This window comes from Synechococcus sp. CBW1002, from assembly GCF_015840915.1.
Taxonomy (GTDB): domain Bacteria; phylum Cyanobacteriota; class Cyanobacteriia; order PCC-6307; family Cyanobiaceae; genus CBW1002.
The window spans coordinates 2,738,675-2,854,017 of sequence record NZ_CP060398.1 but is presented as its reverse complement, the minus strand read 5'-3'; the positions used below and the strand labels follow the sequence as shown (position 1 = coordinate 2,854,017).

The 115,343-nt window shown below is 60.8% G+C and carries 106 protein-coding genes, 1 tRNA gene and 6 pseudogenes (2 of these 113 running past the window's edge); 34 read left to right on the top strand and 79 right to left on the bottom strand.

The window, feature by feature from the left end; translation table 11 throughout:
- Positions 1-838 carry the final stretch of a magnesium chelatase subunit H gene (locus tag H8F24_RS14120; protein WP_197154960.1) on the top strand. Its footprint begins 3,170 nt before the window's first position, so 838 of the gene's 4,008 nt are visible here — the last part of the coding sequence; the start codon falls outside the window, past its left edge; its stop codon occupies positions 836-838.
- Positions 839-876: 38 nt separating this feature from the next.
- On the opposite strand, the gene H8F24_RS14115 is transcribed toward H8F24_RS14120, so the two are convergent.
- From H8F24_RS14115 to H8F24_RS14105, 3 genes are all read right to left on the bottom strand, one after another.
- Positions 877-1,536, bottom strand: a complete 660-nt coding sequence (locus tag H8F24_RS14115; RefSeq protein WP_197154958.1) for a response regulator transcription factor — start codon at positions 1,534-1,536, stop codon at positions 877-879.
- A gap of 190 nt (positions 1,537-1,726) precedes the next feature.
- Positions 1,727-12,391 carry an S-layer family protein gene (locus tag H8F24_RS14110; protein ID WP_197170033.1) on the bottom strand — a complete coding sequence of 3,555 codons (10,665 nt, stop codon included), beginning with the start codon at positions 12,389-12,391 and terminating at the stop codon, positions 1,727-1,729.
- Positions 12,392-12,659: 268 nt separating this feature from the next.
- Positions 12,660-13,130, bottom strand: coding sequence for a hypothetical protein (locus tag H8F24_RS14105; RefSeq protein WP_197154953.1), 471 nt, complete (start codon positions 13,128-13,130; stop codon positions 12,660-12,662).
- A 39-nt stretch (positions 13,131-13,169) separates the two neighbouring features.
- Between H8F24_RS14105 and H8F24_RS14100 the strand changes: the two genes are divergently transcribed.
- Positions 13,170-13,310, top strand: a complete 141-nt coding sequence (locus H8F24_RS14100) for a hypothetical protein (RefSeq protein ID WP_197170032.1) — start codon at positions 13,170-13,172, stop codon at positions 13,308-13,310.
- 9 nt (positions 13,311-13,319) lie between these two features.
- On the opposite strand, the gene H8F24_RS14095 is transcribed toward H8F24_RS14100, so the two are convergent.
- The 3 genes from H8F24_RS14095 to H8F24_RS14085 all read right to left on the bottom strand — a co-directional run bounded on the left by H8F24_RS14095 (position 13,320) and on the right by H8F24_RS14085 (position 18,630).
- Positions 13,320-14,693 (bottom strand): HlyD family type I secretion periplasmic adaptor subunit, encoded by a 1,374-nt coding sequence (locus H8F24_RS14095; protein WP_231597848.1) that lies wholly within the window; start codon positions 14,691-14,693, stop codon positions 13,320-13,322.
- Positions 14,694-14,779: 86 nt separating this feature from the next.
- Entirely contained in the window at positions 14,780-16,939 is a 2,160-nt protein-coding gene (locus tag H8F24_RS14090; protein ID WP_231597847.1) for an ATP-binding cassette domain-containing protein, read from the bottom strand.
- Positions 16,936-18,630 carry an ABC transporter transmembrane domain-containing protein gene (locus H8F24_RS14085; protein WP_231597846.1) on the bottom strand — a complete coding sequence of 565 codons (1,695 nt, stop codon included), beginning with the start codon at positions 18,628-18,630 and terminating at the stop codon, positions 16,936-16,938. Before H8F24_RS14085 ends, H8F24_RS14090 begins: the two co-directional genes overlap by 4 nt.
- 290 nt (positions 18,631-18,920) lie before the next feature.
- On the opposite strand from H8F24_RS14085, the gene H8F24_RS14080 reads away from it, so the two are divergent.
- Entirely contained in the window at positions 18,921-19,595 is a 675-nt protein-coding gene (locus H8F24_RS14080) for a hypothetical protein (RefSeq protein ID WP_197154945.1), read from the top strand.
- On the opposite strand, the gene folP is transcribed toward H8F24_RS14080, so the two are convergent.
- Genes folP through H8F24_RS14065 form a run of 3 tightly spaced genes read right to left on the bottom strand, consistent with a single transcriptional unit; the run spans position 19,577 to position 21,416 of the window.
- Entirely contained in the window at positions 19,577-20,458 is an 882-nt protein-coding gene (gene folP, locus H8F24_RS14075) for a dihydropteroate synthase (RefSeq protein ID WP_197154943.1), read from the bottom strand. The two genes, H8F24_RS14080 and folP, sit on opposite strands and share 19 nt — an antisense overlap.
- Positions 20,455-21,189, bottom strand: a complete 735-nt coding sequence (tpiA, locus tag H8F24_RS14070; protein WP_197154942.1) for a triose-phosphate isomerase — start codon at positions 21,187-21,189, stop codon at positions 20,455-20,457. Before tpiA ends, folP begins: the two co-directional genes overlap by 4 nt.
- 32 nt (positions 21,190-21,221) lie before the next feature.
- A complete protein-coding gene (locus H8F24_RS14065) occupies positions 21,222-21,416 on the bottom strand; it encodes an RNA-binding S4 domain-containing protein (protein ID WP_197154940.1) in 195 nt (64 codons plus the stop codon).
- 44 nt (positions 21,417-21,460) lie between these two features.
- Here H8F24_RS14065 and H8F24_RS14060 point away from each other — a divergent pair, with 44 nt between their 5' ends.
- The 3 genes from H8F24_RS14060 to H8F24_RS14050 all read left to right on the top strand — a co-directional run bounded on the left by H8F24_RS14060 (position 21,461) and on the right by H8F24_RS14050 (position 23,891).
- The gene (locus H8F24_RS14060) at positions 21,461-23,197 is read left to right on the top strand and encodes an ABC transporter ATP-binding protein (RefSeq protein WP_197154938.1); all 1,737 of its coding nucleotides are present in this window, start codon (positions 21,461-21,463) and stop codon (positions 23,195-23,197) included.
- Positions 23,198-23,258: 61 nt separating this feature from the next.
- A complete protein-coding gene (locus tag H8F24_RS14055) occupies positions 23,259-23,642 on the top strand; it encodes a hypothetical protein (protein ID WP_231597845.1) in 384 nt (127 codons plus the stop codon).
- A gap of 27 nt (positions 23,643-23,669) precedes the next feature.
- The gene (locus tag H8F24_RS14050; RefSeq protein ID WP_197154936.1) at positions 23,670-23,891 is read left to right on the top strand and encodes a DUF6447 family protein; all 222 of its coding nucleotides are present in this window, start codon (positions 23,670-23,672) and stop codon (positions 23,889-23,891) included.
- Positions 23,892-24,021: 130 nt separating this feature from the next.
- Here the strand turns inward: H8F24_RS14050 and H8F24_RS14045 are convergent, their stop codons facing one another.
- The 3 genes from H8F24_RS14045 to carB form a co-directional block, all read right to left on the bottom strand.
- Positions 24,022-25,401 carry a sodium:alanine symporter family protein gene (locus H8F24_RS14045; protein WP_197170030.1) on the bottom strand — a complete coding sequence of 460 codons (1,380 nt, stop codon included), beginning with the start codon at positions 25,399-25,401 and terminating at the stop codon, positions 24,022-24,024.
- Between the two features lie 62 nt (positions 25,402-25,463).
- Positions 25,464-26,192, bottom strand: coding sequence for a DUF3386 domain-containing protein (locus tag H8F24_RS14040; protein ID WP_197170029.1), 729 nt, complete (start codon positions 26,190-26,192; stop codon positions 25,464-25,466).
- 80 nt (positions 26,193-26,272) lie between these two features.
- Positions 26,273-29,599, bottom strand: a complete 3,327-nt coding sequence (carB, locus tag H8F24_RS14035) for a carbamoyl-phosphate synthase large subunit (protein WP_197170028.1) — start codon at positions 29,597-29,599, stop codon at positions 26,273-26,275.
- 129 nt (positions 29,600-29,728) lie between these two features.
- On the opposite strand from carB, the gene H8F24_RS14030 reads away from it, so the two are divergent.
- From H8F24_RS14030 to asnB (H8F24_RS13990), 10 genes are all read left to right on the top strand, one after another.
- Positions 29,729-30,364, top strand: a complete 636-nt coding sequence (locus H8F24_RS14030; RefSeq protein WP_197154924.1) for a DUF3318 domain-containing protein — start codon at positions 29,729-29,731, stop codon at positions 30,362-30,364.
- Entirely contained in the window at positions 30,357-30,767 is a 411-nt protein-coding gene (gene rsfS, locus H8F24_RS14025) for a ribosome silencing factor (RefSeq protein ID WP_197154922.1), read from the top strand. Before H8F24_RS14030 ends, rsfS begins: the two co-directional genes overlap by 8 nt.
- A 17-nt stretch (positions 30,768-30,784) precedes the next feature.
- Positions 30,785-31,288 (top strand): CGLD27 family protein, encoded by a 504-nt coding sequence (locus H8F24_RS14020; protein WP_197170027.1) that lies wholly within the window; start codon positions 30,785-30,787, stop codon positions 31,286-31,288.
- A gap of 57 nt (positions 31,289-31,345) precedes the next feature.
- Positions 31,346-32,314 carry an asparaginase gene (locus H8F24_RS14015; protein WP_197154910.1) on the top strand — a complete coding sequence of 323 codons (969 nt, stop codon included), beginning with the start codon at positions 31,346-31,348 and terminating at the stop codon, positions 32,312-32,314.
- A gap of 87 nt (positions 32,315-32,401) precedes the next feature.
- Positions 32,402-32,478: transfer RNA gene (locus H8F24_RS14010), tRNA-Met, on the top strand.
- Positions 32,479-32,577: 99 nt separating this feature from the next.
- The gene (locus H8F24_RS19960; RefSeq protein WP_255518211.1) at positions 32,578-32,703 is read left to right on the top strand and encodes a hypothetical protein; all 126 of its coding nucleotides are present in this window, start codon (positions 32,578-32,580) and stop codon (positions 32,701-32,703) included.
- Positions 32,704-32,756: 53 nt separating this feature from the next.
- Positions 32,757-34,181, top strand: a complete 1,425-nt coding sequence (locus tag H8F24_RS14005) for an urea transporter (RefSeq protein ID WP_197170026.1) — start codon at positions 32,757-32,759, stop codon at positions 34,179-34,181.
- 22 nt (positions 34,182-34,203) lie between these two features.
- Positions 34,204-34,515: a hypothetical protein gene (locus H8F24_RS14000; RefSeq protein ID WP_197172572.1), complete on the top strand. Its 312-nt coding sequence runs from the start codon at positions 34,204-34,206 to the stop codon at positions 34,513-34,515.
- 154 nt (positions 34,516-34,669) lie between these two features.
- Positions 34,670-35,770 carry an aspartate carbamoyltransferase gene (locus tag H8F24_RS13995; RefSeq protein WP_231598299.1) on the top strand — a complete coding sequence of 367 codons (1,101 nt, stop codon included), beginning with the start codon at positions 34,670-34,672 and terminating at the stop codon, positions 35,768-35,770.
- A gap of 68 nt (positions 35,771-35,838) precedes the next feature.
- A complete protein-coding gene (asnB, locus tag H8F24_RS13990; RefSeq protein ID WP_197170024.1) occupies positions 35,839-37,854 on the top strand; it encodes an asparagine synthase (glutamine-hydrolyzing) in 2,016 nt (671 codons plus the stop codon).
- A gap of 6 nt (positions 37,855-37,860) precedes the next feature.
- Here the strand turns inward: asnB (H8F24_RS13990) and H8F24_RS13985 are convergent, their stop codons facing one another.
- Positions 37,861-38,727: a DUF1028 domain-containing protein gene (locus H8F24_RS13985; protein ID WP_197170023.1), complete on the bottom strand. Its 867-nt coding sequence runs from the start codon at positions 38,725-38,727 to the stop codon at positions 37,861-37,863.
- A 313-nt stretch (positions 38,728-39,040) separates the two neighbouring features.
- On the opposite strand from H8F24_RS13985, the gene H8F24_RS13980 reads away from it, so the two are divergent.
- Both H8F24_RS13980 and H8F24_RS13975 read left to right on the top strand, forming a co-directional pair.
- Positions 39,041-40,363 (top strand): Zn-dependent hydrolase, encoded by a 1,323-nt coding sequence (locus tag H8F24_RS13980; RefSeq protein WP_231597844.1) that lies wholly within the window; start codon positions 39,041-39,043, stop codon positions 40,361-40,363.
- A 111-nt stretch (positions 40,364-40,474) separates the two neighbouring features.
- Positions 40,475-42,127: a GMC oxidoreductase gene (locus H8F24_RS13975; protein WP_197172360.1), complete on the top strand. Its 1,653-nt coding sequence runs from the start codon at positions 40,475-40,477 to the stop codon at positions 42,125-42,127.
- A gap of 222 nt (positions 42,128-42,349) precedes the next feature.
- On the opposite strand, the gene H8F24_RS13970 is transcribed toward H8F24_RS13975, so the two are convergent.
- A complete protein-coding gene (locus H8F24_RS13970; RefSeq protein WP_197170022.1) occupies positions 42,350-42,595 on the bottom strand; it encodes a DUF2811 domain-containing protein in 246 nt (81 codons plus the stop codon).
- A gap of 427 nt (positions 42,596-43,022) precedes the next feature.
- The gene (locus H8F24_RS13965) at positions 43,023-44,117 is read right to left on the bottom strand and encodes a sirohydrochlorin chelatase (RefSeq protein ID WP_231598298.1); all 1,095 of its coding nucleotides are present in this window, start codon (positions 44,115-44,117) and stop codon (positions 43,023-43,025) included.
- Between the two features lie 314 nt (positions 44,118-44,431).
- Between H8F24_RS13965 and H8F24_RS13960 the strand changes: the two genes are divergently transcribed.
- The 3 genes from H8F24_RS13960 to H8F24_RS13950 all read left to right on the top strand — a co-directional run bounded on the left by H8F24_RS13960 (position 44,432) and on the right by H8F24_RS13950 (position 47,674).
- Positions 44,432-45,019 carry a ParB-like protein gene (locus H8F24_RS13960; protein WP_323270848.1) on the top strand — a complete coding sequence of 196 codons (588 nt, stop codon included), beginning with the start codon at positions 44,432-44,434 and terminating at the stop codon, positions 45,017-45,019.
- Positions 45,019-47,139 carry a cation:proton antiporter gene (locus H8F24_RS13955; protein WP_197154902.1) on the top strand — a complete coding sequence of 707 codons (2,121 nt, stop codon included), beginning with the start codon at positions 45,019-45,021 and terminating at the stop codon, positions 47,137-47,139. Before H8F24_RS13960 ends, H8F24_RS13955 begins: the two co-directional genes overlap by 1 nt.
- 88 nt (positions 47,140-47,227) lie before the next feature.
- Positions 47,228-47,674, top strand: a complete 447-nt coding sequence (locus tag H8F24_RS13950; RefSeq protein WP_197170020.1) for a universal stress protein — start codon at positions 47,228-47,230, stop codon at positions 47,672-47,674.
- A gap of 53 nt (positions 47,675-47,727) precedes the next feature.
- Here H8F24_RS13950 and H8F24_RS13945 read toward each other — a convergent pair whose 3' ends face one another.
- Positions 47,728-48,693, bottom strand: a complete 966-nt coding sequence (locus tag H8F24_RS13945) for a GDP-L-fucose synthase (protein ID WP_197170019.1) — start codon at positions 48,691-48,693, stop codon at positions 47,728-47,730.
- A 1-nt stretch (position 48,694) separates the two neighbouring features.
- Complete coding sequence (gene gmd, locus H8F24_RS13940; protein ID WP_197154887.1) at positions 48,695-49,855, bottom strand: GDP-mannose 4,6-dehydratase; 1,161 nt, start codon at positions 49,853-49,855, stop codon at positions 48,695-48,697.
- Positions 49,856-49,944: 89 nt separating this feature from the next.
- On the opposite strand from gmd, the gene cysS reads away from it, so the two are divergent.
- The 3 genes from cysS (at position 49,945) to H8F24_RS13925 (ending at position 52,960) form a co-directional block, all read left to right on the top strand.
- Positions 49,945-51,429, top strand: coding sequence for a cysteine--tRNA ligase (cysS, locus tag H8F24_RS13935; RefSeq protein ID WP_197172356.1), 1,485 nt, complete (start codon positions 49,945-49,947; stop codon positions 51,427-51,429).
- Complete coding sequence (locus H8F24_RS13930; protein WP_197170018.1) at positions 51,429-52,406, top strand: N-acetylmuramoyl-L-alanine amidase; 978 nt, start codon at positions 51,429-51,431, stop codon at positions 52,404-52,406. Before cysS ends, H8F24_RS13930 begins: the two co-directional genes overlap by 1 nt.
- 113 nt (positions 52,407-52,519) lie before the next feature.
- Positions 52,520-52,960: a hypothetical protein gene (locus H8F24_RS13925; RefSeq protein ID WP_197170017.1), complete on the top strand. Its 441-nt coding sequence runs from the start codon at positions 52,520-52,522 to the stop codon at positions 52,958-52,960.
- A gap of 5 nt (positions 52,961-52,965) precedes the next feature.
- Here H8F24_RS13925 and H8F24_RS13920 read toward each other — a convergent pair whose 3' ends face one another.
- From H8F24_RS13920 to H8F24_RS13875, 10 genes and pseudogenes are all read right to left on the bottom strand, one after another.
- Positions 52,966-53,322: a nucleotidyltransferase domain-containing protein gene (locus tag H8F24_RS13920; protein ID WP_197170016.1), complete on the bottom strand. Its 357-nt coding sequence runs from the start codon at positions 53,320-53,322 to the stop codon at positions 52,966-52,968.
- Entirely contained in the window at positions 53,304-53,606 is a 303-nt protein-coding gene (locus H8F24_RS13915) for a HEPN domain-containing protein (protein ID WP_231597843.1), read from the bottom strand. The genes H8F24_RS13920 and H8F24_RS13915 overlap by 19 nt, the downstream gene beginning before the upstream one ends.
- A gap of 366 nt (positions 53,607-53,972) precedes the next feature.
- A complete protein-coding gene (locus H8F24_RS20240; protein WP_370594832.1) occupies positions 53,973-54,056 on the bottom strand; it encodes a hypothetical protein in 84 nt (27 codons plus the stop codon).
- Positions 54,057-54,112: 56 nt separating this feature from the next.
- The gene (locus H8F24_RS13905) at positions 54,113-54,769 is read right to left on the bottom strand and encodes an asparagine synthase C-terminal domain-containing protein (RefSeq protein WP_197170015.1); all 657 of its coding nucleotides are present in this window, start codon (positions 54,767-54,769) and stop codon (positions 54,113-54,115) included.
- 47 nt (positions 54,770-54,816) lie between these two features.
- Positions 54,817-54,861: pseudogene (locus H8F24_RS19585) on the bottom strand (hypothetical protein); the annotation flags it as partial.
- Between the two features lie 94 nt (positions 54,862-54,955).
- On the bottom strand, positions 54,956-55,345 hold the full coding sequence (locus H8F24_RS13895) for a PIN domain-containing protein (protein WP_197170014.1): 390 nt from the start codon (positions 55,343-55,345) through the stop codon (positions 54,956-54,958).
- A complete protein-coding gene (locus H8F24_RS13890; protein ID WP_197170013.1) occupies positions 55,345-55,602 on the bottom strand; it encodes an AbrB/MazE/SpoVT family DNA-binding domain-containing protein in 258 nt (85 codons plus the stop codon). Before H8F24_RS13890 ends, H8F24_RS13895 begins: the two co-directional genes overlap by 1 nt.
- 138 nt (positions 55,603-55,740) lie before the next feature.
- Positions 55,741-55,944 (bottom strand): annotated as a pseudogene (locus H8F24_RS13885) (integrase core domain-containing protein); the annotation flags it as partial.
- 245 nt (positions 55,945-56,189) lie between these two features.
- A complete protein-coding gene (locus tag H8F24_RS13880; protein ID WP_370594831.1) occupies positions 56,190-57,146 on the bottom strand; it encodes a glycosyltransferase family 4 protein in 957 nt (318 codons plus the stop codon).
- Positions 57,147-57,655: 509 nt separating this feature from the next.
- A complete protein-coding gene (locus tag H8F24_RS13875; protein WP_197170011.1) occupies positions 57,656-58,003 on the bottom strand; it encodes a hypothetical protein in 348 nt (115 codons plus the stop codon).
- Between the two features lie 56 nt (positions 58,004-58,059).
- On the opposite strand from H8F24_RS13875, the gene H8F24_RS19580 reads away from it, so the two are divergent.
- On the top strand, positions 58,060-58,269 hold the full coding sequence (locus H8F24_RS19580; protein WP_231597841.1) for a hypothetical protein: 210 nt from the start codon (positions 58,060-58,062) through the stop codon (positions 58,267-58,269).
- A gap of 46 nt (positions 58,270-58,315) precedes the next feature.
- Here H8F24_RS19580 and H8F24_RS13865 read toward each other — a convergent pair whose 3' ends face one another.
- The 3 genes from H8F24_RS13865 to H8F24_RS13855 form a co-directional block, all read right to left on the bottom strand.
- Entirely contained in the window at positions 58,316-58,609 is a 294-nt protein-coding gene (locus tag H8F24_RS13865; RefSeq protein WP_197170009.1) for a DUF1778 domain-containing protein, read from the bottom strand.
- A 105-nt stretch (positions 58,610-58,714) separates the two neighbouring features.
- On the bottom strand, positions 58,715-59,137 hold the full coding sequence (locus H8F24_RS13860) for a type II toxin-antitoxin system VapC family toxin (RefSeq protein ID WP_197170008.1): 423 nt from the start codon (positions 59,135-59,137) through the stop codon (positions 58,715-58,717).
- Entirely contained in the window at positions 59,137-59,373 is a 237-nt protein-coding gene (locus H8F24_RS13855; RefSeq protein WP_197170007.1) for an AbrB/MazE/SpoVT family DNA-binding domain-containing protein, read from the bottom strand. Before H8F24_RS13855 ends, H8F24_RS13860 begins: the two co-directional genes overlap by 1 nt.
- A gap of 175 nt (positions 59,374-59,548) precedes the next feature.
- Here H8F24_RS13855 and H8F24_RS19955 point away from each other — a divergent pair, with 175 nt between their 5' ends.
- A complete protein-coding gene (locus H8F24_RS19955) occupies positions 59,549-59,674 on the top strand; it encodes a hypothetical protein (protein WP_255518210.1) in 126 nt (41 codons plus the stop codon).
- 224 nt (positions 59,675-59,898) lie between these two features.
- On the opposite strand, the gene H8F24_RS13850 is transcribed toward H8F24_RS19955, so the two are convergent.
- From H8F24_RS13850 to H8F24_RS13825, 6 genes and pseudogenes are all read right to left on the bottom strand, one after another.
- Positions 59,899-60,063, bottom strand: a complete 165-nt coding sequence (locus H8F24_RS13850; RefSeq protein WP_197170006.1) for a hypothetical protein — start codon at positions 60,061-60,063, stop codon at positions 59,899-59,901.
- 113 nt (positions 60,064-60,176) lie between these two features.
- A complete protein-coding gene (locus tag H8F24_RS13845; RefSeq protein ID WP_197170005.1) occupies positions 60,177-61,667 on the bottom strand; it encodes an IS66 family transposase in 1,491 nt (496 codons plus the stop codon).
- A 34-nt stretch (positions 61,668-61,701) separates the two neighbouring features.
- Entirely contained in the window at positions 61,702-62,109 is a 408-nt protein-coding gene (locus tag H8F24_RS13840; protein WP_197170004.1) for a hypothetical protein, read from the bottom strand.
- 154 nt (positions 62,110-62,263) lie between these two features.
- Positions 62,264-62,611 carry a sugar transferase gene (locus H8F24_RS13835; RefSeq protein ID WP_304623196.1) on the bottom strand — a complete coding sequence of 116 codons (348 nt, stop codon included), beginning with the start codon at positions 62,609-62,611 and terminating at the stop codon, positions 62,264-62,266.
- Positions 62,612-62,693: 82 nt separating this feature from the next.
- A pseudogene (locus H8F24_RS13830) lies at positions 62,694-64,309 on the bottom strand (IS3 family transposase).
- 11 nt (positions 64,310-64,320) lie between these two features.
- Positions 64,321-65,394: a sugar transferase gene (locus H8F24_RS13825; RefSeq protein ID WP_197170003.1), complete on the bottom strand. Its 1,074-nt coding sequence runs from the start codon at positions 65,392-65,394 to the stop codon at positions 64,321-64,323.
- A 107-nt stretch (positions 65,395-65,501) separates the two neighbouring features.
- On the opposite strand from H8F24_RS13825, the gene H8F24_RS13820 reads away from it, so the two are divergent.
- Both H8F24_RS13820 and H8F24_RS13815 read left to right on the top strand, forming a co-directional pair.
- On the top strand, positions 65,502-66,743 hold the full coding sequence (locus tag H8F24_RS13820; protein ID WP_197170002.1) for a WcaI family glycosyltransferase: 1,242 nt from the start codon (positions 65,502-65,504) through the stop codon (positions 66,741-66,743).
- Positions 66,740-67,252, top strand: a complete 513-nt coding sequence (locus tag H8F24_RS13815) for an NUDIX domain-containing protein (protein WP_197170001.1) — start codon at positions 66,740-66,742, stop codon at positions 67,250-67,252. The genes H8F24_RS13820 and H8F24_RS13815 overlap by 4 nt, the downstream gene beginning before the upstream one ends.
- 360 nt (positions 67,253-67,612) lie before the next feature.
- On the opposite strand, the gene H8F24_RS13810 is transcribed toward H8F24_RS13815, so the two are convergent.
- The 4 genes from H8F24_RS13810 to H8F24_RS13795 form a co-directional block, all read right to left on the bottom strand.
- Positions 67,613-68,263, bottom strand: a complete 651-nt coding sequence (locus tag H8F24_RS13810) for a YdcF family protein (protein WP_231597840.1) — start codon at positions 68,261-68,263, stop codon at positions 67,613-67,615.
- Positions 68,264-68,470: 207 nt separating this feature from the next.
- Complete coding sequence (locus H8F24_RS13805) at positions 68,471-68,788, bottom strand: hypothetical protein (protein ID WP_197169999.1); 318 nt, start codon at positions 68,786-68,788, stop codon at positions 68,471-68,473.
- 241 nt (positions 68,789-69,029) lie between these two features.
- Positions 69,030-69,296, bottom strand: a complete 267-nt coding sequence (locus tag H8F24_RS13800; RefSeq protein WP_197169998.1) for a hypothetical protein — start codon at positions 69,294-69,296, stop codon at positions 69,030-69,032.
- A 15-nt stretch (positions 69,297-69,311) separates the two neighbouring features.
- Complete coding sequence (locus H8F24_RS13795; RefSeq protein WP_231598295.1) at positions 69,312-69,545, bottom strand: hypothetical protein; 234 nt, start codon at positions 69,543-69,545, stop codon at positions 69,312-69,314.
- Positions 69,546-69,671: 126 nt separating this feature from the next.
- Between H8F24_RS13795 and H8F24_RS13790 the strand changes: the two genes are divergently transcribed.
- Both H8F24_RS13790 and H8F24_RS13785 read left to right on the top strand, forming a co-directional pair.
- Positions 69,672-70,289 carry an ISAs1 family transposase gene (locus H8F24_RS13790; protein ID WP_197169997.1) on the top strand — a complete coding sequence of 206 codons (618 nt, stop codon included), beginning with the start codon at positions 69,672-69,674 and terminating at the stop codon, positions 70,287-70,289.
- Between the two features lie 125 nt (positions 70,290-70,414).
- Positions 70,415-71,953, top strand: coding sequence for an IS66 family transposase (locus tag H8F24_RS13785; protein ID WP_197169996.1), 1,539 nt, complete (start codon positions 70,415-70,417; stop codon positions 71,951-71,953).
- 184 nt (positions 71,954-72,137) lie between these two features.
- Here the strand turns inward: H8F24_RS13785 and H8F24_RS13780 are convergent, their stop codons facing one another.
- Genes H8F24_RS13780 through H8F24_RS13760 form a run of 5 tightly spaced genes read right to left on the bottom strand, consistent with a single transcriptional unit; the run spans position 72,138 to position 77,305 of the window.
- Entirely contained in the window at positions 72,138-72,665 is a 528-nt protein-coding gene (locus tag H8F24_RS13780) for an HAD-IIIA family hydrolase (RefSeq protein ID WP_197169995.1), read from the bottom strand.
- Between the two features lie 11 nt (positions 72,666-72,676).
- Positions 72,677-73,663 (bottom strand): ADP-glyceromanno-heptose 6-epimerase, encoded by a 987-nt coding sequence (gene rfaD, locus H8F24_RS13775; RefSeq protein WP_197169994.1) that lies wholly within the window; start codon positions 73,661-73,663, stop codon positions 72,677-72,679.
- Positions 73,660-75,138, bottom strand: a complete 1,479-nt coding sequence (gene rfaE2, locus H8F24_RS13770) for a D-glycero-beta-D-manno-heptose 1-phosphate adenylyltransferase (protein WP_197169993.1) — start codon at positions 75,136-75,138, stop codon at positions 73,660-73,662. Before rfaE2 ends, rfaD begins: the two co-directional genes overlap by 4 nt.
- Positions 75,139-75,145: 7 nt before the next feature.
- Positions 75,146-76,279 carry an AGE family epimerase/isomerase gene (locus tag H8F24_RS13765; RefSeq protein WP_197169992.1) on the bottom strand — a complete coding sequence of 378 codons (1,134 nt, stop codon included), beginning with the start codon at positions 76,277-76,279 and terminating at the stop codon, positions 75,146-75,148.
- Positions 76,280-76,291: 12 nt separating this feature from the next.
- The gene (locus tag H8F24_RS13760; RefSeq protein ID WP_197169991.1) at positions 76,292-77,305 is read right to left on the bottom strand and encodes a glycosyltransferase family 9 protein; all 1,014 of its coding nucleotides are present in this window, start codon (positions 77,303-77,305) and stop codon (positions 76,292-76,294) included.
- Between the two features lie 235 nt (positions 77,306-77,540).
- Between H8F24_RS13760 and H8F24_RS19575 the strand changes: the two genes are divergently transcribed.
- From H8F24_RS19575 to H8F24_RS19565, 3 genes are all read left to right on the top strand, one after another.
- A complete protein-coding gene (locus tag H8F24_RS19575) occupies positions 77,541-77,963 on the top strand; it encodes a hypothetical protein (RefSeq protein WP_231597839.1) in 423 nt (140 codons plus the stop codon).
- 85 nt (positions 77,964-78,048) lie between these two features.
- On the top strand, positions 78,049-78,315 hold the full coding sequence (locus H8F24_RS19570) for a helix-turn-helix domain-containing protein (protein WP_231597838.1): 267 nt from the start codon (positions 78,049-78,051) through the stop codon (positions 78,313-78,315).
- Positions 78,316-78,354: 39 nt separating this feature from the next.
- Complete coding sequence (locus H8F24_RS19565; protein WP_231597837.1) at positions 78,355-78,984, top strand: DDE-type integrase/transposase/recombinase; 630 nt, start codon at positions 78,355-78,357, stop codon at positions 78,982-78,984.
- Between the two features lie 218 nt (positions 78,985-79,202).
- Here H8F24_RS19565 and H8F24_RS13750 read toward each other — a convergent pair whose 3' ends face one another.
- Together H8F24_RS13750 and H8F24_RS13745 are read right to left on the bottom strand one after the other, a co-directional pair.
- On the bottom strand, positions 79,203-79,865 hold the full coding sequence (locus H8F24_RS13750) for an FkbM family methyltransferase (RefSeq protein WP_197169990.1): 663 nt from the start codon (positions 79,863-79,865) through the stop codon (positions 79,203-79,205).
- 376 nt (positions 79,866-80,241) lie between these two features.
- Complete coding sequence (locus tag H8F24_RS13745) at positions 80,242-81,225, bottom strand: IS5 family transposase (RefSeq protein WP_197169989.1); 984 nt, start codon at positions 81,223-81,225, stop codon at positions 80,242-80,244.
- A gap of 115 nt (positions 81,226-81,340) precedes the next feature.
- Here H8F24_RS13745 and H8F24_RS13740 point away from each other — a divergent pair, with 115 nt between their 5' ends.
- Positions 81,341-82,432 (top strand): IS630 family transposase, encoded by a 1,092-nt coding sequence (locus tag H8F24_RS13740; RefSeq protein WP_197169690.1) that lies wholly within the window; start codon positions 81,341-81,343, stop codon positions 82,430-82,432.
- Positions 82,433-82,594: 162 nt separating this feature from the next.
- Here H8F24_RS13740 and H8F24_RS13735 read toward each other — a convergent pair whose 3' ends face one another.
- From H8F24_RS13735 to galE, 32 genes and pseudogenes are all read right to left on the bottom strand, one after another.
- Entirely contained in the window at positions 82,595-84,175 is a 1,581-nt protein-coding gene (locus H8F24_RS13735; RefSeq protein ID WP_197169988.1) for a GMC oxidoreductase, read from the bottom strand.
- A complete protein-coding gene (locus tag H8F24_RS13730) occupies positions 84,172-85,116 on the bottom strand; it encodes an aldo/keto reductase (RefSeq protein WP_231597836.1) in 945 nt (314 codons plus the stop codon). The genes H8F24_RS13735 and H8F24_RS13730 overlap by 4 nt, the downstream gene beginning before the upstream one ends.
- A gap of 949 nt (positions 85,117-86,065) precedes the next feature.
- Positions 86,066-86,605, bottom strand: coding sequence for an FkbM family methyltransferase (locus H8F24_RS13725; RefSeq protein WP_197169986.1), 540 nt, complete (start codon positions 86,603-86,605; stop codon positions 86,066-86,068).
- A 213-nt stretch (positions 86,606-86,818) separates the two neighbouring features.
- Entirely contained in the window at positions 86,819-87,772 is a 954-nt protein-coding gene (locus H8F24_RS13720) for an FkbM family methyltransferase (RefSeq protein ID WP_197169985.1), read from the bottom strand.
- A 359-nt stretch (positions 87,773-88,131) separates the two neighbouring features.
- Positions 88,132-89,214, bottom strand: coding sequence for a glycosyltransferase family 9 protein (locus H8F24_RS13715; RefSeq protein WP_197169984.1), 1,083 nt, complete (start codon positions 89,212-89,214; stop codon positions 88,132-88,134).
- Positions 89,215-89,793: 579 nt separating this feature from the next.
- Positions 89,794-90,681, bottom strand: a complete 888-nt coding sequence (locus tag H8F24_RS13710) for a glycosyltransferase family 2 protein (protein ID WP_197169983.1) — start codon at positions 90,679-90,681, stop codon at positions 89,794-89,796.
- A complete protein-coding gene (locus tag H8F24_RS13705) occupies positions 90,678-91,331 on the bottom strand; it encodes an FkbM family methyltransferase (protein ID WP_197169982.1) in 654 nt (217 codons plus the stop codon). The genes H8F24_RS13710 and H8F24_RS13705 overlap by 4 nt, the downstream gene beginning before the upstream one ends.
- Before the next feature lie 72 nt (positions 91,332-91,403).
- The gene (locus H8F24_RS13700; protein WP_197169981.1) at positions 91,404-92,969 is read right to left on the bottom strand and encodes a GMC oxidoreductase; all 1,566 of its coding nucleotides are present in this window, start codon (positions 92,967-92,969) and stop codon (positions 91,404-91,406) included.
- Positions 92,966-93,967, bottom strand: a complete 1,002-nt coding sequence (locus tag H8F24_RS13695) for an aldo/keto reductase (RefSeq protein ID WP_197169980.1) — start codon at positions 93,965-93,967, stop codon at positions 92,966-92,968. Before H8F24_RS13695 ends, H8F24_RS13700 begins: the two co-directional genes overlap by 4 nt.
- Positions 93,968-94,474: a putative colanic acid biosynthesis acetyltransferase gene (locus tag H8F24_RS13690; protein ID WP_197169979.1), complete on the bottom strand. Its 507-nt coding sequence runs from the start codon at positions 94,472-94,474 to the stop codon at positions 93,968-93,970.
- Between the two features lie 53 nt (positions 94,475-94,527).
- Entirely contained in the window at positions 94,528-95,655 is a 1,128-nt protein-coding gene (locus tag H8F24_RS13685; protein WP_231597835.1) for a glycosyltransferase, read from the bottom strand.
- 47 nt (positions 95,656-95,702) lie between these two features.
- Positions 95,703-96,011, bottom strand: coding sequence for a hypothetical protein (locus H8F24_RS13680; protein ID WP_197169977.1), 309 nt, complete (start codon positions 96,009-96,011; stop codon positions 95,703-95,705).
- 910 nt (positions 96,012-96,921) lie between these two features.
- Positions 96,922-97,254, bottom strand: a complete 333-nt coding sequence (locus H8F24_RS13675; RefSeq protein WP_197169976.1) for a bifunctional 2-polyprenyl-6-hydroxyphenol methylase/3-demethylubiquinol 3-O-methyltransferase UbiG — start codon at positions 97,252-97,254, stop codon at positions 96,922-96,924.
- A gap of 15 nt (positions 97,255-97,269) precedes the next feature.
- Positions 97,270-97,632 carry a hypothetical protein gene (locus tag H8F24_RS13670; RefSeq protein WP_197169975.1) on the bottom strand — a complete coding sequence of 121 codons (363 nt, stop codon included), beginning with the start codon at positions 97,630-97,632 and terminating at the stop codon, positions 97,270-97,272.
- A gap of 8 nt (positions 97,633-97,640) precedes the next feature.
- Complete coding sequence (gene asnB, locus H8F24_RS13665; protein WP_197169974.1) at positions 97,641-99,443, bottom strand: asparagine synthase (glutamine-hydrolyzing); 1,803 nt, start codon at positions 99,441-99,443, stop codon at positions 97,641-97,643.
- Positions 99,443-100,618: a glycosyltransferase gene (locus H8F24_RS13660; protein ID WP_197169973.1), complete on the bottom strand. Its 1,176-nt coding sequence runs from the start codon at positions 100,616-100,618 to the stop codon at positions 99,443-99,445. Before H8F24_RS13660 ends, asnB (H8F24_RS13665) begins: the two co-directional genes overlap by 1 nt.
- A 2-nt stretch (positions 100,619-100,620) precedes the next feature.
- Positions 100,621-101,802 (bottom strand): glycosyltransferase family 4 protein, encoded by a 1,182-nt coding sequence (locus H8F24_RS13655; RefSeq protein ID WP_197169972.1) that lies wholly within the window; start codon positions 101,800-101,802, stop codon positions 100,621-100,623.
- A 5-nt stretch (positions 101,803-101,807) separates the two neighbouring features.
- Positions 101,808-102,263: a glycosyltransferase gene (locus H8F24_RS20235; protein WP_370594830.1), complete on the bottom strand. Its 456-nt coding sequence runs from the start codon at positions 102,261-102,263 to the stop codon at positions 101,808-101,810.
- A gap of 588 nt (positions 102,264-102,851) precedes the next feature.
- Positions 102,852-104,399, bottom strand: coding sequence for a hypothetical protein (locus tag H8F24_RS13645; protein ID WP_197169970.1), 1,548 nt, complete (start codon positions 104,397-104,399; stop codon positions 102,852-102,854).
- 52 nt (positions 104,400-104,451) lie between these two features.
- Positions 104,452-105,627 (bottom strand): glycosyltransferase family 4 protein, encoded by a 1,176-nt coding sequence (locus H8F24_RS13640; protein ID WP_197169969.1) that lies wholly within the window; start codon positions 105,625-105,627, stop codon positions 104,452-104,454.
- 628 nt (positions 105,628-106,255) lie between these two features.
- On the bottom strand, positions 106,256-107,038 hold the full coding sequence (locus tag H8F24_RS13635; RefSeq protein WP_197169968.1) for a methyltransferase domain-containing protein: 783 nt from the start codon (positions 107,036-107,038) through the stop codon (positions 106,256-106,258).
- 150 nt (positions 107,039-107,188) lie between these two features.
- On the bottom strand, positions 107,189-109,024 hold the full coding sequence (locus H8F24_RS13630; protein WP_197169967.1) for an ABC transporter ATP-binding protein: 1,836 nt from the start codon (positions 109,022-109,024) through the stop codon (positions 107,189-107,191).
- Positions 109,021-109,305 carry a hypothetical protein gene (locus H8F24_RS13625; protein ID WP_197169966.1) on the bottom strand — a complete coding sequence of 95 codons (285 nt, stop codon included), beginning with the start codon at positions 109,303-109,305 and terminating at the stop codon, positions 109,021-109,023. The genes H8F24_RS13630 and H8F24_RS13625 overlap by 4 nt, the downstream gene beginning before the upstream one ends.
- Positions 109,277-109,528, bottom strand: a complete 252-nt coding sequence (locus tag H8F24_RS13620) for a class I SAM-dependent methyltransferase (RefSeq protein ID WP_197169965.1) — start codon at positions 109,526-109,528, stop codon at positions 109,277-109,279. The genes H8F24_RS13625 and H8F24_RS13620 overlap by 29 nt, the downstream gene beginning before the upstream one ends.
- A gap of 297 nt (positions 109,529-109,825) precedes the next feature.
- On the bottom strand, positions 109,826-109,972 hold the full coding sequence (locus H8F24_RS19560; RefSeq protein WP_231597834.1) for a hypothetical protein: 147 nt from the start codon (positions 109,970-109,972) through the stop codon (positions 109,826-109,828).
- A 280-nt stretch (positions 109,973-110,252) separates the two neighbouring features.
- Positions 110,253-110,498: a hypothetical protein gene (locus H8F24_RS13615; RefSeq protein ID WP_197169964.1), complete on the bottom strand. Its 246-nt coding sequence runs from the start codon at positions 110,496-110,498 to the stop codon at positions 110,253-110,255.
- A gap of 382 nt (positions 110,499-110,880) precedes the next feature.
- Positions 110,881-111,087, bottom strand: a pseudogene (locus tag H8F24_RS13610) (GDP-mannose 4,6-dehydratase); the annotation flags it as partial.
- A 3-nt stretch (positions 111,088-111,090) separates the two neighbouring features.
- A pseudogene (locus H8F24_RS13605) lies at positions 111,091-112,492 on the bottom strand (UDP binding domain-containing protein).
- A 348-nt stretch (positions 112,493-112,840) separates the two neighbouring features.
- Positions 112,841-113,758, bottom strand: a complete 918-nt coding sequence (locus tag H8F24_RS13600; RefSeq protein ID WP_197169963.1) for a DUF2887 domain-containing protein — start codon at positions 113,756-113,758, stop codon at positions 112,841-112,843.
- 236 nt (positions 113,759-113,994) lie between these two features.
- Positions 113,995-114,751: pseudogene (locus H8F24_RS13595) on the bottom strand (nucleotide sugar dehydrogenase); the annotation flags it as partial.
- Positions 114,752-114,902: 151 nt separating this feature from the next.
- Positions 114,903-115,193, bottom strand: a complete 291-nt coding sequence (locus H8F24_RS13590; RefSeq protein ID WP_197169962.1) for a DUF4351 domain-containing protein — start codon at positions 115,191-115,193, stop codon at positions 114,903-114,905.
- A gap of 87 nt (positions 115,194-115,280) precedes the next feature.
- On the bottom strand, positions 115,281-115,343 hold the end of the coding sequence (galE, locus tag H8F24_RS13585) for a UDP-glucose 4-epimerase GalE (protein ID WP_197169961.1). The gene runs 981 nt beyond the window's last position; only the last 63 of its 1,044 coding nucleotides appear in the window; the start codon falls outside the window, past its right edge — the gene reads right to left on this strand; its stop codon occupies positions 115,281-115,283.

Genomic DNA, 115,343 nt, shown 5'->3' with positions numbered 1-115,343 from the left:
GGTCAAGATGGCCGCCGAAGCGGACGAACCGCTGGAGAGCAACTTCGTGCGCAAGCACGCCCAGGAGCAGGCGGCCGCCAATGGCATCAGCCTGCGCGATGCCGCCACCCGCGTGTTCTCCAATGCCAGCGGCAGCTACTCGTCGAATGTGAACCTGGCGGTGGAGAACAGCACCTGGGAGGAGGAAGGGGAGCTGCAGGAGATGTATCTGAGCCGCAAGACCTTCGCCTTCAATGCCGACAATCCCGGCGAGATGAACCAGAAGCGGGAGGTGTTCGAATCAGCGATGAAAACCGCTGACGTGACCTTCCAGAACCTCGATTCCGCTGAAATCTCGCTCACCGATGTGAGCCACTACTTCGATTCCGATCCCACCAAGCTGATCCAGGGCCTGCGCGACGATGGCAAGGCACCGGCGAGCTACATCGCCGATACCACCACCGCCAACGCCCAGGTGCGCTCTTTGAGTGAAACGATCCGCCTCGATTCCCGCACCAAGCTGCTCAACCCCAAGTGGTATGAAGGCATGCTCAATTCCGGTTATGAGGGCGTGCGAGAGGTGGCCAAACGGCTTAACTTCACGCTTGGCTGGAGCGCCACCAGCGGCTCGGTGGATAATTTCGTCTATGAGGAAGCCAACGACACCTTCATCAACGATCCCGAGATGCGCAAGCGGCTGATGGACCTCAACCCCCACAGCTTCCGCCGCATCGTGGGCACCCTGCTGGAGGTGAATGGCCGCGGCTACTGGGAAACCAGCGATGAGAACATCGCCCAGCTGCAGGAGATCTACCAGGAGATCGAAGATCGGATTGAAGGCGTTACGCCCCAAGGCTGAACCTTCAGAAGCCAAACCGCAAAACTCAGGCTGAAGACCTAATTGAGCAGATAACCCACACCACGGATGGTCTGAATGAGCGGCTCCAGATCGGGCCGCTCAATTTTTTTACGCAAATAGCGGATATACACTTCCAGGATATTGGCATCACCAAAGAAGTTCTCCCCCCACACCGCCTCCAGGATGCGTTGCCGCTCCTGCACTTGGCCGGCGTGGCGCAGCAGAAACAGCAGCAGGTCGTATTCCTTCACCGAGAGTTTGATCGCTGTTCCGGCCCTCTGCACCTCACGGGTTTCGGTATTTAAGATCAGATCCTTGTGGCAGAGCAGATCGCCTGCGGCATCCACATGGCCCATGCTGGAGCGACGCTGCCAGACACGCAGTCGGGCCAGCAGTTCTTCGATGGCGTAAGGGCGGCTGATCACGTCGTCGGCACCAGCATCCAGAAGGGCGACGCGATCCTGATAATGGTTGGAATCGCAGAGCGCCAGCAGAGGCGTTGTGCAACCGGATTCGCGCAGCCGGGAGCTGAGCTGTGCCACATTCACGTCTGACATGGAGGCATCCATGACGGCCGCAAGGAAGGGGAGCTGCTGAAACTCAGCAGCCGCCATGGCAGACGTGGTGCAGAGAGCCACACGGTACCCAACACCGCGAAACGTTTTTGCCAGGAGCTGGGCTTCGTTGCCCTTGGCCAACAACAAGAGGTGGCCATGCTCCACGGAAGCCAATGGCAAAAGGGACACGGCCAGAGCAGAAGCCCATCAAGAGATCAGTGGACAGTCATAGGACGAATCAACGAGCAAGGGAAGCAACGGTTCAACAGGAAAAACCGCCCCAGATCAAAGGAAAGGGGCGGCACAGGTCCTGGTGTTGGCAGGTCAGACCTTAGCCGATCGCGCTGGGGTCGTCGTAGACAGGGTGGATGCTGCCATCATCAAAACTCGTGGAATGGCTGAGCGGATCATCCTGAGGAAGATCCTGCGTATCGGTGCCATCGTCGGCAGCAGCATCAAAGGAGCTGGCATCCAAAGCGGCAGAAGAGCCATCATCGAAACCAGGATCGAGGTTGGTACCGAAAGCAGGATCTGTATGGATGATGTCGTGTTGATAATCCGCCAAGTGCTCATCCGTTACTGGTTGCTCAGCGACCAACTGATCAACCAAAGCAGAAATATCCTGAACTTCAGCCTGAACAACTGAAGTGTCGGGGATCACAGCATCACTACCACCAAAGGGATCGATACCGACATGATCCATTGTCAGCAACTCCGGATTAGCCAAGGCGTCGTCAATCAAGGAAGCAAACGAAATATCATGAACAACATCAACGCCTTGATCGACACTATCGACAAGTGGCAGAGATTCGCTCAGGCTGATCGCAGCAACCTGGTCAATCGGATCAGACGGGTCAACTGGCAAAGAAGCAGCTTCTGCAACAAAGGCATCACCTGGCTGCTGAGCAACAGCTCCATCAACTGGATCTACTGGAAGCGCTGGATTCAAAGGATCCAACACGACGTCAGTGGACACCTCGGCCGAATCATTGAGTGTCGCAAACGAAACATCCTGAACAAGTCCAGTAGTGCCATCGGCATACTCGAGAGATGTGCTGCCATGGACAAGCACATCGCCTTCGGCAGTTGTATAGGAAACCCCGTCGCTACTGAGACGAATAGAAGTAATATTTACCTCCGCGAGGCTGCGGAATTCACCCACATCGGTTTTACCATCAGAATTAGCATCTTGCCAGAGACCAAACTTGCCAAACTCAGCATCGCTTGAGTCAAAGACACCATCTTGGTTCGTATCAAACGCAAGCCTTAGTCCCTCTAGATCTGTTGTAGCATCTGGATGGTATTGGGCAAAAGAGATTTCAGAACCGTCATTGATGATTCCATCAGTATTTTTGTCGTAGGCCAACAGAGCATCCTCTGGGCCGACCCAGGCGGATAGCTCCGGTGTCCCGTCACCGTTGTAATCGAAGACAACGGGGCTGGCCTGTAGCGAAAGATAGCTCAAGCTGCCATCCTGGTTAGCATCAACAGCGAGCGGAACTACTGAGGGATTCCATGTCAACGTAAAGCTTCCACCGATCGAGTCGCCGTCGCGATCTGTCAAAGTGAGGTCAAAGCTCTTGGAAACGGGCAAACCAGTATCGACAGTGACAATCGAGATGCCGCCAACAGAAAACTGCGCATCATCATTTGCGTTGGCAATCTCTAGACGGTCATAACCATTAACGGTATAAACAACCGCCCTATATTCCTCTGTCACATTCTGAAGGCGCACTCCATTGGCGCCATCAAACGTATACGTTATGCCATTCACGGTGCCACTTCCCGTGCCGGTTGACACGAGAGTAGTTCCATTGTAAACTTCTACCTTTGTGATTGCAACCTTGACATCATTAGCATAGTTTGTATCATCATTGGCATCGTAAGCTGTTAAGGTAAAACCAGTAGACCCTGGATTGCCAGGGATTTGAGTAACTTTGAAGCCAAAACCGTTAACTGTCGTATGCGAGATAATCGGAGTAGCACCGACTGTAGTAAAGCTACCGAAGTCAATACGGAGGGTTTCGGAGTTATCAATATTATTATTAGCAACAGCAATGTCGTTAGCATTTGTATTCACTGAGGCCTCAACACCATTCACGGACCCAGTCAAAAGGAGTTCTACAGGCTTGGTTGTATCACCATCGCCTACCACCCAGGCAGAGAGATTACCGGCCTTGATACCACTAAGATCCGAGAAGCTCGTACTAGCCCCATTGTCGATCTTGGCAAACATCGCCACACTATAAATATCGCTAGCCAAAACAGTGCTATTGTCTGGAGCCAGTGTAATCGTGAACACCTTGCCGCTTACAGCATCCGTACCCGTTGCACCAGTCAGAGTCTTGCCATCAGACGAGAGATAATACTTAATCGATTGTCCTCCTGAGGTGAGGCCACTTGCTTGGCCAGACGTGATCCCTGAGAAGCTGATACTGCCGGCACCATCGGCTCCATAGTTGTTGTCAATGTTCCCATCGGCATCTAGTTTACCCGTAGTGGTGCTGCCGATCGCGTTGATTAATGTCGAGGAGGTGGGAGCGATCAGCGTGGGACCATCATCCTTGAACACTAGGTTCAAACCGATATTCAACGAAGCGGTGGAGGAATCACCGTCTTTATCGGTGATCGTGGCGTTGAGCGAGACGAGGGAATCGGCCGAGAGTGACTTGGAATCGTCGGGGTTGCTGGCGTTGGGATGAACGACGGCACGGATCTGATCCAGTGTGACCACACCCGTGGTCGAGTCGACCGCGACAGTGAAGACCTGATTGCCTGACGCGACAGTCTCTTGAGTGGTGGCGGTCGAGCCGACGACCTGTCCACCAATCAGATACAGATTCACCGCAGCATTGGTAGCGGTATCAACCAGCCCCGAAGCACCACCTGCAGTGGTCAGGGCGTAGGCGATGCTGCCAGCACCATCAGCTCCGTAGACGGAGGTGAAGGCAGAAGCGAAGGAAGTCGATGCATTGGTCGACAGGCTGGTTTCATCAACGGTGAGGACGGGCTCGCTGGTGGTAAGGGCCGTGATGCTAGGCACATCATCCGTAACTTGGATGTCTAACGAAGCCGTTCTGAAGTCACCATCCGTGTCACTCACGGTCACCATCAGACTTTCGACAATACTGTTTTCACCCGCGCCCGGCGAATGAGTCAGTGTATTATCATCAAGGGTATAACTGTAGTTAAACGTACCTCCAACTAGTTCACCGGTGGTGGCATCCGTATCAGCACTGAAACCCGTAATCGTCAGCGTGCCGTAAGCAGCTGTCGTCACCTCTGTGCCGTCACCGACATAAACACCATTGGCAACTAACGCCGTCGTTCCAATGGTCACATCATCAGCGCCATCGACTGCAGTAAAAGAGAAAGATCCAGTCTTCGTCAACGCACCGAGATTCGGCGTTGTACCATCAGGGAGATCGTCCTCGTCAACGATTACTTCAGCGCCGTTTCCATCAAGGCCTGTGATCGTGACGAAATGGTCAACCAGTGCTATTGAGCTCGTATCTAAATCCTCATAGTTACCACCAGTCGCTCCAGTGATCGCGACTTGATCAGCAGTCGGAACACTAAAAGTATTACTAGTTCCACTGGTTTGGCCAGCCAATATTGTGATTACTTGCCCATTGTCTAGCTGCAGAATCAAATCCGTCTCCGGCGCATTGTCCACCGTTGCAGTAATACTAGCCTCATTAGTATCTTCATTAATCAATGCATTACTCAATGTGACCGTCGTGATATCATTATCGTCGAGGATTATCGTGCTCACCTCCGTCTGATCCGCCACCAGATTCTCAAACGCTCCCAGACCACCTGCATTCGCTTCCACCACCGAGGCGATGCTGTTGCTGATGCTGTCCGCTTCCCGATAGACATCATCACGATTCACCGCAACCGGCGACGAGTCACCACTGCTCGTATTCGCAGCAATCGTGATCGTCTCGTTATTCGCCAGCGTCACCGTGATATCGTTCGCCGTCGTCACCGCAACGCCGTTGGCGTCCACAAGGCTCGCCGTGTAGACAATCGAGCCGGCATCTTCTCCCGTGCTCGGCGTTGCCGTCAGCTTCACCGTCACCGCATCGCTGTCATCGGTGATCGTCGTGCTCACCTCCGTCTGATCCGCCACCAGATTCTCAAACGCTCCCAGACCACCTGCATTCGCTTCCACCACCGAGGCGATGCTGTTGCTGATGCTGTCCGCTTCCCGATAGACATCATCACGATTCACCGCAACCGGCGACGAGTCACCACTGCTCGAATTCGCAGCAATCGTGATCGTCTCGTTATTCGCCAGCGTCACCGTGATCTCGTTCGCCGTCGTCACCGCATTGCCGTTGGCGTCCACAAGGCTCGCCGTGTAGACAATCGAGCCAGCCTCTTCTCCCGTGCTCGGCGTTGCCGTCAGCTTCACCGTCACCGCATCGCTGTCATCGGTGATCGTCGTGCTCACCTCCGTCTGATCCGCCACCAGATTCTCAAACGCTCCCAGACCACCTGCATTCGCTTCCACCACCGAGGCGATGCTGTTGCTGATGCTGTCCGCTTCCCGATAGACATCATCACGATTCACCGCAACCGGCGACGAGTCACCACTGCTCGAATTCGCAGCAATCGTGATCGTCTCGTTATTCGCCAGCGTCACCGTGATATCGTTCGCCGTCGTCACCGCAACGCCGTTGGCGTCCACAAGGCTCGCCGTGTAGACAATCGAGCCGGCATCTTCTCCCGTGCTCGGCGTTGCCGTCAGCTTCACCGTCACCGCATCGCTGTCATCGGTGATCGTCGTGCTCACCTCCGTCTGATCCGCCACCAGATTCTCAAACGCTCCCAGACCACCTGCATTCGCTTCCACCACCGAGGCGATGCTGTTGCTGATGCTGTCCGCTTCCCGATAGACATCATCACGATTCACCGCAACCGGCGACGAGTCACCACTGCTCGAATTCGCAGCAATCGTGATCGTCTCGTTATTCGCCAGCGTCACCGTGATATCGTTCGCCGTCGTCACCGCAACGCCGTTGGCGTCCACAAGGCTCGCCGTGTAGACAATCGAGCCGGCATCTTCTCCCGTGCTCGGCGTTGCCGTCAGCTTCACCGTCACCGCATCGATCGTGTCTTCCACAACGACCTGCGCCGTCGCTGTCGTATCCAGCGATTCGTATTCCGCTCCGCCCGTATAGCTGCTGATGCTGACCGTATTGGTCTCGCCATCCACATACGGATCATCGCCCTGCACCACAAACTCGCTGGATGTCGCGGTCGTCTCCCCGACTGCAAACGTGATCGTCGCGCCATTATCCAGCGTCAACACCAGCGGCTCATCCGTCGGCGCATTGTCGATCGTCGCACTGATCGTCGCCGTTCCACTTCCCTCATCCACCGTCACATCACCCAGGCTCACCGCCGTGATGTCGGTCGTGTCTTCCACAACGACCTGCGCCGTCGCTGTCGTATCCAGCGATTCGTATTCCGCTCCGCCCGTATAGCTGCTGATGCTGACCGTATTGGTCTCGCCATCCACATACGGATCATCGCCCTGCACCACAAACTCGCTGGATGTCGCGGTCGTCTCCCCGACTGCAAACGTGATCGTCGCGCCATTATCCAGCGTCAACACCAGCGGCTCATCCGTCGGCGCATTGTCGATCGTCGCACTGATCGTCGCCGTTCCACTTCCCTCATCCACCGTCACATCACCCAGGCTCACCGCCGTGATGTCGGTCGTGTCTTCCACAACGACCTGCGCCGTCGCTGTCGTATCCAGCGATTCGTATTCCGCTCCGCCCGTATAGCTGCTGATGCTGACCGTATTGGTCTCGCCATCCACATACGGATCATCGCCCTGCACCACAAACTCGCTGGATGTCGCGGTCGTCTCCCCGACTGCAAACGTGATCGTCGCGCCATTATCCAGCGTCAACACCAGCGGCTCATCCGTCGGCGCATTGTCGATCGTCGCACTGATCGTCGCCGTTCCACTTCCCTCATCCACCGTCACATCACCCAGGCTCACCGCCGTGATGTCGGTCGTGTCTTCCACAACGACCTGCGCCGTCGCTGTCGTATCCAGCGATTCGTATTCCGCTCCGCCCGTATAGCTGCTGATGCTGACCGTATTGGTCTCGCCATCCACATACGGATCATCGCCCTGCACCACAAACTCGCTGGATGTCGCGGTCGTCTCCCCGACTGCAAACGTGATCGTCGCGCCATTATCCAGCGTCAACACCAGCGGCTCATCCGTCGGCGCATTGTCGATCGTCGCACTGATCGTCGCCGTTCCACTTCCCTCATCCACCGTCACATCACCCAGGCTCACCGCCGTGATGTCGGTCGTGTCTTCCACAACGACCTGCGCCGTCGCTGTCGTATCCAGCGATTCGTATTCCGCTCCGCCCGTATAGCTGCTGATGCTGACCGTATTGGTCTCGCCATCCACATACGGATCATCGCCCTGCACCACAAACTCGCTGGATGTCGCGGTCGTCTCCCCGACTGCAAACGTGATCGTCGCGCCATTATCCAGCGTCAACACCAGCGGCTCATCCGTCGGCGCATTGTCGATCGTCGCACTGATCGTCGCCGTTCCACTTCCCTCATCCACCGTCACATCACCCAGGCTCACCGCCGTGATGTCGGTCGTGTCTTCCACAACGACCTGCGCCGTCGCTGTCGTATCCAGCGATTCGTATTCCGCTCCGCCCGTATAGCTGCTGATGCTGACCGTATTGGTCTCGCCATCCACATACGGATCATCGCCCTGCACCACAAACTCGCTGGATGTCGCGGTCGTCTCCCCGACTGCAAACGTGATCGTCGCGCCATTATCCAGCGTCAACACCAGCGGCTCATCCGTCGGCGCATTGTCGATCGTCGCACTGATCGTCGCCGTTCCACTTCCCTCATCCACCGTCACATCACCCAGGCTCACCGCCGTGATGTCGGTCGTGTCTTCCACAACGACCTGCGCCGTCGCTGTCGTATCCAGCGATTCGTATTCCGCTCCGCCCGTATAGCTGCTGATGCTGACCGTATTGGTCTCGCCATCCACATACGGATCATCGCCCTGCACCACAAACTCGCTGGATGTCGCGGTCGTCTCCCCGACTGCAAACGTGATCGTCGCGCCATTATCCAGCGTCAACACCAGCGGCTCATCCGTCGGCGCATTGTCGATCGTCGCACTGATCGTCGCCGTTCCACTTCCCTCATCCACCGTCACATCACCCAGGCTCACCGCCGTGATGTCGGTCGTGTCTTCCACAACGACCTGCGCCGTCGCTGTCGTATCCAGCGATTCGTATTCCGCTCCGCCCGTATAGCTGCTGATGCTGACCGTATTGGTCTCGCCATCCACATACGGATCATCGCCCTGCACCACAAACTCGCTGGATGTCGCGGTCGTCTCCCCGACTGCAAACGTGATCGTCGCGCCATTATCCAGCGTCAACACCAGCGGCTCATCCGTCGGCGCATTGTCGATCGTCGCACTGATCGTCGCCGTTCCACTTCCCTCATCCACCGTCACATCACCCAGGCTCACCGCCGTGATGTCGGTCGTGTCTTCCACAACGACCTGCGCCGTCGCTGTCGTATCCAGCGATTCGTATTCCGCTCCGCCCGTATAGCTGCTGATGCTGACCGTATTGGTCTCGCCATCCACATACGGATCATCGCCCTGCACCACAAACTCGCTGGATGTCGCGGTCGTCTCCCCGACTGCAAACGTGATCGTCGCGCCATTATCCAGCGTCAACACCAGCGGCTCATCCGTCGGCGCATTGTCGATCGTCGCACTGATCGTCGCCGTTCCACTTCCCTCATCCACCGTCACATCACCCAGGCTCACCGCCGTGATGTCGGTCGTGTCTTCCACAACGACCTGCGCCGTCGCTGTCGTATCCAGCGATTCGTATTCCGCTCCGCCCGTATAGCTGCTGATGCTGACCGTATTGGTCTCGCCATCCACATACGGATCATCGCCCTGCACCACAAACTCGCTGGATGTCGCGGTCGTCTCCCCGACTGCAAACGTGATCGTCGCGCCATTATCCAGCGTCAACACCAGCGGCTCATCCGTCGGCGCATTGTCGATCGTCGCACTGATCGTCGCCGTTCCACTTCCCTCATCCACCGTCACATCACCCAGGCTCACCGCCGTGATGTCGGTCGTGTCTTCCACAACGACCTGCGCCGTCGCTGTCGTATCCAGCGATTCGTATTCCGCTCCGCCCGTATAGCTGCTGATGCTGACCGTATTGGTCTCGCCATCCACATACGGATCATCGCCCTGCACCACAAACTCGCTGGATGTCGCGGTCGTCTCCCCGACTGCAAACGTGATCGTCGCGCCATTATCCAGCGTCAACACCAGCGGCTCATCCGTCGGCGCATTGTCGATCGTCGCACTGATCGTCGCCGTTCCACTTCCCTCATCCACCGTCACATCACCCAGGCTCACCGCCGTGATGTCGGTCGTGTCTTCCACAACGACCTGCGCCGTCGCTGTCGTATCCAGCGATTCGTATTCCGCTCCGCCCGTATAGCTGCTGATGCTGACCGTATTGGTCTCGCCATCCACATACGGATCATCGCCCTGCACCACAAACTCGCTGGATGTCGCGGTCGTCTCCCCGACTGCAAACGTGATCGTCGCGCCATTATCCAGCGTCAACACCAGCGGCTCATCCGTCGGCGCATTGTCGATCGTCGCACTGATCGTCGCCGTTCCACTTCCCTCATCCACCGTCACATCACCCAGGCTCACCGCCGTGATGTCGGTCGTGTCTTCCACAACGACCTGCGCCGTCGCTGTCGTATCCAGCGATTCGTATTCCGCTCCGCCCGTATAGCTGCTGATGCTGACCGTATTGGTCTCGCCATCCACATACGGATCATCGCCCTGCACCACAAACTCGCTGGATGTCGCGGTCGTCTCCCCGACTGCAAACGTGATCGTCGCGCCATTATCCAGCGTCAACACCAGCGGCTCATCCGTCGGCGCATTGTCGATCGTCGCACTGATCGTCGCCGTTCCACTTCCCTCATCCACCGTCACATCACCCAGGCTCACCGCCGTGATGTCGGTCGTGTCTTCCACAACGACCTGCGCCGTCGCTGTCGTATCCAGCGATTCGTATTCCGCTCCGCCCGTATAGCTGCTGATGCTGACCGTATTGGTCTCGCCATCCACATACGGATCATCGCCCTGCACCACAAACTCGCTGGATGTCGCGGTCGTCTCCCCGACTGCAAACGTGATCGTCGCGCCATTATCCAGCGTCAACACCAGCGGCTCATCCGTCGGCGCATTGTCGATCGTCGCACTGATCGTCGCCGTTCCACTTCCCTCATCCACCGTCACATCACCCAGGCTCACCGCCGTGATGTCGGTCGTGTCTTCCACAACGACCTGCGCCGTCGCTGTCGTATCCAGCGATTCGTATTCCGCTCCGCCCGTATAGCTGCTGATGCTGACCGTATTGGTCTCGCCATCCACATACGGATCATCGCCCTGCACCACAAACTCGCTGGATGTCGCGGTCGTCTCCCCGACTGCAAACGTGATCGTCGCGCCATTATCCAGCGTCAACACCAGCGGCTCATCCGTCGGCGCATTGTCGATCGTCGCACTGATCGTCGCCGTTCCACTTCCCTCATCCACCGTCACATCACCCAGGCTCACCGCCGTGATGTCGGTCGTGTCTTCCACAACGACCTGCGCCGTCGCTGTCGTATCCAGCGATTCGTATTCCGCTCCGCCCGTATAGCTGCTGATGCTGACCGTATTGGTCTCGCCATCCACATACGGATCATCGCCCTGCACCACAAACTCGCTGGATGTCGCGGTCGTCTCCCCGACTGCAAACGTGATCGTCGCGCCATTATCCAGCGTCAACACCAGCGGCTCATCCGTCGGCGCATTGTCGATCGTCGCACTGATCGTCGCCGTTCCACTTCCCTCATCCACCGTCACATCACCCAGGCTCACCGCCGTGATGTCGGTCGTGTCTTCCACAACGACCGTGGCCGTGTCATCTGTGTTCAGATCATCGAATCCACCACCTGTCGATCCAATGATCGACACCACAATCTCTTCAGAATCAATAAACGGATCATCACTGGGAGCATCAAAGGGATCCGAAGTTCCGGTCGTTTCTCCGACTGGAATCGTGATCGTCACACCATTGTCAAGGCTGATCACCAGATCAGTCCCAACCACTGGACTATCAACAGTGGCAGTAATCGTGGCGCTGCCACCCTCATCAACCGTCACATCTCCGAGGGTGACCGTGCCTGTAACAGGCGGAATGGGAGGCTCAGGTGTCGGCCCAGGGGTGGGCAGGGGCGTAGGCGTTGGGGGAGGGGTGGGCTCAGGAGCAGGTGCTGGAGTCGGTGCCGGATCCGGAGTGGGAGCCGGTGCCGGCAGAGGAGGGGTGGGTGTGGGTTGAGGGGTAGGTGTAGGGGCCGGCTCAGGCGTGGGAGTTGGGCTGGGCTCAGGCGTCGGCGAGGGCGACGGTTCGGGTGATGGAGAGGGCGTGGTCTCTGGATTGTCAAACGCCGTGAGGGTGGGGGTCCCGGTAGAGGTGTCGACGGACGCAAGATTCGCGAGAGCAGGGCTCGAGCCAACAAAACGAGTGCTTGTGGACGGAGAGGCTCCGCCACCGCCTAGGGAGGGGAGGCCCCCGCTGCCACCACCTGCAGGGATGAACGGACCATCGCTGGAAGAACCACCAACAGGAAATGTTGTGCCAACATCACCCGGCGACGGCTGGTCAACCTGCTCCGTGAAGTTGTCGAAACTCTGGGTGGGGAGGGAAGAGGCACCGGAATCGGGATCGATCCAACCACTTTCCTGGTAGTTCGGATCAAAGGCGACGGATGCGGCAGCCTGCCGTTGGATCTCCTCAGACTGATTCGCCACCGAATCTGCACCAGCCGACTCAGTGGTTTCAACCGGATTGGATCCAGTGATGTCGTCAGCCATGGGGGGTCTGGGCAGGGGGTCACGCTCACCAGAGCAGGACCGATCGGATCCCACTGGTGCTTGATGCCTTTACCGTAGATGAGCTGACCACAAGCCAACAGGGCGGCTTCCCGTGATTCCGGGAATGCTGGAAGCATCTGAGCGATAGATTTCGGCGACGCAGCCAAGATCCCAGTCGCCGCAAGGGATCTGAAGAGCTGAGAGGAAGCTGAGAATCAAGCAGAATGCCGACGTTACAAAGACATCAACCTGTGGAAAACAAACGGAATCAGCAATCGAAACTCTGAATTTCCTGAACCTCTGAAGAAGCCTGCTCCAGCAAAGGCTGCTGGGTCTGCGACATGTCGAGCAACGCCTGTACATGCCCGTCCAAGGCTCCGAGCACGGCGGCGCCATCGGCATTGCCAAGGTCGTCGTACACGATGGCATCATGATCAGCCAGTCCCTGATCATGAAGCGTGTCGGCCAGCGCGTTCAGAAGATCCTGCTGAATCTCATGGTATTGCTCCAGCGGCAGGCCTTGATCCTCAAGATAGGTACTCACTGTCTGGTCGAGGCCATAGGCCAGCTCAGCTGTTCCCAGGCGAGGAGCCGAATCCATCGACTCCGCAGGATCAGGATCGATCCGGCCGAGTCCATCGAGATAAACGGCCACCAGATCATCGAGAGCAAGATCACCTGCTCGGCCGCCAGTAGGAAAGTTCTCGCCAAGGAGCGAGACAGTCTGCTCGGCAGACATCGATCGACACACGGTGAAGACACCGACCCTAAGGGCACCATGAACGCTGAGGCAATGCAGCAAGGCTTGAATCCGATCACGATCGGCGTCTCCATCGCCAGATCAACCGTGGAGATCGCCCTGCAGAGCCGAAAACAGCAGATGCCGCAGCAAGTTTGGTACAAGCTGAAAGGATGCTGAGAAACAGACTCAGCGAGACTCTCGCAGGGCCGAATTCAAGGTGCGGGTGAATGGCTGGAAGAGGTAGCGAAGGACACTGCGCTTGGGTCCCTCAATATCAGCAACGACAGGCATACCAACCTGTATCGGAAACTTCTTGTCGCCGGAGCCAACGTACTGCTGATCCAAGGAGATCCTAGTCTCATAGTAGTACTGCCGATCGTCAGGATCTTGAACCGTAGAGGGGGAGATATTCAGGACCTTCCCTGAAACTGATCCATAAATACTGGAGTCAAACGGCTTCAGCTTCACGCTCACGGTCTGCCCCTTGCTCACAAAACCGATATCTGTCGATCGCACCCGGGCTTCAACAATCTTGGGGGAGTTGGTGGGGACCAACGACAACACCACGGATCCAGAAGCAATAACGCCACCCGTCGTCTTGAAACGGAGATCATTAACCTCTCCACTGATCGGAGCCCGGATTTTGGTACGGTCCAGCTGGTTACGCAGCTTCTTGATATTCTGCGACACGACTGCTTCCTCGTTCACCAAGGCAGCAATCTGGCTGCGCTCCTCAAAGCGGATCCCGGAGTTGAGGCTGCGTAGCTCCGCTTCAGCCTGAAGCAACAGCTTGGTGGCTTGAGCGCGGGTACCCAGCAACGAAGCCATCTTGGTCTGAGACTCGGCCACCTGCTTGTCAACCTGTAACAAATTGAGCCGGGATGCCGCACCGGAAGCCACAAGGTTGGCATACATCTGCCGCTGCTCCTTAAGCAAATTCTGCTCAACCCGATAGCGCTGAATCTGAGCGTCAAGACCCTTCAGCTCTTCTCGCTTCTCATTGATCTTTTCATTCACCTGCCGAATCTGGTCCGTACGGTTTTCAATCCGGCTATCTAGCAAGTCACTTTGCGCCTTGGAGACTTTGTCACTCGCACTTTGACTTAAAGATCCGCTCTCTCCACGGATCGCCGCCTGAAATTGACGCTGCTGCAGCATCAGATTGCGAAGTTGCTGTTCGATAGCTCGGTATTCGCTTTCGACAAGATTGGGACGCAACTGCAACATCACCTGTCCTTGGCTCACCATATCGCCGTCGCGAACATCAACCCTCTCGACAATGCCGCCCTCAAGGTGCTGCACAACAGACACTTCACCCTCCGGAATCACCTCACCCGAAGCGCTCACAACCTGGGTGATCGGCGTCAGTGCCGCCCAGGGGAAAAAAATCAGAACAGCGGCACCAAGACCATACAGCGCGTAGCGCAAATAGCGGTTATCAGGTTTTTCCTCCAGTTCGAGGGCCTGACTGAGGCGATGGCGTCCCACCAGTGTGATGGCATCCGGCGTGTCACTGCCGAGCAACGGCGACGCAAGCCCTCGGTCGGGAGGAAGGCTCAAGGAAGACTCTGGGATCGCCGGCAAGTTGGTCATGGGAAGAAAGAAAGCGAGTGGATCTGGAGGACCTGATGACGTGTCAACAGGACTCAGGATGCAGGTTGTGGCTGCTTCATCTGCGATCGCAGCTCATCAGCTGTGCCCTGGAAGACCGTGACCCCCTTATCGAGAATGCAGAGGCGATCGGCCCGCTCCAGCAAGAGTTTGTTATCAGTAGCCAGAATGACGCTGCGGTCCTGGCCCGAGAGGCTGCAGCGCCGAAGACTGGGCAACACCTCCAGCACGGCATCGAACTGGGCCGGTGCGAGGCCCTGACTCAGATCGTCCAGGAGCAGAATCGGAGTGTCCTTGATCACGGCTTGCGCAAGGGCAAAGAGCTTGCGAATGCCTTTCGGAAGTTGAAATACAATTTCGTCTGTCAGGGCAGTTTGCAAGCCGTCGGGAAGATTCTCCAGAAAATCTAGAATCCGCAGCTGGTGGCAAACACCGCGGACACCAGAAAGGGTGGCGTCTGGGTTCATGGCTGTGAGGTTGGATAGTACCGTACCCGGCAAAAGCTGAACATCAGACATCAAGTAAGCGATATTCCTCTGGATTCCGTCCACACCAAATTGGCGGTAATCCTTGCCATCGAACAGCAACGTACCACTGACCAGCGGAAAGAGCTGATCAATGACTCGCAGCACGGTCGATTTACCACAACCGGAATTACCTGTGATCGCAAGGATTTCACCAGGAGATACTGTCAGCGAGACCCGCGTGATCGCGAATTTGTTTTCAGTCCCCAGCCGGCAAGCAGCGGAGTCGAGCAGGATCGATCCCCGCAATCGTGTCGTCGAAGTCGTATCCTGTGAAGCCCTCGGTTGGGAAGCTGATCGGATCTTGAGAAACTGATCCAGCTGCTGATACTGATTGCGCATGGTGGTGTAACGCAACAAGGCACTCATCAGCAGCTGGAAAGGTCCGAAGATCCTCCAGACAAAGAACATGGCAGCGATCAGATTTCCGAACTGCGGAGCCACCACATTGTCCAGACCTGCTTCTCCCTGGGCGATGTTCAGGGCCATCAAGGCCCCGATCGCCAGGGTCAGAACCCCGGCAAGCTGAGACGTGGTGCTGGAAATCACCTGTAATCGGCCAACCTGGCCGTTGATGGTGAGAGCAGAAACACTGCTTTGGGCAGAAAGTCCACGGAGCCGCTGCAGCCACACCCACTCGACGTTGGCAAGCTTCACCTCGAGAAAACGATGCACAAGCTCAAGCTGAGCTTGGCTGATGCTGGTGCCAGTAGCCTGATTGAGGGTTGCAGCGCCTGAGTAATAGCGGCTCATCAACCAGACCAGAAGTCCGCTGACCAGCATCAAGACAAGCGGGACCAGGACCAGCCAGCCGGCAATGAATGCCACCGCAGCCAGATATACCGTGATGAAGGGAAAATCCAGGCAAGCCAAGGCCAGGGGGCCTTGCACATAACCAAGCAGGCTCTCGAGATTGCGGAAGCGGCTGGTCAGACCAGATTGGCCGAGGGACTCAATCTGACGGTAGTCAAGACCGAACAATTTCTCCACCAGACTCACTCCCAGCAGAGCTTCAAGCCTGCCGGAAAGCTGCGAAAGAGAAGACGCACGCCACTGGCGCAGGTTCCAGTCAAGGAAAAACAGCACAACCACTCCCAGGAAGATCCAGAAAGTTGAAGTCAGGCTATTACTTGGAATGGAAATATTATAGATTGCCCGCATATAAAAGGGCAAGGCGAGCCCAAGAAGCGCAAGAGCAAAGCTGATTGCATAAAGAACCCAGATGCGATTGCTGAAACGATAGAAAATCTGCTTCAGCAGAGTGATCCGTTCCGTGCTGCCCCGATCCTGAAGCCACACCAGCTGACCAGAAGCCGGAATCTCGGTAAGGGCACAACGGCCGAACACATTCCCGGCCACCAGATCACCCTTGGCGGTGAGCGAGATCACGTAGGCAATATTGTCTGGGCTCACATAAAGAGCCGGCAACAACTGTGGATTGAGTTGACTCCAAGCCTGAACTGTTTCGGTACGGCTGCCGTAACCCAGACGCAGCAACAGGTTGCGGGCATCAACCAGATCCATCTGGCGAGGGTCTCGGCCCACCAGCTCAAACAACTCCTCGGGGCGCCCCGTCCACATCAGCTGCTGCAACAGCAGCCTGACGCAGAAGGCCATCGGCGCTTCCTGGCTGAGCGTGAGATCACGCAGCAGAACGGTGCGGCTGGTCACGCGATCACCTCAGGAAGACGAATGGGAAGTTGGATCTGCTGATCGCTGATCGAAACCAGTACGTTACCCACACCATTGAGCAACACCGTGGTATGACCCTTGGTGCGCTTGAGCACGCGCTCCAGGCCATCGATGAACTGCTTGCCATAAGAACAATCACTCAAATCAATCATCACAACTTTCGGATCTGTCGCCAGAGCACGGACCAACTGAAACAGATGCAGGGCATCACTGGATAGTCCACTGGGCATTGAAGTGCCAATCGTGGTGTTATATCCATCCGGAAGGGAGCGAACCTTGGCGTCAAGCCCAATCAGATAAGACCAAAAAAGAGCTCGTCTTCGATAACGAGTCGGCTGAAAACTAGTGATATTCTGCAAAAGAGTCCCCTCAAAGAATTCCATCGAGGGATCCACATACACGATCTCATTCCTGAGCGAGTCTCGGCGAAAGGAAGCTATTGGAATGGTGTCAACCTTCAAGTTGAGGAAAGTCTCGACCTGAATCATTGCCAGAAAGAGGTGACGCACATCGCCACCAAAACTGGAGTCCTTCAGCAACACCGAGGAACCGATCAGAATCGGCTCCAGAACGTGTCCCTCGACTTCCAGCTGAAGCGACTTCTCAAGATTCAGCTCCTCGTTACCACCAATTGATTCCGTTGGGGTGGCCATCAACAGGTCGAATTCCTGTCGCGCATGGGTGAGACGCCGGTAGCTGTTCCAAAGCCCCATGGCCTGTTGCCAGGGGGAAAGGATCTTGCCGCCAAGCAGCAGGGCAGCGGCCAGAGCACCAGACAGCAGATCACCACGGATGACCAGGAAAGCACCCCACGTGATGATCGCCGCCATGGTGAGCTGCGACATCAGGGAGCCAAAGGCCTGGTAACGGCCATTGAACTGGTTGGATTGCATGCGCTGCCAGGCCAGCTCCTCCTGGCGATGCTCGTTTCCCACAAGAAACTGACGACCCAGACCATTAGATTTGATCAGATTGATCGCATCCATCAACCTGTTTTGATAATTGAGTCGATCCAACTCAAGGCCATCATTGCGCCTGGAAATCTCTTCATATTGACGAGCAAAAGAAAGAGAACGCAGCAGATACACCACAATCGCCAAAACAGCGATGAAGCCAACACTGCCAGCAATCAAAAATAGAACCAGAACAAAGATCAGTGAAAAAGCCAGATCAATCGCAGTATTCAGCGCCTGCAGGGAACTCTCATCGCGCAGGAGGTTGATACTGTTCAATCGCTCGGCATGGGTCGTGGGCGGAGTGCGCAGATAGTCATCAAGACGCATCTGAGAAAAGTGGCTCAACGCCATCAAGCGCCGGCCATGCTCGATCCGTGCACCATCAGCGCCGGTGAGGGTGAGACGCACCGTTTTCAACCAGCCCGAAAGCAGCATCAACACCACAACTCCCACCGTGAGCACCCAGAGGCTTGAGGTGGAACTGGTGGGCAGAATTGAGGTATAGACAATATTGATGTAAAGTGGCGAGGAGAGCTCAAGAAGATTGATCAGAATCGAACTGATCAGGATTGGCCCCAATTGATACCGACTCCAATCCAGTTCGCGCAAGGACTGAAAGTATCGATGCCGGATCAACTCCTCAATGAGCTCCACAGCCATGCCGATGGACTGCCTGATGGAAGACCACCAGGAGCTGAGTGTGCTGAACGCCAAGGCCACAAGACTGTCTCGAAATCTCAACGGAATGGCTGAGACATCGCACAAACCATAGTCGGTAGCACAGCCTAGCCACGCCCGCAAATTGGGGCTGGAATGAAATCAAGCCTAAATATCTCTTAATTCTCATATTCGTCTTGAGGCAAGACAACTGCTCGTGGTTGGGTGGTTATGTTGGACCCGTTGCCATGAAAGGGCCGTTCGTGAACCAGCCCAACAGGGCGCATTCCCCAGCAATCGCCAGCGCGAGCATCGCCAGCGCGAGCATCGCCAGTCTGCCGTTCATCATGTATCGCTTCCGCCTCAGCTCCGATCAGGTGCAGGTGGAGCTTGTGGCCAATGGCAACAGCCAGCGGGTGCCGTTTCAGGTCCTCGGCCCCACGAGCGAGGTGGCCTTTCTGGAGGAGCTGCTGGAACAGCAGTTCGGTACCCTCACGATCAATCCGGCCGAGCTTTTCTCGTTTCTGGAATCAGACTGCTGGGTGAGGCAGTGCTTCGCCGAACCCCAGCTGGTGGAGGGGGATCTCAAGGCCTCCCCCTCGCAGGACACCAGCTTTCAGCTGCAGACGCTTGGCAACAAGCTCGTCCAGGCTGGCATTCTGACGATCGATGAGCTTGAGCATCTGCTCGAGGACTATCGCCCCTTTTCGGAGACCCAGCGCTTCGGCGAATTCCTTCGTCTGAATCTGCAGGTTCCGCCCCAGCTTCTTGACCTTCTGCTCAACCCGGCTCTGTTTGACGAGCAGGGGTTCAACGAGAAGCGACTCGGCGACAGGCTGGTGGAGATGGGCTGCATCAGTCAGAGCCAGCTGGATGGGGCCCTGGCTCAGCAGAAGCGTGAAGGCGGCCGCATCGGCGAACTGCTTGCCCAGAAGGGTTTGATCTCCGAGACCACGGCCCGTTTTTTCTCCATGGCCAGGGTGAACGACAAGGGGCAGATCGACTACAACGCCGTCGCCTGAGCAGGTTCCCGCGGAAGCCTGTCGCGGTAGAGAGCATCGGCCATGCGCGCCGTCTGCACGATCGGACCGACATCGTGCACACGCAGCACATCCGCCCCCGAGGCGATCGCTGCCACGCAGACCGCTGCCGTGCCCCACAGGCGAGCCCGGGGGCGCTGTTCCTGCAGCACCTCACCGATGAAGCGCTTGCGGGACGGACCCAGCAACAGCGGAAAACCCTCGCTCCGGAGCTCGGGCAGGCCCCGCAGCAATGCCAGGTTCTGCGCCGTGGTCTTGGCGAATCCCAGGCCGGGGTCCCAGAGAATCTGACTGACCTGCACACCTGCTGTGAGGGCCCGATCCGTGGCGCGCAGCAACTCGTCGCGCACGGTCGGAACCACAGCACCGTAAGTCGCCATCCTGTCCATGGTCTGGCTGTCGCCGCGGCTGTGCATCAGCACATAGGGACACCCCGCTGCCGCCACCAGGGGCAACATCGCCGGATCCCGTCGACCGCCGCTGACATCATTGATCCAGTGGGCGCCGGCCTCCAGAGCCGCTTCGGCCACTGCCGCATGAAAGGTGTCGATCGAGAGCCGCGGCGCGGCGCCCCCCCCCATCGCCTGCAGGATCAGGTCCAGGCTGGGCATCAGCCGCTGCAGCTCCACGTCCGCCCCCACCTCCACAGCTCCGGGGCGGGTGCTCTGGGCGCCGAGATCGAGCAGGTCGGCGCCCTGCTTCTGAAGGATCAGGGCCTGGCGCAATGCAGCCTCGGGGGCGAGGAAGCAGCCACCGTCGCTGAAGGAGTCGGGGGTGAGGTTCACGACCCCCATCACGAGCGTGCGTTCGCCCCAGAGCGGCAGCGCCGCCGGCGCGGACCTCATGCCGGCGGCTGGTAGTTGGCAATGCGGGCGAATCCCTGGGGATCGAGGGAGGCGCCGCCCACCAGCACCCCATCAATCTCCGGCTGGGCCATCAGCTGGTCGATCGTGGCAGGGTTCACCGAACCGCCGTACTGGACGATCACGCCATCGAAACCCACCCAGCCGCGGATCAGGCCACAGATGCGGTTGGCCTCATCGGCGGCGCAGGTCTTGCCGGTGCCGATCGCCCAGATCGGTTCGTAAGCCACGATCAGCCGCTCCGGATCGATGCCCTCGAGGCCCTGCTCCACCTGGCGGTGGATCACCCGCTCGGTTTCGCTGGCCTCCCGCTGGTCGAGGCTCTCGCCCACGCACAGGATCGGGATCAGGCCGGCCGCCTGGGCGGCGCGGGCACGCAGATTGATCTGCTCGTCGGTCTCGCTGTAGTACTTGCGCGGCTCGCTGTGGCCCACGATCGCGTGGGTCACGCCATGCTCCAGCAGCATCGGCGCCGAGACCATGCCGGTGTAGGCCCCCTTGTCTTCCCAGTGCACGTTCTGGGCCGCGATCTGCACGCCGGAACCGGCCAGGGCGGCACTGAGGGTGGGGATGGCGGTGAAGGGTGGCGCCAGCACCACCTCCCGATCAGCGGGCAGATCCTCCACCGAGGGCTTGAAGACCTCCGCAAAGGCCTGCGCCTCGGCGCAGGTCATGTGCATCTTCCAGTTGCCAGCGATGACGGCCTTACGCACCAGCAGGTCCTCTCGGCGAAGTGAGGCAAACGCTATCTGGCGGTGGGATCGGGCACCACCAGCACCTCCCGTCCATCGACCTCCACGACATCGCCGAGGCCCAGCTGCCGGCCCCGCCGGGTCTCGATGGCACCGTTCACCCGCACGTCACCGCGCTGGATGCGGAGCTTGGCCTCTCCACCGGTGCCCACCAGCCCCTGCCATTTGAGGAATTGATCAAGCTTCATCGAATCAGGGGCTGATCGCGGCGGACGATTGATAAGGTTCGCCGATGTTCGCACCCTCGCCGGCCGGCTTCCGGCGTCTCCTGCCCCTGCTGGCGCCCCACCGGCGCCGCCTGCTGGCAGGTGGGCTCTGCACCCTGGTCTACGTGGCCTGCTGGCCGTTGCTGGCCTGGCTGGCGGGTCGTCTGATCCCAGCGATCGGTGCCGGCGATTTCCGCCGTGTGCTCGAGTCGATCCTGGCGGCGCTGGCGGTGTTCCTGGTGCAGAAGGCCGCCCAGTTCGGCCAGGACACCCTGCTGGCCGGCCCGGCCCTGCAGGTGAGCCAGGAGCTGCGTCGCCGCCTGTTCTCGCGGCTGCAGCAGCTCGATTTCGGAGCCCTCGAAAAGCTGTCGGCCGGCGATCTCACCTACCGGCTCACCGAAGACGCCGACCGCGTCGGCGAGGTGATCTACAAGACCATTCAGGACACCACCCCCAGCGCCCTGCAGCTGGTGGTGGTGCTGGGCTACATGGTGTGGCTCGACTGGCCGCTGGCCCTGGCCACCCTGCTGCTGGCTCCGGTGGTGGCGCTGCTGGTGAGTGTCTTCGGCGCCCGGGTGATGACCGCCGCCGAGCGCAGCCAGAAGCAGGTGAGTGATCTGGCTGCCCTTCTGGGCGAGGCGATCGGCGGGCTGCCCCTGGTGCGCGCCTACGCGGCCGAACCATGGCTGCAGCAACGCTTCGATCGGGAGATCGACCTGCACCGCCGCGCCCGTTACCGAACGCTCCAACTGCTGGCGCTGCAGCATCCGGTGGTGGGCTTTCTTGAAGCCGGCGGCATCCTGGCCGTGCTGCTGATCGGCGCGGCCCGCATCCAGGCCGGTGGCCTCGACAGCCAGGGCTTCAGCAGCTACGTGGCGGCCCTGTTGATGCTGATCGATCCGATCTCGCACCTCACCACCAACTTCAACGAATTCCAGCAGGGACAGGCCTCGCTGCGGCGGCTGCGGGCGATCGAGGCTGAGCCCACCGAGCCTCCTGACCATGCCGATGCCCAGCCCCTCGGCCAGGTCCGCGGTGAACTGGTGCTGGATCAGGTGAGCTTCGGCTACCCGGGCGGCAGCACCGTGCTGCACGACCTCGACCTGCGGGTGGAACCAGGACAGGTGGTGGCCCTGGTGGGACCCTCGGGCGCCGGCAAGAGCACCCTGTTCTCGCTGTTGCTGCGGTTCAATGTGGCCGGCACGGGTCAGGTGCTGCTGGACGGCCAGAACCTCGCCAACCTGCGGGCCCGCGAGCTGCGCCAGGCCGTGGCGCTCGTTCCCCAGCAGAGCAGTGTGTTCTCCGGAACCGTGGCCGAAGCGATCGCCTTCGGCCGGCCGGCCAGTCTCGAGCAGATCCAGGCCGCCGCCCACACCGCCAATGCCGCAGGGTTCATCGAGGCCTTGCCCCTCGGCTACGCCAGCCGTATCGAGGAGCGGGGCAGCAACTTCTCCGGCGGCCAGCTGCAACGGCTGGCCATCGCCCGCGCGGTGCTGGGCGATCCGGCGGTGCTGTTGCTGGATGAAGCCACCAGCGCCCTGGATGCCGAGGCTGAAGACGCGGTGCAGCAGGGTCTGGAGCAGGCCATGGCCGGGCGAAGCGTGCTTGTGATCGCCCACAGGCTGGCGACCGTGCAGGAAGCCGACAGGATCGTGGTGCTCGATCGGGGCCGCATCGTCGAGCAGGGCAGCCACGCGGAGCTGATGGGGCACGCCGGCCGGTACCGCGAACTCTGCGAACGTCAGTTCATCCATCTCGGATGACGATCAGTGGCATGATCATTTTTGAGCGTCGCGGGTCTGATTCCCTGCTTGCCCAATCGCCATGGATCCCGAGCCGCAGCCTGCCGAACCCACGCCATCCAACCCCAAGCCAGCGGAACAGCCCCGCAAGCAACTGAAGAAGCCGGTGGCACCCCCGGGCTGGGAATACCGGGTGCTGCACGTCAACGTGGACAACAACAGCACCCCTGGACCGCCGAATCCAAAGAAGGACAGTGCCAAGCTGGGGGGCGCTCTGAGTCCGGAATTCCTTAAACGGGAGTTCCCGGATCAGTACAAGAACGCAGACTATAAGGTGATGCACCCAGCCGAACAGCTCCAATTCTTCCTCAACCAGCTGGGTCGTGATCGCTGGGAGTTGGTGGAGGCGGCCCAGGTTGGAACGCTGTTGATGTTCATTTTCAAACGCCCGGCCATCCCTGCCTAAAGTGAGGCCTGATTCAATGGGTTCCCAGTGACCGACTCCAACCTGCAGCAACCTGTGCTGACCTTTGAGGGCAAACGCTATGACCTCAACACCCTGCCCCCGGAGGCGAAGGAGCTGGTGCGGGGCATGCAGGTGGCCGATACACAGCTTCGCATGCACGAAGACACTCTCAAGGTTCTTGCGATTGGACGGCAGTCCATGGCGATGCAGCTCAACGAAAAACTGAAGGAGATCAGTCCGCTCCCCTAGGCTGACCGAGGGAATCGCCGAGGGCGATAGCGGAAAACTGACGCCTTCATCCGATTCAGTGACCCTCCCGCCCCATCCAGGCTCCCGTCAGTCAACAAGTTGGACTGACGGGAGCCTGCCCAGCATGGCTTCAATCCTGATCAGCAGAATCTTCGATCACCACGGCATCAAAGTTGTAGCGGCGTGTCAGCTCAAACACCGTGCCGGAGAGCAGCAGCAAGCCGATCAGGTTGGGGATCGCCATCAGACCGTTCAGGATGTCAGCAATCGTCCAGACGATTGAGGTGGTCTGTACCTGGGCCAGGGCATTGGGGCCAGACTGGGAGCTGATGGCGCCCAGCACCACGGCCACGACCCAGAGGTAGCGGAAGGGCTTGATGCCCCGCACTCCCACCAGGAATTCGAGGCAGCGTTCGCTGTAGTAACCCCAGCCCAGAATGGTGGTGGCGGTGAAGAACACCGTGCCGAAGGTCACCAGCCACATGCCACCTGGCATCCCCCAGTCGAACGCACTCATGGTGAGCGCCACACCGGTTTCGCCGGATTCGTAGGCGCCGCTCATCACGATCACCAGGGCCGTCATCGTGCACACCACGATGGTGTCGATGAAGGTGCCCAGCATGGCAATGCTGCCTTGCAGCACCGGATCACCGGGCTTGGCGGCTGCCTGGGCAATCGGTGCCGTACCGAGACCGGCTTCATTGGAGAAGATGCCGCGGGCGATGCCCTTCTGGATCATCACCCCCAACGCACCACCGGCCATGGACTGAGCGGTGAAGGCATCCGAGAGAATGGTCCCGAAGGCCATCGGGATGCGGTCGTAATTGCCAACCAGGATCACGATCCCGCCCAGCACGTAGACGATCGCCATGAAGGGCACCACCACCTCGGTGACCCTGCCGATCCGCTCAATGCCGCCGATCAGCACCAGAAAGGTGATGGCACCCATCACCACGCCGGTGACCAGCTCCGGCACCCCCATCGACTTGTGCAGGGCGAGGGCAAGCTCATGGGACTGCACACTGTTGCCGATGCCGAAGCCGGCCAGGGTGCCGAAGATGGCGAACAACCCGCCCAGCCAGGCCCAGCGGGGTCCAAGGCCGTTGCGGATGAAATACATCGGCCCACCCACGTGCTCGCCGAGGTCGTCCACCTCGCGGAAATGGACCGCCAGCAGGGATTCGGCGTATTTGGTGGCCATCCCCACCAGCGCAATCAGCCACATCCAAAACACCGCTCCGGGCCCGCCCGTCGCGATGGCACTGGCCACGCCGGCCACGTTGCCGGTGCCGATCGTGGCGGCAAGCGCTGTGGTGAGACTCTCGAAGGCGTTCACATCACCTTCACCCTTGGTGTTGCCGATCGAGCCGATGGCCTGCCGGAAACCGAAGCCGATGCGGCGGAGGGGCATGAAGCCCAGTCCCACCATCAGATAGAGGCCGGTGAGGCCGATCAGCCACAACGTGATCGGACCCCAGACAATGCCGTTGATCTGGTCGAGAACCTGCAAGACAGGGGAGGACGCAAGTGCGCCGATGGTCTCACGGGCACTGCCCAGTGGCCAGCCATCCCTCAGGCGAGAGGTTGCAGATCCTCGAATCGGAAGCTCTGACGGCCGGAATCGCCCTCAGAATCCGTTTCGATCACACGTTCGCCCAGCACCCAGGGACCCGCCTCCGTGAGAGGCACGAAGGTATCGGTAAAACGGCTGAGGCCACCACGGAGGGCACCCGTGGCGGGATCGCTGTATTGGCTGGTGTATTGGTGGCTGAGATAGCCATGCCCGGTGTCGGTGGTGCTTTCGGTGAAGATCGTCACAACGGTGCCATGGATGTGACGGTGCACCATCGTCACCACGTCGTTGTGGATGCGGTAGCGGTCGCCTTCGCCCTTGCCACCCACGATCACCTCGGTACCCACGGCATCAGTGTCACCGGCGGTGAAGGTGTTGGCGCCGTGGGTCTGCTCGAAACTGCGGCGCACCCGGTGGATCGCCACCTCCCACAGCTGGGAGGCCACGGCCTTGTGCACCTCCTCATCGTCGAAGCCCTCCACCGTGGCCTTCAGATCGGCACCCACCGTGAAGCTTCCCTCCAACCGCCGCTCGCCCTGCTCCCACATACAGCGGCCGCGGTAGCCGCCGAAGCCGGGATCCCAGGTGTAGCGGTTCTCGTAGGCGGCCCGGAAGGCGGCGGTGCAATCGCTACCCGGGGCAGGCACGCTGCCGCCGGCCACAGCGGGGTTGGAAGCGGCGGTCGAAACGGCGGAGGTCGCGGGCGCGGGGCTGGAGGCCAGGGTCATGGGCGGCGGGAGATGGTGGCCAAACCCTACCCAGGCCGGCAGCGGCCGGTGTTGAGGCCTGCTGCGGCCAGTGCCAGTGCTCAAGCCACCGGCGCCGCGACCCGGTGAATGTCCTGCAGGGCCGTCACCTCAAGCGTCTGCTGTTGCAACGCCGCGATCGCCTCCACCGCAGCCAGTCCACCGGCCAGAGTGGTCACCGTGGGCACGGCGTAATCGAGCGCCGCCCGGCGCAGGTAGGTGTCGTCGTGGGCGGCCTGCCGCCCGATCGGCGTGTTGATGATCAGCTGGATCCGGCCAGAGCGGATCGCATCCTCGATGTTGGGCCTGCCCTCGTGCACCTTCAGCACCCGCTCCACCGGCAGGCCGCCGTCTTCCAGGGCGGCGGCGGTGCCGCTGGTGGCGATCAGGGAGAAGCCGAGCCCATGCAGGCTCCGGGCCACCGGCAGCAGGCCGGCCTTGTCGCGGTCATGGGTGGAGAGGAACACGCTCCCCCCGGTGGGCAGGGCATCGCCGGCGGCGATCTCGGCCTTGGCGTAGGCCATGCCGAAGCTGCGGGCGCTGCCCATCACCTCGCCGGTGGAGCGCATCTCGGGTCCCAGCACGGTGTCGGATCCAGGGAAGCGTTTGAACGGCAGCACCGCTTCCTTGACGCTCTGCAGCGGCGGCACCGGTTCGGTGGTGAGGCCGAGATCCGCCAGGGTGCGGCCGGCCATCAGCTGGCTGGCCACCTTGGCGAGGGCCACACCGGTGGCCTTGGCCACGAACGGCACCGTGCGGGAGGCGCGCGGGTTGGCTTCGATGATGTACACGGTCTGGCCTGACGCGGCATCCCCCTGCACGGCGAACTGCAGGTTGATCAGGCCGCACACCTCGAGAGAACGGGCCAGGGCCGCGGTCCACTGGCGGATGGTGGCCAGGGCCTCGGCACCGAGGGTGCGCGACGGCAACGCGCAGGCGGAATCGCCGGAGTGGATGCCGGCCGGCTCGATGTGCTCCATCAGGCCACCGATCACCACCCGGCCCTCCCGGTCGCAGAGGGCATCGACATCCACCTCCGTGGCGTTCTCGAGGTACTGATCGATCAGCACCGGATGGTCGGGAGACACCTGCACCGCCTCGACCATGTAGCGGTTGAGCTCGCTCTCATCGGCCACCACCTCCATGGCCCGCCCGCCCAGCACGTAGCTGGGGCGCACCACCACCGGGTACCCCACCCTGGCAGCCACGGCCCGGGCCTCGGCATCGGTGCGGGCCAGGCCGTTGCGGGGCTGGCGCACCTCCAGCTGGCGCAGGATCGCCTCAAACTGCTCACGGTCTTCGGCGCGGTCGATCGATTCCGGTGAGGTGCCCCAGATGCGGGTGCCGGTGGCGGCGCCCTCGGGGGTGTTCAGCCAATGGAGCAGGGGGATCGCCAGCTTGAGTGGCGTCTGGCCGCCGAACTGGACGATCACCCCCTCCGGCTTCTCGGCCTCGATCACGTTGAGCACGTCTTCGAAGGTGAGGGGTTCGAAGTAGAGCCGGTCGCTGGTGTCGTAATCGGTGGACACCGTTTCCGGGTTGCTGTTCACCATCACCGTGGCGAAACCGGCCTCCTGCAGGGCAAAGGAGGCATGCACACAGCAGTAGTCGAACTCAATGCCCTGGCCGATGCGATTGGGGCCGCCGCCGAGGATCATCACCTTGCGGCGGGTTTCAGGCTGCACCTCGTCTTCCGGTGGCACCAGCTGCAGCGAACCGTCGGCGGCGATGCGTTCCAGGGGGCGCTCGTAGGTGGAGTAGTGGTACGGGGTGCTGGAGGCGAATTCGGCGGCGCAGGTATCCACCGTCTTGAACACGGCCCGCACCCCCAGTGCCTGGCGATGACGCCGCACCGCCAGCTCCTCGCTGCCGGTGGCCCAGGCGATCTGGCGATCGGAGAAGCCCAGCTGCTTGAGCTCCAGCAGAGCGGCGGCATCGAGCTGCTCCAGCCGACGACCCTGCAGCAACCGGCCTTCGGCGTCGACGATGCCGCGCAGCTTGGCCAGGAACCAGGGGTCGATCGCGGAAAGCTGATGAATGTCCGCGTCGCTGCGGCCGGCGCGCATGGCGTCGCGCACGGCGAAGATCCGTTCGGGGGTGGGGGTGCGCAGGGCCCGCTCCAGCTCCGTGCTTTCCAGCTGCCGCTCGGGACGGTCGCAACCCCAGCCGGCATGGCCGGTCTCGAGGGAACGCAGGGCCTTCTGGAACGACTCCTCGAAGCAGCGGCCGATCGCCATCGCCTCCCCCACCGATTTCATCGAGGTGGTGAGCACCGGCGAACTGCCTCGGAACTTCTCGAAGGCAAAACGCGGAATCTTGGTCACCACATAGTCGATCGTGGGCTCGAAGCAGGCCGGTGTGGCACCGGTGATGTCGTTGATGATTTCATCGAGGGTGTAGCCCACCGCCAGGCGGGCGGCGATCTTGGCGATCGGAAAGCCGGTGGCCTTGGAGGCCAGGGCGGAGGAGCGGCTGACGCGGGGATTCATCTCGATCACCACCACATCGCCGTTGGCGGGATTGATCGCGAACTGGATGTTGCTGCCGCCGGTGTCGACCCCGATCTCGCGGATGATCGCGATCGACTGATCGCGCAGCCGCTGATACTCCCGGTCCGTGAGGGTCTGGGCCGGCGCCACCGTGATCGAATCGCCGGTATGCACCCCCATCGGATCGAGGTTCTCGATCGAGCAGACGATCACCACGTTGTCGGCGGTGTCGCGCATCACCTCCAGCTCGAACTCCTTCCAGCCCAGCAGCGACTTCTCGATCAGGATCTGGGAGACGGGGCTGGCCTCCAGGCCGCTCTTGCAGAAGGCGCGGAATTCATCGGGGTTGTAGGCGATGCCACCGCCGGAGCCGCCCAGGGTGAAGGCGGGGCGGATGATCCGCGGATAACCCCCGATCTCCTCTCCCACCACCTCGGCCTCCTCCAGGCTGGTGGCGATGCCGGAGGGGCACACGGCCACACCGATCCGCTCCATCGCCTGCTTGAACAGGTCGCGGTCTTCGGCCTTCTCGATCGCCTCCAGATTGGCGCCGATCAGCTCCACCCCGTAGCGCGCCAGGGTGCCGTCGCGGGCGAGGGTCACCGCCAGGTTGAGGGCGGTCTGGCCGCCCATGGTGGGCAGCAGGGCATCGGGCCGCTCGATCTCGATCACCCGAGCCACCACTGCGGGGGTGAGCGGCTCGATGTAGGTGCGATCCGCCATGTCCGGATCGGTCATGATCGAAGCCGGATTGCTGTTCACCAGCACCACCTCGAACCCCTCGGCCCGCAAGGCCTTGCAGGCCTGGGTACCGGAATAGTCGAACTCGCAGGCCTGACCGATCACGATCGGCCCCGAGCCCAGCAGCAGGATGCGACGCAGGTCCGTGCGGCGGGGCATGGGGGGGCGATGGCCAAACGGGCTCAGCCTCTCATGGGCCCTGGCTGGTTCCCGTGCTGGATGGCACCAATATCACCTTGAGCCAGGCCCTCGCTAACGTGGAATCAGGATCCACTGGTGCGTCTGTCGATGAGTGAACTCCAGCGCCTGAAGGGGCAGCTGCCACCGGAAATGCAGAGCTGGGTGTTCGTGGAAGCGGCCGCCTCCGCCGATCCACCCCTGATCACCATCGAGGAGATCGGTCGTGACGAGGTCGAGATCCAGGTCGACCTGGAGAGCTGGGACCAACTGGCCCTCGACCACCGCAACCTGCTTTTCTGGCATGAGGTGGGCCGCATCCAGAACGATGCCGTTCCTCGCGATGGCTGGGAAATGGCGGCCCTGGCCATCGGCCTCGGCGGCGCCATCGGCGAACTCTGGGTGCAGGACGGCCTGCTGCTGCTGATGGCCCTGGGCCTCTCCGGCTTCGCCGGCTACCGGCTCTACCTGAAGAACAATTCCGAAAAGCGCCTGCAGGACGCCATCGCGGCGGATGAGCGGGCGATTGACCTGGCCACCCGCTTCGGCTACAGCCTGCCCAACGCCTACAAGAGCCTCGGCGGTGCCCTCAAGGTGCTGGTGGAGCAGACCCGCAAGAAGAAAAAGCGCGGCTTCTACGAAGACCGGCTCGAAGCCCTGCGCAAGAGCGCTGAGCGGGCCCGCGCCGAGATGGCCCAGCAGCAGGGGTCCCGTCAGTCCGTCACCAGCGAGAACGTCTATGGCTGAAGCCTCCGCCCCAGCACTCAGCACCATCGACCCCCAGGACAGTGAGGCCCTGGCCCGCCTGGCCGCTGACGCCTGCGACGACCGCAAGGCCGTGGACATCCGCCTGATCCGGGTCGATGAAGTGTCATCGCTGGCCGACTGGTTCGTGATCTGCAGCGGTCTGTCGGACGTGCAGGTGCGTGCCATCGCCCGCTCAGTGGAAGACCGGCTCGAAGCCGAGGCGGGCCGTCTGCCGCTGCGCCGTGAGGGCCAGGCCGAAGGACGCTGGGTGTTGATCGATTACGGCGAGGTGATCGTGCATGTGCTCACCCCGGACGAGCGCAGCTTCTACGACCTGGAAGCGTTCTGGGGCCACGGCGAACAGCAGCGCTATCTAGGCTCTGCGCAGCTTTCGGCGTCCTGACGGACGCATCACGTCCGATGGCTGGCCCGGCGATCGACACCCCCTGTCCGGTGCCGCCGGAACAGCGTCCGCTGGAGGAGTACGGCCAGCTCTGCCGCTCCTGGTTCTTCGCCTGGCCGTCCAACGATCTGGCCGGGCTGCTGCGGCCCCTGGCGATCAGCTGGCTGCTGGTGGCACCGCTCACCCTGCTGATCGCCAGCGGCAGTGTGCCCCTGCGCCATGACCCGCCACGATTGATCCTCTCGGGCCTGGTGGCGGCGGTAGTGGTTCCCCTGCTGCTGCTGCTGCGCCAGTGGCTGGGCTGGACCTACGTGCACAAGCGGCTGCTCTCGGAGCGGGTGGAGTACGAGGAATCCGGCTGGTACGACGGCCAGGTCTGGGAGAAGCCGCTGGCCTGGCGAAGTCAGGATCTGCTGGTCTCCAAGCACCAGGTGCGGCCGGTGCTGCGGCGGCTGCAGCAGGCGTTGGCCCTTGCCGCTGGCCTGCTGTTCTGCGGGACCAGCCTCTGTCAGGCTCTCTGAACCTCTGCCGGGCACCCGCAGGCCGGAGGTGTTCACCCGCTGATTCATGACGTCCGCATGACTCTGTCCTCCAGCTTCGGCAGCTCCCGGCCCGGGATTCCGCCCCTGGAGGTGCGCCTCCTGCGGGAGGGGATTCCGGAATCCAGCCACCGGGTTCACGCCGTGGTGTGCGATCAGCGCGGCCGGGTGCTGATGCGGGCAGGCGACCCCCAGCGGCTCAGCTTCATGCGCTCGGCCCAGAAGCCGTTCCAGGCCACCGTGTTCGTGAGCTGCGGCGCCGCCGACATGGGGGACAGCAGTGATCGGAGCCTGGCCATCGCCTGTGCCTCCCATGCCGGCACCCCCGCCCATGCCCGCGAGGCCTTCAGGCTGCTCTGGCAGGCGGACCTGGAAACCGAGCAGCTGCAGTGCCCCGTTCCGGCGGGCGCCACCAGTCCGCTGGAACACAACTGTTCCGGCAAACATGCCGCCTTTCTGGCCGCCTGCCGGCGCATGGGCTGGTCGCGCGAGACCTACCTGCTCGATGACCATCCCCTGCAGCAGGAGGTGCGCAAGCGGGTGGCGGAGCTGCTGGCCCTGCCTGCGGCCGAGCTGGTGTCGGCGCGGGACGACTGCGGCGCCCCGACCCTGCAGCTGCAGCTGGCCCAGATGGCCCTGTTGTTCGCCCACCTGGGAGCCTCGCAGCAGCCCGACCTGGAGCGGCTCTCGCGGGCGATGCTGGCTCACCCCGAGCTGGTGGCCGGCGAAGGCCGCTTCGACACCGAGCTGATGCGCCACAGCCACGGCCAGGTGGTGAGCAAGGGCGGCGCCGAGGGCATCCAGTGCCTCAGCCGCGTGGGGGAGGGTCTGGGCGTGGCGATCAAGGTGGAAGACGGCTCCTCCCGCGCCAAGCACGCCGTGGCGCTGCACCTGCTGGAACAGCTCGACTGGCTGATGCCCATGACCCTCGATGAATTGCGGGGCCGCTTCCTGCAACCCGCGCCGCACCTCCAGCTGCAGGTGAACGGCGAACTGCGCTTCGACTGAGCCACGCTTCAACTGTGCTGCCGGGCGGGGCTTCAGGGGCTCCAAGGTTCAGGACGGACACCCCAGGTGTTATCTTTCTGGGGTCGCCGCGGGGTAGAGCAGTCTGGTAGCTCGTCGGGCTCATAACCCGAAGGTCGCGAGTTCAAATCTCGCCCCCGCCACCAACTTGACGATCTCAATCAAGCTCTCGGATTCCCGGGGGCTTTTTTTGTATCCAGCCCGATCCTGGTGCCATCCCTGCATCCCCAACCTTCCAGAACTCCGTGAGCGAATTCCACCAGGCCGTGCTGCTGTTCAGCCTTGGGGGAATCGTCACCCTGGCCACGGTGGTGATGATCCTGCGGGGGCATTGGTACTGGCAGGGCCGCGATCCCTTCGACCCCTCCTGATCCGGTGATCTGATCCAGCCTTCCGTGCTCTCCCACACCGTTCGCCCCGCGCCATGACCGACACGCCCCTGCTGGACCCGGGCATCGCCTGGTTTCTGCTGATCGCCTTCTCGGTTCTCTGGATCAGCCTCGGGATCTGGTGGGGCCGCCGCGGATCCGGCGGCGATGCGGACGATTATCTGCTGGCCGGCCGCAACATCGGTCTGGCCCTGAGCACGGCCACGCTGATGGCCAGCTGGGTGACGGGCAACACCACCCTGGCGGCCCCGGAGGTGGGCTACACCCTTGGTCTCTGGGGCATGTTCGGCTACGCCCTGGCCGGCCTGGGGCTGCTGCTGTTCGCCCCCCTGGCGATCCGGATCAAGCGGGTGATGCCCACGGCCCGCACCAGCGGCGACTTCGTGCGGCTGCGCTATGGCCGGTTGGTCTGGGCCGTGTTTCTGGTGATCACCATGGTGTACACCGCCGGCTTCCTGATCACCCAGGGCATGGGGGCGGGCCTGCTGCTGCAGGCGCTCTCGGGCTTCGATTACCGGCTCGGCATGCTGGTGGTGATCGGTGTGTCCACCGTCTACACCCTGTTCGGCGGCATGCGCGCCGTGGTGGGCACGGACTTCATCCAGTCGCTGCTGATCATGGCGATCCTGGTAGTGGTCGCCGTGCTGGGGTACAGCCACTTCGGCGCCGGCGAGATCTATGCGCGCCTGGCCAGCGATCACCCCTCCCGCCTCAACCTGCTGCTGCCGGCGGGCCTGCTGTTCGCCTGGAACACGGGCCTGTTCAGCATGGGAGAGGTGTTTCACAACAACATCTGGTGGTCGCGCGTGTTCGCCAGCCGCGAATCGGTGGTGTTTCGCTCCTTTGTGTTCGGCGGCTTCGCCTGGTTCACCGTGCCGATCGTGACCGGCTCGATCGCGCTGATGGCCCTGGCTCAGAACTTCGAGGTGCCGCAGGTGAACATGGTGTTTCCGATCGTGGCCGCCAAATTGCTGGGTTCGGCCGGCGCCATGATGGTGTTCGTGATCATCTTCTCCTCGCTCACCTCCACCCTCGATTCGCTGCTGGCCTCCACCGCCGATCTGCTGGCCGAGGATGTGTACGTCAAGATGCTGCGGCCCGAGGCGAGTGATGCTGAAGTGAAGCGCGCCGCCCGCCAGATCGTGGTGGGGCTGGGCCTGGTCACGGTGCTGCTCTCCTGGAACTACATCACCTCGATGTACCAGTTGCTGCTGTTCACCGGAGCGCTGGTGGCCTCCACGATCTGGCCGATCGCCTGCGGGCTCTACTGGAAAACGGCGAACCGCACGGCCGCCCTGCTGGCGATGCTGATCGGGTCGGCGGTGGGGCTGACGGCCTACGTGCTGATCGCTCCCTACTGCGCCGCCCTGCTCTCGGCCAGCGTCTCGGCGCTGGTGATGGTGATCGGCACCCGCCTGGCCCCGGAGACGTTCGACTGGCGAACCCTGGCCCGCACCTGATCACCGCTTCCTTTCTGCCGCCATGGCTCGCTTCCGATCCGCCGATTCCGATTCCGCGCCTCCCAGCCCCAGGCCCCCTTCATCCCGCTGGCGGCTGCTGTCCAGGCGCAGTGGTGTGGGGGCCGGCCTTCTCCTCGCCGGCCTCTGGGGGCTGGCCAACCTGGCCGGCAGGGCGGCGGCATCGCCTGCCACCGCTGACGACGCTCCGCAGCTGCTGGCCGGCAGCCTGCTGTTCCAGCTGATCGTGCAAGGCAGCATCGTGGGCCTGCTGGCCGCCACCTTGATCCTGGTGGGCATCTGGCTGCATGAACTGCGCCACGGCCGGGTCTGGTGAGACGCGGGGTTCAGGCCCTATCGGCGGGTCACAGACATTTCGGCGGCAAAAACGAAAAACAATCGTAAAAGCCCTGGCAGAGTTACATCGGCTCCCACCACCGTGGCGCCAGGTGTGGAACGATCGGTCAGGCGCACGAATCGGGGTGACAGCACTGCAGCGACGGCGAACCGAACTGATCGATGCGACCCAGTTCGATCGCCACTGCCCGGACGTGTACGGCAGCGCCCACCCCAAGGCGCTGCTGGCCAGCATCCCTGAGATCGGCGAGCCGCTGCAGCCCCTGGCCACACAGCACGTGATCGCCAGCGGCCAGTTCGAGGCGGGCACCCTGCTGCAGCTGTTCCGGCTGGCGGCCAAGTTCGAGAGCAACCCGGAGCGCTACATCCGCATCAACAAGCCGCTCACCGGCAAGATCCTGATCAACGCCTTCTTCGAGCCCAGCACCCGCACCCGCCTCTCCTTCGCCAGTGCCTGGCACCGCCTCGGCGGCGAGACGATCACCATCGGTGACCGCTCCACCACCGGCATCGCCAAAGGGGAGTCTTACGCCGACATCGGCGAGATGTTCAACCACTACGGCGACTGCGTGGTGCTGCGCGACTCGGTGGAAGACTCGGTGTATCAGATGACCCGCTCCCTGCGGATCCCGATCATCAATGCCGGCAACGGCACCGATGAGCATCCCACCCAGGCGATGGCGGATCTCTACACGATGTTCAAGTGGCGGCCGGAGCTCTGCCAGGCCGCCGTGCCCGCCAGTGCCCAGGTGCGGATCGGCATCGTGGGGCTGCCGAACCGGATGCGGACGGTGCGGAGCCTGCTGCGCACCCTGGCCCACTTCCCCACCATGGCCCGTGAGGTGGTGATCTTTCACGACCCGGGCCTGTCCCCCGAGCAGATCTTCGATCCGGGGCAGCGGGAGGAACTGGAGGAAGCCGGGCTGGTGCTGAGCACCAGCACCGACCTGCGCAGCGAGCTGGGAGAACTGGATGTGATCTACATCAACGCCATCGCCTGGGTGGGCGACGGCTATGAGACCCATGGCCGCAGCTTCCGGCTCAGCGCCGATCTCCCCCTCAAGCCCGGCGCGATGGTGCTGCATCCGCTGGCCCGCGGCGTGGAGCTCTGCACCAGCCTCGACCGCACGCCCCACAACTGGTACTTCTCCCAGGCCCGCGGCGCCGTGTTCGTGCGCATGGCCCTGCTCACCTGCATGGTGGAACGCACCGAGCGTGTGCTCGACGTGATCTGACCTGACCAGCCCAACCGGCCACTGCGGCCCATCACTTCCCACGCCCCAACCCAGAGAGGAACGAATCCATGTGCGGCATCGGCGGCATCGTCCATCGCCATCGCGACCAGCCGGTCGATCCCCAGATCCTGGTGAACATGGCGGCGATCCAGGTCCACCGCGGCCCGGATGGTTTCGGCTACGAGGTGCTCAACGACGCCGGCGTGGGCTTCTGCCACGCGCGCCTCTCGATCATCGACCTCAATGAGCAGCGGGCCCGCCAGCCGTTCCTCTCGGAGGACGGCCGGGTGCTGATGGCCCACAACGGCGAGTTCTACGACTTCCAGCGCATCCGCGCCCGCCTGGAGGCGGAGGGGGTGCGCTTCACCACCAAGAGCGACTCGGAGATCCTGCTGCGGCTCTACCTGCGCGACGGCCTGGCGCGCACCCTGCCCCAGCTGCGCGGTGAGTTCGCCTTCGCCCTCTACGACCGCGGTGATGACAGCCTCACCCTGGTGCGCGACCGGTTCGGCATCAAACCCCAGTACTGGTGCGAAACCGACGACGGCATCGTGTTCGGCTCGGAGCTGAAGGTGCTGTTCGCCCATCCGTCGGTGCAGCGGCGCTTCAGTGCCACCGGCCTGTTTCACCAGCTGATGCAGACGATGGTGCCCGGCACCACCGCCTTCGAAGGGATCCACCAGGTGAAGCCCGGCCACCTGGTGCGGATCAGCCGGCGACCGGGGGGCGAGCTCAGCATCACCGACGAGCGCTACTGGGATGTGGACTTCCCCAGGAGCCACGACCGCGACCGGGGCCGCAGCGAGCAGGAGCATGTGGACGCCGTGCGGGAGGCCCTGCTCGAAGCGGTGGAAGCGCGGATGGTGGCGGACGTGCCGGTGGGTTGTTATCTCTCCGGCGGTATCGACTCCTGCTCGATCCTGGGGCTGGCGGCGGCGATCAGCCAGAACCCGGTGAAGGCGTTCACGATCGGCTTCGACGACAGCCGCTACGACGAAACGCCGATCGCCCGGGAGATGGCCGAGGCCACGGGCGCCGAGCAGGACGTGATGACCCTGGCGGCGGCGGATCTCTACGGCCACCTCGAGGCCACGATCTGGCACACCGAACGCACGATCTACAACACCCTGGCGGTGGCCAAGTACCTGATGAGCCGCCACGTGCATGCGGTGGATTACAAGGTGGTGATGACCGGCGAAGGCTCCGATGAGCTGTTCGGCGGCTACCCGGCCTTCCGCCGCGACATGTTCCTGCACGGCCTCGACGAGCTGCCGCCGCAGGAGCGGCAGGAATGGGAGGAGGCTCTGCAGGAGAGCAATGCCCTGGTGCAGGGGGCGATGCTGGCCGCTGACGCGGTGGAGGATCCCGCCCTTGAGGCCGTGGTGGGCTTCACCCCCAGCTGCCTGCAGCCCTGGCTGGCCTGCGCGCCCCTGGTGCCGCCGTTGCTCCATCCGGAGCTGCGGCAGGAGCTGGAGGGGTACCGGCCCGGCGCCGCCATCGCCGCCACCCTCGATGGCGACCAGCTGGAGGGGCGCCATGCCCTCGACAAGGCCCAGTACGTGTGGATCAAGACCATGCTCGAGGGCCAGATCCTCACCTGGGGTGGCGACCGGGTGGACATGGCCAACTCGATGGAGGCCCGCCCGGCCTTCCTCGATCACCACCTGGCGGCGGTGGCGGTGCAGGTGCCGCCGGAGCTGCGCATCAAGGGCCGCACCGAAAAATACGTGCTGCGCGAAGCCATGCGCGGCCTGCTGCCAGAGGTGCTCTACAAACGCGAGAAGTTCGCCTTCATGGCACCACCGGCCCACACCGATGCCGCCAAATGGGGCCGGATGATGGAGCTGGCGGATCAGTATCTCAGCGACACGGCGATCGAGGCGGCCGGTCTGCTGAGCGTCGAGGGCGTCCGGGCCCTGTTCGCCCGCCACGACGATCCCGGCACCACGGCCGCCGAGCGGGTGCAGATGGATGCCGTGATCAACCACCTGCTCGGGGTGCAGATCATGCACCGCTTCTTCGTGGCCGACGATGTGCCGGCAAGGGCAAGGGCCGAGGCCGACCGACTCGGCTGGACGGTGTAAGGACGCTCAGGCCACCCGGCGCCGCAGCCCGGGCCAGGTCCAGCGACGGCGGGCGGGGCGGATCGGCTCCACAGCCGCCAGCCCGGGCTGGGTGAGCGAAGCAGGTGCGGCAGCCGGCACGGCAGGAGCTGGTGGCACGGCGGCCGTATGGCTTGAAGGCACGGCGACCAGTGGCGGAAATGCACTGGTGGGCGCAGGCAGACTGGCCAGCACCGGCAAGGTGTCGCGGAAGGAGGTGTAGTAGGGCTGCGTGGTTTCCGCCAGGATCTCCCGCAGGGCCACCAGGGGATCGGGGTGGTGATCGACGCGGAAATCGTGCAGGGGATACAGCTCCTGGTGCATCACATAGAGCGCTGCCGACTGACGACCGCGGTGATCGCCACCGGCCGCCTCACCGGCCTCCAGGGCCCGCATCAACCGCTCGCTGAAGGGCAGATCGGCAGCCAGGGCAGCCTCATACGCCGCGGCCATCGCCTGCACCGGTTCGGGACCCGTGAGGAAATTTCCGGCCACCGAATAGCCCTCACCGGTGTGATGACCCGCCCAGCCACCGCAATGGGCGCCGGTCCAGGCGGCCGCCCGGCCATCAGCGTCGACCAGATGCACCTGGCGATGGTCGCGGCCCGGATCGTCCTGCATCAACGAGTCGAGCACCGTCTGGGCGACGGAGACGGGCTGAGGCGTGCCCCGCAGCAGGGTGAGACGATCCAGGCCCCAGGGGCCGAGCAGGGGATTGGTCGACGACTGGGTGGCCACTGCTCCCACACCAGCGCGGGCATGGGGCACGAGAGAACCCACCGCCAGGTGCTTGGTGGCAACGGCTACCCCGGTCATGCCGGTGGACGGATCCCAGGCGACGATCGAGTAGGTCATCGGGGGCGGGAGAGGCGTTCCCAGGCCAGAAATGAGTGGTACCGAGGTTAGGTAAATCTGCTGGTGGCGCTGTCGTCATCGCCACCATCCGAGCCGCCATCCGAGCCACCATCCGAGCCGCCAGCGGAACCACCAGCGGAGCCGTGCAACAGCCGCCTCCAGAGCCCATCAGGTTCCAGGCCCGAATCCAGACCTGATCCAGACCTGATCAAGACCTGATCGAGACCTGATCGAGAGCTGATCGAGAGCTGATGAAGACCAGAATCGACGACAACGATCGAGAGCAGCTTCAGCTCCGCCGCCGCCGCGTTCCTTGACCCTCTCCAGCGACCCCCGATCCAGCCACCTCCTGGCCGGCGCCCAACCGGGCGGATCCAGCCTGCCCGCGGCCAGTCCCGAACGCCTGCCGGCGCTGTCGATCAATGACACCCGGCTGGCGGACCGCCTCGAGCAGCTGGGCCGGATCGGCCGGCAACCCTCCGGCGCGATCCGGCGGCTGGCCTTCAGCCCGGAAGACCTGCAGGCCCGCGCCCTCGTGCAGGGCTGGATGGAGGAGGCCGGTCTGGAGGTGCGGATCGATGCGGCCGGCAACCTGATCGGCCGGCTGGCGGGCCGGTCGCCGCAGCGCGGCTGCCTGGCCACCGGCTCCCACATCGACACCGTGCCCTCCGGTGGGCTCTACGACGGCGCCCTGGGGGTGATGGGCGGCCTCGAGGTGGCCCAGACCCTGCAGGAGGCGGGGGTTCAGCTGGACCACCCGCTCGAGGTGATCGTCTTCGCCGATGAGGAGAACACGATGGTGGGCTGCAAGTCGATGGTGGGGCGGGCTCCCGCCGAAGCGGAGGCCTACCGCACCACGATCGGTGAGCCGATCGCCACCTGTCTGGAGCGGATCGGCGGCGACTGGCAGCAGCGGAGCACCGCCCAGCGGCGCCCCGAAGACCTCGCCTGCTTCCTGGAGCTGCATGTGGAGCAGGGGGGCGTGCTCGAAGCGGTGGGCAAGCAGATCGGCGTGGTGGAAGGAGTGGTGGGGCAGCAGCGCTACACCATCACGGTGGACGGCCAGGCCAACCATGCCGGCACCACACCGATGGGAATGCGCCGCGATGCCCTCACCACGGCGGCCCAGCTGGTGCTGGCGATCGAGGATATGGCCCGCCATTTCCCCGGTGATCCGGTGGCCACGGTGGGCAAGCTGCAGGTCTGGCCCAACGCGGCCAACATCGTGCCGGGGCGGGTGGAGATGACGCTCGACATGCGCGATCTCTCCCACGACGTGATTGATCACATGCGCGCCCACCTGCAGCGCAAGATCGAGAACATCGCCGTGGCCAGCCGCACCCGCATCGCCCTGGAGCCGCAGTTCGTGGTGGATCCCACCCCTGCGGCGGCGGCCGTCCAGGAGGTGATCGTGCAGAGCTGCGAGGCGCTCGGCTACAGCCACACCCACCTGCCGAGCCGCGCCAGCCACGACGCCCAGGAGATGGGCCGTCTGAGCCTGATGGGCATGGTGTTCGTGCCCAGCCGCGACGGCGTCAGCCATTCGGCCCAGGAGTTCACCTCGCCGCAGCAATGCGCCGCCGGGGTGCAGGTGCTGCTCGACAGCCTGCTGCGCCTCGATCGCCAGCTGGCCTAGCAGTAGTTTCGCCGCAGCAATTCCCGCCGCCCCTTGGTGCCGGCCTCCTCTTCCCCTGAAGCCTGGGACGCGATCGTGGTGGGGTCAGGGGCCACCGGTGGGGTGGCGGCGATGGTGCTGGCGGAAGCCGGCGCCCGGGTGCTGGTGCTGGAGGCCGGCCCTGATCTCAGCCCGCGCCAGGCCCTGGGCAGCGAACCGGCCAACAGCCTGCGGCGGATCAGCAGCCTGATGGCCGGCAACCAGCGCCTGCAGGCCGAGCACCCGGGTTACTGGAAGGCCAACCCACGGCTCTACGTGGATGAGCGTGCCCTGCCCTACAGCACGCCGCCGGATCGGCCCTTTCTCTGGAGCCGCGGCCGCCAGGTGGGCGGCAAGAGCCTCACCTGGGGGGGCATCACCCTGCGGCTGTCGGAGGCCGAATTCCGGGCTGCCGACCGGGATGGCCACGGCCCCTGCTGGCCGATCGGCAGCCGCGATCTGGATCCGTACTACAGCCGGCTGGAGCGGTTTCTGGGGGTGCACGGCGACCGCGATGGCCTGCCCCAGCTCCCCGATGGCGACACCCGGCCTCCCCTGCCCCTCACCCCGGCGGAACGGAACCTGGGGGCCAGCATCGGGCGCGACCTGGCCCTGCCCCTGATCTGCTCGCGCGGCTTTGCCCTGCACCGGCCCAGCCCGGAGCAGCCCTGGCCCGCCTCCAGCTCCCCCGGCGGCGCCTTGGCCCGGGCGCGGGCCACGGGGCGCGTGCAGCTGCGCAGCGAGGCGGTGGTGAGCCACGTGGAGCTCGATGCCGGCGGCAACCGCGCCGAGGCGGTGGTGTTCCTCGATGGCCGCAGCGGCAACCTGCAGCGCCAGACGGCGCGACTGGTGGTGCTGTGCGCCTCCACGATCGAGACCCTGCGCATCCTGCTGCACTCCAGCGAGGAGCAGCGCAGCGGCGGCCTGGTGGATCCCTCCGGCACGTTGGGGCACTACCTGATGGATCACATCTCCACCAGCCGCTTCTTCTCGATCCCCGACCAGCCGGCACCTGAGGGGCCCACGGAGCTGTCGGGGGCGGGCAGCTGCTTCATCCCCAACACCGTGAACCTGCCCGCGAGCATGAAGACCACTGCGCTGGGCAAGACTGGGGCACTGGCCGGGGCGACGGACGAACCTCCTCCGGATTTCTTGCGCGGCTACGGGCTCTGGTGTGCGATCCAGCGCATGGATCCGCCGAGGCCCTTCCAGCGGCGGCCAGGCGAAGCGGTGGGCTTCCTGATCGGCCACGGCGAGGTGCTGCCCCAGGCGCACAACCGGGTGAGCCTCGATCCGGATCTGCGCGACGGCTTTGGCCTACCGGCCGCCCACATCGACTGCCGCTGGGGCGAGAACGAGCGGCGGATGGTGGATCACATGCACCGCCGCATCGAAGCGGCGGTGACCAGCGCCGGCGGCACCATCCGGCCGCTGGACCAGCTCTATGTGCTGCCCCTGGTGGAACCCCTGGTGAAGCGTGGGGCCGCCTTCGCCCCAGGGGCGGCACCGCCGGGTTACTACATCCACGAACTGGGCGGGGCCCGCATGGCCGCCCGCGAAACGGACGGGGTGGTGAACCGCTGGAACCAGTGTTGGCGGGCCCCCAACCTGCTGGTGGTGGATGGGGCCTGCTGGCCCACGGCCGGCTGGCAGAGCCCCACCCTCACCGAGATGGCGATCACCTGGCGCGCCTGCGCCGCCGCCGCCGAGCGGCTGGGGCGGGGTGACGAGGCCCTGGAGGCCTGACTGAGGCCTCGTGGACGGGTCGCCAGGGCCGCAAAGCTTTGGTCAGGGGCTGCTCACCCTGGGCCCAAAGCGGTGTCGGTCACCACAATCCCTGGGGCGCCTTGCCCGCACACTTTGCGGGCGACCTTCCAATGGGTCGGGCAAGGGAGAAACCAGGGGCGGGGGTTGGCACTCCCGCCTTTTTTATTGGGTGTCGTCCTGAACCGATGCATGGTTCGATTCTCAGGGCCGCAGGAACAGGCCGTTGAGGTAGTGCTGCGTCACGCAGCTGTCGGTGCAGCCGTTCTGAAACAGGAAGCCGGCCAGGGCGGAGGTCATCAGCCGGTACTGGTCCCACTGGGGATGGTGACCGAGGAAGTCGCGCATGCCATCGAACAGGGCTTCCGGCACCTCGGCCTCGAGGCTGACGCGGCTGTGGGCAGGGTCACTGCCGATGCTGCCGCTGAAGCCTTCCGAGGGAGCTGCCATGAACGCCTGAGCGATTGAGACCTTCAGTAGGCCACGGCAGCCAGTGCTCCGTCAAAGGCCGTGACCCCGCCCTGCACTCCGGGGTCTCACCGCTGAGATCTCTGTTGCTGCAGGGGATCGACCCAGGGTCCAGGGGGCCATTCCCGCAACCGTCGCCCTGAACGGACCGGTGTCAAGGGGCGTTGCCTGGGGAATCGGGCGATTCCCCAGCACCCCCCATCCCAGCGGGGCCGCAAGCCGAACACCTGGGGAAAAACAGGCATGGCTCTGGGGAAAACCGCCGAGAAGCCGGGAAACCGACGGACCGCCAACACCGATCAGCGCTGCTGATCGTCAGCGTGTCTCTTGAGACTCAGGTCGTGAATCCCAGGGTCAAGACCTGCGCTGGCCCTGCTGCTGGACCTGCTGCCGGCCCTCACGCTGCCCTTCAGCCGCGCAGGGTTCGTGGGCCCAGGGGGTGGTCGGCGTGGGGATAGGGGGGATGGTGATGGCCGGGCTCCGCCTCCTGCGCAGACCCATGGGCGTGATCGTGGCTGTGGGCAGGGTCGTGGCTGTGGCTATGGGCAGCGGCTGCCCCCCCCAGGGGAATCGGCACCCCATCCGGCTGGCAGGCGCCGGTGCATTCGCGCTCGCAGAGGGTGCAGCTCTCGACCAGCCCCTCGACATGGTGGTGATGGCTGTGCTGCGGCGCCCCCACCTCCCGCTCGAAGCCCAGCACCTGGGCACGGTATTTACAGAGCGAGCAGTTCATGGCGGTGTCGCCCCGCAGCACCTCGTCGACCCGTTCGGCAAAGGTGGCCAGCACCAGCGGGTGATCGCCCAGGTAAGACGCAGACACCATCTCCACGTCGGGGTGGTCGTCGGCGACGCGCTGGCTGTGCTGCAGGATCCGGCTGACCAGCACGCCGGAAAAGAGGAAGTAGGGGAACACCACCAGCCGCCGGTGGCCCAGCTTGACCACCTGCCGCAGCCCCGGCTCCACCAGGGGAAAGGTGACGCCGGAATAGACGGTTTCACCCCAGCCGAAGCCGAAGCCCTCCACCAGCATCCGCGTCACCTTGGCCACGTTGGAGTTGGCGTCGGGATCGGAGGAGCCGCGCCCCACCACCACCAGGCAGGTGTCGTGCGGGCCCACCGGCTCCTCGCCGCGGGCGCGGGCGGCGGCATCGGCAGTCTCGATGGCTTCACGGATACGGGCACCGGCCGCCTGGATCATCTTGAGATCCACCCCCAGCTCGCGGCCGTAGTCGATCACCAGGCCCGTCTCGGCGGCGTAGGTGTTGAGCACCGAGGGGATGTCGTTCTTGGCGTGGCCGGCGGCGAACAGCATCGCCGGCACCGCCAGCACATGGCGCACCCCCTGCTGCCGCAGCCGCTCGAGGCCATCGCGCAGGATCGGGCGGGCGAACTCGAGATAGCCGTAGTCGACCGGGACCGGCGCCAGCCGGGCGCGCAGCTGCTCCGCCAGGGCGGCGAACTCAGCCACCGCCAGGCGGTTGCGGCTGCCGTGGCCGCACACCATCACGCCGATCGGTCCGTGGGCACTCTCCAGTGGCCGATCCAACGCGGTGGTGCTCCCAGGTGGCGTGGTCACGGGGTTGGCCTGAGGCAGCCACTCCGGTGCCGGAACGGAAGTAGGGGCCATGGAGTCCTGAGCAGGAGCCGACCCTATCCGGCACCGAGGCCGCCGCAGCCCGGCCCGCCGGGAACACCCCGCCCCGGCTTCCTGCGAGACCAGGCTGATCGCGCCAGGATGGGGAGATCCGCGCAGGACCCCTGCACCTTCTCCCCTACGACCCCCTGCCACCGCCCCAGCCGGATGAGCCCCTGCTGGAGGTGCCGATCGCCTCGCTGCGGCCCACCCAGCTGTGCGTGGGCCGGGCCGAGGTGCAGCGGCGCCACGCCGATTTCTCCCGCGACAGCCCCGACGACAGGCGCGCCTACCTGCGCAAGAAGCCCGTACCCATGGCGCGCAACGCCGCCGGATTGCTCTGGATGGTGGACCGCCATCACCGGCTCAGCGGATTGTTCTCCCTCGATCCACTGGCTTCCGCGTTCGGTTACGTGGCCCTGGAGATTGCAACCACGGATCTCAAGGCCAGCCTGAGCGCCCTGCATCAACGCGGCTGGCTGTATCTCTATAACGGCCGCGGCCATGGTCCGCTCGATCCCGCCGCGCTGCCCAACCATCTGGGGGAGCTGCAGGATGACCCCTACCGCAGCCTGGTCTGGAAGCTGAAGCAGGAGGGGGTGATCGCCCCGGCTCCCCTGATTCCCTTCCACGAGTTCCGCTGGGGAGCCTGGCTGCGCCGACGCTCCCTGCCACCCTTCAGCTCCATGCGGCTGGAGCCGGCCCTGCCAGCCGCCCGGGCCCTGGCCCGCTCCACCGCCGCCTCCCACCTGGCCGGCTGGCAAGGGCTGTAGTGGCCGAGTACCTGGCTGCCAATCCGCTCGGCAGCTTCGCTCTGCTGCTCGCCCTGAGTGTGCTGGTGCCGCCCCTGTTCCGGCGGATGCGGCTGCCCGATCTGGTGGGATTGCTGGTGGCCGGTGTGCTGGTGGGCCCCCATGCCCTCGGCTGGCTCACGCCGGACAGCCCCACCGTGGCCCTGCTCTCCGATGTGGGCGTGGTCTATCTGCTGTTCATCGCCGGTCTGGAGATCGACCTGGCCGAATTCCAGCGGATCCGCCAGCGTTCGTTTCGCTTCGGGCTGCTCACCTTCAGCCTGCCGATGGTCGCCGGCACGGCGCTGGGCTTCTTCAGCGGCTTCGGGGCGGTGAGCGCGGTGCTGCTGGGCTCGGTTCTGGCCTCCCACACCCCTCTTGGGTACCCGATCGTGCGCAGCTACGGCGCCATGCGGGAGGAATCGGTGACCGTGGCGATCGGCGGCACGATCTTCACGGACATCGCCTCCCTGCTGGTGCTGGCGCTGTGCATCAGCCTCGGCCAGGGCAGCTTCTCAGCCCTGGGGCTGGTCGGGCTGCTGGTCAAGGTGGCGGTCTTCGCCACCACCACGGTGGTGGTGATCCGGCGTCTGGGCCATGCCCTGGTGCGCCGCAGCGGCGACGGCGACGGGCGGCTGCTGGTGGCGGTGCTGCTCGCCCTGTTTCTCTCGGCCGTCGGAGCGGAACTGGCCGGGGTGGAGAAGATCGTGGGGGCCTTTCTGGCCGGGCTGGCGGTGAACGCCGTGCTGCCGGAGGGGCCGGTGAAGGAGCAGGTGATCCTGGTGGGGGCCAGCCTGTTCATCCCGATCTTCTTCATCGATCTGGGGCTGCTGCTCGATGTGCCGGTGTTCCTGCGCACCGTGATGGGCTTCGGCTTTGCGGCCGCCCTGATCGGCGTTCTGGTGGCCAGCAAGGGCCTGGCCGCCTGGCTCTCCGGCCTGATCTACCGCTACAGCGGCGCCGAGATGCTCACCCTCTGGTCGTTGTCATTGCCCCAGGTGGCCGCCACCCTGGCCGCCACCACGGTGGGATTCCGCGCCGGGCTGCTCAACGAAACGGTGCTGAACAGCGTGCTGGCGTTGATGGTGGTGACGGCGATCCTGGGGCCGGCCCTCACCAGCATGGCGATGGCCCGCCTGCGCGAGGAGCGCACCGCGGCTCTCCAGACCGACGCCTCGACCGGCCAGCTGGCGCTGGTGCACCGGGCCCTGCGGGTGATGGTGCCGATCGCCAATCCCGCCAACGAGCGGGCCCTGCTGGGCATGGCCAGCCAGCTGATCGGCGGGGAAGAGGGCCGCGAGGGGCTGGTGCTGCCTCTGGCGGTGGTGACCCCCTCCCGCTCCGAGGCGGAACGGCAGGGCTCCATGGCCCTCACCACAGACCTGGCCCGGGCCCGCCAGCTGCTGCTCGACACCGAAGCGATCAGTCGCGTCCTCCGCTTCCGCAGCAGCCCCCTGCTGCGGGTGGATCACGAGGTGGCCGGCGGCATCGCCAGGGCGGCCCTGGAGCAGGGGGCCGACCTGCTGGTGGTGGGGGTGGGATCGCCGGCGCGGCTGGGCCGCTGGCTGTTCGGAGATCTGGTGGATGGGCTCTGCCGCCAGGCCCATTGCCCGGTGGTGGTGACCCGCCTGCGGCGCAACCCGCGCGAGCTGCGCCGCCTGCTGGTGCCGATCAAAGACCTCTCGGCCAGTGCCCTGGAGCAGGTGCAACTGGCCGAGCGCATCGCCAACAGCGTCAGCACCACGCCAGGGGGCCCGCCTGGAACGGCAGAAGCGCCATCCGGGCCGGTGCGGATCACCCTGCTGCACCTGCATGATCCCCGCCTGCCGGAGAGCGAACGCCAGCAGATCCGGCAGCAGTTGCAGCACTGGTTGCCCGACCCCGACGCCCGCCGCCCGCGGGTGGCGGTGGATGTGCAGCTGGTGCCCAGCCTGGCGATCGAGGCCGGCATCCTGCGCCAGGCCAGCCTGCACGATCTGGTGATCCTGCGCTCCCAGCGGCGGCTGGTGGGCGGCCTGCCGATCGCCGCCAGCGACCGCGCCAGCTGGCTGCTGCGCCGGCTGAGCTGCTCCACCCTGGTGATCAGCGACCCACTGCACTGATCGACGCAAACCAGATCAGCATGCGTGACAGCCGGGGCGACAGAGTCGGAGCCTTTGTCTAGACCGGGCGTGTGCTGCCGTCGCCACCATGGCCTTCGCCCATCTGCTGGTGCCCACCGATGGCTCTGCCGCATCCGGGAAGGCGGTGACGCAGGCGGTGGAGCTGGCCCGCAGCCTGGGCAGCCGCATCACCCTGCTGCATGTGCGCGAGAACGTGGCGCTCTCGTTGGTGGGCATGGGCGAAATGGTGGAACCCACCACGATCGAAGCGCTGCTGCAGGCCGCCAAAGACGACTCGACGCGGATCCTGGCGGACGCCCGAGCGGTGGCCGAGCAGGCCGGCGTGCCGGTGAGCACCGAGAGCAGCAGTGCCGACGGGGTGCACAGCAGCATCCTTGAGGCCGTGGAGCGTCTCGGCTGCGACCTGATCGTGATGGCCTCCCATGGCCGGCGGGGCCTGGTGGGCCTGCTGCTGGGCAGCGAGACCCAGCGGGTGCTGGTGCAGGCGCCCTGTCCGGTGCTGGTGGTGCGCTGATGCCCTGGTGCGCTGATGCGCTGATGCGCCGGTGCACGCCTGCGCCGCCGCGATCAGAGACGGGTGCCAGGGGCGAGGAAATCGGCGTAGGTGCTCACCAGCCCTTCGGCCAGAGGGATGCGGGCCTTCCAGCCGGTGGCCTCGATCCGGCTCACATCGAGCTGCTTCCTGGGGGTGCCATCCGGCTTGGTGGTGTCCCAGAGGATCTCGCCCTGGTAGCCCACGGCGCCGGCCACCAACTGGGCCAACTCCCGGATCGGCAGATCAATGCCGGTGCCCACGTTGAGGTGCTGCACCGGATCCGCCGGATCAGGGGCGTAGGTCTCGAGAGCATGCACACAGGCCTCGCCGAGATCATCGGCATGGAGGAATTCCCGCAGCGGCGAGCCGCTGCCCCAGCAGGTGACGCTGGGGGCGTGGGCCAGCTTCGCCTCGTGGAAGCGGCGGATCAGGGCGGGCAACACGTGGCTGTGGGTGGGGTGGTAGTTGTCGCCGGGCCCGTAGAGGTTGGTGGGCATCAGGCTGATCGCGTCGAACCCGTATTGCCGCCGCAGGGCCGCGCACAGCTTGATGCCGGTGATCTTGGCGATCGCATACCACTCATTCGTGGGCTCGAGCGGCCCGGTGAGCAGCGCCTCCTCACGGATCGGCTGCTGCGCCAGGCGGGGATAGATGCAACTGCTGCCGAGAAACAGCAACCGGCGGGTGCCGCACCGCCAGGCACTCTCGATCACATGGGTCTCGATCTTGAGGTTGTCGAGCAGGAAATCGGCGGGATAGGTGTCGTTGAAGTGGATGCCGCCCACCTTCGCCGCCGCCAGGACCACCACCTGGGGCCGGTTCGCCTCGAACCACTGGCGCACCGCCACCGCATCCTCCAGATCGAGCTCGGCGCGATCGGCGGTGAGCCGATGGGTGTAACCCCGCCGCTCCAGGGCCCGGCAGATCGCCCCGCCGGCCATGCCGCGGTGGCCGGCCACGAAGATGCGGTCGGAGGGATGGATCAGGTTGGCGCCCATCTCAACCGAGCCCCAGCCCTGCTTTCTCGAGCATGTGGGGGGTCGTGGGAGGGTTCTCCATCGACCCCACCACCTTGAAGCCTTCGCGGCGCAGGGTGGCCTCCTTCGCTGCCTCCTGCTGGTCTTCGGCCACCATCTCGGCCACCAGTTCCTCGAGGGTGGTGGTGGGGGTCCAGCCCAGTTTCTGCTGGGCGCGGCTGGGATCGCCCAGCAGGGTGGCCACCTCGGCGGGGCGGAAGTAGCGCGGATCAATGCGCACCACCACCTGATCGGTGCCGGCGCGCCGGCCCACCTCGTTCACCCCGTCTCCGCTCCAGCGGATGCCGCCCCAGCCCAGCTGTTCAGCCGCGAGCTCGATGAAGCGCCGCACACTCTCCTGCCGGCCGGTGGCGATCACGAAGTCTTCCGGCGGACCATCCTGCTGCAGCATCCGCCACTGCATCTCGACGTAGTCGCGGGCGTGGCCCCAGTCGCGCAGGGAATCGAGGTTGCCCATGAACAGGCACGGCTCCAGCCCCGCATCGATGCGGGCCAGACCGCGGGTGATCTTGCGGGTCACGAAGGTTTCGCCCCGCCGCGGGCTCTCGTGGTTGAACAGGATGCCGTTGCAGGCATACATGCCGTAGGCCTCGCGGTAGTTCACCGTGATCCAGTAGGCATAGAGCTTCGCCACGCCGTAGGGGCTGCGGGGGTAGAAGGGCGTGCTCTCCTTCTGGGGGATCTCCTGCACCAGGCCATAGAGCTCGCTGGTGCTGGCCTGGTAGATGCGGGTTTTCGCGCTGAGCCCCAGAATCCGCACCGCCTCCAGAATCCGCAGGGTGCCGAGGGCGTCGCAGTTGGCGGTGTATTCCGGGCTCTCGAAACTCACCGCCACGTGGCTCTGGGCGCCGAGGTTGTAGATCTCATCGGGCTGCACCTGCTGCACGATCCGGATCAGGTTGGTGCTGTCGGTGAGGTCGCCGTAGTGGAGCACCAGGGGCGGCGCCGAATCTGCCCGGTCCAGGGCATGGGGATCCTGGTAGAGATGATCGATCCGCTGGGTGTTGAAGCTGCTGGCCCGGCGCTTGATGCCATGCACCGCATAGCCCTTCTCGAGCAGCAGCTCCGCCAGGTAGGAGCCGTCCTGCCCGGAGATGCCGGTGATCAGTGCCGTCTTGCGCATGCTGGGCAGACCGCCATCGCCAATGGCGAGGAGGTTAAGCCGTGCTCGCCAGTACGGTGCGATCCAGAGCGATCACCACCGGCCGGCCTGTGACCCTGCGGCTCACCAACACCCTCACCCGTCGCACCGAGCCGTTCGAGCCGCTGGTGCCCGGGCAGGTGAGCCTCTATTGCTGCGGGGTCACCGTGTATGACCTCTGCCATCTGGGCCATGCCCGCAGCTACATCGTCTGGGATGTGCTGCGCCGCTACCTGATCTGGAGCGGCTATGCGGTGACCTTCGTGCAGAACTACACCGACATCGACGACAAGATCCTGCGCCGCGCCGCCGAAGAGGGCAGCTCGATGGAGGCGGTGAGCGAGCGCAACATCGAGGCCTTCCGGGTGGATATGGCCGCCCTGAACATCCTGCCGCCCGACCGGATGCCAAGGGCCACCGGCAGCCTGGATGCGATCCGGGCCCTGATCGGAGAGCTGGAGGCGAAGGGAGCCGCCTACTCCGCCGAGGGGGATGTGTATTTCGCCGTGATGCAGCACGCCGGTTACGGCAAGCTGTCGGGCCGCGATCTGGGCGAGCAGCAGCAGAACGCCGAGGGGCGCGTCAGCCAGGCGGAGGAAGAGCGCAAGCGGCACCCCTTCGATTTCGCGCTGTGGAAGGCCGCAAAGCCAGGCGAACCGAGCTTTCCCTCGCCCTGGGGGGCAGGGCGGCCGGGCTGGCACATCGAGTGCTCGGCGATGGTGCGCGAGGAACTCGGCGACACGATCGACATTCATCTGGGCGGCGCCGATCTGATCTTTCCGCACCACGAGAACGAGATCGCCCAGTCGGAGGCGGCCACGGGCCAGGAGCTGGCCCGCTACTGGCTGCACAACGGCATGGTGAACGTGGGCGGCGAGAAGATGAGCAAATCGCTCGGCAACTTCACCACGATCCGGGCCCTGCTGGCCAGCGGCGTGAGTGCGATGACCCTGCGGCTGTTCGTGCTGCAGGCCCACTACCGCAAGCCGCTCGATTTCACCGACCAGGCGCTGGAGGCCGCCGCCACGGGCTGGAGGGGGCTCAATGCCGCCCTGGGGCTGGGTCAGCGGTTCGGCATGGCCCTGGGCTGGATTGCCGCTGCCGCCGCCACCCATCCGCCTGAACACCCCAGCACCATCCAGTCGGAAGCCCGGCGGCGCTTCCAGGCCGCGATGGACGATGACCTCAACACCGCGGCGGCCCTGGCGGTGCTGTTCGAGCTGGCCAGGCCGCTGAAGGCCCTGGCCCACCGGCTCGAGCGCGGCGACACCGCCTGCCGCGAGGAGGCCGCAGAGCTGGCCCCGCGCTGGCAGGAGCTGGTGGAGCTGGCCGGTGTGCTGGGCCTGATCGCCGAGACGCAGGCCCGTGACATGGACGAGGCAGCCGCAGGGGAGGACAGCGAGGAAGCCGCGATCCTCGAGCGCATCGCCGAACGGCAGGCCGCCAAGGCCGCCCGTGATTTCGCCACCGCCGACCGGATCCGCGCCGAACTGCGGCAGCAGGGGGTGGAGCTGATCGACAAACCGGGCGGCGTGACCGACTGGATGCGGCGCTGATGGCTGCCACCATCTACCTGCACTGGAGCGCCACCCCCTACACCTGGGTGCGGTCGGGGGCGTATCACACGATCGTGGCCGGCGACGGGCACCTGCACCGGCTGCACTCGTACACGATCGATCTCAACGCCCACACCTGGCGGCGCAACAGCAATGCCGTGGCGATCTCCTGCGCCTGCATGGGCGGCGTGCCCGATCCCTGGACGATCCCCCCCACCGACGCCCAGATCGAGGCGATGTGCCGCGAGGCGGCGGCGGTGGCCCGCAGCTGGGGGTGGAGCGCCGACGACATCACGATCCAGCGGGTGATGACCCATGCCGAAGCGGCCTCGAACCGCGATGGCCGGATCCTGCACGACAACTACGGCCCGGTGGCCTGGGGCGGCAGCGGCGAACGCTGGGACTTCATGCAGCTGCGCAAGGGCGGGCCCGACGACGGCGGTGCGGTGCTGCGCCAGAAGATCCGGGCCTACCTGCGGGGAGAGGCGCCGGCCAGCGGCTCCACCGGGTCGAGCAGCGGATCCATGGCGCCGGCGCCCCTGGCCTTCCGGCGCCGCAGCACGATGACGGCCCGCAGCCGCCAACTGGCCGTGGAGATCGACATCCATGGCACCTCCTGGGCCCTGGCCGCCGATCTGCTCAGCCTCTACGACATCCCCTACGAGTGGAATCCGCTGCAGCGGCGCCTGCTGATCGGCAGCAACGATGTGGCGCCCTTCTACCGGGACGATGCGGTGCAGGAGTCGATCGGCCACCCCCTGTTCGAGATGGCCCTGCAGGGGGGCAGCGCCCCGGTGATCCTGCGCGGCATCCTGCGGCCCGATGCAGCCGCAGCTGCGGCCCGAGATGCGGCCGGAGATGCGACAAGTGGTGCCGCATTCAGCCGCGCCTGGTGCCGCGTGCTCGAATTCGCCGAGGAATTCGGCATCAGCGTGACCTACCAGCCCTTTGCCCTGGGCGAGCGACGGGGCGGCTGAGGGGCTGGAGATGGAGGCACGATGGGGATGCACGAACCGGGCAGGTGTCTGTGCCCACCGCAACCTTGGCGAAACCGAACCCCTGACTAATGTCACGATAACGGCAGCCTGTCATGTCCTCAAGCGCACCGAAGCGGCGACGCACCCGGCCGCTGCAGCGGCAGCTGTTCTGCCCGGCCCATCCGCAGGAGCGGTTGTTCGGCGTGGGGCGGAAGTATTTCCTGCATCTGCTCACCCCGGAACAGCTGAAGCAGCGGGGCATGAGCGACAGGAAGGCGAAGCTGGTGATCCAGGCCTATCCGGTGCTGGTGCTGAGCAACGAATGGCTGGAGGAGCTGTTCTGCGGCTGCTGCGGCACCAGCCGCTGGTGCCACGTGACCAAGCACGACCGGGTGCAGCACACGGTGCGCTGGGCTCCGCGGGAGCTCTGGGAGCAGGTGGCCCATGTGGATCCGGTGGTCGCCAACCCCAGCGTGAGCCAGTTCAGCCAGCGGGAATCGCGGCGGCACCGCCGGCGCCGGGCCGACGGGGGCCGCCACTGGGATCCGGCGTAAGCCGGTCAGCCCAGCCAGCGCAGGTCACGCTGCAGCTCCTGGGCCATGCGGCTGCCGCTGGCCAGCAACTGCTCCAGCTCTGCGGGGGTGAGCACCAGAGCATCACAGCTCAGGGGCAACTGCTCCAAGGGCCAATGGAGCAGGCGCTGGTATTGAGGGCCGCTGGCGGCTGCATCGACCAGCAGCAGATCCAGGTCGCTGCCCACTCCGGCCGTACCGCGGCCATAACTTCCAAACAGGCCAACCCGTTGCAGCGAGGGGTTCTGGGCACGCTGGGCGGCGACCCAGAGCTCAGCGGCTGCAAGCACCTGCTCAGGACGTGGCCATCGCAGCAGCGATTGCGTCAACGAGCGCACGGGCATGGCAGAAAGCGTCCTCGCTTTGGAGGCGGCCGCAGCCGATCTTCCAGATCAGGAACAACCTCAGCCAGGGGCGCAGAGGCCTCGGGGGGAAGATCGCGATAGCAGCGTCCCAGACCATGACCCCAGGCCTGCTGGCCCAGGTGCAGATGCAGGGCCTTGAGCGCTTTCTCCACCGCCTGGTGACAGGCAAAGCAGGCCCATTCGTGGTGACCCGCCCCAGCACTGAGCTGGGCTTGTTCGAGGTCTGCCTGGGCTTGATGCAACCAGTCGCGGGAACGGTTCATCGCCTCATGATGGCGCGCAGACAGGAGCTCGACCATGGATGGGCTACCTGTCCGATCCCTGAAAACGGCGTGGTGCGGATCATGGCGCAACCCGTCCATCCCAATCATCGACCTGCGGCGCAGGTGGCTGAGCGTCTGAACGCATCGCCCTTCGCGATTGACGAACAGCTTGAGCTGAAAGAAAAGCTCACCATTGCGGGACCATCCGCTGCCAGCTTGAGCACCGACTCGCGGTTCTCACGCGGTTCTCAGTGCACACCAGCTCGAAAGTGCTCGGGTGTGCGCCTGAGATCACAAGGAAAACGAAGTGGCACCAGCGCATCAACGTGAGAAAGCGCCACACCATCGCTTTTGCCAGCGGGATGATCAGCAGGCCGGGCTGTTGGCGTTGGCGGATGGAGTAGCGGCCAGCCAGGCCGCCAGGTCGGCTGGACCCTGAAAGTCGAGCAACGCTTCCGCCAGGGCACCACATTGCTGCCGGTGAGAAGTGGATCAAAGCCCCATCATCAACTCGCGAATCGCGTTGAGGGGGCACGCCAGAGATGCTGGATGGGCGCGGGCTGGAGATAGCCCTGGCGCTGCAGCAGCTGGGGATCGAGCAGGTCCTCGGCCCAGGGGCGCAAGGGGCCGCGCAGCCAGGCGCCGATCGGCATCGCGAAACCGGCCTTGGGGCGATCGATCAGCTCGGGGGGCACATGGCGATGGAGCAGCTGCCGCAGGGCCCACTTGCCGGTGCCGCCGCGGATCTTGAGGGCCAGGGGCAAACGCCAGGCCACGGCGGCGACGCGGTGATCGAGGAAGGGGGCGCGGGTTTCCAGACCCACTGCCATGGCCGCCCGATCGCCCTTCACGAGGATGTCGGCGAGGAGATAGGTGCGGGCATCGGCGAGCATCAACTGCTCGGCGGCGGTGGGCGCCTCGGGAAGGGCTCCGGCTTCGGCCGCGGCGCTCTGCCAGTGGGGCTGCAGCAGCACGGCCGGATCGGCCCACACGCTGGTGAGGGCCGCGTGCAGCTGCTCCAGGGAGCCGGCAGCGCGGATGGCGGCGGCCAGCTTGCGCTGCTTGTCGCGGGCGAGGCCGGCGGCAGACACAGGCAGGAGCGCGAGGCTTCGGGCCAGGGCGCGGCGGGCGAGGGGCGGCAGGCCGCCGAAGCGCCGCTGCACAGGCCTGCGGCTTCCAGTTCGCGGCGCAGGGCTTGGTGGTTGTAAATCTCGCCGTTGAAGGCGATCACAAAGCGCTCACTGGCGCTGGCCATCGGCTGGTGGGTCACACCAGAGACCGGAATCGTCGGGGACAGGCGCGGGCGCAGGTGCGGCTGTGGGCCGCCAGAGGCCTGCGAAACCGCACATTCAGCCGAGCCACTCCTGGGATAAATCGGCGATCGCCCGAAGCTCGGGATCCTTGTGGAGGAGGATGGCCCCCACCTGCTGGGCCGCAGCGGCAATCCAGGAGTCAGCCAGAGACAAGGCGTAGCGGGCCTTGATGCTGGCGGCCTGCTCGAGCAAGGGCTCAGAAGCCTCGATCCAGCGCAGCGGCAGAGCCTTGAGCTGCTCATAGGCCAGGCGTCCGGCGCGCTCGTCTTCGTCTTTCCAGACCCGATAGAGCACCTCCATCCGGCTGAGAAAGCAGGCATAACAGCGGCCTTGGCGCTCGAGCGCCTGTTCGACCCGATCGGCGCCGGGTTCATCGTCGCGCAGGGTGAGCAGGGCCGAGGTATCCAGCAGAAGCAGCGCTGCCATCAGAGGCCGAAGCCCGGCTCTGCCCGCCGCTCGGTTTCACGATCAGCTTCACGATCAGCCAGGAGCCGCTCGGTGGAGCCGCCGCGGCGCCCCACGCCACGAAAGGCCTTCACTGGCGACAGGTCCACCGGCACCACGCGGATGGAGCCATCGGCATCCACAAACCATTCCAGACGCTGGGACGGACCAAGGGAAAAACGGGCACGAATGGGGGCGGGGATCACCGTTTGACCCCGGGCCGTGATGGTGCTGCGCATGGCTCAGCCCAGCTGACATGAATTACAAATTTTTAGCCAGGATCATTCACGGCGGCCAGCCTCAACACCCATGAATCAACGTTTTCACGATAACGGCATATCAAAGGCACTAAAAATCTCGGCTGACGAGCTCCTCAGGCGGTGCCGGTGGTTGTACCAGTCCACAAATGACACCACCCACTCGCAGGCTTCGATTTTGCTGGCGAATGGCCGGCTGGGGTAGTCGGGCCGGTACTTGAGCGTGCGGAACAGGGATTCCGAGTAGGGGTTGACGTTCGAGACCCTTGGTCTGGAAATGGCATTGCCGTTGTCGGCGTGAAGGACCAGGGGCGGCGGCTGGCACGGGCCGGCTCCAGCCTTCTGGTTCCTTCTCTGATGCCGGCACCACCTCCTCCTGCAACCGCCAAGTCTTCCTCCGTTTGTAGAAGGTGATCACGAGGATGCCCAGCTCTTCTGAAATCCGGGCCACGCTCTGGCGTTGCGGCGGGCTCATCCGCCTTCTCACATCAGCCTTGACGGCCTCGCTGTATCGGCGCATTGGTCATCTCCTCAAGCCCCCGGGTGTACGGATCAGAGGGGTGACATCTTTACTGAAACCGGGGGGCCGGAGGTGGCGGTGTGAGCGGCTTGTGGTCGGGCAGGTGCTGCTGAATCAACTGCAGGTATTGGGCGATAACCAGATCGGGAGTGGCGGTGCGCAGCAGCAGGTTGCGGGCCCGGTTGCCGCAGGCCACGGCCTGCTGGCGATTGGCCTTGAGCTCCAGGATCCAATCGGCCAGGCCTTGGGCGTCGCCATTGGCAAACCAGCGGCCGCAGCCCTCCTGTTCCACCAGCTTGCGCAGGTAGGAGCTGGCGGGCGTGATGGCAGCGATTGGTGTAGCGGCGGCGAGGTGGCCATAGAGCTTGGAGGGCGCCACCAACCCCTCCGCTTCGATGCCGAGGGTGACCAAGGCCAGATCAGCGGCAGCCAGGGAATAGGGCAGATCGCTGAGCTCCTGATAGGGCAGGAAGCGGCAGTTGCCCAGGCCCCAGTCGTGCACGAGCTCCAGCAGGCGCTGGTGCTGCGGCCCCTTGCCGATGAACAGAAACAGCACATCGGGCTGCTGACGCAGCAGCAGTGCGGCGGCCATCACGGTGACCAGATCGTGGCAGCGGCCCTGGTTGCCGGAATAGAGCACCACAAAGCGATCGGCGAGCTGGTGCTGGGTGGCAAACCAGTTGTCGGCTTTGGGGCGGGGATGGATCTGGGCGGGATCCGCCCAGCTGGGAATCACCGTGAGCTTGGCGGCGGCGGCAGGGGCGTGATTGCGCACGCGAACGGCCATGGGCTCAGAGAGCACGATCAATTGCTGGGCATCGGCAAACACCCAACGGTTGAACTGGCGCCAGAGCTGCACCAGGCCATGGCCGGCGGGGAGCACGCCGAGCTCCACCAGCACATCGGGGTAGAGGTCGTAGAGGAGGACGAGATAGGGGGTGCGGGTGAGGCGATGCAGCAGCCAGCCGAGCAGCGGCAGGTAGGGGGGTTCGGTGGTGTAGAGGATCAGGTCGCCGCGGCGGGAAGAGCGCAGCAGGCGCAGGGTGATGCGCAGGCAGAAGAGGATGCCGTTGATGGCGCGGCCGCGGATGCGCTGGGGCCAGAAGCGGGAGGCCTGGGTGGGGCGGATGCAGCTGTTGGGGCGGAATTCAATGCGCTTGGCCTGGGCGCGGTTCTAGGCATAGGCGGGCATGCCGGTGAGCACCTGCACCTGCAGGCCCTGGGCGGCCAGGCGGGTGGTGAGGTCGTCGAGCAGCTGGCCGGTGGCGGCGAAATCGGGGGGGAAGAACTGGCTCTCGAGGGTGAGCCGGGGATGGCGGCGGCTGCTGGCCCGCCACTGCCAGCGGCGGCAGAGCTTGCGCCAGGCGCGCTGCAGCAGCGAGGGCTGCTTGCTGGGGCAGGGCCAGCTGCGCGGCGCTGCTGGGAGTGGCGGTGGTGGACGGGCGGAAGACCATAAAAAAAGCCCCCGGCCACACCAGGAGCTGGGGGCCGAGGGCTGAAGGAAGGGGGCGGGTATCAGCTGCGGGTCATGCCAAGGGCGACTTCAGCATCGTTCACGGCACTGAGCACCTCACCATGCTTGTAGCGAGCGTTTGGGTCGTCATCAGCTCGCTGACGCAGCTCTTGAAGCTCAGGAAATAGATTGATAAAAGTTGCAAGATCTTCTGAATAATTCTGTACTTCCTTATGGCCACAGGCTTTTTTGATGGCCTGATGGTTCAGAGCCCGGTATGCCCGCGTCCACGCAGCGGTTTTCTGAGACGCAGTGCTGATCGCACGACGAAGATCGGCTTGCCGGGGCCGCCGCTCATGCAAATGGGCCAGCTGGCGTGCGGTGATGATCAGATCGTCTGCAAGCGTCACGCTTACCAGTGCTCCGTTCCGAGCATGCGCTGGTCGTCGTGAAAGTCGTAGCGGAGGTGTGGATAACGCCGTTCCCCGATGGCCCAGAGTGCACGGCGTACAGCCAGGGTGCTCTGGCTGAGCGCATTGAGATCAATGCCGGGCTCCACATGCCGGAACTGGATCTCCACAAACAGCACCGGATCACCGTCGTGATCGAGGCCGGGGCCACCTCCACCAGCCAGGCGGTTTGCTCCTGGGAGCGGCAGTGGAAGCCTGTGAGCTGATGACGAGCCGCCATCAGCTCTGGCGATTGGTAGCGGCCCACGCCGTTCAACGGAATGGCGAGGGGCGCTCCAGCAGCCGCGCCAGACCCGGAAGGCTTCGAGCCGGGCGGCTGTTGATCCGCTCCCATTCCAGCTGGCCCTCGTGATCGAGCACGAACTGCTCCCTGTCGGCCAGCACCCGCTGGGCGGCGAGGCGCCCCTGGGCGAGCAGGAAGGAACTGCGGTCGGTTCCGAGGGCCGCAGCAGCCCGATCCAGCAGGTCACGGTCGTGTTCTGTGGCCCGCAACTCGATCCGACTCGTTTTGGCCAGGCGGAGGCCTTGCGGCTTGGCGCTGGTCAAGGCGGCTACCCCCTGAAATGTACGGACACTGTACGGCGGGCACCACCAAGGAGCCGCTGGATCAAGCGGGCGAGCCACCGGCGCGATCGGCCAGCGCGGTGGCGATCAGCGTGCGGCGGTGGCGCCTGGGTCGGGGCTGATCAGCGTGAGCCCTGGGAAGGCCTGGCGGTAGCGACGTTGATCTCGGGTGAGGAGCGGGATTCCGGCCACCAGGGCATGGGCGCCAATCAAGAAATCCGGGAGGATCATCTGGCGTTGCCCACCACGCTCGCGGTAGGCCGCGTGGGCTCTGGCCGCGAGAAAGGACGCCTCCCTGGGAATGGAGAGATAGCGATAAAGATGGGATGGCAGGAGGTTGTCAACGTCTTCAATGCGCTCAACGGCGAAGGCGATTTCGGCAACCACAATCGCGTTGATCGCGGCAGGGCCAGCATCGAGATGGCGCTGCAGGGCCTCGGCGCTCCAGCCGCTCCAGATGGGATCCGCCGTGATCACATCGAGAAGCACGTTGGAATCGACCAGCACCATCAGGGGTCCTCGCCCCTGGTGAGGGCGAGCAACTCCTCGGTGCTCAGCCGCGTGCGCACGCGAGCCTGGCGCAGGCGCTGGATGGCGTCTTCCCCGGGGCTTGGCGATGGGGTGGCTTTTTCAATCACCACACGGCCGTTCTCTTCCCGGAACTGCACGCTGGTGTGGGGCAGGAGGCCGCAGCGCTCACGGATCTCCTGCGGAATGGTGACCTGGCCTTTGCTGGTGATGCGCATGGGCCACCGAGCTTCTGGTAAGACTCTTACTTGGCTGGAGCGAGGCCCACGGGCGGACCTCCTTCTGCGTGCGCACGACCATGTCTTGCGTGAAGACCCACGCGCTCACCATCCGCCTGGAAGCCGACCTGGAGCAGGAGCTCGAGGCCGCCTGCGCCGCTCCCGCGGCGAGATCGTGCGCGATGCGCTGCGCAGGCAGCTGCAGCTGATGCGCTTTGAGCGGTTGCGGCGCCAGGCCCTGCCTTTTGGTGAGGCGGCTGGCTGGCTCACCGATCACGACGTGTTTGCTGCCATCTCCTGAGCGGCGTGCGGGTTGTCTTCGACGCCATCGAGGTGTTGCTCCGCGATCAACCGATCGCCCCAAGGCCTGCCGCGATCCTCGCGCTGGGCCTAGTGGATCCCGACGACGAATGGGTACTGGCGAGCGCCGTCCTCGCAGAAGCTGATCTGTTGGTCACAGGCGATCCAGGCGGCGGTTGGATCACAAGGGAGAACCGCCGGCGAGATCAGCGAGCTCTGTGGCAATCAGCTGGAGAAATCGTCTGTGGAGGGGGGAGGGGTCGAGCCACACAAGTGCTCCCGCTCGAAGCGCGCGAGCCTGGAGTTGATCTGCGCAAGCCGCGCGTTCTCTTTCCTGAACAGCTCGGTCTCTATCTCGATCTGCGCGATCTCGCTCTCGAGCTGCTGCATCCGCTTCCCCTGCTCGATCGTATGCGTTCAGGGGTCGTGACGCCCCGCCGCAGGACTGCACGCTGATCGTGCATCGCTGAGCGATCAAGAGGCCGTTCTGCCTGTTTGCGAATTCAGAGGGCCGGCAGTAGCGATGGCATCACCCCGCCGCGGTGATGAGCGATCCAGGCCTGCTCCAGGAACTGCCAGACATCGCGCCCCTGTTGCCGCAGGGTGGTGGTGACTGTGAGCAGGCGGCTGCGGCAGATCGCACCCTGGCGGGACTGGACGCCATGGCTGATCTTGCGCTGAATCACCGACTGGCGCAGGGCACGTTCCGCCGCGTTGTTGGTGGGCTCGATGCCCTCGGTCGTGAGGAAAGTCCACAGGGCGTCGCTGCGTTGCAGCAATTGCTGGCATGTACGCACCGTGCTGGCCCACGGCGTTCGTTCCCCGCGATTGCAGCCCAGATCCACCACCCGCTGCAGCGTGGCGACAAAGGCCTGACGGATCGGCCGGCTGCTGTGCTGCAAGCCGGACCAGTCGATCCTGCCCTCCCTGTAGCGGTGCCAGCAGCCAAACAGCTGGTGCTGCAGCTCCAGCAACTGGTGTCCGACCTCGGCGCTGGCACCGGAACGTTCGGCGATGGCCCTCAGATCACGGATCAGATGCGCCCAGCACAGCTGCCGTTGCTGGCTGGGCAGGTGGTTGTAAGCCGAGAAGCGATCGCTCACCACGATCCCGCCAAAACCATGGCCCAGCAGCTCCATGGCCGCTGCGGCTGAGCGGCTCAGACCCTGCACAAACACCGTCACCACGGGGGTGACCATCACCCACTGCCAGCCGCGTTTGCCGCTGGGATTGCCGCCGTCGGCGTTGCCGGTCGGTGCACCGGTTTCATCCACATAGGCCACCGGTTGCCGGCGGGCAGCCTCCAGCGCTTGCACCATCGGTTGCGCCAACGCTGCACTCAGGCGCTGGCGGATGGCAGCAATCGCACCACGGCTGATCGCAACGCCCAGCAGCTGATCGAGCAGCGCCTGGGTCTTGCTGACACTCAACGGAAAGGCACTGCCCAGCAGGCCCACCAAGGCACTGAGCCTGGGGCCGTACGAACTGGCGTCCACATCAGCCGGCAACGTTGCGCAGGTGCTGGTGGAGCAGCAGGGGCACACCAACCGGTGCAACCGGTGCTCGGTGACGACAGGCGCGATCGGCGGGATCTCGATCAGCTGATGGCGCAACGGTTCTGGGTCCTCGCCCGCCAGCAAGCTGCCGCAGCGGCGGCAGGCGTCCGGGTGATGATCCACCACCGCATCCACCCGCTCGATCGGCAGCAACTCAGGACCTGATCCAGGATGGCCCGGCTGAGCTCCGCGCTTGCGGCCACTGCCCTTGCGCCGCGCTGGTGGCTTGAACCCAGGCCCATCACTGGAGGGCGGCTTGGAGGAGTTGCGCGAGCTGCGGCCGACCTGCTCCCGCAAGCTGGCCAGCTCTGTGGCCAGGGCGGTGAGCTGGTTGCGGAGCTCTGCGTTCTCCTGCTGCTGAGCCACGATGAAGGCCCGGACGGCAACAGGGGTCGCCTGCCAGTCCGCTTCTGCAATCCCAGCCGGTGCAGAGCCCATCACAAGTTGCCTCTGCCTGAGACATAAAGAGGATTCAGACCGCCGTCAAGCCGCGTTGCAGGCCTGCAGTGCGCGGCGGTGCGTCCCGACCCCTGAACGCATACGCTCGATCTTCCTGCGCTCGAATTCGATCTCGCGAATCTCGAACTCGACGACGGGATGCCAGTTGAGCTACTCCTACGGAGAAGACTTCGTCTACGAGAGCCAACGGCGCCAGCGAGGCAAGGAGGAGAGAAATTCCGACCTGCTGATTGAGCCGGAGGGTTGGCCCCCAAAAGACGTGGACATGGTCATAACCCGTGAACAGCGTGATCAGGGCGAGCAGAAGGCCGGCGATCAGCGTGATCCAGCCTTGGAGGTCGAATCCGAGCAACACCGTAGCCAGCCCAAACCTTGCATCAAGGCTAGTACAGGCGTTCTGAGCGGGCATCCGTGGAATCATGGATCGACCAGGTCTCGGTCGTGTTCTGTGGCCCCAAACTCGATCCGACTGGTTTTGGCCATTCAGGGCATGACTCTGCGCTGGATCCACACGCTCAGACAGCGCCAGGAGGTTGTAGTGGGGGAGCTGGGGCCTCACGCAATCCCCATTGGCGTCAGTAGGCATTGGGAGAGCGGAGGCGCAGGAAGGTTTTGATCAGGATCTTGAGATCGAGCTTCAGGCTCCAATCGCGCTGGTAGCGCAGATCGGCATCGATGCGACGGGCCATCGCCTCCAGCTGGCTGGTTTCGCCGCGCCAGCCTTCAACCTGGGCGAGGCCGGTGATGCCGGGTTTGGCGGTATGGCGCTGCATGTACCCCGGGATGAGCTTGCGGTATTGCTCGTTGTGATCCACCGCATGGGGGCGTGGGCCCACCAGGCTCATCTCGCCATTCAGCACATTGAACAGCTGGGGAAGTTCATCGAGGCTCCAGCGGCGCAGGAACCGGCCCACTGGGGTCACCCGTGGATCATCGCGGGTGGCCTGAAGAAGCCCGGGCCGATCACGGTAACTTTCAGGGAAGGTGTCACTCCTTGGCTGCCATTTAGACGGCCTCGGTTAAGGGTAGCGCGAGGATCGGATCGGGTTCCTCTGGTGGCTTGTTGATCCACACTTCTTCGGGTTGACGCCAGCAGCGGGTGCTTCGGCTCCAGCGTCTTGGATGGGCCTGACGGGCCTTCTCGTAGACATTGGCTCGCTGCTGGCAAATTGCCTTCGCGGCACCGCTGTGACGCTGGTGAGGCGTCACGAATTTGATGCCGCTGTGGCGGTGTTGATGGTTGTACCAGTCGACAAACGCCGACACCCACTCACACGCCTCTTCTTTGCTGGTAAACGGCCGACTGGGGTAGTCGGGCCGGTACTTGAACGTGCGGAACAAGGCTTCCGAGAAGGGATTGTCATTCGAAACCCTGGGCCGAGAGAACGACCGCAGGACACCCAACTCCTCCAGCCGCGCCTCGAGTGTGGCGGCGCGCATGGCATTGCCGTTGTCGGCATGGAGGATCAGCGGCAGGGGGGTGGACTGGTTGGCGCCACATCCCCTTGGGCGGCGGTAACGCTCCTTGAGACAGGCTCGCTGCACCAGATCCGCCGCGATCTCAGCCGATTCCACCTCAGCCATATCCCAGGCCACCACCTTGCGGCTCCAGACGTCGACCACTAGGTAGAGGTAAAGCCACACACCCCGGACTGTGGTCGGCAGATAGGTGATGTCCCAGCTCCAAACCCGGTTTGGGCCATCCGCCCTGAGGCGCGGCACGGAGCGCGGTTCCTGCGGCAACCGGGCCCGCCCACGTCGGTGACACTGCCCTGCCTGGTGCAACACCCGGTAGAAACTGCTCTCGGAGGCGATATAGAGGCCCTGATCCGCCAGCGCTGGCACGATCTGCCCGGGCGGAAGCGAGGCGTACTCCGGTTGGTTGCACGTCAGCAGGATCCGCTGGCGCTCCTCCTCCGTCAGCCGGTGAACGACCAGGCGAGGACTTCCTTTACGGCGGTCCTCGCCGTCCCCATCACCCAGAAAGGCCTTCCGCCATCGTTTGAGGGTACGCAGGCAGATGCCGATCTCACCGCATGCGCTCACCAGGCCGGCTCCAGCCGCATGCGCCTCGCCGATCAGCTCGATCACCTTCCGCCGGTGCGCGGCGCTGGTCAACCTTCCGCGTCCTCCGAGCAGAAGGCATCCCACTTTTTTCGCAGCACCAGCAAGGCCGCCGCCTCCGCCAGGGCCTTCTCCTTGCGCTGCAGCTCCTTCTTGAGTGCTTTGATCTCTCGCTGGTCCTGGGCACGGAGCCTTTCGAGCTCCTTTTGCTCGGCCATCGTCAGCACCGGCTTGGCGTTGGCATCCTGAGCGGTCTGACGCCAGCGGCTCACCTGCTCAGGAAAGAGCCCCCGCTCGCGGCAATAGGCACTGAGCTCAGTGGCGTTCAACCCGGCCGTCTCCAGCACCACCGTGAACTTGTCGGCAGCACTCCAGCCATCTGGTTCCTTCTGAGATGCCGGCACCACCTCTCCCTGCAACCGCCACGTCTTCCTCCATTTGTAGAGGGTGATCACGTGGATGCCCAGCTCTTCTGAAATCCGGGCCACGCTCTGCCTGTGCGGCGGGCTCATCCGCCTTCTCACATCAGCCTTGACGGCCTCGCTGTAACGACGCATTGGTCATGTCCTCAAGCCCCCGGATGTACGGATGAGAGGGGTGACATCTTTCCTGAAACCGGGGGATCACCGGCTTCCATCACCCGCATCGTGCGGAATTTGTAGATGCGGAAGCGTTTACCGTCGAGGCCATAGCGGTCCTGCACAAACAGGATCGGTCCAGGACTGCTGAGGGCAACAGCGATGGCGATCGCCAGCAGCAACGGGCTGATCAGCACCACACCGGTGCTGGTGAGGGCGAGATCGAACGATCGCTTGAGATGGCGATCGATCAGCGAAGCTTCGCTGCCCCAGAGATCAATGCAGGGGAGATGCCCCAAGCGGTCGACCCGGAAGTGCATGTTGCTCTGTGCCCAATCCGGGGCGTAGACCACCGGCAGGCAGGTGTCGCCAAAAAGGGCCAGCAGCTGCCCCATGGTGAAGCCATCGCGGGTGACATGGCTGAACACGATTCGATCCACGCTGTGGCTTTCAAGCCAACGACGCATCTCCGCAACCCCGCCGCCGCAGCTGGGGAACTGGGGTGGCTGCTGATCGGGTGAGACCGGGATTGGACTGAACCAGGCCACCATGCGCAGGCCCATCCAGGGAGCAGCCCGCAGCTCGGCCTGGAAGGCGGCAGCGGCAGCGGGCATTCCCCAGTAGAGGATCGTGCGGCTGTTGCCACCGCGTTGGCGGTGGCAACGCAGCAGTTGCCTCAACCCCACGTGGTTGAGCAGTAACAGCAGCCAACAGCTCAGGGCCCAGAGGCTGGTTTCAATCCGAGAGAAGCTGGCAGTGGTTTTGGTGAGATAGGTGAGCAGCAGCAGGGCAGTGAGCACGAGCAGCCAGCGGCTGCTCACCCGCCGCGCCAGGGTGAACAGGCTGGCCTGCCGGTAACTGGCGTACACGCCTCCTGAGGAGAGCATCAAGGCTGTGAACGCCATGATCCACAGCCAGGTGGGCAGCACGAGGGGATCGATCTCCCGCCGGTGATCCAGAAGGACGAAGAGCCCAGCCGCTAGAACTGGATCCAGCACACGCTGAACGCGGGCCAGATCATTGCCATGCAGGCGTAGCAACCCCCCGAAGGTGGCAGAACTCATCGATCAGTTCGGATGATTGAAGATGGTGGAAACACCACGGGTGAGGCCGTCACCAAGGCCATGCCCCATCGCAGACTTGGGCGCAGGATAATCCCCGCCCAAGGGCCATGAAGGTGCTGCTGTACGGCCTGAACTACGCCCCCGAACCGGTGGGCATTGGCAAATACAGCGGCGAGCTGGCGGAGTGGTTGGCCGCTCGGGGCCACCAGGTGCGGGTGATCACTGCACCGCCCTACTTCCCGCAGTGGCAGGCGCGCGGCAATGGCTACCGGCGAGAGTGGCGCTCTGGTGTCGCGATTCAGCGCTGTCCGCTGTGGGTGCCGCTGCGGCCGAGCGGGCTCACCCGCCTGTTGCACCTGGCGAGCTTTGCCCTCAGCAGCCTGCCGGTGCTGCTGGCGCAGGCGCGCTGGCGGCCGGATGTGGTGTTCACGGTGGCGCCAGCCTTTTTCTGCGCACCAGGGGCCCGATTGCTGGCGGCGCTGTGCGGCCGCGGCACGGCCAGCTGGCTGCACATTCAAGACTTTGAACTTGACGCAGCCTTTGAACTGGGGCTGCTCAAGGGCCGGCTGCTGCGCCGGCTGGCGGAGGGGTGGGAGCGGCGCACGCTGCGGGGCTTTGCGCGGGTGAGCACGATCAGCGGCGCCATGGTGCAGCACGCCATTGCCAAGGGGGTGGCGCAAGAGCGGGCGCTGCTGCTGCCCAACTGGGTGGACCTGCAGGCGATTCAGCCCGAGGCGGAGAGTGCACGGGCCAGCAATCCCTATCGGCGCGAGCTGGGCATCGGGCCGGAGCAGCGGGTGCTGCTCTATTCGGGCTCGATGAACAAGAAGCAGGGGCTGGAGCTGCTGGTGCAGGTGATCCAGCAGCTGGCGGATGTGCCGGATCTGGTGTGGCTGCTGGCGGGCGAGGGGCCGAGCAAGGCCGAGCTGGCGGCGGCTACGGCCGGGATGACCCAGGTTCGGCTGCTGCCGCTGCAGCCGCCCGAACGGCTGAACCATTGGCTCAACCTGGCGGACGTGCACCTGCTGCCGCAGCGGGCCGGGGCGGCGGATCTGGTGCTCCCCTCGAAGCTGCTGGGGATCCTGGCGAGTGGGCGGCCCGTGGTGGCCAGCTCACCGGCCAGCAGTGAGCTGGGGCAGATCGCTGCGCAGGCGGGGCTGCGGGTGGAGCCGGAGGATGCCTCCGCGTTTGCGGCGGCTGTGCGCCAGCTGGTTTCTGATCTGGAGCTACGCCGCCAACGGGGCCGGGGGGGCCGGGCGCTGGTGGAGCAGTGCTACGGCCGCGACGCCGTGTTGGGCGCGCTGGAGGGGCAGCTGCTTGGCATCGCTGGGGGCGCGAAGCAGCCATGAAGGCTGCTCTGAAGGGGCTGATCAGGTGGTTGAGGCTCTATCCGCTGGCGGCCTGGCTCTACGAGCTGTGGCGGCGGGTGGCCCGCCCCCACACCCACGGAGCCTTGGTGGCGCTGTGGCATGGGGGCAGGCTGCTGTTGGTGCAGGCCAGCTACCGGCGCAGCCTGTCGCTGCCGGGGGGAGGAATCGGCCGTGGCGAACCCGCAGGGCAGGCAGCGGTGCGCGAACTGGCCGAGGAACTGGAACTGCGCGTGCAGCCGGACGATCTGGGCGCAGCTTGGGGGGTGAGCGAGCTCAGCAAAGGGGGCCGCAACACGGTGTGGATCTTCCCGCTGGTGCTGCACGAGCAGCCAGTCCTGCGGCCCGACGGCCTGGAGATCGTGGCGTGCCACTGGCTCAGCCGGGAGCAGGCCCTTGAGCGCCAGTTGCCCACCCATCTGCGCGCTTACCTCGCAACGGCCATGCAACCCTGCAGCCGATCGACGAGGACGAGGGAAGACCTCAGGTGAAGTCGCCGCACTCGCTCTCAACGCCGGGATCCCCTTGGAGCCGCGGCTAGCAATGCCGAATCTGCCGATTGATCGCACCATTCGATCCTTGGAGGCCAACCAAGGCAAGCGATCGAATGTCCTGGTCATGGAGATGCCAGCCTCAACCGAGCCTGGCCTCTGGGAGACGATTGCTGATGCAATCACTGTGGCCTTTCATCGGAAGGATTGACAGGCAACAGCGAGATTAGGCCGGCCCTTTGGGCCAGTTCGGCGTCTACGAGGGCGATCGAGGCAGCTGCGCAGCGGAAGGAGCGCGGGCCTAACGGCATTTCTGGCGCGGATTCAGCGGTGGAAATGGGCTGCATCGCTCAGCTTCTCTCACATCCGTCCCTGCAGCCGGTAGAGGAGGGTGGCGGCGGTTTCGCGCAGAGCGAGGCGATTACGTTCAACGGGGGCGAGGGGAGGCTCTGCAGCGAGGGGCTGCACCTGGATGCCCTGGCGCTGAAAGGCGTTGGCGGCCCGGGGGAGTTGCCAGGGGTCTGTGATCAGCAGCACTGGAGCGCCGGGGTGGCGTTGGCGCAACCAGGCGGCGGTGAGGGTGGCGTTCTCCCAGGTGGTGCGGGCGCATGCGTCGCCCGCGACGCGGGCGGGGGCGACCCCGAGGGCGACCAGTCGATCGGCGGTGGCACGCTCGTCGCCGGATACGTAAGCCGCCAACGCCTGACCCCGCCGAAGGCGATCTGCGGCGGCTTCGGTGGTGGCGGCGGCGATGGCGGGTCCGCGTCCCACCAGCACCACCACCGGCAGGGCACCGGGATCGCCGCCGGGCGGCGAAGAGACCGGGGCTGGCAGCTGGGCCATGAGCCATCCGCTGAGCAGGGCGGTGGCGGCGGGGCTGTAGAGGGCGCTGAGGACCAGGGGGGTGAGCAGCGCCGCAGCTGGCAGCACTGGCCGCGGCAGCTGGAGCAACCAGGCGAGGACGGCCGCCAGAGCGGCTGCCGCGGGCAGAAGCAGAACGGGCGTCTGCACCCACCCGAGCACCAGTTCACGCAGCTCAATCCACGCCAGCGGAGCCGATGGACACGCCTGCCACGAGAAGGAAGCAGCAGGAGCGATGGCGACGCTTTCAGGGGGCATCACCGTATTCGGGCAATGGGAAGAGCGACGAGGGCGAGGAATCGCCGGTGGAGGACAGAGGGTTCTAGCTGGAAGCGCGCGAGCCTGTATTCGATCGCTTCAAGCTGGTCGCTCTCGCTCCTCAGCTGTTTCTTTCGCTGCTCGTCGTCGGGATCCCGAGGCCAGTTGAGCGTCGACAACCACAAGCGGCATCGAGGCAGCGATGAACCAGACGCCCCATTGCTGCGGGAGCGGGAAGGCGGCTCCGGAGGGGAGGGCGATGTGGTCATCGGAGGTGAGCAGGGCGATCAGGGCGATCACGGTGCCGGCGATGGCCTGGTTCGCTCCTTGGCGATCGAGGCAGCAGCTGCGGCTGCCGGACGAAATCGGTGTTGCCGGTAAGCCTGGCGCAGATTCAGCCGGGGAATCGAGCTGCACTACAGACTAAGCGCAACTTATACCATAGTACGCCTGTACCGAATCCGATAGGGGTCGGCGGCGGGTTTGTGGGGTGCGTACAGACGCGCGGCGCAGAGCAGCCGGGCGGGGGACATCCCTCTGCGGCAGTGTGCAGGTAACGCGCCATCCACCACACCACATATGGTGTCCTCGGAGTCGCCAGGAAGGACACTCTCCGGGGACCACACCTACCAGCGGCCGGCGCACACGAGCCGGCTGTTCAGAGGCTCACCCGTCCCACCCGCACGGGTGCCGCGGTGCGGCAGCGCTGCTGCACGAAGGGGAGGTCACGGATCCAGAGCTGGTTGTGGCCGGAGCCGGACTGGGTGGCGGTGCTGAGGGGCTGGAGCTGGCGGCTGAAGGGGTCGTAGGCGTAGCGGGAGAAGCCGGCGTCGGCCATGACGGCCTGCAGGGCGGGGGTGTCGGCCTCCAGCAGCACGGCTTTGAGTTCCGGGTTGTGCAGGGCGTGGGTGGCGCCCTGGAGCACCTGGGGCTCGAAGCCCTACACGTCCACCTTCCAGAGCAGCGGGGCGGGGGTGCTGGTGAGCAGATGGTCGACCGTGGTGACGGGCACCTCCACCGTGGCTTCCAACGTGTTTTTTGCGGTGGCGAGCGAAGAGCCTGTGACCACACGGTTCATCGGGCCCCGATCGGCGGTGAAGCGCAGGCTGCCCGGCTCGGCGCCGACGGCCAGGCAATGGCTGGCGACCAGCGCGTGGAGGTTGTTGAGGCGCAGGTTGCGCTGGAGGCTGGCGTAGGTGGCCGGGATGGGCTCCAGGGCAGGACTGATTCAAAGTCTGTCCCAGGCTCTCTTGCCGGGGCTGTCAGCATGGGTTGAGGTCGGCGTAATCGCCTCCTCTTTGTGCTTGAAAGCGCTTCCGCCGCAACCGATCTCGACCTGATCAGCTATCTGAGGTCGATCCCCGATGCGCGGATGCGGCGCGGGGTTCGGTTTTCATCCTGGTATCTGCTGCTGGTGGCCGTGCTCGGGATCCTGAGCGGCTGCCAGAGCTTGCGGGATCTGGAGCGGTTTGCCATCCGCCACCACGCCGCGCTCACCGAGGCGCTGGGCGTGGAGCTGAGGCGGCCACCATCGGATTCCTCGTTCCGCTACTTCTTCCAGCAAGTCGACGTGCCAGCCCTGTGCGGCGCGATCCGTGACTGGACAATCGCCCAGATCCCTGGTGGCGCAGCCGATCTCGACCAGCTGGTGTGTGACGGCAAGACCTTGAGGGGTTCGATCGATCCCACGGCTGGCGGGGGCTCCGCGTTCATTGCCCAGGTCACGCTGTACTCCGCCGCTCTGGGCGTGGCGATCAGCCAGGCTTGCTACGCCACCGGCGAAAACCACGAGCGGGCGGTGCTGCGCCAACTGCTCGGCGAGCTGGATCTCGAGGGCGTGCTCATCCAGGCTGACGCGCTCCATACCCAGCGTCCGTTTTTCGGCAGCTCCAGGAGCAGGGGGCCGACTTCCTCCTGACCGTGAAGGGCAACCAGAAGTCGTATCCATTCAGGGGTCGGGAAAGCTCACCGCGAACTTCAGCTCTGCTGAACTCTTGACTGCAGCTTGATTCCCGGTTGCATCTCAGGCAGAGACCGCCTGTGATGAGCGCCCCTCCTGCCGGGATTCCAGAAGCGGATTGGCTGGCAACACCAGCCAGCATCAGATCGCTGATCCTCGCTCAGCAGCAGGAGATTCAGGCTCTCAGGCAGGAGAACGACGAGCTCCGCAGCCAACTCACCGCCCTGGCGAGCGAGCTGGCCCAGCTGCGGGAGCGGATCGGCCGCAGCTCCCGCAACTCCTCCAAACCGCCCTCCAGTGACGGCCCTGGGTTCAAGCCGCCGGAGCGACGCAAGGGCAGTGGCCGCAAACGCGGTGGCCAGCTGGGCCATCCCGGCTCGGGCCCTGAGCTGCTGCCGTTTGAGCGGGTTGATGAGGTGGTGGAACACCACCCGGATGCCTGCCGCCGTTGCGGCACGTTGCTGGCGGGAGAGGATCCAGATCCGTTGCGCCATCAGGTGATTGAGATCCCGCCGATCACGCCGCTGGTGATCGAGCATCGGTTGCATCGCCTGGTCTGCCCCTGCTGCTCCACCAGCATCTGCGCAACGCTGCCTGCTGATGTGGAGGCCAGTCCCTACGGCCCCCGGCTCAGTGCCCTGGTGGGTCTGCTGGGCAGCGTCTTTCCGTTGAGTTTCAGCAAGACCCAGGCGCTGCTCGATCAGCTGCTGGGGGTGGAAATCAGCCGTGGAGCGATTGCAAAGGTCCGCGAGCGTCTGAGCGCCGTGTTGGCGGAACCGATGGCTCAGGCGCTGGAGGCTGCCCGTCAGCAGCCGGTGGCCTACGTGGATGAAACCGGCGCCCCCACCGGCAACGCCGATGGGAACAATCCCAGTGGAAAACGGGGCTGGCAGTGGGTCATGGTCACCGCCGCAGTGACGGTGTTCCTCCAAGGCCTGAGCCGATCCACAGCCGCCGCCATCGAGCTGCTGGGGAGCACCTTTGGCGGGATTGTGGTGAGCGATCGCTTCTCGGCCTACAACCACCTGCCCATTCAGCAACGCCAGCTGTGCTGGGCGCACCTGATCCGCGACCTCACCGCCATCGCTGAACGCCCCGGCGCCAGTGCTGAATTTGGAGCGGAGCTGCTCGGCCTGCAGCAACAGCTGTTTTACCACGGGCACCGCTACAAGCACGGAACGATCGACTGGCACGGCTTGCAGCAAAGCTGCCGGCCGATCCGACAGGCCTTTGAAGCGAGGCTGCAGCAAGTGGTGGAACTGGGCTACCAGCGGGGCGAGCGAACGCCATGGGCCAAAACAGTGCGCACCGCTCAGCAGATCCTGCAGCTGGCCGATGGCCTTTGGACCTTCCTGGAGACCCCTGGATTCGAGCCGACCAACAATGCCGCCGAGCGTGCCCTGCGCCAGTCGGTGATTCAGCGCAAGATCAGCCATGGCGTCCAATCCCGCCAGGGTGCGATCTGCCGCAGCCGCCTGCTCACCGTCACCACCACCCTCAGGCAACAGGGCCGCGATGTCTGGCAGTTCCTGGAGCAGGCCTGGATTGCCCATCACCGCGGTGGTGTGATGCCGTCACTGCTGCCCGATCCTGAATCAGCAGCACAGAGCACTGCTTGTTGATCGCTCAGTGATGAGCTTTCAGGGATGGAGTGCGACGGGGCGTCCTGCTCCCTGAACGCATACAAAGAACCTCACCTTTTGCAATACCGAATCTCGCGAGAGGTTTATCAATGGCGCGGTCAGTGTCCGAGGTACATTGAGAAAGAATTGGACGCCACACTAAGTGGATTAACTGAAGAGATTATCAAATGAACTGATCTGCCATGTCATCCAATGAATGCACAATAGGAATGCCGTGTTGCTGAGCCCATTCGATATGCTTACCGCCATACCCGGTGGTGATTAAAGCCGACGCCATGCCAAGAGACAAGCCAGCCTGAACATCTGAAGGCTTGTCACCAACCATCAAAGATCGTTCCCAATCAACTGGATGGAGTTTGGCTGCTTCTTCAAAAAGCCCTCGGCCAGGCTTACGGCAATTGCATCCCTGGTCAGGCCGATGAGAACAATGATGCCACGATGAAATCGACACTCTTTGCTGAGCCAATAGCTGACGAACTCGGCAATTTACAGCAATAACATCTTCCTCAGTAATCAGGCCCCGACCAACTCCTGACTGATTGGAAACGACAACCAAACGGTATCCGATAGCAGCAAATCGCAGCAGACCATCAACAGCTCCATTCTCCAAAACAACCAAGTCGGGATCGCGTAAATAATTCTCCTCACGGATCAAAGTGCCGTCTCGATCAAGGAACAGATGTGGGTCCATAAACAAAACTGCTAACGATAAAGATCGTCTGTGTTGAGATAGTTGACGACATAATCGGCGACACCCGATTCAATACTATGGAAGGGAACCATGTACCCCGTGGAGCGAAGCTTAATTACCTCTGCCTGGGTGAAATACTGATAACGATCCCGCAGGTGCTCGGGCATTGGAGCGAAGTCAAAGCTAATGGGGACTTGAAGGGCAGTGGCAATCGATGTAAGCAGATCACGAAAACTCCGGGCTTCTCCGGTACCAACATTAAAAAGGCCTGAAACAGCTGGATTCTCAAGAAGCCACTTCATAAACATAGTACAATCCTTTACATAAACGAAATCGCGGCTTTGAGCTCCGTCAGCCATCCCTGGCCGATGAGACTGAAAAAGACGGATTGGCTTGCAATCACGAACATCAGCGAAAAACTTGGCAACCACACTCTGCATATCTCCCTTGTGATACTCGTTCGGGCCGTACACATTAAAAAACTTCAAGCCACACCACTGGGGAGGGGCTGGCATCCCATCAGCAACCCGCTGCATGAGAATCCGGTCCGTGGCATGCTTGCTCCAGCCATAGGCATTGAGTGGACGAAGCTGAGCAAGGGCAACAGGATCTTGATCATCAATCAAACCTGTTTCCAGCGCTCCGTACGTGGCGGCGGAGGAAGCGTAAATGAATGGGATTTGGTAGTCAGCACAGAGGTCCCAAAGATCAATCGTAAGGCGAATATTATCAGCAATCAGGCGATCAACATTACGCTCAGTAGTGGCAGAGATTGCACCCATGTGTACTATAGCTCGAATCCGGGAGGCCGACTCACGGATAAATGGAAACAACTGAACAGGACTAATAAAGTCGGCGACAAAATGCTTGGCAACATTCATCCATTTGTTGCCGCAAGACCAATAATCACAAGCAACCAGATAAGATCCCCCTGCTTCACTCAGCTCGGCAACCATGTTTGAGCCAATAAATCCAGCAGCTCCAGTGATGATGATCATGATGTTTTTCTCCGTGCTTTTGCAATCATACGCGTAGAACTTTTACCTGACTCAATGGGGGCGAGCACAACATCGCCACCATAGCCAAGCACGAGTGAGGAGCCGACAACCGTTTCAATTGTATAGTCAGCGCCCTTTATCAGCACATCAGGGCGAATCAATTCGATTAAAGTAAGCGGGGTGTCATCGTCAAAAATCACCGTAGCATCCACCATTCCGAATGCCCCAAGCACGGCAGCTCGATCATCCTCAGAATTGATTGGACGCTCGTCTCCTTTGCCGAGACGACGTACTGAAGCATCACTATTAATGCCAACAATCAAGACATCGCACTGGTCACGAGCAAAGCGCAACAACGACACATGACCTGGATGTACTAGATCAAACACACCATTTGTGAAGCCTATACGTTTTCCCTCGGCTCGGCACGTAGCAACATAAGCTAGCAGTTGAGAAGCCTTTAACAAAAGGGGATCGCCTGGGCGAGGCCGACAAGCTGAAAGGCTCATCAGACGGTTAATTAACTCGCCCGGTGCCACGGTTGCAGTGTCGGGCTTGGCTACAACAAGGCCAGCGGCAACATTGGCTGTACTAGCCGCCTCGCCATAGCTTCCACCTGCAGCAAGCACACACGCCAAGGTGGCAATCACTGTATCGCCAGCACCCACCACATCGAAAACCTCGAGTGCACCACTGGCTAGGTGCAACGGCGGGGCATCGTCAAGAACCAGACTCATGCCGTGAGCGCCCCGAGTAATGAGCACTGCGGAAACGCCGCTTTCATTGAGCAGGCGGAGGCCAGCACGTTCAGCATCCTCAGTGGTATGAATAGGGAATCCAGTCGCTCGTTCGGCCTCAACGGTGTTTGGTGTGAGAAGGGAGGCACCCGCGTAGCTATTGAAATCAGGGCTCTTAGGATCAACCACAACAGGTATACGAAAACGACGCGCCATAGCAATTACCTGCTGCAGCAAATCCGGACAGAGAAGTCCCTTGGCGTAGTCGGAAAGAATCAAGACGTCGTGTCCAGGTAACAAGGGCTCAAGCAGGCTGAGGACACGCTGGATCTCTACATTACCGATGGGGTCGTTAGTCTCGTTGTCAAGGCGCATCAGATGTTGGCCCGCCGCCGTGAACCTCACCTTGTGGCATGTGGGCCGCTCACTGAAAACCAAATTGCAACTGATCCGGGCATCGCTCTGCAGCAAATCATGGAGAATTGAGCTAGCCTCATCGTGGCCAGCGAGGCCCACCAGGCTGCAATGGCCACCAAGGGAAGTGATATTCCTGGCCACATTGGCAGCGCCACCAGGAATGTGAACCACTTGCCCAGGTCTGAAGACAGGCACTGGCCGCTCAGGTGAGATACGCTCCACGCTGCCGTGATTGAAAGTATCGAGGATTAGATCACCGAGGCATAGCACGCGAGCATCGCGGAACTGCTGCACTAGGGGAACTAGGGCCTTGTAATCCATCTCGTCGTCAACGGCAGGCAATGGGAACAAACAGCTCTTCAATAGCACAGGCGATGTGGTAGCCACTGCTGGCCTTCACTGGGAGCTCCAGAAAGCGTCCAGATGAATCCATCTCATCAAACCACAAGCCAGGCCGGGGCCCTGATAAGAAGTGCAGAAGAGATTCAAGAGCTTGATCGCGATAGCGACAGGCAGTTTCTAGCCCCTTGATCTGAGTCTGATGGTGCCAGGCCTTGAGGCGTTCAGTCTGCTGCCATAGACGAGCTGTAGTGTTAGAAGGAAGAAGTTGATCATTGATGCACTCGATCACCACATTGCGTTGCTTGTCCACACCAAAGACTTCAGCTTGGTGGCAAAGGCGCTGGGCTGCTGCAGCGATCGTGGAATCTCCACTGAAGGACGCCCATTGAGCAAGCAACCAACTCCACTCAAATTGATGGCCGGGTTCAATTCGAAGAAAGCCATCTTGACGTATCGGACGCCAACTCAGGTCGAAATGTTCGGGAAGAGCACCGAATTGCGGCTGTATCATATGCTCTACAGCAAGCTGAGCAAGGGCTGCTGCGCGGTGGCACCAGAAATCATCGCCATTATCCTGAAGATTGCTCCAGCAAAGGAAAGCTTCGAACAAATGCATGTGTGGATTAGCGCACTGCACATCAGGTGTAACGTCATCATGGTATCCACCATGGGGATTGAGCCTAAGGCGATTCACGATGCGACGAGCCAACGCCTCCGGCTCAAGAGAATCAGGGCGCCTATGCGCCTGCCTTGCAAGAGCAACCAGGACGAAAGCTACGTCATAAAGATGTTGGCGACTGTCGATCAGATCACCATTGGCAGTGCAGCTGGCCCGCACGTGGCCCTCGGGGCTCACAAGATAACGACTGAGAAACTGGAAGCCATGATCGATCAGCTCATCGGCTGCACCCTGCCAACCCAAAGCTTCACCAACGGTAAACCAGTAAATCTGCCGAGCCACTAGGCGAGTACGTCTCGGCTCATTTGTTGGATTCAGGCTGGGATAGAGTTTCTCAAAGAAGCCGCCACTCTGTCGATCCACCCCATAACAGCTCCAGAGGGGCAGTGCCTGAACTAGAAACCAGCCATGTAACGAAGTGAACGAAGGCGTGCCAATCATCGAGTTCTAATTCTAGCTCAAAGCAATAAGTGCCAGTGCCTGTTTAAGCACCTGATCCACGCTGATACCATCCATACCCTTCATTTGATGGATCACCCGGACATGCGATCCGAGCGGGTGCCATAGCTTTGGCTTATTATAAGATCCAAACAAACCAAGAGCAGGAGCACCAACGCATTGAGCCAAATGTAGCGGCCCTGAATCATGACCAACGAATAAATGCGCGTGAGCCAACAGGGCAGCCACCTCCCTCGGGCTAGGGCCTCCACAGAGATTCACGCCACCATCACCCCAGTATTGAAGCAAGGTTTCAGCACGAAGATGATCATCATCTGCGCCCACAATGGCCAAGCCATTCAAACCTGAACGTTCCCTGAACTTTTGAAGAAATAGTGCCCAGCGTTCCAGCCCCCAATCCTTGGATGGTTCTTTCCCTCCTGTATTGATAACAAGAAAAGGAGATGGCAAGGTTGCTGCCAATTGAGCTCCTACTCGTTGCTCGACATCAGTTAGGCGAAGATCCCAGAAAGATTGGTCAGAGAGATTAACTGGCCCTATCGAAGCAAAACAACGAGCCAGGCGCGAAGCCTCAGACTCAAGCTGTTTTGTAATAGGATCAACTCGCGGCAACCGCTGATCTTCATTAGTGGGCACACATAGAAGATTCCGGAAACCAGCCAGACGGAAAAACATAGACTCCCTTCTTATCATCCTTTGAGTGGGCTCACTTCGCATATAAATCAATGTCGACGTCTTTAAGGCTCTGAGTTGCATTAGAAGGCGAGAAGCGGCTATAGGATTGCGAAGACCAATTGAATAATTAACAACCCTGTTTACAAACCCACTTTCAGTGCCAAGTACCGTTACCATAGGCGCAGCCTTCGATGAAACGGGGTAATTTGTAAGCAATGTAATCTTTGACGACGGAAAAGCTTGGCGAATGGCATGAAAACAAGGAAGGGCTGCAACCGTATCGCCCATGCTGCCTATGCGAAATACAACGAGATGTTTAGGGAGTGAATTCATATCTTGGTAACATGAGTTACATTAAACCTAACATTAGCCAGAGGGCTGGATGCGGTCCCCCGCGCTTATCAGCGATAATCGGCAATGACAGGATTCATAGGACGCCAAAAACAGAACAGCCCGTATCCCCCGCCGTCAGGAAAGTTGTCGCCCGTGCTTTTGACCACGCGGGGGCATGAGGAGATGACCAGTGCATCGTTACAGCGAGGCTTTCCAGGCTGACATCAGGAAGCGGATGAGTCCGCCCGCTCGGCAGAGCGTGGCGAGGAACTCCGAGGAGACGGGCATTCACATCTGCACTCTCTACGCTTGGCGCAAGTGCTGGCGGCTGGAGGGGGAGGTGGTGCCGGCATCGCACAAGGACCCTGAGGGCTGGAGCGCTGCCGACAAGTTCACGGTGGTGCTGGAGACCGCTGGTTTCAATGCCACCGAGCTCAGCGCCTTCTGCCGGGAGCGGGGTCTGTACCCCGAGCAGGTGGAGCGCTGGCGGCTGGCATCGCAGGATGCCAACGAGAAGCTCCGCGCCCAGGACCAGCGGGAGATCAAGCGGCTCCAGAAGGAGCTGCGCAAGAAGGAGAAGGCCCTGGCGGAAGCGGCGGCGCTGCTGCTGGTCACAAAAAACATGCAGGCCCTCTGGGGAGAGGCCGAGGAGGACTGACCTCCGAGGCGGATCGCCGTAGGGCACTGGAAATCCTCGATGACGGTGTCGCCGCTGGTGCCACGGCGGCGCGGGGGCGGAGCGCATGGCCATCAGCCTGCGCACCCTGCAGCGCTGGAGGCGGCAGTTCGCGGGTGATGGGGACGGTGGGGAGCGCCGCAAGGGCAGAGTGCGCCACGTGCATCATCGGCTGAGCCAGCAGGAGCGCCAGCAGATCCTGGCGGTCTGCAACGAGCCGCCATATGCCTCGCTGCCGCCAACCCAGATCGTGCCCGCCCTGGCCGACCAGGGCGAGTTCCTGGCCTCCGAGAGCAGCTCCTACCGCGTGCTCCACGAGCATCAGCAGGTGTAGCGCCGCGGTCGGGCCAGGCTGCCGCAGCAACCGCGGCCGGTGCCACGGCGGCCTGCTGATGGGCCCAACCAGCTCTGGAGCTGGAACATCACCTTTCTGCCCATCAGCGTGTGGGGCGTGTGGCTCTACCTCTACCTGGTGGTCGACGTCTGGAGCCGCAAAATCGTCGCCTGGGACGTGGCTGAGCGTGAGCAGACCCAGGTGGCCGCCGATCTGATCAGCAGAGCCTGCATCCGGGAGCGGATCAGCAAGCGCCGCCAGCGCCGGCTGGTCCTGCACGCCGACAACGGCAGCGCCATGCGCTCCGCCACGCTGGAGGTGCGACTGGTAGAGCTTGGGGTGCTGCGCTCGTTCTCCAGGCCGTGGGTATCGAACGACAACCCCTACTCCGAGGCGCTGTTCCGCACCGCCAAATACCGGCCGGAGTACCCCAGCCGGCCCTTTGCCGGCAAGGAGGAGGCCTGCCAGTGGGCGACGGCATTCGTGCACTGGTACTGCCACGAGCACCGCCACAGCGCGATCAAATTCGTGACGCCACACCAGTGGCACAGCGGCCAGGCCGTTGCCATCTGTGAGCGGCGCACGCGGCCTTATGAGCAGGCCCGCCAACGCCATCCCAGACGCTGGTCACGATCGGTTCGCTGCTGGCGGCAACCTGTCGTTGTCTAGATCAATGAACCGCCAGATGCCACGACAGCCGAGGAGGAGTTACTGTTTCTGCAGGCGACCTGAATAGGCGCCGACCGGTGACATCTTTCCTGAAGGTCACCGGCCGACAGCTTCAGCGGGGTCATGGGGCTGCCAGTAGGCATGAAACGACTCCCCGAGGAGATATTTCATAATCTAACGGCTGTATGCGGGACGCCACACTAGGGCTAGGCATCAGTTCAGGCGAGCGAGTCTAACCATTCCCCAGAGATGGCCAGACTATCAGATGAATAGCCACCATAATGCATCTGGTAGTTATCCCGAGCAAATCTACCCTCCAATCTCGAGAGCTCATGGCGGGATAAATGACCATGCTCAAACTGAATTAAACGAGGCCGGTAACGCTTAAAGTCTATCGACTCTAAAACTTGCGAGTCATAGCCTTCACAATCAATCTGTAGCAGATCTAGATCATCAAACCCATGCTTTTGCAGGAGCGCGTCAAGCGTGAGCGCAGGCACCCGCACCTGCTGAAGTGACTGCTCAGGAACACCTGTTTGCCTGGACACCACGGAAGGGCTGAAGGACGTGACTGTTAGCGAAAAAGGAATATCCTGATGATCTGACGGCTGAACAAAGGGCACTCTGTAGATATTGATATAACTGCCTGACGGAGAGATAGCCGAGTTTTCAAAAATCAAACGATCACTGCAGGCAGCATAATTATGGACAAGCCGAGCGAACACATCCGGCTGGGGCTCAATCAGAATTCCACGCCATTCATGACGAAGGATGTAAGCGTGAAGTGGATCACCATGAATACCGTCGTTAGCACCAACCTGGACAAAAGTAAGTGGGTGCTCACGACACCGCATTAATAGGTTAACCAGCACGCGAAACACTGGAAGATGAGACTTCTGCTGTGCGGGGACTTTCCGAATCTCAACCCCATTTGAACGCAGATACGCTTGAAGAGATTTTTTCCCAAACATTGGAATAGAATTTAATGTTCAAAACAAAGATAGCACAAGCAATCCATGCCCAAGCAGAATTAACAATTCATACCCCGCCCACGAGTTCTTGCCTAGGGAAGCTCTGATCAAGACCGGGAATTGAGCGCAAGCGTGTCTCATTCTCGTCAATGAGACACATGTGGGGTATTTCTGTCCTTGGCTACTCGCCAGGTGCTCCAGTCCAGGGCCTGACTTGCTTATTTCTCGTGAGTTCCCCGATCATTTTTGGCTGCTCACCCTCAAGATGGCACACTTATTCTGTCATTTATGCTGTAGAAGGACAACGTTCGCGCACCATCCAGAGATTAGCGAGGGCAAACAGCATCGTCAGCTTGAGGTTGTTCTTGCGGATGCCTCGGTAGAAGACCTTCCGAAATCCAAACTGGCACTTGATGATCCGAAATGGATGCTCCACCTTTGCCCTGACATGGGCTTTCGCCGCCTCCATCAGATCCAGCAGTCTTCCCTCTGGGGTGTCCGGTAGAACTCGGCGCTGTCCGGGCTTCATGGCGATGCGCATCTCTGCTTCGCAGTCCTTGAACGCCTCACGCTTTTCGATGCCGATGTGGCCAGAGTTGCCGTAGATCACGCGTTCCTCGCCATGGACGCGATCGGCTGCCGTGTTCAGCTCATGGACGTTGGCAGCCGTGCTCACCACCGAATGGACCAGACCCGAGGCTGCATCCACACCGATGTGGCACCGCATCCCAAAGAACCACTGGTTGCCTTTGGCCACCGAGTGCATTTCAGGATCCCGCTCGCCCGTCTTGTTCTTGGTTGAACTGGGAGCGTTGATGATTGTGGCATCGAGGATCGTACCCTCCTTAAGCATCACGCCCTTCTCCCGCAGGCTCTGGTTCACCGTCTCCAGGATCTGCTCTGCTATCCGATTCTCTTCCAGGAGGTGGCGGAAGTTCAGGATCGTCGTCTCGTCAGGGATCCGGTCCTCAACCATGTCGATCCCAGCAAAGCGGCGGAAGCAGGGGGTATCGATCAGCATCTCCTCCATCAAGGGATCGGAAAGCGTGAACCACTGCTGCAGCAGGTGGATGCGCAGCATCACCACCAGCGGAAACGGTGGGCGCCCGCCCTTGGCAGAAGGCCTGTGGTACACAGGCGAAATCAAGGCCAGGAAAGCATCCCAGGGCACTGTGGCTTCCATCTCGTCGAGGAAGCGCTGCCGGCGCGTTTTCTTCTTGGCGTAGGTCTGCTCGTAGTCCGTGAAACCCAACTGGAGGGGGGCCGCCATCCGCTGCCAGTCTCAGCTTTGGAACTGTGCTGATTCTATCGGGTTTTTCAGGGGTTCCCTAGTATGCCGTCCCGGAAATAACAGCTAGAATCGAGAGTGTCACCCGAGGTGCCTTGTGGCGCTTGGTCGTCCGATGCCTCCGCTGGTCCTCAGCGAGGACGAGGTTCAGCAGTTGCGGGCCCTTGCAAATTCCCGGTCGTTGCCGCATTCGATCGTGCAGCGCGCTCAGATCGTGCTGGCCTGCGGTGCCGGCGAGACCAACACCGCCATCGCCAAACGGATGGGGCTGACGGGGATGACCGTTGGCAAGTGGCGCAAGCGGTACCGGGAGCTGGGCCTGGAGGGCCTGCATGACGAGCTGCGGCCGGGTAGGCCTCGCACCTACGAGGACGACACGGTGGCGGAGGTGATCAACCGGGCACTGCAGACCAAGCCCACCGATGGCAGCACCCAGTGGTCTGCGCGCTCCCTCGCGGCTGCCACCGGCATCTCCAAAACCACCGTTCACCGCTGGCTGCAGACTTTCTCGGTCCAGCCCCACCGGCAGAAGTCGTTCAAGCTCTCCACCGACCCGTTCTTTGTGGAGAAGGTCCGCGACATCGTCGGCCTGTACCTGAACCCTCCGGATAAGGCGATGGTGCTCTGCGTCGACGAGAAGACGCAGATCCAGGCACTGGACCGCACCCAGCCGCTGTTGCCCATGGGCCTGGGTTACGTGGAGGGCGTCACCCACGACTACATCCGCCACGGCACCACCACGCTGTTCGCTGCTCTGGATGTGGCAACAGGCGAGGTGATCACCCAATGCAAGCCCCGCCATAGGCATCAGGAGTTCCTGGGGTTCCTGCGCCAGATCGAGAAGTCGGTCCCCGAGGAGCTTGATGTCCACTTGATCGTCGACAACTACTGCACCCACAAGCACGCCAAGGTGAGGGCCTGGCTGGCGCAGCGGCCCCGCTTCCACGTGCACTACACACCGACCTACGCCTCCTGGATCAACCAGGTGGAGCGTTGGTTTGGGATCATCACCCAGCGGGCGATCCGACGCGGCAGCTTCTCCAGCGTCAAGGAGTTGATCTCCAAGATCGAGCAATTCGTGGCGGCCTACAACAAGACCAAGGCGCCGTTCAACTGGACGGCCACAGCGGATTCAATCCTGGAGAAGCTCCAGCGACTTTGCTCGCAGATCTCCGGGACGGCACACTAGATTTCGGAACTCAAAGTTGACTTGGCCGATAAGGATAGAACGAACAAGTATTGGATTTAGACGTTGAGGCAAGACATCTAGATATGTTATTCTATGCAGTGGTGATTTCGAGACACACCGATGGCCAGTGGATTCGCCATAACAGTGGAATAAAAATTAGGACTATTTTGATAGGCGTGATTTTAGGTGATCGGCCAATCGCACCGCCAAAGCGATCCCAGTATGCGTAGGATTAGAATAACCGGATACCGGGAATAAAGAGCACCCGGCTACATAGAGATTGGGCACCTCGTGCATTCGGGCATCAGGGTTAGTAACACCTTCCTCGGGGTTCGTACTCATCCGCAATGTACCCATTTGGTGGTACACATCGCTCAAACTTCGTTGAAACTCGTAAGGTGAGTCAATGACATCGCTAAGTGGCTCTACGTCAGCAAGGCAAAGCCTATGAAACTCATCGCGCACAGTATTCGTGTAAGCCTTTATTGCCATGCGAGATTCATCTGCAATACGCCAGTTAAGACATGCTAGAGGCATTCCGAGCCGATCGTCTTTCTTTGAAAGGCTTATACGACTTTCAGGACGTGGGAGTTGCTCTGAATGTGCCTCCAAGAAGATCTCTCCTTCTCTACTAGCTTGTATGCGATGTTTGATACGTACACCATAAGCAAATTTCGCTACTTCTGGCAGATTGATAATGGATTTAGCAAGAAGGGGAATGCCGTCACTGGGTATTGTTCTTCTCTTCAAATGACCGATCAGTGTTTTGAGCGCATTTATACTTATGGAATTATCGACTGAAAAACGGAAAAAGCCGCCAACATTTAAAATGCGATTTTCTCGCTGGAGGGCATCCGAGATGACCACTTTGGGAGCATATTTAGTTCCTCCCACAATAAAGTTATCATAAATCTGATGAAAAGTCGCTCGATTTTTGGGGATGATTCGAGCTACGGGCAGGCTAATATGGTCTTGAAAGTATCGCCCGACTAGTCCATTGGAATTACCGATACCACGATCATCCTGCCTTCTTGAGGCCAGAAGGAGGCGTGCTGATTCAATTGCACCTGCAGCCAATATATAAAAGCGTGCCTTGGCCATAGCAGCATGACCAAGAGTAGATCTTATAGAAAGCTCCTGAACCTCTCCATGCCTATTGATTAAAATTTCAGTTACAGTAGCATCCAAAAGAACCTCCACGTTAGAGCTTAAAGCAAGATCGCCGCGCATGTTATTCGCGAAATTAGGTCTTGGACTCCAACTTGAAAATTCTGACTTTAGTTTTTCAGGATTAAAAAGCGGCGGATTTATGCCATGACCTATCCAAAGTGAATCACCACCAGTGGCTAGCTTTAGCTGTGCTAAATCAGCAGCTCGTTTATAAAATGGTTTAAGTAATGTTTTCTGGAAAGGCCAACCGGAAACACCAAGCCATGGTCGCTCTGTAAATACAATATCCCCTAACGGTAAGAACTGCCCACCCCAAAGTGTTGTAGCACCACCAAGAACACGTCGGCGTCCCGAACTCGTGGCGCCGTTAAATTTGTGGCCAATATTCTCGACAGCGAGTAATGTGTCACTTACACAGTTAGAATCAGCAAGACCCGACTCAAGAAGAAGAATTGAGAATCCTGTATGCAAAAACTCTGAAGCAATCGCAAGGCCCATCGCACCGGCTCCGATGATCGCGATATCCGCCTCAAATTCTCGTTGGATAGAGGTTTCACCTAATCTATTAATCATTTAAAGGCTACCAATAATTCCATGAGACGTTGAAGCTTTTGAGGGGGTAGTATCGGATGCTGAATGGCACAGACATTGGATTTAATTCTACGAATCTTTGTTGTAGAAAACAGAGTAATCCCATTGGGATTTTCGGCGGCAGCATAGGCCAGCATTGCATTGGCGAGTACTAAAGGGTCTTTCAGGTCAACACCTAATTCGTCACTCCATGCTTCAGCTTGTTTGGAGTGCTGAGTAATAAGCTCAAGCAACTTTACTAGATTATGGGAGAGCGCTCGGTGCGTTATCACAGCTCGATTAGGCAAACTCGGAATACGTTTTAGATTGGGCCTAAGGAGACTATTTTCAAGCTGTATTACATTGGTATAAGCTGGTATTGTTTGATCGATCTCAAGGATAGATTCAATTTCAGATGCCACACCAAATGAGCGAATTTTCCCATCAGCTTTTGATTTCATCAAGAAATTAAGCAGGTCGGGATTGCGGACATCCTTGGATCGGCAATCGTGCAATAAATAAACGTCAATTGTATCAACTTTCAATTTGCGAAGGCTAGTTTCGAGCGCCGCTCGGGCTTCCGCAAGTTTGAAGCGATGTGTTCGTTCACCCGCAGTCCTTTCGATTTGCTTTCCGAACGATTGTGCGCCTAGCCTACTGAAGAGGCGAGAAAAACCGGCTGTAGCGAATGGTAATGGATTAATTCCAAACTTTGTTGCAACCGTCGCTTTCCCAGGATTAGCCTTAAGGAAGCGTCCGAGTTCTGATTCCGCTTCGCCAAGGCCGTAGTATCGAGCCACATCAAAGTGGGTTACTCCTAGTTCCAATGCTTGGCTAAGAAGTCTCTGCCGATAAGCTCTTGAGCCACTGCCCATCAAAGCACTACAGCCAAACCCTAATGATGATGTCTCAATATCAGTTCCCGAAAGAACTATTCTTTTCATTGTAAACCTCTGGATACCATTGTTGCTAAATCGGTCTGCTAAGATTCGCCATTAAAGAAAATAGAATTCAACATATATATCTACGCAGAGCAGGCCTATAGCACGATTGCGCATTGAACAATACATGCCTAATAAATGTGCTAAAGCCATAATACAGAGGGTGCATCGCTAAGTTACTATGCTAGCAATCAATTTCTGGAACCGAAAGGTGGTGGATTGAGATGTCGTCGAACGAAAAGAACCAGCCATTGCAGTCGATCTAGTGAGCAGGTCTTTCTTGAATAAGTGGATAAGCAAGAGGAGCCGCCAACCTTTGATCCCACACGCCGTCAACGGCAATGCTTTGCGTGCCGTAACGCTGGAGAGCCGGCTGTAGGAACTGTGAGTGCGCAGGATGTTCTCACCGCAGCGCATCAGCTACAACATCCTCTACTCCGAGTCGCTATTGCTCACTGCAGAGTACCGCCTCGCCTAACCCAGTCAACCGTTCACAAGCCAGCTCGGGGCCTATCAGTGTTTCGCGTCATTAGCGGATTCGATACAACCACCTGCACCACCACAGTGGCATCAGGTACGTGACGCCTCAGCAAAGTCACGAGAGACAAGCCGTGGAGATAAGTAGGCATCGCGCTATGTGTTCGAATCAGGCTCTCCAGCTCAATCCACGGCGCTGGTCACGAGCGATACGCTGTTTGAGTTGGCAAGAAGTGGTTTGAGCTACCCACCTTCAACAGACATTGATTGCACAACAGCTACGTTGACGATGGCTGCTGGAACAGCAGTAGGAATGTCGTCCTTCCTGTCAGTTGGCGAAATGCCCTGGCGATGCCTCCTCAGCATTGCGAAAATCTGCTCGTCGTACGGGAAGCCCAGCTGGAGGAAGACAACTATCCGTTCCAAACTCAGCTTTGGATCAAAGATAATTTTTACATTCTTCTCATAATGATTCCTAAATTAATGGAAGAAACCAAAAGTTGTTAACACCGCGTTGAGCATGGCGATTTAATTCCAGAACCGGCTGTAAATAAAGACCATTTTTTGATAAGATAAATGGGTGATAATCAAAAGTTCTTAAGAAGTCTGGCACAGCCACTAGGTTTCCAGGACAATGTCTTTCTTCGATTTCAATTAAAAGCGCAGGATGAAAGGAGTTTAAGAGAGTTTCAGCACCTTTAAGGCATTGAAGTTCGTGGCCTTCAATATCTATTTTTATGAAGCTTACGTCAGTTAATGAATAATCGTCTAAGCGCTTAATAGGAACATTTTGAGTGACAACTTTTTTTATCCCAGAATTGCCTACAAGTAAGTTGTTTTTTTCAATTGTTCCAATGCCGGTATTAGATGGATCAAATCTTAGTTCTGCAAACCCGCTACAGTCGGACAACGCTATTTTGTGGAGACTGGCATTTTTTGGCAAGATCGATTCAAGTCGAGTATACAATAGAGGATTACATTCGAAACAAACAACCTCTTTTGAATATCTAGCCATGAAACATGAATAGATCCCCTGATTGACACCTACATCGATCGAGATCGTGGTTTTATTGCAGAAACTTTGAACGATCCATAAGTCTCGTTCGAAGTTCTTATTCTTACGTATAAAGTCAAGAGAAAGGAATAGAGATGGTGATAATTGATGACCAATAGTCCAAAGCTGTTTAAATAAGTTCATTGCTTCAACAATGCAGCGCCATAATTTAGCTTAAAACTTTCTAAGGCTATTCAAGCGTTCTAGCGGGGCACAAAGGACGTTACCTCGAAAGTCATGACAAATCTGAAAGGATCTAAGATAGTTGAGACGCCAATTAATCCTAGGCCTCAAAGATAGTTTGTCAGCGTCAAGAAAGATATAGTCGTGGGGGAGCATTGTTTTAAGGGAAGAATTATTTAATTGAAACATCTTGAGCGATTGCGCGCTTAGTTCACACATGACAAACGGCCTTGTTTTTACAAGGAATTGTATCATTCCCGAAAGAGCAGCATACTCGAAGCCCTCAACATCAATCTTAACTAAGACCGACCGCGCAAGTTCTGGTAAATCTAGGTTATCAAATGCTTTGACACGTACCAACTCAACCCGCGTATTAGCCGAATCATGTTCCTTGCTAAATGAATTTGTACCCCCATTGAATCCGACTGAACAATTGATTTCAGCATCGTAATCACTCTCGCCTATTGCGTAGTCATGAAGAACAATGTTGGAAACATCAGCGCGAGATACCTTACGTCTGAATTCAGCTAGACACGTAGATACTGGTTCAAACGAATGAATAAGCGAAGCATGCCGGCTTAGGTATAATGCATGATGGCCTATATTGCCACCTACATCAATATATATTGGATCAGCAGAGGTAGCAAGAATGGGCTTATAAATGTTTTCCAACAAATTCTTCTCATCGGCACCAAAGAAGAATGCGAACCAATCAATATAGTTTCCTAGAAAGCCTGAATACAGCACTCCATTATTTTTGACCTCATAATAGAACTGTTTCCACCTAGCAGGATGTGGATTGTTTTTATTGGCAAACAGATGCAAAATACGTTGCTTGCTGTAATCCGAGAGAAATGGAATTTTAAAGTGCCCAAAAGCCCGAAGCAAAAAAAAGTACTTGGGCATAGATTTCGCCTGATCAAGAAAAGGTAAAGTATAATTCATAAAATTCTAAATCGTGACCGCGGATAAAATGCCTCGATAATTTCCTTAATCATAATGTTTTTTCAGAGAGGTGGAGTACATAATGGCATCCTCTCATGACAACCTGCTACGATAGATGCGAAGAAGTTAATGAATCATACATATATTTGCAGGAAGAGGATGAGTGCTGTCCCCAGAATTGTAGCTAGAACAACATATCCAACGTCATTGTTTATTTTATTTCGACCGCCAACTTGTGGTTCGATTCACGTGACGAGCCCGAGACAGGCCCTGAACATCATCAAATATCAATGCAACTGTTGTAAAGAAGTATGTTTTTAAAAAATTCCTTTACAACGAAAGCATCATGTAAGTTTGAGTCATGAGGAAAAATCGAGCACTCGCTGCTTTCTGGCTTCCTTGCCCCATGAGACTCTGGACTTAAGCCGTAAGAAGGCTGATTCTACATCCTCGACGCTAATTTCATCCATGCATTCTTTGGTTTCACATTTTAACTTCCAGCATATCGTGCAAGGCAAGTGATCTTTTCGAATAAGTTCTATATAATCAAGGCCAGCGGGTGGAAGCCATAGGCCTACGGGTTGTGCGGCATTTCCAAGAATAACTGTTGGAAGAGTAACAGCTCTGGCAACATGCATGGCGCCAGTGTCTGCTGAAATACAAAAATCGCAACAGGCCATTAACGCTGCTAATTGTCTTGGTGAGGTTTGGCCAGCAAGAGAAACTGAGTCATGCCCAATCCCCTGTCTAATATTATTTATATCCTCCTTGTTCGCAGCCGTCCCTATAAGGATGACAAGGGCGTCATACTGACTAATAAGTAATTTGCCTACCATAACAAATCTATCGGCATACCATGCGTTTGGATGCCCTTTGCTCGTTTCAGTTACAAATACAACTCGTGGCCTTGCTTCAGAATAACGACTGAAAAAGCTATCATATATATCTATATCGTTATGACAAAAATGTATCGAGGGCTCAGTTTCTTTTAACGGATTACGCGTTAATTTCGCTAAAGCTTTGTTATTCCTCGCGATATTTGAATCATTACTGTTATGGTGGGCTCTAGAATGCAAAAGGCAAGGTCTTACACTGTATCCTATTCGCTCTTTTATACCAGTAAGGATTGCAAAAACTGTAATCAAGCTTCGACGGTTCCCATAATCAAGCACAATAGCGTCGTATTCTTTTCTCTCTGGAAATATCTTTGTCGCGGCATATAGAAATGCCAATAAGGGTGATTTGATTGGATTCGGTGCTGCATGTAACTTGTGAACATAGGGGGAAGCTGCCATGAGATCAAGTGAATGGCCGCTGGCCACTACAGAAACCTTTAGGCTCGGGTTGGATTCCTTAAGACTCCTTAGGGTTGCGGTTGCGATAACGGCACCTCCGAGTGGAATCTCAAAATGAACGTATAATATATGCCTGTAATCAGCCATGATGCCATGTATTGCATGGGATAAAGGGGATTCCCGCGAAAAGCAACGCGTCTACCATGTTCGTATGCAAGGCAGGATAGACTGGGCTCAAATCAACACATTTGCACGCATTTCATCTCTAAAGATTTTCAGATCAGTTTCGGTAGACATGGACAGGCCTTCTTCAAGAAGCCCCAATTAGTGCAGAGATGTAACCAGGCTAAGAATATCGCGGAATAACTCCGCCGGTTGGCACCAAAACACAAAAAGCGGCAGCACTCAGAATCAACTCGGTCGTCCTGATCATGGACAGCGGCAAGAATGGTCATTTCATCTCATTGTCCCACCCCCCCCAAACCCATTCAACGACGGGTCATTTGTAAGGTGCATTGTGCGCGCGATTTCGGGCAGTATGAAAGCGAGGAAGGGAGAGGCAATTGGATTGCTTTGAGTCGCCGTTGTGCTCATCGCGCGACACGAACCCGCTTGCTACCTCACCTTGGCGACTGCGGTTAACAGCGGCATAGCTGTTAAGGGTGCTGTCTACCAGCAAGGCGGGAGTAAGCAGCACCTCGCGAAAATTGATCAAAGCTGGCGGCTTCACAGGAGCAACCGCCCCAATTTATCTGTGGTCTCATGCAGGCGGCAGGACTCAAATTCCTGCACCTTGAGCACGATGAAAGCTTCGTAGATGCTCTGCAGTAGGGCGTAGGTGAAGCCGGGGCGGCCGTCGAGGAAGCCGCGCTTGAGCACGTAGAGGAGGACAAACTTGATCAGCGGCCGGGCGGGGAGGCGGTAGAAGAGTTCCTTCTGGTGGAAGCGGCGGCGGTTGAAGTCGCGCTCGAGGAATGCGGCGCGGAGGCTGAAGGGTTCCTGGCTGGCGCGGTTCTGGAGGATCTGCTGGGCCTCAAAACTGCTGTAGCTGTTGTGGCGAGCGATCCAGTGGCTGAGGCCTTTGGAGAAGGGGTAGTGGTCGAGCGGGTGCTGCAGATCGCCGACCGGGCCATCCACCACCGTGATCGGATTCACCAGGCGTTCGTAATGCACGAACTCAGGTCGGAAGAAGCGGATGTACCAGGGCGAAGTCTGCACATGCTTCAGCTGACGGCCCTGGAAGAAGTCGCGGCGGCGGATGCGGTAGGCGACGCATGTGGGGCTCGGATCGCTGGCGATGGCCTGGAGCTCGGCGGCGGCTTCGAGGGTGAGACGCTCATCGGCGTCGATGACAAAAATCCAGGGATTTTTGTATTGGATTTCGCGAATACCCCAGGTGCGATGACAGGCCTCGTCGCCACCAAAAGCGATTCCAGGCTCTTGCCCTGGCCTTTGAATCACTCTTGCTCCAGCCTTGGCAGCAATCAAACTCGTGTGATCCGTGCTGAACGAGTCATAGACGACAATATCATTACTCCATTGTACCGATTTCAAGCAACCAGGAAGATCAAGCGCTTCGTTTTTGGTCAGAATCAAGATCGAGCAGTTACTCATGAACGCCGAAAGGCATGAATGTGACTGAAGTCTGTGTATTCAACCTCAAAGCCGGCGCCGGCAAGGACGCTTGCAATATCAGCAGCGGCGTTAATCAGACCACGCTGTTCCAGGAGCGCAAAATGAACTTCAACGAAGACATGATGAAGGTCGGACGATGAAAGAGTCTTACGACTTCCTTCAAGCACATGCCACTCATACCCTTCTACGTCAATTTTGATCGCAGCCGGAACCCCAACTTTTTCTGCGATCAAGTCAATTGTCTCCACAGGGACAGTCATCCCTGTCCCTGCGCCCCCCAGTGTGCTGATAGCAACCTTGTTTGTAGGAGATGTGGAACCACATTCTGCATCCATCACGAGCTCACCGGGCTGATCAGCAACAGCGCATTGATGCACTTCAATCCAGGGCCTTGCAGCCACCATCCCTTTGATCATGCTGGCGGAGGCTGGCACAGGCTCAAAGGCATGCACACTGCCGGAGGGCCCGACGCAATCTGCGAACTTTTCGGTATAGTAGCCGACATTGGCACCTACATCAAAGACGCGCATTCCAGGCTCAAGGCTATTCATCATCGCCTCATCAAAGCGAGATTCATAGCCCTTATTGATCAGCCGATAGAAGGGGCTGTTCTGGATGGCATGCAGCACACCAGCACGTCGCAGGGCATTACGCAGCCGAATCAGCGCAGGATTTGAATACATAAGGAAGAAGAGTGTTGGTTACAGAAAGCGCAACTGCTGCGCCAAACGCAGGGTGAGCTGCATCAGCGTGAGTGTTGGGTTGGAGCTGCCGCCGGTAGGGAACACCGAGCAGCTAGTCACAAACAAATTGTGGATGCCATGCACCCGCAGCTGGGGATCCACCACGCCCTGCTGGGGGCTGGCGGCCATGCGGGTGCCGCCCATCGGGTGGTAAGTGTCGCTCACGTGGGCCTGCCAGTCCGTGCCGGGCTCGAAGCTGTGGTGCCAGCGGATCGGGCCGGGGTTCCAGGCCTGCCATTGACGATCAAACAGCTGGCGGTAGCAGGCAAAGGCGTGGCGTTCGGGCTCCCCCCAGCGCCAGTCGACCACGGCCTTCGGCATGCCAAGAGCGTCGCGCTGGGGGGAGAGGCGGATGCGGCTCTGCGGGTTGGGCTGCTGTTCGCTGTCGATGTAAAGAGTGATCGCAGCTGCAGCCGGGCACCAGCGGCGTCGGCGGACGGCGGCTTTCCAGGCCAGGTAGAGCAGATCGAGGCTTTCGGCGGGCAGCTTTTCGATGGTGGGAGCGGGCACGGAACAAGGGCTCGTGGCGCTGCGCTGGCGGGCCTGGAGCTGCTGGCGCAGCCAAGCGAAGCCCGAGGTGCCGGGCGCCTCGAACACCAGATGACCCATCACATTCAGGCAACCCTGGCGGGCCTGCCAGGCAGCGGTGGATTCGAGCTTCAGGGTGTGGCGCGTGCGGCAGATGAACCAGGGCGCAAAGCGCTGCAGAAAGGGCCGGCGGGGCTGGGGGTGAAGCGTGGCGCCCTTGATCGAGAGGTGATCGTGAAACCAGCGGCCCAGCTGATCGCTGTGGTTGCCGATTCCCGAAGCCAGCAGCAGACGGGTGGTTTCGATCGTGCCGGCGGCAATCACCACCTGCCGTGCGCTGAAGCGGAACTGTCCGCCGCGCAGGGTACGCACCGTGAGAGCCGCCACTTGGCTACTGCTGTCATCTAGTTCGAGCTCGGTGACGCCAGCGTGGAGAAACACCTGCGTGTGCGGATCGGCCTCGCAGCGGGGCCCGAGCGTGGTGGCCACATTGCGGTGCGCGAAGGGCGCCCACTTGGAGAAGCGCGGCTGCAGATCGGGATCGCTGAGCCGGGGCCCGGGAGCGGGCAGCTGATCGATCAGCGAGGCATCAAAGGGGGCGTGGTTGGCACCCAGCAGCTCCTCGCAGCGGTGGAGATAGGGGCTGAGCTCCTCGGGATCGAGAGGCCAGCCGCTCTCTGGCACATGCGGGCGGCGCTGAAAATCATGGGCAGCCAGGGGCAGCAGCTGGCCGCCCCAGTGGGTGGAGGAGCCGCCATACACCCGGAAGCGGCCTTCGGTGGTGCCCAGGTGGGGCACGCCGGCCATCTCGGCGGCATAGAGCGCCTGGCTTTCGGCTTCCTCGCCGGCGCCGCCCGCCTCCAGAAGATCCACGCGGCGGCCGCAGCCGCGCAGGGCATCGGCCAGCACAAGCCCGGCGATGCCGCCGCCCACGATGCAGAGGTCGCTCTCAAACTGCTGCCCCGAGGGCAGCTCCTGCAGATCGATGCGGCTCATGGGGCGATGCCTGTGCTGCTGGGCCTGGTTACCGGTGGCCGCCAGAACGCCTCAAAGGCGATTGCCTCAGCCGCCGACCAGGGGGGGGCGTGAAGCAGCGTGAGCGTGCGGACCAGGCGCTCGGCGTCGGTGGTGGCATACAGCTGAAGCCCGCCGGGATCACTGGCCAGGGCAGCACCGAGCAGGGCGGCGGCCAGCACGGTGCCATCGGCGAGGGAGCAGTTGAGCCGTTCGCTCCAATGGTGCTGCAGCTGGGGCACAGCCTCGAAGGCCTGGCGGATGGGCTCTAGGGAGCGGCGGATCCGCCCAAAGCGGCCGTGGCCGATTGGCAATCCGAAGAGCAACGAGGAGAGAGCGGGCGCCGCCTCCAGAAGATCGTCTTCCCACTGCAGCCAGCGGCCCGCCAGGCCAGGGCGGGCCTGAATCAGAGGGCCGCAATCCGGCCAGAGACCGGAGAGGCCGAAGGCGCCGATCAGGCCCTGCTGCTGCAGCTCCTGCAGGGTGGCTTCCAGCTCGAGATCGATGGCATCGGCGGGCGTTGGCTCATGCAGCAGCAGCAGATCCACCGACTCCAGGCCGAGCTGGCTGAGGCTGGTGTGCAGGCTGCGGCGGGCCTGGGCGGCGGAGAAATTGCGCGGCACCATGCGGCTGCCATAGAGGCGCCGGGCGAGCGGGCGGAGCGCAGGAAGGCTGCGGAGCAGGCGCCGGAGGCCACCCTGGCGCCGTGAAGCGGGCGACGGAGGAGCCGCAGCGCCGAGGCCGAATTTGGTGGCCAGCGTGAGCTGGCCCCGAAGATGGCGCAGCAGAGGGGCCAGCTCGGCCTCCGCCAGGCCGAGACCGTAGAGGCGGGCCACATCGAAATGGCGGATTCCGTATTCCACAGCGGTGGCCAGGAGCCGCTGGCGATCGGCTGAATCGGGCAAGCGCAGGAGGCTGGCGCAGCCAAAGCCGAGGGCAGAGGTGCTGCGCCCATTGGGCAGGGTGAGGGCGGGCAGCATTCAGGCTTGCGCGTAGCTGGGCTGGGTGCGGGGTTTGAGAGGCCGGCAAGGGTTGCCGGCGCACACCGTCCATGTAGGTTGATTACGGGTGACCACAGAACGGGCGCCGATCACCGCACCCTCACCGATCGACACACCCGGGCCTAGAAAAGCCTCCGCGCAGATCCAGGCATCGGCTCCGATGCGAATCGGCCGGGCGAAAAGCTGAAAATTCGCCGACTCATGATCGTGGCTGCCGGTGCACAGATGAGCACCCTGCGACACCACAGCCCGCAAACCCAGGGAGACCTCAGCCATGGAATACACAATTACCCGGCGCCCGAGCGTGGAGTAATCCGCCATCACCAGGTTCCAGGGAGCCCAGATCTCCACATCGTTATATACATAGCAAGGGGCACCGATCCGAGCACCGAACCGGCGCAGCAACCAGCAGCGCCAGGCATGGCAGGGCGGTGGCGTGGGACGGAACAACAGCATCCACACCAGCTGCCAGATCAGCCTGGCCATGCGGTTGCGCCGGCTGAAGCTGGCACCTTCAAAAGGATGAGCTTTTGCGAGAATCAATGGGCTACAAAGCTGGAATGTGCTGGAATCGCAAATTGAAGCACCGACACCAGATTCGTGGCGGCCGTAGAGAAATCAAATCGCTCAGAAAACAGCCGAACAGCCCGTTGTTTCATCTGCACCTTCTCTGAGTCCCCCATTGCCAACCATTGACGGAGCGCCTCCGTAGTGCCAGCCAACGTATCCGCATGCACCAGCCCTGCCCTTGCAGCAACCACCTCCGCCGCGATGTTCACCGGCTCAGCAATCGCCACCGGCAAACCACAAGCCAAAGCTTCGGCCACCACGATGCCAAAGTTCTCCTGGTGGGAGGGCAGGCAAAACAGTTCGGCGGCGCGGAAGGCGCCCCACTTGAGATCGCCGCTGAGCATGCCGAGCCAGGTGACGCTATCGGAGATACCCAGCTTGACCACGCGCTGCTGCAGCTCGTCCTGCCAGCCCAGCTGATCGGGCCCGGCGATCACCAGTTGCAGGCGGGGATCGGTGGACGCCATTGCCGCGAAGGCCTCAATCAGCAGATCCACTCCCTTCTTGGGGTGAATGCGACTGAGGAACAGCAGGAGGCGCTGGCCGCGCAGCTGGGGGAAGCGGCTCAGAAACAGCTCGCGCTGCTGCTCGGCATCGCCGGGCGGCGCTGAAGTGCCGTAGCCCACCACCACTTCGTTGGCCTGGTAGAGCCAGAAGCTCTGGCGGGCCAGCAGCCGCTCCTGCTCGGTGGTGAACAGCACGGCTTGGGCATCGCGCAGCACCCGGTAGTCGGCCCAGGGCCAGTAGGCCCACTTCTTGAGGTGCTTGAGCGGGTAGGTGCGCTTGAACCAGGGATCGAGCATCCCGTGGGTGTACACGAAATAAGGAACACCTGTGCCGCGCAGGGCGCGCCAGGTAGCAAAAGCGTGGTACTGCCAGGTGCCGTGGATGATCACGGCATCGTGCTGCTCAGCCAAGGCGCGGATGCGGGCAGGCAGGCCGCGGCGGTAGCCGTAGCCGCCTGCTACCGGCCCCAAACCGATGGCCTCAAACGGCTGGTTCTGCAGCCAGGGGGCATCAGGGGGGTCAAGGCTGGCCACGGTGGTGGCAACACCCAGGGCCGCCAGGTGGGGGGTGATCTGGCGGACGCCCTCCATAGGGCCTCCTCCTGAGGGGTTGAGGGAGCGAATCAGCCTGAGGAGTCTCAAAATTGCTGCTGCTCAGCTACAAACATAAACGTGCGGCTCCAGGGGCCGCTACAGGCATTACGCCCAGTTTCCACGGTGATCGCTGCAGCAGGGATGGCCCTCACACGGCACAAGACCAGGCTGCGCACCTTGCCTTTCATGCCAATGGAAGCACCAATGTTTTCGTAGGCGCCGATCCAACGAAGGCCGCTCGCGCGGCTGAAAACCTGCATGCTCTCGGGAACGGGACACCACAGATTAGTGAGATCGCCCCAATACACTGCACCGCTGAAAGTTGATCGACCATTGGGCACATGGCCGATCAACCGGCCCCCTGGACGCAGTACGCGCTGACTCTGCACAAACCAGGTAGCGCAGATCTTGTGCGGCAGGTGATCAAACACAGGGCTCGTAGTGCTGCAAGACCGTCACCCAAGTCCACAGCACTGCAGCCATGGGCCCATGCTTGCTCAACCTGGGACGCGCTCAGCTCAACCGCTCGGGCCGAGCTGCAGCCCAGCCGCTGCAGCGCCACAGCCAACTCACCCTGACCGGCTCCCAAATTGAGCGCCTTCTGGCAGGGAACCGGTAGGTGGGGGCCAGCAACCGCTGCAGCCGCCGGGTCGAGGCCTCACGCGTTGCCGCAGTCTTCTACATGACTTGCAGGAAAACATAATCCTGATGAGACGAGTTAATAAAATTACTCATAGTAGCGATCAAAGAAATCTATCAGTTTAGATGCCGGCGCCTAGCACTTTTGAGCCATTCACCAAGAAAAGGATTTAAAAAAGACAATCAAATCATACTACAGCCGTTAAATCGTGATAAGGGTCTCATTGGGGCAATGTGCGGCTATCATTCTTTTGGGGTTGTTGTGTGGGCGTCGGCTGTAACCAAAAAATCCTTTGCGAAACTCGCAATAGATGGCCCTGAGATTCTGCCAAAAGCTCTTTTCTCAATACTCAAGACTAGTTTCAACAGGAGCGACCATCCAGGCAAATCATAACACATCATGGACTCAATAAGCCTAGACAAAAGATTTTTTAAGGGCTTTACAAAATTATTATAGCGCGATATTCTCCTTGACAATTCCAATGAGAAGCTGGAGTCACCAATGTGCACAGAGCGAACGATCATCTGAGGGCAACTATAAAACTTTATCGAAGCAAAACCTAGCTCCTTTAAAAGATGAGACATTTCAATTCGAGATGTCTTAAAAGGGTGGCCAATGTCAAGCTAAGATAGATCAAGAAAACGCAGAGGGGCGTTATTTTTCTCTAACATTTTTGAAATCTCTTGTTGATAACTACCTGCCTCAAGCAGCAATGGCATGCCGGCAACTAAAACACCACCTGGAGCCAATGAGTCTTGGGCAAGGCGGATAAAATCATGGGGTTTATAAATATGCTCTAATAAGTGATGGGAAAACAATACATCAAATTCTCCTTGAAAGTCAGCGAGTGAAATTAGTACGTTGCCCACACGATAGGAGGCATTGCATTGATTTATACGATCTAGGCTGCAACCATCAACCCAATCAAATGCTGTTATTGCCGCATCCGGAAGCAAAGTCCTTAGCATAAGTTATTCAAGCCCAGCTCCAACACCCAGTACAGCAACAGATTTAATGTTCCTATGCCGAAAAATAGCTTGTAGTGCTTTACTTTTCCAGATAAAGGATGGCTCTTCTTCAAATATACTAACAATGTCAGATACAGAGCTTGCTTTCGGCGATTCGAGACGGAAGGAATGGGGAGGGGCACTAATGGATATATCTTCAAAAGCATAGGGAGGATATTCCGCTGTGCTTCTGTAGTCGCCAATGATAAACTCGCACGTTCTGAGACGCATAAACATGTCAAGATTGGCGCGGCGGCTGGGGCCTCCAAAAGGGTATTTCTGCCAGTATTGCTCATTAACTTGAGGCGTTCCGATTAGAATCTGCATAGCAAGTACTACTGAGAGTAAACATAGGTGCGACGTTGGAATTCACCCAACACCACGAGGCTCCAGATGCGAGACCAGTGCACCTGTCCCTCCTCAAAGGCCTGCCATTGGCGGGCAGTCCACCCTGGCTCGAGGCAACCGCTGGCCTGTAGAGCGACCAGTCGGTCGCGGCAGAGAGCCCGCAGTGGGCCCAGCATCCAGGACCGCATCGGTAGCGTGAAGCCCTGCTTTGGGCGATCGAGATAAGCCACTGGGAAGAGATCCAGGCAGGCCGCGCGTAACAGGCCCTTGCCGCGGCTCTGGTAGCGCTGGGGCATGCGTAGGGCGATCTCCACAATTCGGTGATCAAGGAAGGGCACGCGCAGCTCCAGCCCGGAAGCCATGCTCATCGCATCGCTGTCGCGCAGCAGCATCGGCTCGGTGTAGCCAAACAGCTCTGCCCAGCTGATCTGGCCCCAGCCTTGCGTGATGTTATGCGACGGCTCCTCAGGCCAGTGAAATGGCGACGCCCCAGCTGCCGCCAGATCAGCATTGCTGGCCCAGCGGCGTAAGGCAAGCCCTAGGTGCCATCGATCCCAGTGGGGCAGATGATGAAGTTTGGCCGCAAGACGCGGGCTGAGCGTTTGCAGCAGGGTGCCGCGCAATCCTGCCGGTAGCCAGCGCAGAGGCAGCAGCCACGGCACGAACCTGTGGGAGGGATAACCACCGAACAGCTCGTCGGCGCCGAGGCCACTCAGCGCCACCTTGATACCTTGCTCGGCAACAGCCCGACTGATCAGATAGGTATTTAGCCCATCAGCGCTGGGCACATCCAGGGCCTGCAGGCCAGCCTCCACCCAAGCCAGTGTCTGGTCATGATCAAGCTGCAACTCGTGGTGGTCGCTGCCGCAGTGGCGGGCCATCTGGCGAGCTAGCCGACCTTCATCGATCGAGTTACCGGGGAAGGCCACCGTGAAGCTGGCAATCCGCCCGGGCTGCAGCGTGCAGGCCAGCGCCGTGAGGATGCCGGAATCGAGGCCGGATGAGAGGAAACAGGCCACCGGCACATCGGCCAGCAGGTGCTGTTGCACCGTTGCCTCCAGCTGCTGGCGCAGAAACCGGCGTGCCCAGGCTCCGTTGCGGATCGGCAGCGGCGTCCATTCGGGCCGGGGCTGGGGCGGCCAGTAGCGCACCGGATCGTGCGGGCGGCTGCTGTTGATGCGCACCACCGTGCCGGCGGGCAGGCTGGAGATGGCATCTCGGTCGGGCCCTTGGAAAACAGCAGGCGTCTGCAGGTGGCCGAAGGCGAGGATTTGACTGACGTCCTGGCCGCTCAAACGCTCGCCTCCAGGCAGGGCGCGGCGCTCCGAGGCAAAGCGCAGCCCGCCGTCGATCCAGCACAGGTAAAGCGGCTTGATCCCAAGCCGATCGCGACCCAGCAGCAGTTGCTGCTTGTCACGGTCGTAGGCCGCGAAGGCAAACATGCCGCGCAGCTCAAGCACCAGCGCCAGGCCCCGTTGAGCCAGCCCCTCCACCAGGGTCTCGCTGTCGCTGTGGCCGCGCCAGGCCTGAAAGCGCAGGCCGCAGCGAACCTCCTGGTGGTTGTAGATCTCGCCGTTGTACACCAGTGTGAAACGGCCGCAGTGGCTGGTGATCGGCTGGGCACCCGCCTCAGAGAGATCCTGAATGGCAAGGCGTGTGTGGCCGAGCCAGCAATAGCCGTCGTGGCTCAGCCAGCTGCCTTCCGCATCGGGGCCGCGGTGACGGATGGGGGTAAGGGGCAAAGGCTGGGCTGGAGCGCTCCAACGCACCTCGCCGATCAGACCGCACATCAGGGCTGCTCCTGCAGGGCCAGGGCCCGCTGGTAGTGGGCTTCCAACTGATCGAGCCACTGGCCGTGATCAAAACGCTTGGCCTGGCGTAATCCCTGCTCCCGAGCCCGTTGCTGTTCGGCAGGGGAGCGCTGCAGAACGGCCAGCACATGCTGGGCCGCCTCTTGTGCCCATGCTCTTAGTTCAGAAGCTTGCGACGGACAGGGGCGAATAAGGTTCACAGCATCGCCACCAACTTCACGCATCGGCACCCGATCGGTGGTGATCACGGGGCAGCCGCAGGCCATCGCCTCCAGGATGGGCCAGCCAAACCCTTCAGCATGGGAAGGGAAGAGCAAGGCTGTGGCCCTGTTGTAATGGGCCACTACCAACTCATCACTGGCCCGCTCCAACACATGCAGCGAGGCTGCGAGCTCGGGTCGATCTCGAAGCCAGGTATGCATCACGGCATCGGGAGCACCTACCAGCACCAGATGGTGGTCAGCACGCAAAAGGCGCACCTGCTCCCAGATCACCAGAAGCCCGAGCCTGTTTTTGTACCAAGTGCACCCGATATGAAACAGAAACGGCTGCTGGGTGCCCAGATTCGGCAGCACCTTCGCCACCGCTGCAGCGGCCTCAGCAGCTGGCAGGGGACGAAAGCGGCCTTGCAGGGGGTTGTAGACCACATCACTGAGCAGGGGCCGGTGCTGTAGTTGATGCTCCAGGGCACTGCGGGTGGCTTGCGACACCGACAGGAAGCAGCGGGCCTGCCGGAACCCACGGCGAATCCAGCGCTGGTAGAGCCGGCCACTCCAACCCAAACGGTGAAATGGCTGTCGCCCGAGGGCGGCCTCCAGGGCCAACAGATCGTGGACGTGAACAAGGTGGGCGCGGCGCTGCAACGGCGGGATCCACGGGCCCAGGGCCTGATCTACGAAGACACACAGGCTCCCGAGCGGCAGGAGCCGGGCGCGCCACCAGAGCAGGGGCAGGAACAGCACAAACTGATCGAGGTAGCCCAACCACTTGCCGAGCGTGCTTTGGTGCCGCGCTAGTCGCGCCAAGCGGACTGGAGCCGTGAGTTCCTGCACCGTGTGGCCGCGAGCCCGCAGACCGCTGGCGATCTGATCGGCGAAGGCCCGCATGCTGGGACCTTCCACCAGGGGGTAGTGCCGCAGCAGGAGAATGAGCACAGTTAGGGGAGCTCAGCGATGGCGGCGGCAAAGGCCTGTGCTGCAGCCTCAATGCTGTAAGGCTGGAGCCCCTCAGTGGCCCAAGTAAAGCTGCGGGGGTACTCCGCCAGCTCCATCAATGCCAAGGCCAGGGAAGACGCAGATCCAACGGGAATCGTACGGAATCTTTCCCACCCGGAGAAATCAGCAGTACATCCAACCGCTTCAGACACCACCACTGAGCAACCTGCCTGCATCGCCTCATTCACCACCAGGCCCCAGGTTTCGCCAGTGCGCTGAGAAGGGAGCACCACCACGTCGGCAGCAAGGTACCAATCCACAAGGGCCGACTGATTCACAAAGCCTGGAAAATGAACGGGCACTCCATAGCGCAGCTGGACTGCAGCTGCTTCTTGTTGCAATTCTTGCTGCAGAGCCCCACTGCCAACATAAACAAACGCAAGTCGGTGCCTAAGAGAATCGGGCATCAATGGTAGGGACTCCAACAACAGCATGGGATCTTTCTTGGGAATCAACTTACCGAAGAATCCAACCAAAAGATAACGTGCATCAAGACCAAGTTGCTGACGAAGCGCTTCTCGCCTACACTGGCGCTGCTGAGTGGTGAGTGCAGCAGCTCTGTTGGGTGTGCAGTAGTGAGCAGCACGCAACTGCATGGGCTTCATTCCATGTCGCAACCAATGCTGGCGATTGAGCTCGCCAATAGGAAAAGCCTGCTGAATACCTGCGTAGAGAAGGCGATAATAAGTATGCCGCAGACGATCCTTCAGCCAGGAGCGCGAAAACGCTTGATCCTGCGTTTCACAACGCATCCAGATGGGAATGCGTGCTAAAAGACCCGCAAGATACGCGGTATGGTCATAGCGGTAATTGAGAGAGTTCAATAAAATGGCCCTTGGCTGAAGCCGGTGAATCAGGCTTATTACTCCGTGCCCTCTGAGGTCATTCCATCCCCTCGGCGGCAGGGTGACAGAAGCATCAAGAACAGTTGATGGATACCCACCCATAAGGTTGCCATCCCACGTTACAGGGAGCGAAAAACCAGGATCAAGGCCACCGCGCAATGAAATATCACACGCATAGGCAACATGGATCTGCCCAGGGCAAATTTGATTCAGCCTTGAATAGACAGGAGCTCGATACTGAATTGGATGGGTTTCAAAGATCAGCAGGGAGATTGCCATAGAATCTATTGCCCTACAACGGAAAGAATGTGGCGACAGATGTCTTCATTGCCAACGCCCATGGCCCGAACATGTGATGTTCCAGCCTTCTGAATACTTGCTCTACGATGACCATCCAACAGTAAGCCTCGAACGCTCAGAGCGCACGACTCACTATCGCTCCATATTAGAGCTTCTATGTTATTCTCATATAATAACTGATGCTCAGACGACAACTCGGCACAAAAAACCCCAGCGCAAGCTGGGATTTCAAGTGAACGTGTTGTGATTAAATCGCGGTTTTGATGAGAAAGAAGTCCCAGACATGCCTGTGCTGATTTGATGGCCTTCACATAGTTCGCTCCAATGAGCTGATTACCAGCGTGGAAAGATTGAAGCTGTGTCCAGAAAGGACTCTTCTCCCATCGGACTCCGTAAATCCTGATCGGGCACCCCTGCTGAATGAGGCTCAGAAGAAACATGTCTCTATTCTCCCCTTTGATGTTTGTACCAATGAACGATGCAGATTGATGATGCCGGTGTGTGGGACATGTCAAACCCTTTTGAAGGTGACAGACCTCATCATAGGATCTGCTGACAACAAGAACTCTCTTGGCTCTTAAGGCCAAAGCCTCTAGAGCAGTCTCTTGGCGCACAAAAACACAAAGTGAATATAGCGGTATGGCTTTATTAAACTGAACATAGTGGCATGCGTCGCGAGAACCCGTAGGATCATCAATATTATAGAGAACTATTGGTACGCCATAAAAATACTTAAGCAAAGATAGAATTTTTGGTCCAAAATACTGTCCGCCGTCAACCCAGAGCAAATCTGGTTCGTCGATAATTTCTGAGAGTCTTGATCGAAGCAAGGAAAGGATACGCCGTTGAAGATAACGATATCCGGTTCTGTAGTGTAACCATGAAAAAATGGCGCCTAGTCCCAGAAGTTGCGTAATATCGATGCATGTAACAGTGTGCCCTAGACGCCTTAATGCCCAGGCCCTTTGGCCGGAAGTGGTCTCGATTTTACAAGACCCAAAGTAAAAAATTCGTTTCAATGTTAATAATCAATCTTGCGTCTTTATGAAAAAATTTGCAATGCTTGAAAGCAAAAAGAATGACAAGAAAAAGGCTACAGATGTTTGCAGAAGATAACGGACATGACCTACTGTCAAATCGACAAGTGTACCGGATGCGAAAAACATGATATTCTGAGAAGCAAAAAGCATCCCAAGCGGTGAAGGAGCGAACAAATCGTTGCTTCGGCCTAATGGAATGACAAAAGCATCTGAGATTGTAAATATAATAAGCATTAGAAGAGCATAAATAAAAGGGGCAAAAAAGTCGTAAAGAATAATTGTGTCAGGGATAAAATTTCCTGTTAGACGACGTTCCTCAAGCGAAGATGAAATAGAGCCAAAGAGCCAATCTGCCGAACTAAACTGATTAATTTCCTCTTTTTGTTCTGGTGTAACGCCAAAAAGGCCTGGGAGAGGATTGGGCAAAATTGATATTAAGCGGATTAATTGATTATTGGAATATTCTGAAACATCACTGGCACCCAACCCTTGATTGATATGTAATAAATTATCTAGATTTTTAATGGGTGAAAACCGGTTTGAAAATTCGCTGTTGTAGTAGCGCTCGTTCCACCAGAGTGATTTCCCTTGGTAAACAATGTTATCGGCTTTTTCCTTTGTAAAATTTTCAATTGTCAGCGAAACGAGTTCGGCTGGGTCAATTGTTGAACGATAAGCACGCGACATCGCGATTGAGTAACTTAAGTTTGTTAAAAAAGAATTCAGGAGAAAGGATCCAATCAACAGGGCGATGATTACGTTTGCACGGAATGGCACAGCAAGTCCTAATCTAACAAAACACAAAGCAGAAAAGACAAGAATCAAGGGCTGAATAAAAGCAAATCGCGTATTAAAATACATACCAATAAATAGCGTTGCAGCGTACAGTATGCCTACAATAATAAGCAAAGGCCTAGAAGGTGATTTGGAGCCGCTATTTGCTTGCGATTTAATATGTAATAAAAGATATGCGGCCAAAGGTAAATTAATCAAGGGTGAAAACGCCTTGAGGAGTTTTGAAAAGGCTCCATCGGAGGCAGAGCTGATGAAGAGAGCTCCTAGACCTACTGATGCAATTAGGATAAGTGGAACAGTTCTAGGTGTTTGATTGAAATTTTGTCTAAATAGCCTAATCAGAACTGCTCGCAAATCAGACAGCGATCGTGATCTCGTATAAAGGTAATGAGACGCCAAAGAAATCAGGGTGAATAGAAATATAGAACCAAATGTCGAAATCGGTTCATAGAGTCCATCCACTAGAGACTTTCCCTCAAGTGTACGAAGCACTAGAGGCATGGCACAAAACCCAATCACAAAACCCAGCAGAATCAAAAATGAGTTTGGATACGCAAATATACGAAGGGACTTAAAATACAACGAAGAAAAGAAATAGGCAATGTATAAGAGAGAAGCCGCCAAAAGATTTTGAAATGAGGATTCAATGCTGGCAACCTGAACGATCAAAAAAACTGCTAATAGAATTAATGATACTGTATAAGGAAACTCTTTTCGAGCTGGGGCTGAACTAGCAGGCATTGCAAAGGTAATGATAGAAGATAAAGCTTAGTTAGTATCGGCCGAAGATTAATCAGGTGATCTTGTTTATCAGATCAACCCAATGTTGGCCGTAACTATCCCATCCACCTATATCATTAACTGAGGCTAGGCAGTTTTCACTCATTGCTTCTTCTTCTTCATCTGTTTGAGAATACAATCTTCTGATTGCCTGATCTATAGCCTGGGTGGAAATATCTTCCAAGATAAAACCATTATACCCATCACGAATATACTCAGTTGCTCCGCTCTGGATCGATGCGATAATCGGAACACCGCAAGCAAGTGCTTGAAGCATCACAAGGGCGAGACCTTCTTCAAAAGAAGGGAGTATAAGAGCTTTTGCTTGCTGCATGTAAAAACGTACACGAGAACGGGGAACAACACCGTGGAAATCAATATTGGCAATGGAAGTGTCGCCAAAAAGCTTAGAAATATTTGGATTTACTGAGCCTACAACGGAAAGCCTTATGCCATTATAAGGGGATTTTCCAAAGTAATCTACTAAGACATGCGCTCCTTTTCGTATCGAGAACTGGCCACAGAAAATGAGCTGATTTCTGGATGTCGACTTTAGGCATTGATCCCTATAAAACTCAGTGAGATTCACACCATAGGGAATTACATGTATTTTAGCTGAGCTAAACCCTTTATCGATAAACGTTTGCTTACAATAGCTTGAGGGTACAGTGATAGCAGTTGCAATGGATGCTTCTTTCGTTTCGTTTTCGATCAGCCAACCCGCCACCTTTCGGCACGGCAAGCGGAGCTGGTCATGCAACATTTGCATAACATTGAGTTGGTGTGTGATTTCAGTGGATCCACGATCAAAACAGTACGCTTTGCCATGATCAATCATGAACTTACCGCCCTTGAATCCTGATCCTGAGATTGCAATGTATGCATCAATATTGTCTAAGTTCTTAGCTAGATGTTCTGCCACATATTTTTGATATGTTCTTGTTGTTAGCACCGCTGAGGCTTCGTTGATTAGGGTTTGGCCTAGGGCACGATCTAAGGCAACTTGCGGCATGAAGAAATATGGATAGGTGAAGAGCTTGTCAATGCCTACACTAGAGAAGATGATATCTTGTTTTGCAATATATCTTGGCAAAGTAGTGCAAATGGAATGCAAAAGCCCTCGACTCGACATCTGTGCGGCTAAATCAAAAAGGTGGAAACGGCTCCAAGTAGACAATGTAACTTTCATAATTTATTTAAAGTTAGATTTCTGCATCTGATTGCTGAGAAAACACAACCAAACATGGATAAGATTATTCCAGAAAAAGAGGCGGGTAAGCTTGTGTTCTGCCACTAGACGAAAGCAATGGTGGAGATCCGCCTAAGTTCTCAGCTCTATTGCGTTTTGACAGAACGGGGCAAACCATCAGCTTATTCAAAAGAGACGCTCTAAATGCCAACACAATCATCGATCAAAAAGAACGTAGTCACCGTCATCTCATCGTAAAACTCAGCATTTGCATTTGAAGCCATCTCGTCCAACCCACATAAGTGCTGAGAAGATTGGAGCACATACTTGCAGCGGCAGGTTGCTCTCAGATCAGTACTCGAATCGGGGCGGATTCTTTCCTAGATCCCACAGGGCATTGGTCACAATGCGATCAAAAGACCAATCATCGCCACCGAGAAATATTTGCATGTCCGAGCGCAGGAGGTGCCAAGATCGGCCTCTGATGGAGGCGATGCCACATCCACTTAAGCATCAGCAAAGGTTTGTCAGATTCGCAGGGCCGTTTTTGAGCCATAGAGATCATGGCAAACATGACAATCAGGACCTTAAAAGGAATAAGGCAAATAAATCGCTAAAGGTTGACCCTTTAACATTGTACCTTAGATCTTTTTGCTGCAAGCATGTATAGATTTACACTTGTTGGTAGATTAGATAACATGCCGCCATGGAAATAACGACTCAACTCTGTAGAAGCATCAAGCAACTCTTCTCCTCCTACTATTCCATTGTAATCGGCAAATAAATTTATTAAAAAATGGTCAGAGATAAAATTGGGATGAACTTCTCCCCACAACTTGCTCCATGATAGATTCTTGTATCGAGCACTATTGCTTCCGTTGGGACAAGCAAGTATTATAATTCCATCGGGCTTGAGAACAACATCTGCAAACTCTTTCAACTTTGAAGGATTACTCATATGCTCCATAACATGGCTAGAAAATAAAACATCAATTCCTTCTGTAATCTCAGATGAGCTATCTACGTATTGAATGTTTAGTTCTTTTTCGCCGTACGCTCTTCTTGGAAGTGACAGTTCATAGGCGCAGACGGCCTGGACAAAAGGCAATTGCTCAAACTGATAACAAGCATATCCCCAGTTCGCTCCATAGTCTAAAAGACTAAGTTTTCTCTTGAGCTGACTGGAAGCAAATTGCAAGATCGGAATGTAAGTAGAAAAGTCTTTCTCAGTATTTAAAAAGTTAGAGCGAATCAACTTAGATAGCTTATCTTTTTCAGGTAAGTCTGTCGTAAGGCCAGCCTGAACATAAGAATTTTGATAGAACTTATAATTTGAAACGTCACTATCTACAGGAAATCTATAGCGAAGGTAACAGTCTTGGCATTCTAATAATTTTGTAATCCCAAACAACTTGCTATCTACAGTGCAGAACCTGGTGCTATTGCAAGAAGGGCAGTAGTTTTTGGAGAAACGCCGTAGGCTAACTCTTTTTAGGTAAGCTAGTTTGTTCATTTTTAGAAGCTGGAAATCAAAGTAAATTTGATTTAGAATTAAGTTATTTTAAGTTTCGGGCATCGCAAAAGCACGAAAAATGTTGCTATCTTGACAAAGATTACCATATTTACCGATGTCAGCGATGACACCTTTTTGCAAAACAACTATTCTGTCACACCGCTTCACGGTGCTTAAGCGATGGGCGATCATAATCACCGTTATTGAATGTTCTAGGCACTCCACTGCTGCCATCACCTCAGATTCTGTCCGGTTGTCAAGGGCGCTTGTAGCTTCATCTAAGACAAGTAGTTCAGCCTGCTTGTAGAGCGCACGGGCTATGCCGATGCGCTGCCGCTGCCCACCGCTTAGCCGCACACCTTGCTCCCCAACAATAGTTGAATAGCCCTCAGCGCTCTCTTCGATCAGAGAAGCGATTTGGGCCTGGTTGGCTGCCTGTCGTACCCGCTGGAGATCGATCTCCCTTTCTGGTATCCCGAAGGCGATGTTGGCCGCGAAGCTCGCATCGCTTAAGTAGATGTGCTGGGGCACATGGGCTACCCGGCTTTTCCAGCTGTCCAGCAGGCCTGCTGTGCTGTGTAGCTCCAGCCCCTCCACCAGCACTTGCCCGTGGGTAGGGGCTAGAAGGCCTAATATCAAATCGGCCGTGGTGCTCTTGCCGCTCCCAGTGCTGCCTACAAAAGCCAGCCGTTCCCCTGCCCGGATCTCCAGCTGCAGATCACGAAGCACCCATGGCCCGTCAGGGGTGTAGCGAAAACTCACTTGGGCGAGCTGCAGGAGAGGAATCGACGGTCGAGGAAGGCCCTTAATCCTCGGTGAAGAAATAGTGCCCGGGGCAGGAGAACTCAAACCAAGGGGCTGCAAAAAAGGCTGCAGTATGAGGATGGAGGCTTGGTTGGCTTGAAAAATGCTCAGTGAGGAAAAACATTGCTGGAGAGGTTGCAAGAGCCGATAGGCCCCAAGAGCAAGGGTGCCTAGCAAGGGCAATTGCCGTTCTATGCCCTGGCCGCTGAGTGCAAGCCCCATCGAAAGTCCCACAATCAGGATCACCGCAAATCCCTCGATCATGAACCGGGGCAATTGCGCCTTTACATTAACTGATACGCCTGCCATCCGGTAAGCAAGGTTGGCACGATGGTAAGCCCCCAAAAAATAAGGATGGCTAGAATCTAGTAGAATATCGCGAATACCACCAAGCGCCTCCTGTGCTACCTGTAGGCTGGCCTGATAGCTCCGGGTGAAGCGCTCTCCATCTGAGCGTAATGTAGCCCGAGTGAAACGAAATACGAACACATAAAAGCCAGCAAGCAGCACACCGATCAGAAACATCAACTGAGGCGCCAAGGCGATCAGAGCACTCCCAAGAACCAGCACAATTGCCAGGTTCACCACCCCCACCAAGATGGCCTGGATGCTGCCGTAAGCCTGATCCACATCCTTGGTGAGATTGGAGAGCACCGAACTGCTGTTGTGCCGCAGGTGCCAGGCCAAGGGGCGGCTCAGGGCGGACGCAAAAACCTGATCCCCGAGATCGGCCGCAATCAAGGCTGCCAGTTTCAGCTGCAGCTGAATCGTGAGGGCACGCAGCAGAGAGGTCACCACCACTGCCGCCATGAAGCTCAAGCCCATAGCCAGCAGCAGGTGGTGCTCCGGCAGATTGCGTAGAGGCATCGCAAGAGGCCCTAACGCCTTCAGGCCCTTCTTCGGGTTAGCCAGCAGACGTAGGAAGGGTAGGAGGGCCCCCAGGTTTGCCACCTCCCCAGCCGCCGCAAGCAGGCTGAGCACCTGCAGACCCAAAAGCTGGCGGCGGCGGCGATTGCTCAGCGCCGCCCACAGCACACGCAGGGTCTGCAGCTTTTGCGCCAACGCAGGAGAGATGTTCATGCTATGGGGGTCGGCGCATCATGTCTGCGAACCAAGACAGCCAAATAGCTCACGGCGCCAAGTAGATTTGCTTCACCACATCTCTGAGTATATATCACATGTGCCAGACCGTTTTTGCACTGCAACAACGAAAGAGCATCAAGAGAAAAGAACCTATAATATGTCTCGCCGCCTTTGCCGTACATGCTCATCTTTCTTTCGTCTGCAGCCAGATGAACAGATCCCAGCAGCCGAGTTTCTTGATGATTGTTTTCAGCTTGCGCACCTTGCAGTGCTCCCAACGACCGTGTGTGTATCCGAAATCAACATGCCATGGCGGGCCACCCGCGCCATCTCCGCCACAGCACGCTTCCGATCGCGGATGTGATGCAGCACCCCGGTTTCCACCACCCACTCGAAGGATTCGTCGGACAGCGGCAAGTGCAGCGAATCGCCCTCATGCAGCCGGCTCGGATCAATGCCGAGGATCTGCTCTGCCTGTTCAAGCACCTGCGCCAGCGACACACCATGCTCATCCTGCTCACCCGCATGGCGCTAGTGATGCGTAGCAGCCGTGGCCCAGTAGTCATCCCGGTGGCGGGCAACGCAGCTGTCGCTCATCATTCGTTGCTGCGAGGAGTCATGGGATCGCCGATGGGATCAACAACAGGATGATCGCAGCACAGGCCCACCAGCTGGTTGCCGCCAGCCAGAAGGTGGTGCTTTAGGTGTGAGCTCCTGCCCGGGGTGTGGCGTCTGCTCATGGGCACGTAGCGCCATCGTGGCCTCCGAGAGCGCCACCACGGGCTCCAGGGCTGACGGCTAGAGGTGCAGTTGCAGGTGCTCAATCGCATCAAGACGATGCAGCTCTTCCATGCCGCCGAGCTCAGCAGCCCGTTGCCAGAACGATTGGCTCAGATCAGTCTGCTGCCACGCCTCATGGGAACTGCGGGCTCGCAGGAGCCACAAGGGCAGGGCTCAGGCGTTGGCTTCAGGGGGTTGTCTTGATCCGCAGTCAGCAGAACGGCCGCTTCTCGCCCGGCCAGGGCCAGTGCTTCCACCTTCAGGTGCCGGTCGGGTTCGACACGTCCACCAGCTCTGTGGCTCGGCTGAGGCGATGCTGCAGGCCATCGGTCGCCAGCTGGCCAACCCGTTACAGCCGCCACAGCGTCTTGGCCACCTCGGTGAGCATCACCTCAGGCGAGAGCACCAGATCAGCGTTCAGGCAATCAACACGAGGCTGGCCATCTCAGCGGCAACGGTCCTGGCGAATCAACTCCTCCGGAGAGGGATCCAAGGGCCGCTTGCCCTGCTCGTCTGCCAGAGCCTGAAGGTCGACGAGGGCATGGCGGCGTCGCTCGCAGGGATCGCCGCCGCAGGCCTGTTGCAGGTCACTGAGGGCCTGCTGGCTGAGGCTGCGGTGCTGCCGGCGTGCCCTCAGTTGCAGCTGGTGGTGCAGGGGATCGGCCAGGTCGCGGATCTGGAGTGTGGCCACGATGGGGGAGCTAGCAGGCTGCATGCATCGCACCTGCACTTTTCAGTCAGATCACGTCGGCAAAGCGCTTTTCCATGCGCCGGAGTGCAGGGCTTTGCGGGGCCGACCCGGTGGCTTGGACAAGCGGGGGTACGGCCCCCTGCCGGTCAGCTGACCCGGCTTGCTCCTCCAATGGCTGTTGGGTTGGCGGCCAGGGCTTCCAGTTGCCCGAGCGGCAGGGGTGCGAGCTCAGGGTTTGAGGTCGCGAAGAATGTTCTTGGCCAGGATCTCGTTGATCTCACGGTGCCTCGGAACGCAGGGCGGATTCAAAGTCTCAGCAAGTTTCGGGCTGGGGTTGGCGCCGCGCCATTGCCAGCAGCGCCGTGATGTCGTGCATCACCGCCTCCAGGCGAATCGGATCGGTCACGTCGTGGCGGATCAGCTCAAAGCGGGGATGGCCGATCCACTGGCTGATGTTCTGCTTGCGGCCGGTGAAATAGTTGTCGAGGCAGATCACCTCCTCGCCGGCCGCCATCAGCCGGTCCACCAGGTGGGAGCCCACGAAACCGGCCCCGCCGGTGATCAGGTTGCGGGTGAGGGAAGCGGGCATCGTTCAGCCCTCCCCCACGCGCCACACCTGCAGCCCCGCCGCCCGTGCTGCAGCCGCATCCGCCTTGGCGCGGGCATCAAACAGCCAGGCCGGCCGCCGCATCACCGCCGCCACCGCCGGCCAGTCGATCCCGGCGAACTGCTGCCATTCGGTGAGCAGCAGCAGGGCAACCGCTGCGCGGAAGCCTGCGGCTACGGCGCCCCGGGCCGCCTCCAGCACATCGCGGGCACACTGCCAGCTGCCCTCACCAGCCCCGGAGGGCTGGCCGAGATCCTGCGCCATCTGCTGCTCGCTCACCTTGGGATCGAGGATCTGCAGGATCGCGCCTTCCTCCAGCAGGTCCTTGCAGATGCGGATCGCCGGCGATTCGCGCGTGTCGTTGGTATCGGCCTTGAAGGCAAACCCGAGCACGCCGATGCGCTTGCCGCTCACCGTCCCGAACAGCCTGGTGATCACCAGCCGGGCGTAGCCCTTGGCTTCCGCGAAGCGGTTGCGCTTGCCGCTCACCGTCCCGAACAGCCTGGTGATCACCAGCCGGGCGTAGCCCTTGGCTTCCGCGGAGCGGTTGCGCTGCTGCTGCCAGTGGTTGAGGGTCACCACCTGCTCCCAGTAGACCGCCACCTCCTCCAGGCCGTAATGCCGACAGAGGTACACCAGGTTGAGGATGTCCTTCTGGAAGCAGCTGCCGCCAAAGCCCGGCCCCGCCTGCAGAAACTTCTGCCGTAGCCGCAGGCTTCTCGCGAAGCGAGTTGCGGCTGTCGGCCCCGATGGCGCGGGCTACCTCCTGCACATCCGCCCCGGTGGCCTCACAGAAGGCGGCAATGCCGTTGATCGAACTGATGCGCTGGGCCAGGAAGGCGTTGGCGGTGAGCTTGCTCAGCTCACTGCTCCAGAGGTTGGTGGTGAGGATGCGCTCGCCCGGCACCCACTGGCCGTAGATGGCCGCCAGGGCGGCGATCGCCTGGGGGTCGTCGCCGCCGATCAGCACCCGATCCGGGGCCTCCAGATCGGGGATGGCGGTGCCCTCTGCCAGGAACTCGGGGTTGGAGAGCACCGAGAAGGTCTTGCCGCCCTCCGCCGACCCCAGGATCTCCTGGATCACCGCCGCCGTGCGCACCGGCAGGGTGCTCTTCTCCACCACGATCGTGTGACCCTGCGCCGCTTTAGCCACGGTGCGGGCGCTGGCTTCCACCCACCTGAGATCACTGGCCTGGCCGGCGCCCTGGCCCTTGGTTTTGGTGGGGGTGTTCACCGAGATGAACACCATGTCGGCTGGAGCATCCAGCCCCGGCTCATACACCGGCAGCCGGCTCAGATCGGCATCGTTCCAGGCCGCAATCCGCTCGGCGTTGAGATCCACCACCGTCACCTGGATCTCGGGGCAGCGATCGGCGATCACCGCCATCGTGGGCCCGCCCACATAGCCGGCGCCGTAGCCGAAGGCTTCTCGCGAAGCGAGTTGCAGCAAAGCTTGGTGGCCGGGGGTGGAGGGGGCATAGAAGGAAGGGCAGGGGGGGCGCAGACGCCAGGGGGCTGCAGCCCGTGCGGGAGCTGGTGGGGCCGGGCGCTCGCCGGCGGGCGGTGGCTCAGAGCGTCGTTCGGGCTGGGGATCCTGGCGGCTCAGGGGGAAGCCCCTTCAAGAGGCTTACGGATTTCGGGGTTGGAGACACCAGATGTGGTGTGGTCTCGCGGCAACAAGAAGCCCCGCGGCCGGGGCAGCGGGGCTGGGGAGTGATGGCCTTGGCCTGTGGTGTCATGTCGCGGCTGCGCCATTGGCGACCAGCCAGGCGGCCAGATCGGCTGGGCCCTGGAAGTCGAGCAGGGCGTCGGCCAGGGCTTCCAGCTGCTCCAGCGGCAGGGCCTGGATCTGGGCGGTGGTGGCCTCGCTCAGCGGGCCGCAGCGGCGGTTGAGGAGGCGGAGGGTGACTGCAGCTTCCCCTTCCTGGCGGCCTTCCTGGCGACCTTCCTGGCGGCCTTCCTGGCGGCCCTCGGCGAGCCACTCCTGAACGGCCCTGCTGTGGCGGATTTCTTCGCGGGGGATGCCGGCGATCACCATGATCTGCTCCTCGCTCAGCTGCGGAAATCGTTGAATCAGCATAGGCAGCACAACCTGGTCCAGATCCGGGCGGCTGGCCAGGATCTGCTGACTGCTCGCCGCCAGCTCGCTCTCTGGGCGCACGGGCAGGGTGAGCAGGTTGAGCAGGGGATCGAGGTTGGGCTGCTGGCTCAGCTCCTCCAGGTTGATCCACGCCACCTGCTGCAGAAACAGCTGCAGGGCTTGGCTCGGGCCCAGGTTGAGGCGGTTGTGGGGCGTGATCACGAGCACGACCCAGTGCTCCACCCGGGGGTGCTGCTGCAGGAAGCGGTAGGTCTGCGCTGCCAGGCGGTGGTGGAAGCCTGGATCCGGGTGCATCTGCACCTCCAGCAGCACCACCGGAAAGTCCGGGCTGCCGGTGTCGGCGCAGCCGGTGGTTGGGCGGGGCCAGAGCACGCCGTCGAGGCGATGGCTCAGCTCTTTGATCTCGAGGGCTTCAAATCGGTAGAGGCTGTCGCCGGGGGCTGAGGGGTCGAAGCCCAGCGTGTTGGCGTTGGCGACCGAGCCAGGCAGGAGTGCGCGGATCAGGTCGGGGGCGCCTTGGAAGACGCGGTAATACCAGCGGTCGGTGTTCAAGGTTGCCAGCGCTGGCTGGCGGCAAGGTAGCTGCGGCTTGGGGGTGGGGCTGCAGCCCGTGAGAGGGCTGGTGCCTGTGGAGCCTCGTTGGCGGCAGGAGGCTGAGCGTTTGGTTCGGGCTGGGGAGCCTGGCGGCTCAGGGGGAAGCCAATCCGGGTTCGCCCCAGCCGCTCGGAGCTGCACCCATTAGCGCTACCGCCAGCAACTGGCCGCCCTGCTCGATAGGCGCATGGAAAGCGGCAGAGGACCACCAGGTTGAGGATGTCCTTCTGGAAGCAGCTGCCGCCAAAGCCCGGCCCCGCCTGCAGAAATTTGCCACCGTAGCCGCAGGCTTCTCGCGCAGCGAGTTGCGGCTGTCGGCACCGATCGCCCGCGGCCACCTCACGCACATCGGCGCCGGTGGCCTCGCAGAAGGCGGCAATGCCGTTGATCGAGCTGGGAGGGAGCTCTTTCGGTGCGCCAGGAAGGCATTGGCGGTGAGCTTGCTCAGCTCACTGCTCCACAGGTTGGTGGTGAGGATGCGCTCGCCCGACACCCACTGGCCGTCGATGGCCGCCAGGGCCGCGATCGCCTGGGGGTCGTCGCCGCCGATCAGCACCCGATCCGGGGCCTCCAGATCGGCAATCGCCGTGCCCTCTGCCAGAAATTCGGGGTTGGAGAGCACCGAGAAGGAGCGAGCCGGCTGGTCGTCGGCTGCGCCAGCACTATCTGCCGACCACAGGATCTGCTGGATCACCGCGGCGGTGCGCACAAGCAGGGTGCTCTTCTCCACCACGATCGTGTGTCCCCGGTTGCTGGGGGTGTTCACCGAGATGATCACCATGTCGGCTGGGCCAGATCGGGATCGTTCCACGCCGCAATCCGCTCGGCGTTGAGATCCACCACCGTCACCTGGATCTCGGGGCAGCGATCGGCGATCACCGCCATCGTCGGGCCGCCCACATACCCCGCACCCAGGCAGCAGATCGAGGTCACCGGACGTGGAGGGGGCATGCAGAACGGGCAAGGGGGCGTGCAGATGCCAGGGGGCTGCAGCCCGTGCGGGAGCCGGTGGGGCAAGGCGCTCGCCGGCAGGCGGCGGCTCAGCGCTTTGTTCGGGCTGGGGGGCCGGGGGGCTGGAGGGTGATGGCCTTGAGGTTTGGTGTCAGTTCGCGGCTGCGGCGTTTGCGGCCAGCCAGGCGGCCAGGTCGGCCGGGCCCTGTAAGTTGAGCAGGGAGTCCGCCAGGGCTTTCAGTTGCTCCTGGGGCTTGGCCGGGATCAGGGCGGTGGTGGCGCCAGTGAGGCGGCCGCAGCGGCGGTTGAGGAGGCGGAGGGTCACCTTGGCTTCGCCTCGGACTTCACCTTCCTGCAGGCCCTCCTGGCGGCCCTCGGCAAGCCAGTCCTGCACAGCCCTGGTATGGCGGATGTCTTCGCGGGGGATACCGGCGATCACCATGATCTCAACGTTATGGATGAGACAACCGTGGAGTGGATCACGATAGCGGAGCCAGCCCGATCCGTAACGCTCATGCCTGCCGGTGTTTCAGTGCTGCACGCACTTCGGCCAGACGCGATGCTGATGCCAGGCCCAGGCATGGGCGAGGAT

Bases quoted from the DNA above. Each gene is read 5' to 3' on its own strand.
- H8F24_RS13645 (WP_197169970.1), bottom strand. From the start codon at position 104,399: ATGCCTGCTAGTTCAGCCCCAGCTCGAAAAGAGTTTCCTTATACAGTA.
- H8F24_RS20235 (WP_370594830.1), bottom strand. From the start codon at position 102,263: ATGTTTCTTCTGAGCCTCATTCAGCAGGGGTGCCCGATCAGGATTTAC.
- asnB (WP_197169974.1), bottom strand. From the start codon at position 99,443: ATGTGCGGTCTGATCGGCGAGGTGCGTTGGAGCGCTCCAGCCCAGCCT.
- gmd (WP_197154887.1), bottom strand. From the start codon at position 49,855: ATGCGCAAGACGGCACTGATCACCGGCATCTCCGGGCAGGACGGCTCC.
- H8F24_RS14030 (WP_197154924.1), top strand. From the start codon at position 29,729: ATGAGTGAACTCCAGCGCCTGAAGGGGCAGCTGCCACCGGAAATGCAG.
- H8F24_RS13975 (WP_197172360.1), top strand. From the start codon at position 40,475: ATGGTGCTGGCGGAAGCCGGCGCCCGGGTGCTGGTGCTGGAGGCCGGC.
- H8F24_RS13710 (WP_197169983.1), bottom strand. From the start codon at position 90,681: ATGAGTAACTGCTCGATCTTGATTCTGACCAAAAACGAAGCGCTTGAT.
- H8F24_RS13950 (WP_197170020.1), top strand. From the start codon at position 47,228: ATGGCCTTCGCCCATCTGCTGGTGCCCACCGATGGCTCTGCCGCATCC.
- H8F24_RS14060 (WP_197154938.1), top strand. From the start codon at position 21,461: ATGTTCGCACCCTCGCCGGCCGGCTTCCGGCGTCTCCTGCCCCTGCTG.
- H8F24_RS14020 (WP_197170027.1), top strand. From the start codon at position 30,785: ATGGCTGGCCCGGCGATCGACACCCCCTGTCCGGTGCCGCCGGAACAG.
- H8F24_RS13850 (WP_197170006.1), bottom strand. From the start codon at position 60,063: ATGCAGCAGCTCGAGAGCGAGATCGCGCAGATCGAGATAGAGACCGAG.
- H8F24_RS14110 (WP_197170033.1), bottom strand. From the start codon at position 12,391: ATGGCTGACGACATCACTGGATCCAATCCGGTTGAAACCACTGAGTCG.
- H8F24_RS13920 (WP_197170016.1), bottom strand. From the start codon at position 53,322: ATGCCCGTGCGCTCGTTGACGCAATCGCTGCTGCGATGGCCACGTCCT.
- H8F24_RS13630 (WP_197169967.1), bottom strand. From the start codon at position 109,024: ATGAACATCTCTCCTGCGTTGGCGCAAAAGCTGCAGACCCTGCGTGTG.
- H8F24_RS14040 (WP_197170029.1), bottom strand. From the start codon at position 26,192: ATGACCCTGGCCTCCAGCCCCGCGCCCGCGACCTCCGCCGTTTCGACC.
- H8F24_RS13845 (WP_197170005.1), bottom strand. From the start codon at position 61,667: ATGGGCTCTGCACCGGCTGGGATTGCAGAAGCGGACTGGCAGGCGACC.
- rfaD (WP_197169994.1), bottom strand. From the start codon at position 73,663: ATGATCATCATCACTGGAGCTGCTGGATTTATTGGCTCAAACATGGTT.
- H8F24_RS14065 (WP_197154940.1), bottom strand. From the start codon at position 21,416: ATGAAGCTTGATCAATTCCTCAAATGGCAGGGGCTGGTGGGCACCGGT.
- rsfS (WP_197154922.1), top strand. From the start codon at position 30,357: ATGGCTGAAGCCTCCGCCCCAGCACTCAGCACCATCGACCCCCAGGAC.
- rfaE2 (WP_197169993.1), bottom strand. From the start codon at position 75,138: ATGGATTACAAGGCCCTAGTTCCCCTAGTGCAGCAGTTCCGCGATGCT.
- H8F24_RS13825 (WP_197170003.1), bottom strand. From the start codon at position 65,394: ATGAGTTCTGCCACCTTCGGGGGGTTGCTACGCCTGCATGGCAATGAT.
- H8F24_RS13695 (WP_197169980.1), bottom strand. From the start codon at position 93,967: ATGCTGCCCGCCCTCACCCTGCCCAATGGGCGCAGCACCTCTGCCCTC.
- H8F24_RS13855 (WP_197170007.1), bottom strand. From the start codon at position 59,373: ATGCGCATCACCAGCAAAGGCCAGGTCACCATTCCGCAGGAGATCCGT.
- H8F24_RS13685 (WP_231597835.1), bottom strand. From the start codon at position 95,655: ATGGAGGGCGTCCGCCAGATCACCCCCCACCTGGCGGCCCTGGGTGTT.
- H8F24_RS14000 (WP_197172572.1), top strand. From the start codon at position 34,204: ATGGCTCGCTTCCGATCCGCCGATTCCGATTCCGCGCCTCCCAGCCCC.
- folP (WP_197154943.1), bottom strand. From the start codon at position 20,458: ATGAGGTCCGCGCCGGCGGCGCTGCCGCTCTGGGGCGAACGCACGCTC.
- H8F24_RS14005 (WP_197170026.1), top strand. From the start codon at position 32,757: ATGACCGACACGCCCCTGCTGGACCCGGGCATCGCCTGGTTTCTGCTG.
- H8F24_RS13815 (WP_197170001.1), top strand. From the start codon at position 66,740: ATGAAGGCTGCTCTGAAGGGGCTGATCAGGTGGTTGAGGCTCTATCCG.
- H8F24_RS13700 (WP_197169981.1), bottom strand. From the start codon at position 92,969: ATGAGCCGCATCGATCTGCAGGAGCTGCCCTCGGGGCAGCAGTTTGAG.
- H8F24_RS13715 (WP_197169984.1), bottom strand. From the start codon at position 89,214: ATGGCTGATTACAGGCATATATTATACGTTCATTTTGAGATTCCACTC.
- H8F24_RS13860 (WP_197170008.1), bottom strand. From the start codon at position 59,137: ATGGTGCTGGTCGATTCCAACGTGCTTCTCGATGTGATCACGGCGGAT.
- H8F24_RS14055 (WP_231597845.1), top strand. From the start codon at position 23,259: ATGGATCCCGAGCCGCAGCCTGCCGAACCCACGCCATCCAACCCCAAG.
- carB (WP_197170028.1), bottom strand. From the start codon at position 29,599: ATGCCCCGCCGCACGGACCTGCGTCGCATCCTGCTGCTGGGCTCGGGG.
- H8F24_RS13655 (WP_197169972.1), bottom strand. From the start codon at position 101,802: ATGGCAATCTCCCTGCTGATCTTTGAAACCCATCCAATTCAGTATCGA.
- H8F24_RS13670 (WP_197169975.1), bottom strand. From the start codon at position 97,632: ATGCAGATTCTAATCGGAACGCCTCAAGTTAATGAGCAATACTGGCAG.
- H8F24_RS13930 (WP_197170018.1), top strand. From the start codon at position 51,429: ATGGCTGCCACCATCTACCTGCACTGGAGCGCCACCCCCTACACCTGG.
- H8F24_RS13725 (WP_197169986.1), bottom strand. From the start codon at position 86,605: ATGGCTAGATATTCAAAAGAGGTTGTTTGTTTCGAATGTAATCCTCTA.
- H8F24_RS13985 (WP_197170023.1), bottom strand. From the start codon at position 38,727: ATGACCTACTCGATCGTCGCCTGGGATCCGTCCACCGGCATGACCGGG.
- H8F24_RS13690 (WP_197169979.1), bottom strand. From the start codon at position 94,474: ATGGCCAGGCTGATCTGGCAGCTGGTGTGGATGCTGTTGTTCCGTCCC.
- H8F24_RS13735 (WP_197169988.1), bottom strand. From the start codon at position 84,175: ATGATTAATAGATTAGGTGAAACCTCTATCCAACGAGAATTTGAGGCG.
- H8F24_RS13720 (WP_197169985.1), bottom strand. From the start codon at position 87,772: ATGAATTATACTTTACCTTTTCTTGATCAGGCGAAATCTATGCCCAAG.
- H8F24_RS14015 (WP_197154910.1), top strand. From the start codon at position 31,346: ATGACTCTGTCCTCCAGCTTCGGCAGCTCCCGGCCCGGGATTCCGCCC.
- H8F24_RS13915 (WP_231597843.1), bottom strand. From the start codon at position 53,606: ATGAACCGTTCCCGCGACTGGTTGCATCAAGCCCAGGCAGACCTCGAA.
- H8F24_RS13640 (WP_197169969.1), bottom strand. From the start codon at position 105,627: ATGAAAGTTACATTGTCTACTTGGAGCCGTTTCCACCTTTTTGATTTA.
- H8F24_RS14080 (WP_197154945.1), top strand. From the start codon at position 18,921: ATGTATCGCTTCCGCCTCAGCTCCGATCAGGTGCAGGTGGAGCTTGTG.
- H8F24_RS13745 (WP_197169989.1), bottom strand. From the start codon at position 81,225: ATGGCGGCCCCCCTCCAGTTGGGTTTCACGGACTACGAGCAGACCTAC.
- H8F24_RS13785 (WP_197169996.1), top strand. From the start codon at position 70,415: ATGAGCGCCCCTCCTGCCGGGATTCCAGAAGCGGATTGGCTGGCAACA.
- H8F24_RS13840 (WP_197170004.1), bottom strand. From the start codon at position 62,109: ATGATTCCACGGATGCCCGCTCAGAACGCCTGTACTAGCCTTGATGCA.
- H8F24_RS13970 (WP_197170022.1), bottom strand. From the start codon at position 42,595: ATGGCAGCTCCCTCGGAAGGCTTCAGCGGCAGCATCGGCAGTGACCCT.
- H8F24_RS13730 (WP_231597836.1), bottom strand. From the start codon at position 85,116: ATGAAAAGAATAGTTCTTTCGGGAACTGATATTGAGACATCATCATTA.
- H8F24_RS19570 (WP_231597838.1), top strand. From the start codon at position 78,049: ATGGCCATCAGCCTGCGCACCCTGCAGCGCTGGAGGCGGCAGTTCGCG.
- H8F24_RS13590 (WP_197169962.1), bottom strand. From the start codon at position 115,193: ATGGTGATCGCCGGTATCCCCCGCGAAGACATCCGCCATACCAGGGCT.
- H8F24_RS13765 (WP_197169992.1), bottom strand. From the start codon at position 76,279: ATGATTGGCACGCCTTCGTTCACTTCGTTACATGGCTGGTTTCTAGTT.
- H8F24_RS19575 (WP_231597839.1), top strand. From the start codon at position 77,541: ATGAGTCCGCCCGCTCGGCAGAGCGTGGCGAGGAACTCCGAGGAGACG.
- H8F24_RS13780 (WP_197169995.1), bottom strand. From the start codon at position 72,665: ATGGACCCACATCTGTTCCTTGATCGAGACGGCACTTTGATCCGTGAG.
- H8F24_RS13945 (WP_197170019.1), bottom strand. From the start codon at position 48,693: ATGGGCGCCAACCTGATCCATCCCTCCGACCGCATCTTCGTGGCCGGC.
- H8F24_RS14105 (WP_197154953.1), bottom strand. From the start codon at position 13,130: ATGTCTGCCGAGCAGACTGTCTCGCTCCTTGGCGAGAACTTTCCTACT.
- H8F24_RS13895 (WP_197170014.1), bottom strand. From the start codon at position 55,345: ATGGCAGCGCTGCTTCTGCTGGATACCTCGGCCCTGCTCACCCTGCGC.
- H8F24_RS14100 (WP_197170032.1), top strand. From the start codon at position 13,170: ATGAACGCTGAGGCAATGCAGCAAGGCTTGAATCCGATCACGATCGGC.
- H8F24_RS13760 (WP_197169991.1), bottom strand. From the start codon at position 77,305: ATGAATTCACTCCCTAAACATCTCGTTGTATTTCGCATAGGCAGCATG.
- H8F24_RS13965 (WP_231598298.1), bottom strand. From the start codon at position 44,117: ATGGTGTGCGGCCACGGCAGCCGCAACCGCCTGGCGGTGGCTGAGTTC.
- H8F24_RS13890 (WP_197170013.1), bottom strand. From the start codon at position 55,602: ATGCGCAGCACCATCACGGCCCGGGGTCAAACGGTGATCCCCGCCCCC.
- H8F24_RS13820 (WP_197170002.1), top strand. From the start codon at position 65,502: ATGAAGGTGCTGCTGTACGGCCTGAACTACGCCCCCGAACCGGTGGGC.
- asnB (WP_197170024.1), top strand. From the start codon at position 35,839: ATGTGCGGCATCGGCGGCATCGTCCATCGCCATCGCGACCAGCCGGTC.
- H8F24_RS13925 (WP_197170017.1), top strand. From the start codon at position 52,520: ATGTCCTCAAGCGCACCGAAGCGGCGACGCACCCGGCCGCTGCAGCGG.